Source organism: Burkholderia stagnalis, assembly GCF_039848545.1.
Lineage (GTDB): Bacteria > Pseudomonadota > Gammaproteobacteria > Burkholderiales > Burkholderiaceae > Burkholderia > Burkholderia stagnalis.
The window spans coordinates 1-113,117 of record NZ_CP156685.1 but is presented as its reverse complement, the minus strand read 5'-3'; the positions used below and the strand labels follow the sequence as shown (position 1 = coordinate 113,117).

107 protein-coding genes, 2 tRNA genes and 1 pseudogene (1 of these 110 running past the window's edge) are annotated in these 113,117 nt (G+C 66.9%); 70 read left to right on the top strand and 40 right to left on the bottom strand.

Translation table 11 applies throughout. The features are described from left to right. From ABFO07_RS00555 to tatC, 22 genes are all read left to right on the top strand, one after another. Positions 1–303: the 3' end of an MlaA family lipoprotein gene (locus tag ABFO07_RS00555; protein WP_059803053.1), read on the top strand. 621 nt of this gene lie to the left of the window's left edge; 303 of the gene's 924 nt are visible here — the last part of the coding sequence; the start codon falls outside the window, past its left edge; its stop codon occupies positions 301–303. Between the two features lie 112 nt (positions 304–415). Further along, a complete protein-coding gene (locus ABFO07_RS00550) occupies positions 416–1,045 on the top strand; it encodes an MlaC/ttg2D family ABC transporter substrate-binding protein (RefSeq protein WP_059558374.1) in 630 nt (209 codons plus the stop codon). Then, the gene (locus ABFO07_RS00545) at positions 1,042–1,311 is read left to right on the top strand and encodes an STAS domain-containing protein (RefSeq protein ID WP_059558376.1); all 270 of its coding nucleotides are present in this window, start codon (positions 1,042–1,044) and stop codon (positions 1,309–1,311) included. Before ABFO07_RS00550 ends, ABFO07_RS00545 begins: the two co-directional genes overlap by 4 nt. 195 nt (positions 1,312–1,506) lie before the next feature. Then, a complete protein-coding gene (locus ABFO07_RS00540; RefSeq protein WP_059960565.1) occupies positions 1,507–2,433 on the top strand; it encodes an ABC transporter ATP-binding protein in 927 nt (308 codons plus the stop codon). Next, the gene (locus tag ABFO07_RS00535; RefSeq protein ID WP_059907779.1) at positions 2,430–3,185 is read left to right on the top strand and encodes an ABC transporter permease; all 756 of its coding nucleotides are present in this window, start codon (positions 2,430–2,432) and stop codon (positions 3,183–3,185) included. The genes ABFO07_RS00540 and ABFO07_RS00535 overlap by 4 nt, the downstream gene beginning before the upstream one ends. 92 nt (positions 3,186–3,277) lie before the next feature. Further along, positions 3,278–3,517 carry a BolA family protein gene (locus tag ABFO07_RS00530; RefSeq protein ID WP_017333595.1) on the top strand — a complete coding sequence of 80 codons (240 nt, stop codon included), beginning with the start codon at positions 3,278–3,280 and terminating at the stop codon, positions 3,515–3,517. A gap of 13 nt (positions 3,518–3,530) precedes the next feature. Continuing rightward, a complete protein-coding gene (gene murA, locus ABFO07_RS00525; RefSeq protein WP_347468034.1) occupies positions 3,531–4,880 on the top strand; it encodes a UDP-N-acetylglucosamine 1-carboxyvinyltransferase in 1,350 nt (449 codons plus the stop codon). Further along, positions 4,877–5,530: an ATP phosphoribosyltransferase gene (gene hisG, locus ABFO07_RS00520; RefSeq protein WP_059558384.1), complete on the top strand. Its 654-nt coding sequence runs from the start codon at positions 4,877–4,879 to the stop codon at positions 5,528–5,530. The genes murA and hisG overlap by 4 nt, the downstream gene beginning before the upstream one ends. A gap of 24 nt (positions 5,531–5,554) precedes the next feature. Then, positions 5,555–6,889: a histidinol dehydrogenase gene (hisD, locus tag ABFO07_RS00515; protein WP_059558386.1), complete on the top strand. Its 1,335-nt coding sequence runs from the start codon at positions 5,555–5,557 to the stop codon at positions 6,887–6,889. Between the two features lie 94 nt (positions 6,890–6,983). Next, positions 6,984–8,063 (top strand): histidinol-phosphate transaminase, encoded by a 1,080-nt coding sequence (gene hisC / locus ABFO07_RS00510; RefSeq protein ID WP_059558453.1) that lies wholly within the window; start codon positions 6,984–6,986, stop codon positions 8,061–8,063. 59 nt (positions 8,064–8,122) lie between these two features. After that, on the top strand, positions 8,123–8,710 hold the full coding sequence (hisB, locus tag ABFO07_RS00505; RefSeq protein ID WP_017333600.1) for an imidazoleglycerol-phosphate dehydratase HisB: 588 nt from the start codon (positions 8,123–8,125) through the stop codon (positions 8,708–8,710). Positions 8,711–8,772: 62 nt separating this feature from the next. After that, positions 8,773–9,393, top strand: a complete 621-nt coding sequence (locus tag ABFO07_RS00500) for a YchE family NAAT transporter (RefSeq protein WP_059558388.1) — start codon at positions 8,773–8,775, stop codon at positions 9,391–9,393. Then, complete coding sequence (gene hisH, locus ABFO07_RS00495; RefSeq protein ID WP_059558391.1) at positions 9,390–10,031, top strand: imidazole glycerol phosphate synthase subunit HisH; 642 nt, start codon at positions 9,390–9,392, stop codon at positions 10,029–10,031. Before ABFO07_RS00500 ends, hisH begins: the two co-directional genes overlap by 4 nt. A gap of 163 nt (positions 10,032–10,194) precedes the next feature. Next, a complete protein-coding gene (gene hisA, locus ABFO07_RS00490) occupies positions 10,195–10,950 on the top strand; it encodes a 1-(5-phosphoribosyl)-5-[(5-phosphoribosylamino)methylideneamino]imidazole-4-carboxamide isomerase (protein WP_059558393.1) in 756 nt (251 codons plus the stop codon). Between the two features lie 71 nt (positions 10,951–11,021). After that, positions 11,022–11,795, top strand: coding sequence for an imidazole glycerol phosphate synthase subunit HisF (hisF, locus tag ABFO07_RS00485; protein ID WP_026045061.1), 774 nt, complete (start codon positions 11,022–11,024; stop codon positions 11,793–11,795). Beyond that, complete coding sequence (hisI, locus tag ABFO07_RS00480) at positions 11,795–12,211, top strand: phosphoribosyl-AMP cyclohydrolase (protein ID WP_347468030.1); 417 nt, start codon at positions 11,795–11,797, stop codon at positions 12,209–12,211. The genes hisF and hisI overlap by 1 nt, the downstream gene beginning before the upstream one ends. Continuing rightward, positions 12,208–12,573, top strand: a complete 366-nt coding sequence (locus ABFO07_RS00475; protein ID WP_017333606.1) for a phosphoribosyl-ATP diphosphatase — start codon at positions 12,208–12,210, stop codon at positions 12,571–12,573. Before hisI ends, ABFO07_RS00475 begins: the two co-directional genes overlap by 4 nt. A gap of 55 nt (positions 12,574–12,628) precedes the next feature. Beyond that, positions 12,629–13,021 (top strand): DUF4870 family protein, encoded by a 393-nt coding sequence (locus ABFO07_RS00470; RefSeq protein WP_017333607.1) that lies wholly within the window; start codon positions 12,629–12,631, stop codon positions 13,019–13,021. 31 nt (positions 13,022–13,052) lie between these two features. Next, positions 13,053–13,418, top strand: coding sequence for a histidine triad nucleotide-binding protein (locus ABFO07_RS00465; protein ID WP_017333608.1), 366 nt, complete (start codon positions 13,053–13,055; stop codon positions 13,416–13,418). 90 nt (positions 13,419–13,508) lie between these two features. Then, positions 13,509–13,742: a Sec-independent protein translocase subunit TatA gene (gene tatA / locus ABFO07_RS00460; protein ID WP_026045062.1), complete on the top strand. Its 234-nt coding sequence runs from the start codon at positions 13,509–13,511 to the stop codon at positions 13,740–13,742. Between the two features lie 26 nt (positions 13,743–13,768). After that, on the top strand, positions 13,769–14,296 hold the full coding sequence (gene tatB, locus ABFO07_RS00455) for a Sec-independent protein translocase protein TatB (protein ID WP_059558400.1): 528 nt from the start codon (positions 13,769–13,771) through the stop codon (positions 14,294–14,296). A gap of 41 nt (positions 14,297–14,337) precedes the next feature. Continuing rightward, positions 14,338–15,120, top strand: a complete 783-nt coding sequence (gene tatC, locus ABFO07_RS00450; protein ID WP_059558402.1) for a twin-arginine translocase subunit TatC — start codon at positions 14,338–14,340, stop codon at positions 15,118–15,120. Between the two features lie 131 nt (positions 15,121–15,251). Here the strand turns inward: tatC and ABFO07_RS00445 are convergent, their stop codons facing one another. After that, positions 15,252–16,457, bottom strand: a complete 1,206-nt coding sequence (locus ABFO07_RS00445; RefSeq protein WP_059558404.1) for a Do family serine endopeptidase — start codon at positions 16,455–16,457, stop codon at positions 15,252–15,254. A 21-nt stretch (positions 16,458–16,478) separates the two neighbouring features. Between ABFO07_RS00445 and ABFO07_RS00440 the strand changes: the two genes are divergently transcribed. The 7 genes from ABFO07_RS00440 (at position 16,479) to ABFO07_RS00410 (ending at position 21,620) form a co-directional block, all read left to right on the top strand. Further along, entirely contained in the window at positions 16,479–17,225 is a 747-nt protein-coding gene (locus ABFO07_RS00440; RefSeq protein ID WP_059558407.1) for a Nif3-like dinuclear metal center hexameric protein, read from the top strand. 217 nt (positions 17,226–17,442) lie between these two features. Beyond that, a complete protein-coding gene (petA, locus tag ABFO07_RS00435; RefSeq protein ID WP_059558410.1) occupies positions 17,443–18,063 on the top strand; it encodes a ubiquinol-cytochrome c reductase iron-sulfur subunit in 621 nt (206 codons plus the stop codon). After that, positions 18,064–19,455, top strand: coding sequence for a cytochrome b (locus ABFO07_RS00430; RefSeq protein ID WP_347468025.1), 1,392 nt, complete (start codon positions 18,064–18,066; stop codon positions 19,453–19,455). 21 nt (positions 19,456–19,476) lie between these two features. Beyond that, complete coding sequence (locus ABFO07_RS00425) at positions 19,477–20,235, top strand: cytochrome c1 (protein WP_059558414.1); 759 nt, start codon at positions 19,477–19,479, stop codon at positions 20,233–20,235. A 93-nt stretch (positions 20,236–20,328) separates the two neighbouring features. Further along, positions 20,329–20,940 (top strand): glutathione S-transferase N-terminal domain-containing protein, encoded by a 612-nt coding sequence (locus ABFO07_RS00420; RefSeq protein WP_006400565.1) that lies wholly within the window; start codon positions 20,329–20,331, stop codon positions 20,938–20,940. 60 nt (positions 20,941–21,000) lie between these two features. Next, the gene (locus ABFO07_RS00415) at positions 21,001–21,525 is read left to right on the top strand and encodes a ClpXP protease specificity-enhancing factor (protein ID WP_060149841.1); all 525 of its coding nucleotides are present in this window, start codon (positions 21,001–21,003) and stop codon (positions 21,523–21,525) included. Between the two features lie 19 nt (positions 21,526–21,544). Further along, positions 21,545–21,620: transfer RNA gene (locus ABFO07_RS00410), tRNA-Thr, on the top strand. Between the two features lie 46 nt (positions 21,621–21,666). Here ABFO07_RS00410 and ABFO07_RS00405 read toward each other — a convergent pair. Further along, positions 21,667–22,536, bottom strand: a complete 870-nt coding sequence (locus tag ABFO07_RS00405) for a sulfite exporter TauE/SafE family protein (RefSeq protein ID WP_269112982.1) — start codon at positions 22,534–22,536, stop codon at positions 21,667–21,669. A gap of 164 nt (positions 22,537–22,700) precedes the next feature. Further along, entirely contained in the window at positions 22,701–22,973 is a 273-nt protein-coding gene (locus ABFO07_RS00400; RefSeq protein WP_063896683.1) for a hypothetical protein, read from the bottom strand. A 447-nt stretch (positions 22,974–23,420) separates the two neighbouring features. Here ABFO07_RS00400 and ABFO07_RS00395 point away from each other — a divergent pair, with 447 nt between their 5' ends. Next, positions 23,421–23,681, top strand: coding sequence for a hypothetical protein (locus tag ABFO07_RS00395; protein ID WP_059558433.1), 261 nt, complete (start codon positions 23,421–23,423; stop codon positions 23,679–23,681). A gap of 318 nt (positions 23,682–23,999) precedes the next feature. Further along, positions 24,000–24,203 (top strand): hypothetical protein, encoded by a 204-nt coding sequence (locus tag ABFO07_RS00390; protein ID WP_059803036.1) that lies wholly within the window; start codon positions 24,000–24,002, stop codon positions 24,201–24,203. Positions 24,204–24,432: 229 nt separating this feature from the next. Here ABFO07_RS00390 and ABFO07_RS00385 read toward each other — a convergent pair whose 3' ends face one another. Then, positions 24,433–25,233, bottom strand: a complete 801-nt coding sequence (locus tag ABFO07_RS00385) for a transporter substrate-binding domain-containing protein (RefSeq protein ID WP_059803034.1) — start codon at positions 25,231–25,233, stop codon at positions 24,433–24,435. Between the two features lie 347 nt (positions 25,234–25,580). Between ABFO07_RS00385 and ABFO07_RS00380 the strand changes: the two genes are divergently transcribed. The 6 genes from ABFO07_RS00380 (at position 25,581) to ABFO07_RS00355 (ending at position 36,727) form a co-directional block, all read left to right on the top strand. Then, positions 25,581–28,754: a type VI secretion system Vgr family protein gene (locus ABFO07_RS00380; protein WP_347468022.1), complete on the top strand. Its 3,174-nt coding sequence runs from the start codon at positions 25,581–25,583 to the stop codon at positions 28,752–28,754. Positions 28,755–28,816: 62 nt separating this feature from the next. Continuing rightward, entirely contained in the window at positions 28,817–33,448 is a 4,632-nt protein-coding gene (locus tag ABFO07_RS00375) for an RHS repeat-associated core domain-containing protein (RefSeq protein ID WP_347468020.1), read from the top strand. Then, on the top strand, positions 33,445–33,765 hold the full coding sequence (locus ABFO07_RS00370; RefSeq protein ID WP_155628867.1) for a hypothetical protein: 321 nt from the start codon (positions 33,445–33,447) through the stop codon (positions 33,763–33,765). Before ABFO07_RS00375 ends, ABFO07_RS00370 begins: the two co-directional genes overlap by 4 nt. 117 nt (positions 33,766–33,882) lie before the next feature. Then, positions 33,883–34,224: a hypothetical protein gene (locus ABFO07_RS00365; protein WP_347468018.1), complete on the top strand. Its 342-nt coding sequence runs from the start codon at positions 33,883–33,885 to the stop codon at positions 34,222–34,224. 240 nt (positions 34,225–34,464) lie between these two features. Then, positions 34,465–36,294: a methyl-accepting chemotaxis protein gene (locus ABFO07_RS00360; protein ID WP_059996198.1), complete on the top strand. Its 1,830-nt coding sequence runs from the start codon at positions 34,465–34,467 to the stop codon at positions 36,292–36,294. Between the two features lie 109 nt (positions 36,295–36,403). Then, positions 36,404–36,727, top strand: a complete 324-nt coding sequence (locus tag ABFO07_RS00355; RefSeq protein ID WP_347468668.1) for a DUF7716 domain-containing protein — start codon at positions 36,404–36,406, stop codon at positions 36,725–36,727. 117 nt (positions 36,728–36,844) lie between these two features. Here the strand turns inward: ABFO07_RS00355 and ABFO07_RS00350 are convergent, their stop codons facing one another. The 3 genes from ABFO07_RS00350 to tssJ all read right to left on the bottom strand — a co-directional run bounded on the left by ABFO07_RS00350 (position 36,845) and on the right by tssJ (position 39,673). After that, complete coding sequence (locus tag ABFO07_RS00350; protein ID WP_017333642.1) at positions 36,845–37,627, bottom strand: DotU family type IV/VI secretion system protein; 783 nt, start codon at positions 37,625–37,627, stop codon at positions 36,845–36,847. Next, positions 37,624–38,970, bottom strand: a complete 1,347-nt coding sequence (gene tssK / locus ABFO07_RS00345; RefSeq protein WP_059566599.1) for a type VI secretion system baseplate subunit TssK — start codon at positions 38,968–38,970, stop codon at positions 37,624–37,626. The genes ABFO07_RS00350 and tssK overlap by 4 nt, the downstream gene beginning before the upstream one ends. Before the next feature lie 103 nt (positions 38,971–39,073). After that, positions 39,074–39,673, bottom strand: coding sequence for a type VI secretion system lipoprotein TssJ (gene tssJ, locus ABFO07_RS00340; protein WP_175038311.1), 600 nt, complete (start codon positions 39,671–39,673; stop codon positions 39,074–39,076). Positions 39,674–40,073: 400 nt separating this feature from the next. Here tssJ and ABFO07_RS00335 point away from each other — a divergent pair, with 400 nt between their 5' ends. The 9 genes from ABFO07_RS00335 (at position 40,074) to tssA (ending at position 50,780) form a co-directional block, all read left to right on the top strand. Next, complete coding sequence (locus ABFO07_RS00335; protein WP_059566601.1) at positions 40,074–40,718, top strand: tetratricopeptide repeat protein; 645 nt, start codon at positions 40,074–40,076, stop codon at positions 40,716–40,718. Positions 40,719–40,767: 49 nt separating this feature from the next. After that, positions 40,768–41,283: a type VI secretion system contractile sheath small subunit gene (tssB, locus tag ABFO07_RS00330; RefSeq protein WP_059566602.1), complete on the top strand. Its 516-nt coding sequence runs from the start codon at positions 40,768–40,770 to the stop codon at positions 41,281–41,283. Positions 41,284–41,298: 15 nt separating this feature from the next. Then, on the top strand, positions 41,299–42,789 hold the full coding sequence (gene tssC, locus ABFO07_RS00325) for a type VI secretion system contractile sheath large subunit (protein WP_059566603.1): 1,491 nt from the start codon (positions 41,299–41,301) through the stop codon (positions 42,787–42,789). Positions 42,790–42,860: 71 nt separating this feature from the next. Further along, a complete protein-coding gene (locus ABFO07_RS00320) occupies positions 42,861–43,364 on the top strand; it encodes an Hcp family type VI secretion system effector (RefSeq protein ID WP_026045069.1) in 504 nt (167 codons plus the stop codon). A gap of 64 nt (positions 43,365–43,428) precedes the next feature. Beyond that, positions 43,429–43,914, top strand: a complete 486-nt coding sequence (gene tssE, locus ABFO07_RS00315) for a type VI secretion system baseplate subunit TssE (RefSeq protein ID WP_059566604.1) — start codon at positions 43,429–43,431, stop codon at positions 43,912–43,914. 78 nt (positions 43,915–43,992) lie between these two features. Then, positions 43,993–45,828: a type VI secretion system baseplate subunit TssF gene (tssF, locus tag ABFO07_RS00310; RefSeq protein WP_059566605.1), complete on the top strand. Its 1,836-nt coding sequence runs from the start codon at positions 43,993–43,995 to the stop codon at positions 45,826–45,828. Then, complete coding sequence (tssG, locus tag ABFO07_RS00305; protein ID WP_059805641.1) at positions 45,792–46,892, top strand: type VI secretion system baseplate subunit TssG; 1,101 nt, start codon at positions 45,792–45,794, stop codon at positions 46,890–46,892. The genes tssF and tssG overlap by 37 nt, the downstream gene beginning before the upstream one ends. Before the next feature lie 44 nt (positions 46,893–46,936). Continuing rightward, positions 46,937–49,609 (top strand): type VI secretion system ATPase TssH, encoded by a 2,673-nt coding sequence (tssH, locus tag ABFO07_RS00300; protein ID WP_059922920.1) that lies wholly within the window; start codon positions 46,937–46,939, stop codon positions 49,607–49,609. A 43-nt stretch (positions 49,610–49,652) separates the two neighbouring features. Next, entirely contained in the window at positions 49,653–50,780 is a 1,128-nt protein-coding gene (gene tssA, locus ABFO07_RS00295) for a type VI secretion system protein TssA (protein ID WP_347468012.1), read from the top strand. A gap of 149 nt (positions 50,781–50,929) precedes the next feature. On the opposite strand, the gene ABFO07_RS00290 is transcribed toward tssA, so the two are convergent. From ABFO07_RS00290 to ABFO07_RS00270, 5 genes are all read right to left on the bottom strand, one after another. Further along, entirely contained in the window at positions 50,930–51,505 is a 576-nt protein-coding gene (locus ABFO07_RS00290) for a hypothetical protein (RefSeq protein WP_060016582.1), read from the bottom strand. A gap of 134 nt (positions 51,506–51,639) precedes the next feature. Further along, a complete protein-coding gene (locus ABFO07_RS00285; protein WP_059805653.1) occupies positions 51,640–52,578 on the bottom strand; it encodes an OmpA family protein in 939 nt (312 codons plus the stop codon). Positions 52,579–52,582: 4 nt separating this feature from the next. Continuing rightward, positions 52,583–53,572 carry a type VI secretion system-associated protein TagF gene (gene tagF, locus ABFO07_RS00280; RefSeq protein WP_059566610.1) on the bottom strand — a complete coding sequence of 330 codons (990 nt, stop codon included), beginning with the start codon at positions 53,570–53,572 and terminating at the stop codon, positions 52,583–52,585. After that, positions 53,569–57,492, bottom strand: coding sequence for a type VI secretion system membrane subunit TssM (tssM, locus tag ABFO07_RS00275; protein WP_059805658.1), 3,924 nt, complete (start codon positions 57,490–57,492; stop codon positions 53,569–53,571). The genes tagF and tssM overlap by 4 nt, the downstream gene beginning before the upstream one ends. Positions 57,493–57,793: 301 nt before the next feature. Further along, a complete protein-coding gene (locus tag ABFO07_RS00270) occupies positions 57,794–58,639 on the bottom strand; it encodes a M15 family metallopeptidase (RefSeq protein WP_059566612.1) in 846 nt (281 codons plus the stop codon). Positions 58,640–58,761: 122 nt separating this feature from the next. Between ABFO07_RS00270 and ABFO07_RS00265 the strand changes: the two genes are divergently transcribed. Together ABFO07_RS00265 and ABFO07_RS00260 are read left to right on the top strand one after the other, a co-directional pair. Continuing rightward, positions 58,762–59,790 (top strand): hypothetical protein, encoded by a 1,029-nt coding sequence (locus ABFO07_RS00265; RefSeq protein ID WP_060150175.1) that lies wholly within the window; start codon positions 58,762–58,764, stop codon positions 59,788–59,790. Positions 59,791–60,068: 278 nt separating this feature from the next. Then, on the top strand, positions 60,069–61,088 hold the full coding sequence (locus tag ABFO07_RS00260) for a transporter (RefSeq protein ID WP_059880836.1): 1,020 nt from the start codon (positions 60,069–60,071) through the stop codon (positions 61,086–61,088). Between the two features lie 111 nt (positions 61,089–61,199). Here ABFO07_RS00260 and ABFO07_RS00255 read toward each other — a convergent pair whose 3' ends face one another. Further along, entirely contained in the window at positions 61,200–63,359 is a 2,160-nt protein-coding gene (locus ABFO07_RS00255) for a M1 family metallopeptidase (protein ID WP_059566614.1), read from the bottom strand. A gap of 636 nt (positions 63,360–63,995) precedes the next feature. On the opposite strand from ABFO07_RS00255, the gene ABFO07_RS00250 reads away from it, so the two are divergent. The 4 genes from ABFO07_RS00250 (at position 63,996) to ABFO07_RS00235 (ending at position 67,186) form a co-directional block, all read left to right on the top strand. After that, positions 63,996–64,490 carry an LEA type 2 family protein gene (locus ABFO07_RS00250; RefSeq protein WP_059892068.1) on the top strand — a complete coding sequence of 165 codons (495 nt, stop codon included), beginning with the start codon at positions 63,996–63,998 and terminating at the stop codon, positions 64,488–64,490. A gap of 119 nt (positions 64,491–64,609) precedes the next feature. After that, positions 64,610–64,942 (top strand): YegP family protein, encoded by a 333-nt coding sequence (locus ABFO07_RS00245; RefSeq protein WP_059566616.1) that lies wholly within the window; start codon positions 64,610–64,612, stop codon positions 64,940–64,942. Positions 64,943–65,069: 127 nt separating this feature from the next. Next, positions 65,070–66,203, top strand: a complete 1,134-nt coding sequence (locus ABFO07_RS00240; RefSeq protein WP_059880805.1) for a methyltransferase — start codon at positions 65,070–65,072, stop codon at positions 66,201–66,203. 92 nt (positions 66,204–66,295) lie between these two features. Further along, the gene (locus tag ABFO07_RS00235; protein WP_059566618.1) at positions 66,296–67,186 is read left to right on the top strand and encodes a class I SAM-dependent methyltransferase; all 891 of its coding nucleotides are present in this window, start codon (positions 66,296–66,298) and stop codon (positions 67,184–67,186) included. A 19-nt stretch (positions 67,187–67,205) separates the two neighbouring features. Here the strand turns inward: ABFO07_RS00235 and ABFO07_RS00230 are convergent, their stop codons facing one another. Together ABFO07_RS00230 and ABFO07_RS00225 are read right to left on the bottom strand one after the other, a co-directional pair. After that, positions 67,206–67,778 carry a DUF1415 domain-containing protein gene (locus ABFO07_RS00230; RefSeq protein WP_059805670.1) on the bottom strand — a complete coding sequence of 191 codons (573 nt, stop codon included), beginning with the start codon at positions 67,776–67,778 and terminating at the stop codon, positions 67,206–67,208. 58 nt (positions 67,779–67,836) lie between these two features. Next, complete coding sequence (locus ABFO07_RS00225; RefSeq protein WP_059880802.1) at positions 67,837–68,457, bottom strand: TetR/AcrR family transcriptional regulator; 621 nt, start codon at positions 68,455–68,457, stop codon at positions 67,837–67,839. A gap of 270 nt (positions 68,458–68,727) precedes the next feature. Here ABFO07_RS00225 and ABFO07_RS00220 point away from each other — a divergent pair, with 270 nt between their 5' ends. The 3 genes from ABFO07_RS00220 (at position 68,728) to ABFO07_RS00210 (ending at position 72,211) form a co-directional block, all read left to right on the top strand. Next, positions 68,728–70,011 carry an MFS transporter gene (locus ABFO07_RS00220; RefSeq protein ID WP_059566621.1) on the top strand — a complete coding sequence of 428 codons (1,284 nt, stop codon included), beginning with the start codon at positions 68,728–68,730 and terminating at the stop codon, positions 70,009–70,011. 150 nt (positions 70,012–70,161) lie between these two features. Continuing rightward, positions 70,162–70,767 (top strand): nitroreductase family protein, encoded by a 606-nt coding sequence (locus tag ABFO07_RS00215; protein WP_059566622.1) that lies wholly within the window; start codon positions 70,162–70,164, stop codon positions 70,765–70,767. 193 nt (positions 70,768–70,960) lie between these two features. Then, positions 70,961–72,211 (top strand): Hsp70 family protein, encoded by a 1,251-nt coding sequence (locus ABFO07_RS00210; RefSeq protein ID WP_059566623.1) that lies wholly within the window; start codon positions 70,961–70,963, stop codon positions 72,209–72,211. Between the two features lie 75 nt (positions 72,212–72,286). Here ABFO07_RS00210 and ABFO07_RS00205 read toward each other — a convergent pair whose 3' ends face one another. After that, positions 72,287–72,490, bottom strand: a complete 204-nt coding sequence (locus ABFO07_RS00205) for a cold-shock protein (protein ID WP_006400508.1) — start codon at positions 72,488–72,490, stop codon at positions 72,287–72,289. A gap of 421 nt (positions 72,491–72,911) precedes the next feature. Between ABFO07_RS00205 and ABFO07_RS00200 the strand changes: the two genes are divergently transcribed. Continuing rightward, positions 72,912–74,510 carry an APC family permease gene (locus ABFO07_RS00200; RefSeq protein ID WP_059566624.1) on the top strand — a complete coding sequence of 533 codons (1,599 nt, stop codon included), beginning with the start codon at positions 72,912–72,914 and terminating at the stop codon, positions 74,508–74,510. Between the two features lie 96 nt (positions 74,511–74,606). Here the strand turns inward: ABFO07_RS00200 and ABFO07_RS00195 are convergent, their stop codons facing one another. The 7 genes from ABFO07_RS00195 to ABFO07_RS00165 form a co-directional block, all read right to left on the bottom strand. After that, a complete protein-coding gene (locus ABFO07_RS00195; RefSeq protein ID WP_059566625.1) occupies positions 74,607–75,398 on the bottom strand; it encodes a DODA-type extradiol aromatic ring-opening family dioxygenase in 792 nt (263 codons plus the stop codon). A 206-nt stretch (positions 75,399–75,604) separates the two neighbouring features. Next, positions 75,605–76,201, bottom strand: a complete 597-nt coding sequence (locus tag ABFO07_RS00190; protein WP_059805675.1) for a UbiX family flavin prenyltransferase — start codon at positions 76,199–76,201, stop codon at positions 75,605–75,607. Between the two features lie 13 nt (positions 76,202–76,214). Continuing rightward, a complete protein-coding gene (gene grxD / locus ABFO07_RS00185; RefSeq protein WP_011883132.1) occupies positions 76,215–76,526 on the bottom strand; it encodes a Grx4 family monothiol glutaredoxin in 312 nt (103 codons plus the stop codon). A 77-nt stretch (positions 76,527–76,603) separates the two neighbouring features. Then, a complete protein-coding gene (gene prmC, locus ABFO07_RS00180) occupies positions 76,604–77,446 on the bottom strand; it encodes a peptide chain release factor N(5)-glutamine methyltransferase (protein WP_059960413.1) in 843 nt (280 codons plus the stop codon). Positions 77,447–77,453: 7 nt separating this feature from the next. Then, the gene (gene prfA, locus ABFO07_RS00175; protein ID WP_059566628.1) at positions 77,454–78,536 is read right to left on the bottom strand and encodes a peptide chain release factor 1; all 1,083 of its coding nucleotides are present in this window, start codon (positions 78,534–78,536) and stop codon (positions 77,454–77,456) included. Positions 78,537–78,617: 81 nt separating this feature from the next. Beyond that, positions 78,618–79,916: a glutamyl-tRNA reductase gene (gene hemA, locus ABFO07_RS00170; RefSeq protein WP_059566629.1), complete on the bottom strand. Its 1,299-nt coding sequence runs from the start codon at positions 79,914–79,916 to the stop codon at positions 78,618–78,620. Between the two features lie 26 nt (positions 79,917–79,942). Continuing rightward, positions 79,943–80,704 carry a response regulator transcription factor gene (locus ABFO07_RS00165; RefSeq protein WP_059805680.1) on the bottom strand — a complete coding sequence of 254 codons (762 nt, stop codon included), beginning with the start codon at positions 80,702–80,704 and terminating at the stop codon, positions 79,943–79,945. A 183-nt stretch (positions 80,705–80,887) separates the two neighbouring features. Between ABFO07_RS00165 and ABFO07_RS00160 the strand changes: the two genes are divergently transcribed. The 4 genes from ABFO07_RS00160 to ABFO07_RS00145 are packed head-to-tail and all read left to right on the top strand — an operon-like array spanning position 80,888 to position 84,204. After that, positions 80,888–81,142: a hypothetical protein gene (locus ABFO07_RS00160; RefSeq protein ID WP_059566631.1), complete on the top strand. Its 255-nt coding sequence runs from the start codon at positions 80,888–80,890 to the stop codon at positions 81,140–81,142. A gap of 18 nt (positions 81,143–81,160) precedes the next feature. Continuing rightward, entirely contained in the window at positions 81,161–82,975 is a 1,815-nt protein-coding gene (locus tag ABFO07_RS00155; RefSeq protein ID WP_059996176.1) for an aminopeptidase P family protein, read from the top strand. Between the two features lie 57 nt (positions 82,976–83,032). Next, positions 83,033–83,584 (top strand): cysteine hydrolase family protein, encoded by a 552-nt coding sequence (locus tag ABFO07_RS00150; protein ID WP_059805683.1) that lies wholly within the window; start codon positions 83,033–83,035, stop codon positions 83,582–83,584. After that, positions 83,581–84,204: an HAD-IA family hydrolase gene (locus ABFO07_RS00145; protein ID WP_059566634.1), complete on the top strand. Its 624-nt coding sequence runs from the start codon at positions 83,581–83,583 to the stop codon at positions 84,202–84,204. Before ABFO07_RS00150 ends, ABFO07_RS00145 begins: the two co-directional genes overlap by 4 nt. Positions 84,205–84,304: 100 nt before the next feature. Here the strand turns inward: ABFO07_RS00145 and ettA are convergent, their stop codons facing one another. Both ettA and ABFO07_RS00135 read right to left on the bottom strand, forming a co-directional pair. After that, entirely contained in the window at positions 84,305–85,972 is a 1,668-nt protein-coding gene (ettA, locus tag ABFO07_RS00140; protein WP_059566635.1) for an energy-dependent translational throttle protein EttA, read from the bottom strand. Positions 85,973–86,149: 177 nt separating this feature from the next. Beyond that, positions 86,150–86,467 carry a DUF3761 domain-containing protein gene (locus ABFO07_RS00135; protein ID WP_375782256.1) on the bottom strand — a complete coding sequence of 106 codons (318 nt, stop codon included), beginning with the start codon at positions 86,465–86,467 and terminating at the stop codon, positions 86,150–86,152. A 469-nt stretch (positions 86,468–86,936) separates the two neighbouring features. On the opposite strand from ABFO07_RS00135, the gene ABFO07_RS00130 reads away from it, so the two are divergent. From ABFO07_RS00130 to gabP, 3 genes and pseudogenes are all read left to right on the top strand, one after another. After that, positions 86,937–88,223 (top strand): MFS transporter, encoded by a 1,287-nt coding sequence (locus ABFO07_RS00130; protein ID WP_347467997.1) that lies wholly within the window; start codon positions 86,937–86,939, stop codon positions 88,221–88,223. A 67-nt stretch (positions 88,224–88,290) separates the two neighbouring features. Next, a pseudogene (locus ABFO07_RS00125) lies at positions 88,291–88,634 on the top strand (MmcQ/YjbR family DNA-binding protein). 404 nt (positions 88,635–89,038) lie between these two features. Then, a complete protein-coding gene (gene gabP / locus ABFO07_RS00120; protein WP_059566638.1) occupies positions 89,039–90,430 on the top strand; it encodes a GABA permease in 1,392 nt (463 codons plus the stop codon). Positions 90,431–90,614: 184 nt separating this feature from the next. Here gabP and ABFO07_RS00115 read toward each other — a convergent pair. Further along, positions 90,615–90,691 (bottom strand) — tRNA-Met (locus ABFO07_RS00115). A 169-nt stretch (positions 90,692–90,860) separates the two neighbouring features. Continuing rightward, positions 90,861–91,955, bottom strand: coding sequence for a redox-regulated ATPase YchF (gene ychF / locus ABFO07_RS00110; protein WP_059566639.1), 1,095 nt, complete (start codon positions 91,953–91,955; stop codon positions 90,861–90,863). A 244-nt stretch (positions 91,956–92,199) separates the two neighbouring features. Between ychF and ABFO07_RS00105 the strand changes: the two genes are divergently transcribed. The 4 genes from ABFO07_RS00105 to ABFO07_RS00090 all read left to right on the top strand — a co-directional run bounded on the left by ABFO07_RS00105 (position 92,200) and on the right by ABFO07_RS00090 (position 96,866). Then, a complete protein-coding gene (locus tag ABFO07_RS00105; protein WP_059922933.1) occupies positions 92,200–93,378 on the top strand; it encodes a UbiH/UbiF family hydroxylase in 1,179 nt (392 codons plus the stop codon). 90 nt (positions 93,379–93,468) lie between these two features. Continuing rightward, positions 93,469–94,197 (top strand): DsbC family protein, encoded by a 729-nt coding sequence (locus tag ABFO07_RS00100; protein WP_059563182.1) that lies wholly within the window; start codon positions 93,469–93,471, stop codon positions 94,195–94,197. A 110-nt stretch (positions 94,198–94,307) separates the two neighbouring features. Beyond that, positions 94,308–96,110 carry a M61 family metallopeptidase gene (locus ABFO07_RS00095; protein ID WP_347467993.1) on the top strand — a complete coding sequence of 601 codons (1,803 nt, stop codon included), beginning with the start codon at positions 94,308–94,310 and terminating at the stop codon, positions 96,108–96,110. A gap of 159 nt (positions 96,111–96,269) precedes the next feature. Next, a complete protein-coding gene (locus ABFO07_RS00090) occupies positions 96,270–96,866 on the top strand; it encodes an FMN-dependent NADH-azoreductase (protein ID WP_059563199.1) in 597 nt (198 codons plus the stop codon). A 121-nt stretch (positions 96,867–96,987) separates the two neighbouring features. Here ABFO07_RS00090 and ABFO07_RS00085 read toward each other — a convergent pair whose 3' ends face one another. From ABFO07_RS00085 to rpe, 8 genes are all read right to left on the bottom strand, one after another. Then, entirely contained in the window at positions 96,988–97,890 is a 903-nt protein-coding gene (locus tag ABFO07_RS00085; protein ID WP_060016573.1) for a uracil-DNA glycosylase, read from the bottom strand. A gap of 7 nt (positions 97,891–97,897) precedes the next feature. Continuing rightward, positions 97,898–98,524, bottom strand: coding sequence for a CYTH domain-containing protein (locus ABFO07_RS00080; protein ID WP_059805708.1), 627 nt, complete (start codon positions 98,522–98,524; stop codon positions 97,898–97,900). After that, positions 98,524–99,309, bottom strand: coding sequence for an indole-3-glycerol phosphate synthase TrpC (trpC, locus tag ABFO07_RS00075; RefSeq protein WP_059563186.1), 786 nt, complete (start codon positions 99,307–99,309; stop codon positions 98,524–98,526). The genes ABFO07_RS00080 and trpC overlap by 1 nt, the downstream gene beginning before the upstream one ends. 37 nt (positions 99,310–99,346) lie before the next feature. Further along, positions 99,347–100,378: an anthranilate phosphoribosyltransferase gene (gene trpD / locus ABFO07_RS00070; protein ID WP_059563187.1), complete on the bottom strand. Its 1,032-nt coding sequence runs from the start codon at positions 100,376–100,378 to the stop codon at positions 99,347–99,349. Positions 100,379–100,391: 13 nt separating this feature from the next. Continuing rightward, positions 100,392–100,979, bottom strand: coding sequence for an aminodeoxychorismate/anthranilate synthase component II (locus ABFO07_RS00065; protein ID WP_059563188.1), 588 nt, complete (start codon positions 100,977–100,979; stop codon positions 100,392–100,394). A gap of 13 nt (positions 100,980–100,992) precedes the next feature. Beyond that, on the bottom strand, positions 100,993–102,486 hold the full coding sequence (gene trpE, locus ABFO07_RS00060; RefSeq protein WP_059563189.1) for an anthranilate synthase component I: 1,494 nt from the start codon (positions 102,484–102,486) through the stop codon (positions 100,993–100,995). Between the two features lie 361 nt (positions 102,487–102,847). Next, the gene (locus ABFO07_RS00055) at positions 102,848–103,588 is read right to left on the bottom strand and encodes a phosphoglycolate phosphatase (protein WP_059563190.1); all 741 of its coding nucleotides are present in this window, start codon (positions 103,586–103,588) and stop codon (positions 102,848–102,850) included. A gap of 2 nt (positions 103,589–103,590) precedes the next feature. Further along, positions 103,591–104,277, bottom strand: a complete 687-nt coding sequence (gene rpe, locus ABFO07_RS00050; RefSeq protein ID WP_059563191.1) for a ribulose-phosphate 3-epimerase — start codon at positions 104,275–104,277, stop codon at positions 103,591–103,593. A 173-nt stretch (positions 104,278–104,450) separates the two neighbouring features. On the opposite strand from rpe, the gene apaG reads away from it, so the two are divergent. Beyond that, positions 104,451–104,825, top strand: a complete 375-nt coding sequence (apaG, locus tag ABFO07_RS00040; RefSeq protein ID WP_059563192.1) for a Co2+/Mg2+ efflux protein ApaG — start codon at positions 104,451–104,453, stop codon at positions 104,823–104,825. 83 nt (positions 104,826–104,908) lie between these two features. Next, positions 104,909–106,141, top strand: a complete 1,233-nt coding sequence (gene mltA, locus ABFO07_RS00035; RefSeq protein WP_081059612.1) for a murein transglycosylase A — start codon at positions 104,909–104,911, stop codon at positions 106,139–106,141. A 106-nt stretch (positions 106,142–106,247) separates the two neighbouring features. Here mltA and paaK read toward each other — a convergent pair whose 3' ends face one another. The 5 genes from paaK to paaN all read right to left on the bottom strand — a co-directional run bounded on the left by paaK (position 106,248) and on the right by paaN (position 111,875). Next, a complete protein-coding gene (gene paaK / locus ABFO07_RS00030) occupies positions 106,248–107,546 on the bottom strand; it encodes a phenylacetate--CoA ligase PaaK (RefSeq protein WP_059563194.1) in 1,299 nt (432 codons plus the stop codon). Positions 107,547–107,584: 38 nt separating this feature from the next. Then, a complete protein-coding gene (gene paaI, locus ABFO07_RS00025) occupies positions 107,585–108,040 on the bottom strand; it encodes a hydroxyphenylacetyl-CoA thioesterase PaaI (protein WP_059922937.1) in 456 nt (151 codons plus the stop codon). 1 nt (position 108,041) lies between these two features. Further along, the gene (gene paaG, locus ABFO07_RS00020; RefSeq protein WP_060016580.1) at positions 108,042–108,833 is read right to left on the bottom strand and encodes a 2-(1,2-epoxy-1,2-dihydrophenyl)acetyl-CoA isomerase PaaG; all 792 of its coding nucleotides are present in this window, start codon (positions 108,831–108,833) and stop codon (positions 108,042–108,044) included. A 45-nt stretch (positions 108,834–108,878) separates the two neighbouring features. Then, a complete protein-coding gene (gene pcaF / locus ABFO07_RS00015) occupies positions 108,879–110,081 on the bottom strand; it encodes a 3-oxoadipyl-CoA thiolase (RefSeq protein ID WP_059922939.1) in 1,203 nt (400 codons plus the stop codon). A gap of 87 nt (positions 110,082–110,168) precedes the next feature. Beyond that, complete coding sequence (paaN, locus tag ABFO07_RS00010; RefSeq protein WP_059805724.1) at positions 110,169–111,875, bottom strand: phenylacetic acid degradation protein PaaN; 1,707 nt, start codon at positions 111,873–111,875, stop codon at positions 110,169–110,171. A 128-nt stretch (positions 111,876–112,003) separates the two neighbouring features. Between paaN and ABFO07_RS00005 the strand changes: the two genes are divergently transcribed. Then, positions 112,004–112,780, top strand: coding sequence for an enoyl-CoA hydratase (locus tag ABFO07_RS00005; RefSeq protein WP_059563200.1), 777 nt, complete (start codon positions 112,004–112,006; stop codon positions 112,778–112,780). Positions 112,781–113,117: the final 337 nt, after the last annotated feature.

Below are 113,117 nucleotides of genomic sequence, written 5' to 3'. Positions count from 1 at the left end.
GACAAGTACTCGTTCGTGCGCAATGCCTACCTGCAGCGGCGCCAGACGCTGATCAGCAATGCGCGCGGCGAAGCGGGCGGAGCGTCGGACGGCGATGCATTGCCGAAATACGACCTGCCGGATGACGGCGCGGCGGCGCCCGCTGCGTCCGCGCCGGCAGGTGCATCCGGTGCAGCCGCGCCGGCGCCGGGGTCGGAAGCGGCCGGTTCGCCGAATCCGGCCAGCGCAACGAACGTGCCGCCGATGCAGGTGACGCCGCCCGCGCCCGGCGGGCTGCGCATTCCGAGCATCCGGCTGCATTGAGCGGATTTACATTCGTTACAGCCGGAAACGATTCAGCCGGGAGGGGGCGCGAACTTGCGCGTAAGCTACCGGCTCCAACCTCCGCATCGACTCAATCATGCAGGTCAATATTATGAAGAAACTGTTCCTGATCCCCGTTTTCGCAGCGCTGTTCTCGTTCGGCGGCGCGGCCCACGCGGAAGTCGACCAGTCGAATCCGCAGGCACTGATCAAGAGCGCGACGCAGCAGGTGCTCGACGAAGTCAAGCAGCAGACGATCAAGCAGGGCGACACGAACCGCATCATCACGATCGTCAACAAGGACATCCTGCCGTACACGGATTTCCGCCGCACGACCCAGCTCGCGATGGGCCGCCACTGGCGCGCCGCCACGCCGGCGCAGCAGCAGCAGGTGCAGGAGCAGTTCAAGCTGCTGCTGATCCGCACGTACTCGGGCGCGCTCGCGCAGCTGAAGCCGGACCAGCAGATCCAGTACCCGCCGTTCCGCGCGAGCCCGGAAGACACCGACGTCGTGGTCAAGACGGTCGCGATGAACAACGGCCAGCCGGTGCAGATCGACTACCGCCTGTACAAGACGCAGCAGGGCTGGAAGGTGTATGACCTGAACGTGCTCGGCGCATGGCTGATCCAGACCTACCAGCAGCAGTTCAACGAGAAGATCCAGCAAAGCGGCGTGGACGGCCTGATCCAGTTCCTGTCGCAGCGCAACCAGGAGCTTGCCGCCGGCAAGCAGGCATCGTGAGCGGCTTCGCGGCCGGCTCGTCGCTGACCCACGCGAGCGCGAAGGCCGCGCTCGCGACGGGGCTCGCGCAGATCGGCGCGGGCGCCACCGCCGTCGATTGCGCGGGGCTCGCGCAGTTCGACTCGTCCGCGCTCGCCGTGCTGCTCGCATGGCAGCGCGCCGCGCAAGCGCGCGGCACCCCCCTCGCGATCCTCAATCTCCCTCCGAAGCTCGCCAGCCTCGCGCAGGCGTACGGCGTCGACGCGCTCATCAACGGGCGACATTGACGCTGTTCCACTGAAAGCCGGGCCCGGCAGGGCCCCGGCTGTCCGGATGGCCGGATGCCCCGCCTGGGGCCGTCCCCTCCTGCCGGTTTGCCCTATAATCAAGCGTTTTGCGGGGCTGCCGATCGTTGTCGGGCCCCCTTTTTCTTTCGCAGCACGTACAGAATAAGCGTCGCGGCCCTTGCGGCGCGCTCAGTCATGTCAGCCATAGAAATCCGTCACGTCAAGAAGCGCTACAAATCGCTTCAGGCGCTCAAGGGCGTCAGCCTGTCGGTCGAGGACGGCGAGTTTTTCGGTTTGCTCGGCCCGAACGGCGCAGGCAAGACCACGCTCATCAGCATCCTCGCCGGGCTTGCCCGCGCCGACGAAGGCAGCATCTCGGTGCGCGGCCATGACGTCGTCAAGGACTTCCGGGGCGCGCGCCGCGCGCTCGGCGTCGTCCCGCAGGAGCTCGTGTTCGATCCGTTCTTCAGCGTGCGCGAGACGCTGCGCATCCAGTCCGGCTACTTTGGGCTGCGCCGCAACGACGACTGGATCGACGAGGTGATGGCCAATCTCGACCTGACCGAGAAGGCCGACGCGAACATGCGCGCGCTGTCGGGCGGGATGAAGCGCCGCGTGCTGGTCGCGCAGGCGCTCGTGCACCGGCCGCCCGTGATCGTGCTCGACGAGCCGACCGCCGGCGTCGACGTCGAGCTGCGCCAGACGCTGTGGAAATTCATCTCGCGCCTGAACCGCGAAGGTCACACGATCGTGCTGACCACCCACTACCTCGAGGAAGCCGAGTCGCTGTGCGACCGCATCGCGATGCTGCGCCGCGGCGAAGTGGTCGCGCTCGACCGCACCGACGCGCTGCTGCAGCGCTTCGCGGGCCTGCAGCTCTACCTGCGGCTCGCGCAGGGCGCGCTGCCGCACGAGCTGCGCGCGCTCGAGAGCGACCCGGCGGCCCGTTCGCCGGGCGAGCACCTGCTGCGGCTCGCGAACTACGACGAGGTCGAGCGGATTCTCGCGCAGTGCCGCGCCGCGGGCTGCTCGTTCGACGAGATCGAGGTCCGCAAGGCCGACCTCGAGGATGTGTTCGTCCAGGTGATGAACGGAGCCGGGGTGCTCGAGGGGCTGGCATGAGCGGTTTTCAGACGCTGTTCTACAAGGAAATCCTGCGTTTCTGGAAGGTGTCGTTCCAGACGGTGCTCGCGCCCGTCGTCACGGCGCTGCTATACCTGACGATCTTCGGCCACGCGCTGACGGGCCGCGTCGAGGTGTATCCGGGCGTCGAGTACGTGAGCTTCCTGGTGCCGGGCCTCGTGATGATGAGCGTGCTGCAGAACGCGTTCGCGAACAGCTCGTCGTCGCTGATCCAGTCGAAGATCACCGGCAACCTCGTGTTCATGCTGCTGCCGCCGCTGTCGTACGCCGACATCTACGGCGCCTACGTGCTCGCGGCGGTGGTGCGCGGGCTCGCGGTGGGCACCGGCGTGTTCGTCGTGACGATCTGGTTCGTTCCGATGCATTTCGCCGCGCCGGCGTTCATCCTGCTGTTCGCGCTGTTCGGCTCGGCGATCCTCGGCACGCTCGGCCTGATCGCCGGGATCTGGGCCGAGAAGTTCGACCAGTTGGCCGCGTTCCAGAACTTCCTGATCATGCCGCTGACGTTCCTGTCCGGCGTGTTCTACTCGACGCATTCGCTGCCGCCCGTGTGGCGCGAAATCTCGCGTCTCAACCCGTTTTTCTACATGATCGACGGCTTTCGCTACGGGTTCTTCGGCGCGTCCGACATCAACCCGCTCGCGAGCCTCGCGATCGTCGCCGGTTTCTTCGTGCTGCTCGCGCTGTTGGCGATGCGGCTGCTCGCGACCGGCTACAAACTGCGTCATTGATATGAATCCCGCCCCGCTCGCGGCGCGCGCCGTCCCGCAAGGGCGGGCGGCGAAGCCGGGAGCGGCCCGGCGCGTACCGACAGGAGCATCACATGTTGCCGACTCCCGAGCAGGTCAAGCAATACATCGCGGGCGGGCTCGCCTGCACCCATCTGGAAGTCGAGGGCGACGGCCAGCACTTCTTCGCGACGATCGTGTCGTCCGCCTTCGAGGGCAAGCGGCCGATCCAGCGGCACCAGCTCGTCTATGCGGCGCTCGGCGATCGCATGAAGCAGGAAATCCACGCGCTCAGCATGAAGACGCTGACGCCCGCCGAATGGCAGAACGCATAACCGGAACCACTGAGTGCAAGTCACCGTCAACGAGCGCGACGCCGTCGAGAGCGTCGCCACGGCACACCCGGCCGGCAATCGGGATACGCAAGGGCATGGGATGGACAAGCTCGTGATCGAAGGTGGCCGACGGCTGTCGGGCGAGATCGTCGTGTCGGGCGCGAAGAACGCGGCGCTGCCGATTCTGTGCGCGGGCCTGCTCACGGCCGATCCGGTTCACCTCGAGAACGTGCCGAACCTGCAGGACGTGCGCACCACGCTGAAGGTGCTGAACCAGATGGGCGTGAAGAGCGCGGCCGACGGCAGCCACGTGCAGCTCGACGCGTCGCGCGTCGACAACCTCGTCGCGCCGTACGAGCTCGTGAAGACGATGCGCGCGTCGATCCTCGTGCTCGGGCCGCTGCTCGCGCGCTTCGGCGAGGCGAAGGTGTCGCTGCCGGGCGGCTGCGCGATCGGTGCGCGCCCGGTCGACCAGCACATCAAGGGCCTGCAGGCGATGGGCGCCGAGATCAGCATCGAGCACGGCTTCATCGAGGCGCGCGCGAAGCGGCTGAAGGGCGCGCGCATCGTCACCGACATGATCACGGTGACGGGCACCGAGAACCTGCTGATGGCGGCGACGCTCGCCGACGGCGAGACGGTGATCGAGAACGCCGCGCGCGAGCCGGAAGTGAGCGATCTCGCGCACCTGCTGGTGGCAATGGGCGCGAAGATCGACGGGATCGGCACCGACCGCCTCGTGATCCAGGGTGTCGAGCGGCTGCATGGCGCGCGTCATTCGGTGATTCCCGACCGCATCGAGGCCGGCACGTTCCTGTGCGCGGTCGCGGCGGCGGGCGGCGACGTGACGCTGACGGGCATGCGCCCGCACATCCTCGACGCGGTGATCGACAAGCTGCGCGAGGCCGGCGTGACGGTCGAGGAAGGCGACGCCTGGCTGCGCGTGAAGATGGACCGCCGGCCGTCCGCGGTGACGATCCGCACGTCCGAATACCCGGCGTTCCCGACCGACATGCAGGCGCAGTTCATGGCGCTGAACGCGGTCGCGGCGGGCACCGCGCAAGTCGTCGAGACGATCTTCGAGAACCGCTTCATGCACGTGCAGGAGCTGAACCGGCTCGGCGCGAACATCACCATCGACGGCAACACCGCGCTCGTGACGGGCGTCGACAAGCTGTCCGGCGCGAAGGTGATGGCGACCGACCTGCGCGCATCCGCGAGCCTCGTGATCGCCGGCCTGCGCGCCGACGGCGAGACGCTCGTCGACCGCATCTATCACCTGGACCGGGGTTACGACCGGATGGAAGCCAAACTGACCGCCGTCGGCGCGAACGTGCGCCGCCTCTCCGGGAGCCACGCATGAGCGCGCCGCTGACCCTTGCCCTGTCGAAGGGGCGGATTTTCGAGGAAACCCTGCCGCTGCTCGCCGCCGCCGGCGTGCAGGTGGCCGAGGATCCGGAAACGTCGCGCAAGCTGATCCTGCCGACGACGGACCCGAACCTGCGCGTGATCATCGTGCGCGCGAGCGACGTGCCGACCTATGTCGAATACGGCGCGGCCGATTTCGGCGTGGCCGGCAAGGACGTGCTGATCGAGCACGGCGGCTCGGGCCTGTACCAGCCGATCGACCTGAACATCGCGCGCTGCCGGCTGTCGGTCGCCGTGCCGGCCGGCTTCGACTACGCGAACGCGGTGCGCCAGGGCGCGCGGCTGCGCGTCGCGACGAAGTACGTCGAGGCGGCACGCGAACACTTCGCCGCGAAGGGCGTGCACGTCGACCTGATCAAGCTGTACGGCTCGATGGAGCTGGCGCCGCTCGTCGGCCTGGCCGACGCGATCGTCGACCTCGTCAGCTCGGGCGGCACGCTCCGGGCGAACAATCTGGTCGAGGTCGAGGAGATCATGCAGATCTCGTCGCGCCTCGTCGTGAACCAGGCTGCGCTGAAGCTCAAGCGCGCGGCGCTCAAGCCGATCCTCGACGCGTTCGAACGCGCGTCGCAGAATGGCGCGTGAGCGCATCACCGTAACGGGACTCCCATGGCCATCACCATCCGCAAACTCGATTCGACGAGCGAAGGCTTCCACGCCGCGCTGCGCGCCGTGCTCGCGTTCGAGGCGAGCGAAGACGACGCGATCGAGCGCTCGGTCGCCGAGATCCTCGCCGACGTGAAGACGCGCGGCGACGCCGCGGTGCTCGAGTACACGAACCGTTTCGACCGCCTGAGCGCCGACAGCGTCGCCGCGCTGGAGCTGCCGCAGGAAGCGCTGCAGGAAGCGCTCGACGGCCTCGAGCCGAAGGCGCGCGCGGCGCTGGAAGCGGCCGCGGCGCGTGTGCGCGCGTACCACGAGAAGCAGAAGATCGAGTGCGGCACCCATAGCTGGCAGTATACGGAGGCGGACGGCACGGTGCTCGGCCAGAAGGTCACGCCGCTCGACCGCGTCGGCCTGTACGTGCCGGGCGGCAAGGCCGCGTATCCGTCGTCGGTGCTGATGAACGCGATTCCGGCGCGCGTCGCGGGCGTCGGCGAGATCGTGATGGTCGTGCCGACCCCGGACGGCGTGAAGAACGACCTCGTGCTCGCCGCGGCGCTGCTCGGCGGCGTCGATCGCGTGTTCACGATCGGCGGCGCGCAGGCGGTGGCCGCGCTCGCGTACGGCACCGCGACCGTGCCGCCGGTCGACAAGATCTGCGGCCCGGGCAATGCGTATGTCGCGTCGGCGAAGCGCCGCGTGTTCGGCACGGTCGGCATCGACATGATCGCCGGCCCGTCGGAAATCCTGGTGCTGTGCGACGGCACGACCGATCCGAACTGGGTCGCGATGGACCTGTTCTCGCAGGCCGAGCACGACGAGCTCGCGCAGTCGATCCTGCTGTGCCCGGACGCGTCGTTCCTCGAGCGCGTCGAGAAGGCGATCGACGAGCTGCTGCCGACGATGCCGCGCGAGGCCGTGATCCGCGCGTCGCTCGAAGGCCGCGGCGCGCTGATCAAGGTGCGCGACATGGCCGAGGCGTGCCGGATCGCGAACGACATCGCGCCGGAGCACCTCGAGATCTCCGCGCTCGAGCCGCAGCAGTGGGGCCAGCAGATCCGCCATGCGGGCGCGATCTTCCTCGGCCGCTACACGAGCGAGAGCCTCGGCGACTACTGCGCGGGCCCGAACCACGTGCTGCCGACGTCGCGCACCGCGCGCTTCTCGTCGCCGCTCGGCGTGTACGACTTCATCAAGCGCTCGAGCCTGATCGAGGTCAGCGCCGAAGGCGCGCAGACGCTCGGCGAGATCGCGTCCGAGCTCGCGTACGGCGAAGGGCTGCAGGCGCACGCGAAGAGCGCCGAATACCGGATGAAGGGGACGAACGACCGCCAGAACTGAGCGTTCGGTTCGACGCGGGAGACGAAGGGCAGGGCGGCAGCCGCCGCCTTGCCGGCCAATTGACGCCGGCGCGACGCACGCCGGCTTGCACACCATGACGACGCCACAAGAGATCATTCGCCGCGACGTGCTCGCGATGACGAGCTACCCGGTGCCCGACGCGAGCGGGTTCGTGAAGCTCGACGCGATGGAGAACCCGTACCCGCTGCCCGAGCCGCTCGCGGCGGCCCTCGGCGAGCGGCTCGCGCAGGTCGCGCTGAACCGCTATCCGGCGCCGCGCCCCGCCGCGCTGCTCGACAAGCTGCGCCGCGCGATGGGCGTGCCGGCCGCGTGCGACGTGCTGCTCGGCAACGGCTCCGACGAGATCATCAGCATCATGTCGATCGCGTGCGCGAAGCCGGGCGCGAAGGTGCTCGCGCCGGTGCCGGGCTTCGTGATGTACGAGATGTCGGCGAAATTCGCGCAGCTCGAGTTCGTCGGCGTGCCGCTCGCGGCCGACCTGACGCTCGACGTCGACGCGATGCTCGCGGCGATCGCCGAGCATCGCCCGGCGATCGTCTACCTCGCATACCCGAACAACCCGACCGGCACGCTGTACGACGTCGCGGGCATCGAGCGGATCATCGCCGCCGCGCGGCACAGCCTGATCGTGATCGACGAGGCCTACCAGCCGTTCGCCGGGCACTCGTGGCTGCCGCGCGCCGCCGAGTTCGACAACGTCGTCGTGATGCGCACGGTGTCGAAGCTCGGCCTCGCGGGCATCCGCCTCGGCTACCTGGTCGGGCTGCCGGCGTGGCTCGCCGAGTTCGACAAGGTGCGCCCGCCGTACAACATCAACGTGCTGACCCAGGCGAGCGCCGATTTCCTGCTCGACCACCTCGACGTGCTCGATGCGCAGGCGGCCGAGCTGCGCGCCGAACGCGCGCGCCTCGCGCAGGCGGTGGCCGCGCTGCCGGGCGCGACGGTGTTCCCGAGCGCCGGCAATTTCCTGCTGGTGCGCGTGCCCGACGCGGCGGCCGTGTTCGACGCGCTGCTCACCGAGCGGGTGCTGGTCAAAAACGTGAGTAAAATGCACCCATTGCTGGCCGAATGCGTGCGGCTGACCGTCGGTTCTCCCGATGAAAACGTCCGCCTGCTGGCCGCATTGAAACTCGCGCTGCCCGGCAAGGCCTGAGGGCGCGGCGGCGCGAAACGATCAATCCCCATTTACATCGACTCAGTCAAGGAATTGCCATGCGTGTGGCGGAAGTCGTTCGCAATACCAGCGAAACGCAGATCCGTGTGAAGCTCAACCTCGACGGCACGGGCCAGCAGAAGCTGGCCACCGGCGTGCCGTTCCTCGACCACATGCTCGACCAGATCGCCCGACACGGCCTGTTCGATCTCGACGTCGAGGCGCACGGCGACACGCATATCGACGACCACCATACGGTCGAGGACGTCGGCATCACGCTCGGCCAGGCGGTCGCGAAGGCGATCGGCGACAAGAAGGGCATCCGCCGCTACGGCCATTCGTACGTGCCGCTCGACGAGGCGCTGTCGCGCGTCGTGATCGACTTCTCGGGCCGGCCGGGCCTCGAATTCCACGTGCCGTTCACGCGCGCGCGGATCGGCACGTTCGACGTCGACCTGTCGATCGAATTCTTCCGCGGCTTCGTGAACCACGCGGGCGTCACGCTGCACGTCGACAACCTGCGCGGGATCAACGCGCACCACCAGCTCGAGACGGTGTTCAAGGCCTTCGGCCGCGCGCTGCGGATGGCGGTGGAGCTCGACGAACGCGCGGCGGGGCAGATTCCGTCGACCAAGGGCAGCCTTTGACCTTCTGACCGGACGCACGCACAGGACAACCTCACGGCTTCGGCGCGTCGCGCCGGCTTGCGATGGATCTGCTCAAATCGTTCATTTCGCTGCTCGCGCTGATCAACCCGGTCGGCGCGGTGCCGTTCTTCCTGAGCCTGACGGCGCAGCAGACGGACGACGAGCGGCGCCGCACGATCCGGATCGCGTCGGTGTCGGTGTTCTGCGTGATCACGGTGACGACGCTGCTCGGGCAGCAGATCATCGACTTCTTCGGCATCTCGGTCGGCTCGCTGGAAGTGGGCGGCGGGATCATCATGCTGCTGATGGCGATCAGCATGCTGAACGCGCAGGCCGGCAACACGCGTTCGACGCCGGAGGAGCGCCATGAAGCCGAGCAGAAGGACAACATCGCGGTGGTGCCGCTCGCGATCCCGCTGCTGACGGGCCCCGGCTCGATCAGCACGGTGATCATCTATGCGGCGAATTCGCGTCACTGGTATGAGCGGGCCGGGCTCGTCGCGATCGGCGCGGCGCTCGCCTGCCTGTGTTTCGTCGCGATGCGGCTCGCCGAGCCGATCGCGAACTGGATCGGCCGCACCGGCATCAACATCGCCACGCGGCTGATGGGTCTGATGCTGTCGGCGCTGGCGGTGGAATTCATCGTCAACGGACTGAGGGCGCTTTTGCCTGCACTGAGATGAAAACTTCGATTGCGATTGTGGATTATGGGATGGGCAACCTGCGCTCGGTCGCGCAGGCGCTCAAGCAGGCCGAACCGGCCGCCGACGTGGCGATCGTCGACACGCCGGCCGCGATCCGCGCGGCCGACCGCGTCGTGCTGCCCGGCCAGGGCGCGATGCCGGACTGCATGCGCTGCCTCGGCGAGTCGGGCCTGCAGGAGGCGGTGCTCGAGGCGTCGCGCACGAAGCCGCTGCTCGGGGTGTGCGTCGGCGAGCAGATGCTGTTCGACTGGAGCGCCGAGGGCGACACGAAAGGCCTCGGCCTGCTGCCCGGCAAGGTCGTGCGCTTCGCGCTCGACGGCCAGCTGCAGGACGACGGCTCGCGCTTCAAGGTGCCGCAGATGGGCTGGAACCGCGTGCGCCAGTCGCAGCCGCACCCGTTGTGGGACGGCGTGCCGGACGATGCCTACTTCTACTTCGTGCACAGCTATTACGTGAGCCCGGCCAACCCGGCGCACACGGTCGGCGAAACGGTCTACGGTGCGCCGTTTACGTCCGCGGTCGCGCGGGACAATCTCTTCGCGACCCAATTTCACCCGGAGAAAAGTGCGGAAGTCGGGTTGCGTCTGTATCGCAACTTCGTACACTGGAAACCGTAAACGTGGTGCGCGAACCACAGTCGGCGGGCGCGAAACGCCCGCCGCACGGGGCTCGCGTGCCTAAGCGCCGAACGAGTTGTACTAAACTAGCGAGACGACGCGGCACCGGATGGGCTGGTGCGCGCCCGACTCTTTTCTTTCTCCCAGACGACAACCGATTGCTATGTTGCTGATTCCGGCCATCGATCTCAAAGACGGTCAGTGTGTGCGCCTCAAACAGGGCGATATGGACCAGGCCACGATTTTCTCCGAGGATCCCGCGGCGATGGCCCGCAAGTGGGTTGATCTCGGCGCCCGTCGGCTGCATCTGGTCGACCTGAACGGCGCGTTCGCCGGCAAGCCGAAGAACCTCGAGGCGATCGAGGCGATCCTCGACGAAGTCGGCGACGAGATCCCCGTGCAGCTCGGCGGCGGCATCCGCAGCCTCGAGACGATCGAGAAGTACCTCGACGCCGGCCTGTCGTACGTGATCATCGGCACGGCGGCCGTGAAGGACCCGGGCTTCCTGCAGGACGCGTGTACCGCGTTCGCGGGCAACATCATCGTCGGCCTCGACGCGAAGGACGGCAAGGTCGCGACCGACGGCTGGAGCAAGCTGACGGGCCACGAAGTGATCGACCTCGCGCAGAAGTTCGAGGACTACGGCGTCGAATCGATCGTCTATACCGACATCGGCCGCGACGGCATGCTGCAGGGGATCAACATCGAGGCGACCGTGAAGCTCGCGCAGGCGGTCGGCATTCCGGTGATCGCGAGCGGCGGCCTGTCGAACCTCGACGACATCGAGAAGCTCTGCGAAGTGGAAGGCGACGGCGTCGAAGGCGTGATCTGCGGCCGCGCGATCTACTCCGGCGACCTCGATTTCGCGGCCGCGCAGAAACGCGCGGACGAACTGAACGGCGAGCTCGACAACGCCTGACCCGGACGGCGTTCCTCGCCCTGGCCGCCCGCCAGCCGGGCGGCTTCAACCGCGGCACTTAGTGCAACATCATGGCTCTAGCTAAACGCATCATCCCCTGCCTGGACGTGACTGCCGGGCGCGTCGTCAAGGGCGTCAACTTCGTCGAACTGCGCGACGCCGGCGATCCGGTCGAGATTGCACGCCGCTACGACGAGCAGGGCGCCGACGAACTGACGTTCCTCGACATCACCGCGACGTCCGACCAGCGCGACCTGATCCTGCCGATCATCGAGGCGGTCGCGTCGCAGGTCTTCATCCCGCTGACGGTCGGCGGCGGCGTGCGCGCCGTCGAGGACGTGCGGCGCCTGCTGAATGCGGGCGCGGACAAGGTCAGCATGAACTCGTCCGCGGTTGCGAACCCGCAGCTCGTGCGCGACGCGGCCGACAAGTACGGCTCGCAGTGCATCGTGGTCGCGATCGACGCGAAGCGCGTGTCCGCCGACGGCGAAGCGCCGCGCTGGGAAGTGTTCACGCACGGCGGCCGCAAGGGCACCGGGCTCGACGCGATCGAATGGGCGCGCAGGATGGCCGAGCTCGGCGCGGGCGAGATCCTGCTGACGAGTATGGACCGCGACGGCACGAAATCGGGCTTCGACCTTGCGCTCACGCGCGGCGTGTCGGACGCGGTGCCGGTGCCGGTGATCGCGTCGGGCGGCGTCGGCTCGCTGCAGCACCTGGCCGACGGCATCAAGGAAGGGCGCGCCGACGCCGTGCTCGCGGCGAGCATCTTCCACTACGGCGAACATACGGTCGGCGAGGCGAAGCGCTTCATGGCCGGCCAGGGCATTCCGGTGAGGTTGTGATGGGTACCGACAGCGCAGCAATGCCGGCGTGGCTCGACAAGGTCCGCTGGGACGACAACGGCCTGGTGCCGGTGATCGCGCAGGAAGCGTCGACGAACGACGTGCTGATGTTCGCGTGGATGAACCGCGAGGCGCTGGCGAAGACGATCGAGACGCAGCGCGCGGTCTACTATTCGCGCTCGCGCAAGCGCCTGTGGTTCAAGGGCGAGGAGTCGGGCCATGTGCAGCACGTGCACGAGGTGCGCCTCGACTGCGACGAGGACGTCGTCCTGCTGAAGGTCGAGCAGGTGTCGGGCATCGCGTGCCACACCGGCCGGCATTCGTGCTTCTTCCAGAAATTCGAAGGCACCGCGGACAGCGGCGATTGGGTCGCGGTCGAGCCGGTGCTGAAAGATCCCGAACATATCTACAAATGACGCAAACGACCGAAGACACGCTGCTGCGCCTCGCCGCCGTGATCGACAGCCGCAAGGGCGGCGATCCGGATCAATCGTACGTATCGCGCCTGTTTCACAAGGGCGACGACGCGGTGCTGAAGAAGATCGGCGAGGAAGCGACCGAAGTCGTGCTCGCCGCGAAGGACGTGCGCCAGGGCGGCGCGCCGACCGCGCTGGTCGGCGAGGTGGCCGACCTGTGGTTCCATTGCCTCGTGATGCTGTCCCATTTCGACCTGAGCCCGGCCGACGTGATCGCCGAGCTCGAGCGCCGCGAAGGGCTGTCGGGCATCGAGGAAAAAGCGCTGCGCAAGCGCCGCGAGCGCGAAGAGAACGGCGGCTGATGCGAGCCATCGCACGGCGCCGCTGTAAGAATTGTCATCGAACGGGGGTAGCATCATGACCGATACGCCAGAGCAGTTGCCGACGCAGTCGTTCCAGAGTGCCGCGGACAGCGAGCGGCTGAGCGGGCTGCGCACGCTGACCCACGTGCTGTACGGCCTCTATGCGCTGCATTGGCTGACGGGCGGCATCACGGGCCTGATCGCGATCATCATCAACTACGTGAAGCGCGGCGACGTGGCCGGCACGCCGTACGCCGACCATTTCGAGTGGCAGATCCGCACGTTCTGGCGCGCGCTGATCGCATACGTGATCGGCTTCGCGCTCGCGTTCGTGTTCATCGGCTTCGTGGTGATGTTTGCGACGTGGGTCTGGACGCTGTACCGTATCATCAAGGGTTGGCTGTACCTGAACGACAACAAGGCGCTCGATCCGCAGGCGTGGTTCTGACCGCCGCCACGGCGAGCCCTCCAGGAGCAACATGAGTCACGATCCGAATTGCCTGTTCTGCAAGATCGCGGCAGGCGAGATCCCCAGCACGAAGGTGCATGAGGACGATGAATTCGTCGCGTTCCGCGACATCCGCCCGGCGGCCGAGACGCACGTGCTCGTGATTCCGCGCAAGCACCTGCCGACGCTGTCGGCGGCCGGCGCCGAAGACGCGCCGCTGCTCGGCCGGATGATGGTGCTCGTCGCGCGCCTGGCCGACGAGCTCGGCGTGGCGTATACGGGCGGCGAGACCGGTTTTCGCACGGTGATCAATACGGGCCCCGGCGGCGGACAGGAGGTGTACCACCTGCACGCGCATATTCTCGCGGGCCCGCGTCCCTGGCACCGGATGGGTTGACGGCGCGGGGCTGGCCCCGTATCGATAGTCGATGCCGGCATAGCGCCGGCGATTTGCGCCGCAAGCGGCGTGGTTGAGGAGAGTTTCATCATGGGTGGATTGAGCATTTGGCACTGGCTGATCGTGCTGCTGATCGTCGCGCTGGTTTTCGGTACGAAGAAGCTGCGCAACATCGGCAACGACCTGGGCAGCGCCGTGAAGGGTTTCAAGGACGGCATGAAGGACGGCGAAGCGCCGTCCGCCGACGCGCAGCAGCTGCCGCGCTCGGGCTCGGTCGACGTCAACGCGAAGGAAACGACGCGTTCCGATTCGAACAAGGCGTGACGCCGGCACGCTGACGGGCATTCTCCATGCTGGATCTCGGTCTGACGAAGATGGCGCTGATCGGCGTCGTCGCGCTCGTGGTGCTCGGCCCCGAGCGCCTGCCGCGTGTCGCACGCACGGCGGGCGCGCTGTTCGGTCGCGCGCAGCGCTACATCAACGACGTGAAGGCCGAGGTCTCGCGCGAGATCGAGCTCGACGCGCTGCGCACGATGAAAAGTGATTTCGAGACGGCTGCGCGCAACGTCGAAACCACGATTCACGACAACCTGCGCGAGCACGAGAGCGACCTGAACGCCGCGTGGAATTCGGCGGTCGGCGGCACGTCCGATACGGCCAGCGGCACGCCGGGCACCGACGATACGCCTGCCGCACCGTCGTGGCGCGGCGGCAGCGCCGCGTTCGCGCCGAAGCGCCGCAACTGGCGCGTCAAGCAGACGGCGGCGCCCGTCTGGTACAAGCGCGCCACCACGCGCCGCACGCATGTGCAATCCGGCGCCGCGCGCGTCGCGCGTCACCAGCCGGCGAGCCTGCGCCGGCCGGCGCGCTTCTTCTGAGCCGAGCGCATGCTCGCTCGTCAATCCAACCGAGGGCCGGTGTGAGCGACCCCCAGCACAAACCGGACGAAGGCCCGGAAGAAACCTTCATCTCCCATCTCGTCGAGCTTCGTGACCGCATCATCCGTGCGGGGCTGGCCGTGATCGTCGTGTTCCTCGGGCTCGTCTACTGGGCGCCGGACATCTTCCGGCTGCTCGCGCGCCCGCTGATGGAGAACCTGCCGAAGGGCGGCAAGATGATCGTCACCGACGTCACCGGCTCGTTCTTCGTGCCGATGAAGGTGACGATGCTCGTCGCGCTCGTGATCGCGCTGCCGATCGTGCTGTACCAGATCTGGGCGTTCGTCGCGCCGGGGCTGTACCAGCACGAGAAGCGGCTCGTGCTGCCGCTGGTCGGCAGCAGCTATTTCCTGTTCCTGTGCGGGATGGCGTTCGCGTACTTCTTCGTGTTTCCGACCATCTTCCGCGTGATGGCGCACTACAACGCACCGCTCGGCGCGGAGATGTCGACCGATATCGACAATTACCTGAGCTTCGTGCTCGGGATGTTCATCGCGTTCGGGGTGACCTTCGAAGTGCCGATCGTGGTCGTGCTGCTCGTCCGGATGGGCGTGCTGACCGTGCAGAAGCTCAAGGAGATCCGGCCGTACGTGATCGTCGGCGCGTTCGTCGTCGCGGCCGTGGTGACGCCGCCGGACGTGTTTTCGCAGCTGATGCTCGCGGTGCCGCTCGTCGTGCTGTACGAGGCCGGGATCATCGCGGCACGGTTCGTCGTGCCGAAGCAGCGGGCAGCGGAACCGGAGAACGGCGAGGCGACGAGCTGAAGGCGGCGACGTCCGCACCCGCACCCGCACCCGCACCCGCTCCAAAAGACGAAGGGCAGCCGACCGGCTGCCCTTTTTTGTTGCCCGCGGAGGAACGCTCCCCGCTGCCGGCGGCGAGGCCGCCGGCCGTGTCATTCCGAATCGCTGTCCTGCTCGTCGAGCGCCTGCTTCGGCGGCGGCGGGCGCTTGCCGATCGTGACGTTCACGTCGAACTCCTTGCCCTTGCGCACGACGTGCACCTTGGCGGTCGCGCCCGGCTTGATCTGCGCGACGACGTTGAGCAGCTTCGTGGTGTCGGTGATCTCGTCGCCGTTCACCGATACGAGGATGTCGCCGGGCCGGATGCCGGCCTTGTCGGCCGGGCCGCCCTGCAGCACGCCTGCGACGATCGCGCCCGATTTCTGTTGCAGCCCGAACGACTCGGCGATTTCCGGCGTGACGTCCTGCGGCTCGACGCCGATCCAGCCGCGCGTGACCGAGCCGGTGGTGATGATGCTCTCGAGCACCGTGCGCGCGGTCGACACGGGAATCGCGAAGCCGATGCCGAGCGAGCCGCCCGAGCGCGAGTAGATCGCCGTGTTGATGCCGAGCAGGTTGCCGTTCACGTCGACGAGCGCGCCGCCGGAGTTGCCGGGGTTGATCGGCGCGTCGGTCTGGATGAAGTTCTCGAACGTGTTGATGCCGAGGTGGTTGCGGCCGAGCGCGCTGATGATCCCCATCGTCACCGTCTGGCCGACGCCGAACGGGTTGCCGATCGCGAGCACGACGTCGCCGACGCGCGACTGGTCGGAGCGGCCGAGCGTGATGGTCGGCAGGTCGGTCATGTTGATCTTCAGCACCGCGAGATCCGTCTCCGGATCGCTGCCGATCACCTTCGCGGTGGCCGTGCGGCCGTCGGCGAGCGCGACCTCGATCTGGTCGGCGCCGTCCACGACGTGCTGGTTCGTTAGAATGTAACCTTCCGGGCTCACGATAACGCCCGAGCCGAGGTTGGCCGCCGGCTCGTCCTGCTGCTTGCGGGCGTTGCGGTCGCCGAAGAAATAGCGGAACAGCGGATCCTTCGCGCGCGGGTCGTGCGGCAGCGAGCCGTCCTTGCTGGAGAACACGTTGACGACGGCCGGCATCGCCTTTTGCGCGGCGTCGGCATACGAGGTGGTCGCAGGCGCGCCGCCGATGCCGGGTGCGACTTCGCGCAGCGCGACGATCGGCGTGGCGAGCTGCTTGCCGAGCTGTCCTTGCCGTTGCAGCCATTGCGGCTTGAGCGTCACGACGATGAACATCAGCGCGAGCAGCACCGTGACTGCCTGCGCGAAGAACAGCCAGAAGCGTCTAAGCATCTGAATGGACTAGAGGTTTATATGGATCGGATCGAACTTGAATTGTACTTGAACAATACCCTCGAAACCGCGCGCTTCAAGGACTATTGCCCGAACGGACTGCAAGTCGAAGGCCGTCGCAAGGTCGAGAAGATCGCGACCGGCGTGACTGCGTCGCTGGCCTTCCTCGAGGCGGCGCTCGAATGGGGGGCGGATGCCGTGCTCGTGCATCACGGCTACTTCTGGCGCAACGAGGCGCCGCAGATCACCGGCCGCAAGTACCAGCGCCTCAAGCTGCTGCTGGCGAACGACCTGAACCTGTTCGCGTTCCACCTGCCGCTCGATGCGCATCCCGAGTTCGGCAACAACGCGCAGCTCGGCGCGAAGCTCGGGCTGATCGGCGAGTCGCGCTTCGGCGACAACGAGCTCGGCTGGATGGCCACGCTGCCGATGCCGGTGACGCTCGAGCACTTCGTCGCCAAGGTCGAGCGCACGCTCGGCCGCACGCCGCTCGTGCTCGGCGATCCGGACCAGCAACTGCGCCGCATCGGCTGGTGCACGGGCGCCGCGCAGAGCTATTTCGACGCGGCGATCGACGCGGGCGTCGACGTGTTCCTGACCGGCGAGGTGTCGGAGCCGGTCACGCATGCGGCCGCGGAAAGCGGCGTCGCGTTCGTTGCGGCAGGGCACCATGCGACCGAACGCTACGGAATCCAGGCGCTTGGCGCGCATTTGTCCGAGCATTTCGACCTGGAACACCTGTTTATCGACATCCACAACCCGGTGTGAACGGCCGCTTTGCGGCGGTGCACGAAAATTCGCTATGAAGCGAATGCTTAACAATGTGCCGGGCCGTTCACTTTGATGGTGGGGGAAAACCCTTAACTATCAAACACTTCGAAGGGATTTTCTTCTCCGGGCCTTGTAAATGGCGACTCCATTCGAGCAAACTAGCGGCGGAATGGAAAGTCGTGACGGAAAATCCAACTCAGAAGTGGGGCGTGTGATGCGAGACAAGGAAGACAAACGCGTCGACAGCGGCCGCCGTACCTGGCTGATTGCGACATCCGTAGCAGGTGGCGTGGGAGGCGTTGCCACCGTCGTACCTTTCGCGGCGTCGCTGGCGCCGTCCGCGAAAGCCAAGGCGGCCGGCGCGCCGGTCGAGGTCGACATCGGCGCACTGAAGCCCGGCGAGATGATCACCGTGCCGTGGCGCGGCAAGCCCGTGTGGGTGCTGAACCGCACCGACGCGATGCTGGCCGACGTGGTCAAGGCCGACAAGGAAGTCGCCGATCCGACCAGCAAATCCCCGTATTCGATGCCGCTGCCCGCGTATTGCGCGAACGAATATCGCGCGCGGGCCGACCGCAAGAACATCCTCGTCGTGATGGCCGTGTGCACGCACCTCGGCTGCACGCCTTCCCAACGTTTCGTGCCAGGTCCGCAGCCGAACCTGCCGGATGACTGGCCGGGCGGCTTCCTGTGCCCGTGCCACGGTTCGACCTACGACCTCGCCGGTCGCGTGTTCAAGAACAAGCCGGCGCCGCAGAACCTCGACATCCCGCCCTACATGTTCACGTCGGCGACCACGCTCGTGATCGGCAGGGACGAGAAAGGAGAAGCGTAAATGGCGACGACGGAACACAACGAAGTCACGACCGAGTCGTCCGGCCTCGTCGGCTGGATCGACGCGCGCTTTCCGTGGACGGTCATGCTCAAGAAGCACGTGACCGAGTACTACGCACCGAAGAACTTCAACTTCTGGTACTTCTTCGGCTCGCTCGCGATGCTCGTGCTGGTCAACCAGATCGTCACCGGCATCTTCCTGACGATGAACTACAAGCCCGACGCGACGCTCGCGTTCGCGTCGGTCGAGTACATCATGCGCGAAGTGCCGTGGGGCTGGCTGATCCGCTACATGCACTCGACGGGCGCGTCGATGTTCTTCGTGGTCGTCTACCTGCACATGTTCCGCGGGCTGATGTACGGGTCGTACCGCAAGCCGCGCGAGCTCGTGTGGATCTTCGGCTGCGCGATCTTCCTGTGCCTGATGGCCGAGGCATTCTTCGGCTACCTGCTGCCGTGGGGCCAGATGTCGTTCTGGGGCGCGCAGGTGATCGTGAACCTGTTCTCGGCGATCCCGTTCATCGGCCCGGACCTGTCGCTGTGGATCCGCGGCGACTACGTCGTGTCCGACGTCACGCTGAACCGCTTCTTCGCGTTCCACGTGATCGCGATCCCGCTCGTGCTGATCGGCCTCGTGATCGCGCACCTCGTCGCGCTGCACGAAGTGGGGTCGAACAACCCGGACGGCATCGAGATCAAGAAAAAGAAGGACGAGAACGGCATCCCGCTCGACGGCATCCCGTTCCACCCGTACTACTCGGTGCACGACTTCCTCGGCGTGTGCGTGTTCCTGATGGTGTTCGCGCTGATCGTGTTCTTCTCGCCGGAAATGGGCGGCTACTTCCTCGAGGCGAACAACTTCGTCCCGGCGAACCCGCTGCAGACGCCGCCGGAAATCGCGCCGGTGTGGTACTTCACCGCGTTCTACGCGATGCTGCGCGCGACCACCGACCCGTTCAAGATCGTGCTGATGATCGTGATCGCGCTGCTCGGCGTGCTCGCGCTGGTGCGTGCGCGCGGCAAGTGGAAGGTCGGCCTGCCGGTGCTCTCGGTGGCGGTCGTCGTGTTCATGTACCTGACGGAATCGAAGTTCTGGGGTGTCGTCGTGATGGGCTCGGCGGTGGTGTCGCTGTTCTTCCTGCCGTGGCTCGACCGCAGCCCGGTGAAGTCGATCCGCTATCGCCCGCTGTTCCACAAGGTGTTCCTCGGGATCTTCGTCGCAGCGTTCCTGACCCTCGCGTTCCTCGGCACGCGGCCGCCATCGCCGGTCGGCACGGTGATCGCGCAGGTGTGCGCGCTGATCTATTTCGCGTTCTTCCTCGGCATGCCGTTCTGGACGCCGCTTGGCACGTTCAAGCAGCCGCCGGAGCGGGTGCGCTTCAAGCCCCATTAACGTGAGCGAGGAGAGAACGACATGAAGAAACTGCTTTCGACGCTTGCGCTGATCGGGGCGACCGCATGTGCGCTGTTCGCGGCGCCGGTATCCGCCTCGGAGGGTAATTTTCCGCTCGACCGGGCGCCCGATAACACGGAAAATCTCGTTTCGCTTCAGCATGGCGCGCAATTGTTTGTAAACTATTGCTTGAACTGCCACAGCGCGAACCTGATGCGCTACAACCGTCTGACGGATCTGGGGATTTCCCAGAAGGAGATCGAGAAGAATCTCCTGTTCACGACCGACAAGGTCGGCAACACGATGTCCGTCGCGATGCGGCCCGACGACGCGCAGAACTGGCTCGGCGCCCCGCCGCCCGATCTGTCCGTCGAGGCGCGCGCACGCAGCCGCGACTGGCTGTATACGTATCTGCGGAGCTTCTACCGCGACGATACGCGGCCGACCGGCTGGAACAACGCGGTGTTCGAGAACGTCGGCATGCCCCATGTGCTCTGGCAGTTGCAGGGGCAGCGCACCGCGAAATTCGAAGAAAAGACGGACGAGGAGACGGGCGAGAAGGTGCACGCGCTCGTCGGCTTCCAGCAGGTGAGCCCCGGGACGCTGTCGCCGGTGGATTATGATTCTGCCGTGGCCGACCTGGTGGCGTACATGACCTGGATGTCCGAGCCGGCCCAGCAGACCCGCAAACGCCTTGGCGTCTGGGTGCTGGTATTTCTCGGCGTCCTGACTTTCCTGGCCTGGCGGCTCAATGCCGCGTACTGGAAAGATATCAAGTAATCACGCCTGACCGGCGTGGGGCCGGCGCAAGGCGGAACCCGGAGGCGGGTTCTTCCGCGCGCTGGCCCTCGGCTTTTTTGAGGAAATGCAAATATGATGGTTCTGTATTCCGGCACAACCTGCCCGTTCTCCCAGCGTTGCCGGCTGGTGCTGTTCGAGAAGGGCATGGACTTCGAGATTCGCGACGTCGACCTGTTCAACAAGCCGGAAGACATTTCGGTGATGAACCCGTATGGCCAGGTGCCGATCCTCGTCGAGCGCGACTTGATCCTGTACGAATCGAACATCATCAACGAGTACATCGACGAGCGCTTCCCGCATCCGCAGCTGATGCCGGCCGACCCGGTGCAGCGCGCACGCGCGCGCCTGTTCCTGCTGAACTTCGAGAAGGAACTGTTCGTGCACGTGAGCACGCTCGAGAACGAGAAGGGCAAGGCGGCCGAGAAGAACCACGAGAAGGCACGCCTCGCGATCCGCGATCGCCTGACGCAGCTCGCGCCGATCTTCGTGAAGAACAAGTACATGCTCGGCGAGGAGTTCTCGATGCTCGACGTCGCGATCGCGCCGCTGCTGTGGCGCCTGGATCACTACGGCATCGAGCTGTCGAAGAACGCGGCGCCGCTGATGAAGTACGCGGAACGGATTTTCAGCCGCCCGGCGTATATTGAAGCACTGACGCCGTCCGAAAAGGTCATGCGTCGTTAATGGCATGACGGGGCGGGATGCGCGGAGGGCCGCGTGCCCCGCCCCGGTTCGAGGATTGTGATGCAAGAGATTTCAACGAAGCCGTATCTGCTGCGCGCGCTGTACGAATGGTGCACCGATAACGGCTACACGCCGCACATCGCGGTGAGGGTCGACAATTCGACGCGCGTGCCGCGTCAGTTCGTGCGCGAAGGCGAGATCGTGCTCAACATCAGCTTCGAGGCGACGAGCCAGCTGCAGATGGGCAACGAGTGGATCGAGTTCACCGCGCGGTTCTCCGGCAAGGCGCACAAGATCGAGATTCCGGTGGCCAACGTGCTCGCGATCTATGCGCGCGAGAACGGCCAGGGCATGGCGTTCCAGGTCGACGCGGTCGCGGAGGACGGGCAGGATTCCGGCGAGTTCGCGGATGACGTGCCGGCGGATGATGCGCGTGGCGACGAGCGCGGGGCGGCGGCTCCGGGGCTCGCGCCCGTGGCCGACAGCGGCGCGAACGAGGAACCGTCGGAAGGCGCGAACGAGCCGCCGACGTCCGACGGCGACGGATCGAAGGGCGGAAGACCTCGCCTCAAGATCGTGAAATGAGGTAGAATCTCGCGCTTACGCCGGCTTAGCTCATCTGGTAGAGCAGTTGATTTGTAATCATCAGGTGGCGGGTTCGAGTCCTGCAGCCGGCACCATATCCAGCAAGGGGTTACGCGATGTTTGCGTAGCCCCTTCGCGTTTTCATTCCCGCTTGTTCTCGGCGGAAGCGGCAATGCTTGCTTCCTGCGCGTGACGCCAGACTTTCCATGCGGAAACAACGAGAATCAGCGCCAAAAGCGGAAGCAACACCGCACTCGGCATCACTCCCAGTAGCCGCCCGCCGATGAAGGCTCCCACGATAGAGCCGAGTGCCATCGCAGTCACAAACGCACGTTGGTGTTTGAGGATTTTGAAGCTTTTATCCTGGCTGTAGCGCGTAAAGCCTACGAGCATGGTCGGCAGGCTGACGGCGAGCGACAGGCTGCCTGCGAGCTTGATGTCGGCGCCAAAGAGCAGGACGAGTGTGGGAATGAGCAATTCGCCGCCGGCGACACCCATCAACGACGCGACAACACCTATGACGAATCCGGCGACGACACCAGCGATTGCTTGAGCAACGCCAGTCAGTAACGGGTGGCCCATCCCGGCGCGGTTGTGGCCGAAGACAAGTCCTGCGGCAATGACGACGAGCAAGACGGCAATGACCTTGTAGAGCGTTTCGGAGCGAAGTCGCGTCGCCCAGCTCGCACCGATCCATGCACCGATCAAACTGCCCGCGAGCAGGTTCACGACGATCGCCCAGTGTTCGGCAACCAATGTCAGCGGTATCACTTTCGTGCGGAAGACGAGCGCCGCCGCAACGACGACCAGGCTCATGGCCTTGTTCAAGATCACCGCCTCCAGTGCGACGAAGCGAAACACGCCGATCAGCATCGGCAGCCTGAATTCCGCGCCGCCCAGCCCGATCAGCCCGCCCAATGCGCCAATGACGGCGCCGCCCCCAAATGCGGCCGATCCGCTTTGTCTCATGAACTTTCCTCTTCTCGTCGAATGCGAAGTCGCGCCGAATATGGGCGAAAGTGACGGGGCAGCGCACAGTAACGCCGCGGGGATGCCTCACCGGACAACGTTTTCAATTGTCTCCTCGATGTATGCCGGATAAGGCATGGCAAGGGGCTGAAAAGTACGGCTTCCGGACTTTGCTAAGCTCAAGAAATTGGCGGTGAATCAAACCGTCAGCATTCCGCTCCCCGTCCGGCCTTCACCCTCTGCATGTCTCCATAATCCGGCGTGATGGAAATCTTCCGCGTGTCGAAGTTGATGGAGAGATAGACATGCCCGCCGGGTTCGAATCCGAACAGCTGCATGTACTCGTCGATGACGGCCATCCACGGGATGCAGGGCCGGTCCGTCGTCATGGACGGGTCGGGAGAGTTTCGGAGCGGCAACCGAAGGGTGCTCTTCCGTTCTTGTCGCTTCGAACGTGCCTTATGATCGGCGTTAGCCATGATCAACTCCTTGGTTGAGCTGGTGGTGGTCAGCGGGCCGAACGTGTTGCAGCACGCGCGGCCCGCGCTTCGCTTACTGCATGTCTTTCCTTCCCTCTGCAATCCCGTTCCTGGCGATCGGCTCGCGGATATGTTCCGGCATCCGTTTCCGACACGAATGCTGACAATCCTTCTTGCACCAGAAAACTTCTCGCGTGCCAGCCAATATAGATCGCCTCGCATATTGAGATGACCAATTGGCCAAACGGCCTATCCCCTTGATGGCAGCGCGATGAGCAGGGGCCGTTTGCGTCGCAAGAGCGTATCCTGACGAGGTGTCGTGCAACGGCGGCGAGCCCTCGGCTCCGGCCGCCGCGTGAGCGCGGCCGGCCGATCACCTGCGTCGCCCGCAACCGTTCGGGCGTCGACCTCCGGCCCACCGCGCGCGTCTTTTATGGGGGCGTCATCATGCCAGTCACGCACCATTCCGAAAGCGCCCATGCAACGGCAAGCGAGATCCGCGCGATCGTCGGTCCGGTCGAGGACGAACTGATCGCACAGATCCTCGACGTCGGCCCGACCAGCTCCGAAGTGCTGGATGCGTACACGTGGTTGCGCGCCGACGACCGCCTCGAAGGCAGGCTGGAGCGCGAATTGCACGGCAAGGCCGCGCGCGTGTTCGAGATCCTCGAACAGGACGATGCCGACGGCGACGACCGAACACGCTGAGCGTCGACCCGCATCACGACTTGCGCCGCGCGAGGCGCGACGCGGGCGTTCGCGCGCCCCTTTTTTGATGTCATGTCGACGTCACGATCACCCAATATGGTTTGACGTTCTCGTCGCGGCGGCCGCTTCGCCGTGGCGCATCTTCTCGCCCTGCGGGATCGCGACGGTTCCGCTCACGCGCTGTCCGTGACGACGCGCCCGGCCGTACGGTTTCGATGCGAACCCATCCGCATCGGGGCGTGCGCCCGCGCAGTTTCATTCCAGAAAATGATCGAAGGCGGTTCGCATCGGACCGCCCGAGACAGGGAGACAAGGACCATGTTGAGTCCGCATGAATTCTCGATGCTGCTGCGCATTGCGCGCGCGCCGGACAGCGTCGATCTGTCGAACCCGGCCTACACCGTGCTCGTCGAAAAGCATCTCGTCGACGATACGCAGGCTCGTGCGAACCCGGTCGCCGCGCGGCCGGCGCTGACGTCGATCGGGCAGGCATTGCTCGCACGCTTCGGCGAAGCCGCGTAAGCGGCAAGGGCGTGGATCGGAAGGGCGGCGCGAGATCCGGCGAAGCGCACAGCAGCCGGCAATGCCGGACCGGTCATGATGCCGGCGCTTGTCGTGCCAGGCGCTCGATCGGGCAACCGAACGATTCGCGTTCCGAACGATGAAGCGGACATCGACCGAAAGGCCGATGTCCCGCAATGCGCGTCACCCGTCCACGCGAACGGCCCGACGCGCGAAACGATGTAATCGATTACTGCGCGAGCGGCACCGTCACGTCGCTGCCGAACCAGTGCATCGAGATCTTCTTCAGCGTGCCATCCTGCTTCAGCGACGTCAGCGCGTCGTTGATCGCCTTCTCGAACTTCGGATTGCCCTTGCGGAACGGGATCGCCATCTCCTGCTTGCCGCCGTTCAGCACTGCGCCCGCGCGCAGCGGCAGGTTCGACGTCTTGATCATGTACGGCAGCATCAGCCGATCGTCGAGCGTCGCTTCGATCCGGCCGGCCGCCAGGTCGCGCAGCTTCTCGGGCGCGCCCGGATACGTCTGCACCTCGATGCCCGGCACGGTTCGCGCCATCTGGTCGTAGTTGGTGCCGAGCGTCACGCCGAGCTTCTTGCCCTTGAAATCGTCGAGCGACTTGAAGTCGCGCTTGTCGTCCTTGCGCTGGATCAGCTGCGCGGCGGAATACGTGTACGGCTGGCTGAAGTCGAGCGCTTCCTTGCGCTGCGGCGTGATCGTGACCTGGTTGACGATCACGTCGAACTTGCCGGCCTGCAGGCCCGCGATGATGCCGCTCCACTCGGTCGGGATGAACTGCGTCTTCACGCCGAGCTTGCCCGCGACGGCATTCGCGATGTCGACGTCGAACCCTTCGAGCTGCCCCGACGTGCCGCGCGAGTTGAACGGCGGATACGTGCCCTCGAGGCCGACCCTGAGCACACCGGCCTTTTTCACCGAATCCAGCAGGTCCTCTGCGTGGGCGGCCACGGCGTTGAAGCCCAGGGCCGATGCGAGCAGCAGGCCCGAAAGCAGGAATCTCGACGGTTTCATCACATATCTCCAATAGGGTGTTTTAAGAACCCGGCAGCCGGAATGCGCGGCAAATAGACACTACTCGCAACCCGGCGCGACCGATAGCCGAATTGGCCCTGATTGCAATCGCCGCGCTGGCGCCGACGGGCATGCTGCGCCGCAGCGGCGGCCATCGCCGGCCGGGCTTTGCCGGACGGCCGATCGACCGATTTACTGCCCTCCGGGCTCGCGATCGTGATTCAAACCGGTTCCTTTAAATCAGGTCATTTGTCTGATTACAGTCTCAATTTGTCGGTAAAATCGCGCGAGCGTCAAATTGACGATGCGCCATCCGAGGGTGCTTTAAAAGAAAAAAGGCTGATGCGATGAACATGCAGAACGTGATTGCCGCGCTGCGAGGCGGCTTGCTTCAGCAGGACCGCCTGCTGAAGCTCGACACGCCGCTGGGCGCCGACACGCTGACGGTGCAGCGCGCCGTCGGCCGCGCGCGGATCGGGCGGTCCTACGAATTCACGCTGGACGTGCTGGCGGCGGACGGCGATCTGGAACTGAAGAAGCTGATCGCGCAGCCGGTGACGTTGTGGATCCAGCAGGCCGATCGCAGCTACCGGCCGCGGCACGGTTACGTGCATACCGCGCGGCGGCTGGGCGCCGACGGCGGGCTCACGACCTACCAGCTCGCGTTCGCCGATTTCACCCATTTCCTGAAATTCCGCCGCGATCAGCGGATCTGGAACGACACGACCGTCGACCAGATCATCACCGACGTGCTGAACCGCCATCCGCAGGCGCAGGGCCACTTCCGCTTCGCGCTGTCGCAGCCGCTGCCGAGCCGCTCGTACACGCGGCAGCACGACACCGACTGGCATTTCGTGCACCGCCTGATGGAGGACGAGGGCCTCTACTGCGGATGGCAGCAGGCCGACGACGGCAAGTCGCATACGCTCGTGATCACCGACAACCTGCAGGCGTTCGCGCCGTTGTCGCCGGAGACGGTGCGCTTCTATCGCGCGGGCACCGCGAGCGAGGCGGATGCGTTCACGCAATGGACGGGCACCCGCACGCTGCAGAGCGTCACGCGCACGACGCGTACGTTCGACTACAAGAACCCGTCTGCGCCGTCGAACCCGAAGGGCACGACGCTGCCGACGATGGGCACGCAGGGTGAGCTGCCCGACCAGCTCGAGGTCTACGAGTACACCGGCGCGTACACCTATCTCGACCAGTCGCGCGGCGACCATCTGACGAAGGTGCGGATGGAGGAATGGGAGTCGCAGGCGAAGCGCTTCCACGCCGCGGGCGGCGTGCGCGGTATCGACGCGGGGCGGCGCTTCACGCTGTCGGACCATCCCGAGCACGATCGCGACCCGGCCGACCAGCGCGAGTTCGCGACGATCGAAGTGGCATGGTGGATCGAGAACAACCTGCCGGTGTCGAGCGACGGCGTGGCCTTCCCGCACAGCCTGCGCGATGCGCTCGCGCAGGCGCAGGCCGGCCATGCGGCCGATCCGGCGTTTCGCGTGCCGCATGGGGACGGTTCGGTGGGCTTCTATCTCGTCGAGGTCGAGGCGCAGCGCGCGAGCGTGCCGTATCGCAGCCCGTTCGAACATCGCAAGCCGGAGATGCATCTCGAGACGGCGATCGTCGTCGGGCCGCAGGGCGAGGAGGTCTACACCGACGAGCTGAACCGCATCCGCGTGCAGTTCGTCTGGGATCGTGTGAACCCGGGCGACGAGAACGCGTCGTGCTGGGTGCGCGTCGTGCAGTCGGATTCCGGCGGCGGCTACGGCGGCGTGCACATGCCGCGCATCGGCGAGGAAGTGCTGATCGACTACGTCGGCGGCGATTGCGACCGGCCGCTGGCCGTCGGCCGCGTGTACAACGGCGCGACCAAGCCGCAATGGCATAGCGACGGGATTCTGTCCGGCTACCGCTCGAAGGAATATTCGGGCGGCGGCTACAACCAGCTCGTGATGGACGATGCGACCGGCCAGAACCGCGTGCAGCTGATGAGCAGCAGCGCGAACAGCCTGCTGCATCTCGGCTACCTGATCGACCAGAACGGCAATTCGCGCGGGTCGTATCTCGGCAGCGGGTTCGACCTGCGCTCGGATGCATACGGTGCGGTGCGCGCGAGCCAGGGCCTGTACGTGACCACGCACCCGAAGGCGCCGAACAGCCAGCCGCTCGACGTGAAGGAAACGCAGCAGCAGCTCGTGAATGCCGAGAGCCTCGTCGAGTCGCTGTCGGGCGTGAGCGAACAGCACCAGGCGGAAAGCCTGAAGGACGCGCACGACACGATGCGCGCGTTCACCGATGCGACGCAGGACAGCGCATCAGGCAGCGCATCGGGCGGCCGCACGGCGGGCGGCGGCACGGGCAGCGCGAACGCGTTCAAGGAACCGGTGATGCTGTTCGGCAGCCCGTCCGGGATCGGGATGTCGACGCAGCAGTCGGTGCACGTGGTCGCGAACGATCATGTGAACGTTGCGAGCGGGCAGAGCGTGCATGTTGCGGCCGGCAAGTCGCTGCTGGCGAGCATCGGGCAGAAGCTGAGCCTGTTCGTGCAGAACGCGGGGATCAAGCTGTTCGCGGGCAAGGGCAAGGTCGAGATCCAGGCGCAGTCGGACAACGTCGAGGTGACCGCGCAGAAGACGGTCAAGGTGCTGTCGGCGACGGATCGGATCGAGATCGCGGCCGATCAGGGGATCCTGCTGACGAGCGGCGGCGGTTATATCCGCATCGCCGGCGGCAACATCGAGATCCACGCGCCGGGCGCCATCGACGTGAAGGGCGCGTCGCATACGTTCAGCGGGCCGGCGAGCAAGGGGTATCCGCTGCCGAGCCCGAGGCCGGATCAGCCGGGGCAGCTGGAGCTGCTGCACCAGTACGTGAACGGCGAGGCGGTGAAGGGCGGGCTGTTCACGGTGAGGGACGTGAACGGCGGCGTGCTGAAGAAGGGCGCGCTCGACGACAGCGGCCGCACGATCGTAAGCGGCTTGCCGCCGGGGGCGGTGCGCGTGGAGTTCGGCCAGGACCCGCGCGAATCGGATCAGCCGGCGAACTACTTCAAGGAGGCGAAGTGGCCGGCCGAGGCTGTCGCGCCGTCGCCCGACGCCGCGCAGGCTGCGGCGACGGGGCAGCTCGCCAGCCAGCTGCAGGGGATGGCGCCTGCCGCGGCAACCGCGGCCATGGGGCTCGTGAGCGGTGGCGGTGCAGGCGCTGCGTTGGGCGGGCTCGCGAGTGCTGCGCTGCCGGCCGCGGCGACAGCGCTGGGCGGGGCGGGCCTCGCGTCCGCGGTGCAGACGGCCTCGAGCCTGAGCGGCGCCGCGAAGCAGGTGGCCGGGATGGTGCAGGCGGCGCGTCAGGGCGGGCTCGCGGCGCTGGCCGCGCCGGCGGCGAATGCCGCGACGGGGGCGTTGAAGGGGGCGTTGCCTGACGTTGCCGGGATTGCCGGCAAGGGTGGCACGTCGGTGGCGTCCGCAGCGGGCGGCATGAAGCTGCCGACGAGCGGGTTCGGCGGACCGCTGAAATCCTGAGAGGGCGGCGCAGCAGCCGTCGAGAACAACGAATACAACGAATCGCGATTCGATAGAAGAACATGGCTCAACAACTCCCACCGGGCGCCGAGAAGGAACAGGCCGTTACCTGGCTCAGCGATATCTCGCCGAAGGACGTCGCGCAGGGCGGCAATCGCTTCGACGCGTGGCTGCGCAAGATCAGCGGCAATCACATCACGTTCGAGGACGTGAAGACCGTTGCCGGCGCGGTGCCGATCGTCGGCAACATCATGGCGGCGATCGACGCGCTCGGCGACATCGCCGAGATCATCCAGAAGCGCGGCGGCCAGGTGCTCGACTACATGAGCCTCGCGATCAACCTGATCGGCATCATTCCGCTGCCGCCGACGCTCGCGCCGTTCCGGATGTCGGCGCGCCCGCTGCTCGCGCTCGTGCGCAACCAGTTGCTGATCACGCGCAGCAATCTCGGCGCGGCGATCATTTCGGTGCTCGTCACGCATATCAATGCGACCTGTGCGACCGAGATCGAGGATTTCCTGAACAAGCTGAAGGCCGGGCTCGTCGAGCTGCTCAACGGGTGCGCGTCGAAGGCGGAAGAGCTGATGGTCGCGCTCGCGACGGGCATGGACAAGGCGCTGCACGGCCAGCTCTTCGACAACAGCGGCAACCTGAAGCGCGCGGAACAGCTCGCGAAGAAGATGGGCGACAAGCGCCCGTGGTACAGCACCAGCCGGGTGGGCGACGGGATCGCGTTCGCGTGGGAGGGGTACAAGGCGCTCGGCAAGACCGTCGGGAACAAGGTGACCGGCGCCGCCGCGAAGCTCGCGCCGGATGTGTGGCTCGAGCCGTTTCGCGGCACGGTGGCGTTTCTGAGGACGGAAGCGCCGAAGGTCGCGAAGTCGATTCGTTCGCTGGCAGGTAGCGAGGAAGGCAAGATGATGTGGCTCGTGATGCAGCTGATCGAGGCTGTGGGGCGGGCCAGGGCGCGGGGGAAGCTGCGTGAGCAGAATGCGGCGGTCAAGCAGGGGGGAACGGGCAAGGCGCAGAAGACGCGCGGGCAGGAAGGGCTGGATACGACCAACGGGCAGGCACCGGTGGAGGGGGCGGGTGCAAGCGACGTCAAGGGTTGCCCGATCGGACGTTCGATCGGATCTATCGATTTCGCGTTCGGTGACGAGCGATTCTCTCATATCGACTTTGAGCTTCCAGGAGCGTTGCCGCTAGTTTGGGAGCGGACGTATCGGTCGAGATTGTCCTCCTACGACAATGGGGAACTTGGCGCACGATGGATTACGCCTTACACGACCCGGATCGACGTCAAGAATGGCCAATGGATGTATCACGACACCGAAGGGCGCAGCGTCGAATATCGCGCGCTTGTGGCTGGAGATGTGCACGATGATCTGTCAGAGAATCGGACATTGTCGCGTCTTGACGATACATGGGTGACGGTTGCCTATGGTCACGCCGTACTGCGCGTGTATGAGCGTCACGGTGATGCGTTCCGCCTCGCGATGCAGAAGGACCGCGCCGGCAACACGATTACGCTCGACTACGATGCGCTTGATCGCCTTGCACGAGTGATCGATGCGAGCGGTAACGTGCTCGCCTTCGAACATGACAAGCGCGGCCGGATTGTGCAGATCGAACAGGTACTCGAAGGCGGCGAGCGTCGCACGCTCGCGCGCTACGAATACGATGCCGACGGCGATCTCGTGCGTGCGGTGGACCGTTATGGCAACGCGCGGACCTATCAATACTATCGGCACCTTGTCACACGCTATACGGACCGTACCGGCCGTGGGATGACGCTCGAATGGGAAGGCGCAAACGCTGACGACAACGCGAACGCGAAGTGCGTACGTGAATACGCGGATGATGGCAGCCTCGACATCCGCCTTGCATGGAATCCGAACATCCGCCTGACCTACGTGACTGATGCACTTGGGCAGATGACGCGGTACTACTACAACATTCACGGCTACATGTACCGGATTGTTTATCCGGACGGTAACGAGGAATGGTTCCGGCGCGACGAGCATCACAACCTCGTGCTGCACATTCTGCCGAACGGCAACGTCGAGCGGATGAGCTACGACGCGCGCGGCAACCTCACGCGCCACGAGCGGCCGGATGGCGGTATCGTCGAGATTGCCTACGACGACAAGGACCAGATGGTCCGGATGATCGACCCGAATGGCCATGTGTGGCAGCGCAAGTACGACGATGCGGGCAACCTCGTCGAGGCGCTCGACCCGCTCGAACATGCGACGAAGTACAACTACAACGATAAAGGGCTGCCGACGCAGATCACCGATGCGAAGGGTGGCTCGAAGGCTATCGAATACAACGATGCCGGGCAACTGGCGAGCTATACGGATTGCTCCGGCAAGAAGGTTGCGTGGCAATACGACGACATCGGTCGAGTGATCGAGGCGAAGGATGCTGCGGGCGGGGTAATCGCTTATCGCTACGGCGCGAACGGACAACTCGCCGAAGTTCGTTCCCCGGCAGGCGTTGAACATGTGAATTACGATGCCGAAGGCCGGTTGCTGCGGCATACCGACCAGCTCGACAGGTCGACGCGATACAGCTATGACGCAGTCGGCCGGATCGCGAGCCGCGCGGATGCGCTTGGTCAAACGCTTGCATATCGTTATGACCGCCTCGGCCGGTTGACCGCGTTGACGGATGCCAATTTCGCGACGTATCAGTTTCACTACGATCCGGCGGGGCGGTTGATCGAGGAAGTCGGTTTCGACGGGAAGTCAACACGCTACGAGTACGACTCGGAAAGCGGCAGCCTTCTCGCAGTGAACGAAGCAGGCAGCGTGACGTCGACGGAGGTCGACGCGAGAGGCCGCTTGATGAAGCGTGCGGCAGGGGAGAGCGAAGAGCGTTTCGCGTACGATCCAAGCGGTCGGTTGATCGAGGCCGCGAACCGGTATAGCCGTGTTCAATTTTTCTTCGATCCGGTCGGCAATCTCGTGCGCGAACATCATGCCTATAGTGTATTCGGCGAGTCGCGCAGTTACGTTTGGCATCACGAATACGATGAACTTGGCAATCGGCGGCGGACAGTCCGGCCAGACGGTCATGCGATCGACTGGCTGATGTACGGTTCCGGTCACGTGCACGGGATGCTGCTTGATGGCGAAGAGCGTGTTCAGATCGAACGCGACGACCTGCATCGGGAGACGGCGCGGATACTGTCGAGCAAGGTCGGTCAACGCACGATGTATGACCCGGCCGGCCGTGTGTTGCAGCAGACCGTTCAGCGGACGACGTCGCCGGCGCCATTGGCGGAGCGGCGGTATCGCTACGATGCGGTCGGGCAACTGACGCGTATCGAGGATAGCCGTCAGGGCGGAACCGACTATCGATATGATCCGATCGGGCGGCTGATCGAGGCGATTAGTCCGGTTGCGAAGGAGCGATTTGCATTCGATCCGGCGAGCAACATCATCGATCCGGTGCAGCAGCAAGCCGCGCCGGCGTCGCGCCCCAGCCCGGTGAGACCGGAGAACACGCTGCCGGTGGAGGTGCCGAAGGTACTTGGCAACCTGCTGAAGGCGTACACGGGGATGCATTTCGAGTATGACGCACGCGGGAATCTGATCCGCAAGCGTTCGCCGGCCGGTGAGCAGGAATACGAGTGGGACGAGTTCAATCGTCTGCTGGGCGCGCGCGTGGCGGAGACGTCGCGACAGAGTCAGGCGCGCTATTTCTATGATGCGTTCGGCCGTCGGATCGCGAAGGAGGTGAACGGCGAGCGGACGGTGTTCGGTTGGGATGGCAATACGCTCGCTTATGAGAGCGATGGCGAGCGCGGCACTCACTATATCTACGAACCGGGGACGTTCGTACCGCTCGCGCAATATGTGACGGAGCCGGTGGAGGGAATCGCGACACCAGTGTGGAAGAGCACCGACCGGTATGTGCCGGAGGGCGATCCGCTGCAAAAGGTGCCGGAGCGTCGGGCGGTCGCGAAGCTGTTCCATTACCACTGCGACCGGATCGGCACGCCGCAGTTGTTGACGGATGACGATGGTGACATCGTATGGGAGGCGTCGTACAAGGCGTGGGGCGAAGCGCGGGACGTGATCTCGCGGGTGTCGAAGGCGGCGGGGATCGTGCCGAGGAATCCATTGAGGTTCCAGGGGCAGCAGGTTGATGAGGAGACAGGGCTGCATTACAACCGGCATCGGTACTATGATCCGCGAACGGGCCGCTTTGTCAGCAGTGATCCGATTGGATTGGATGGTGGTGTCAATGCCCATCAATACGCGCCGAATCCGGTAGGGTGGATCGATCCGTTGGGATTGGTTCGATTTGGTGGTGGGAAAAATGTTGGGGCGCAATCGGGTCGAATTCAATCGGCTGCTAGTAAGTGTCCGTGTGAAACTGATCAGGGTGGTAGGGTGTATCACCGCAAGCCTATCGATCCGACGGAAATCGATAAAGTGCTGAGCTCTCAACAGGTGCGTGGACGGGTAACGAGGAATTACATGGCGGGGCTTGATCCAAAAGTTAAAGCGTACGAGGGCCCGCTTCCAGAGGGGGTTGCAGGGTATGAGTTCACGACAGATGTTCCGCCGGATGCTGGCCATGTGCCAGGACAGCCCACATGGTCTGGAGATCGGCCAGGCGTAATTAGAGTTGATGATGAATGGGCGGCTATTGAATGCAAAATTAGAAAGGTGAAAAGATGACGAGCAGTGATTGCGTTTGGCCTAGCGGTAATGACAAGCCGGTTTGTTTGATAAAGTTCGGGCATCGTGAATTTCATGAAAAGACAGGAGTGAATTTTGAGAACGGGGTCGATGATCTGGATGAGTATTTTGGTGGGTTTTTGATCGACTCTGATCTGGGTCCAATAAAGCTTTTGGAGTATATCAATGCTCCGATTCGCGGGATTTCTATTTATGTCGATTCTCTCCTGAAGACATCGGATGCAATGAAGGTGATTAGAAAGAAGTTCAATCTTGCAGACGAAGATGTGTTGTGGGTTAGGGAGATCGAAGATTGACGGAGATGCCTGATCGACACGCCGCAGTAGGTGAGCGATGACGTTGCCGACTTGCCTGGTGGAACTACAGGCTTGGCGGTCGCGATCCGGCATTGAGAGCGAACCATGTCTTGATCTATGACGATTCACTATCCGTCTCTCGAAGCGGCTTGCCGGGATCGTCCGGTCCGGATCGCGGACTGGGGCTACTTCAAATGCCGGGATACGGACTTGGCCGCATCGGGCGTCAAATTCTTCGACGACGTCGAGGACCCGGGGCATTGCAGACGCGCGGCATTCGCGGGGAGCAGCGGCAGTCTCGTCGTGCTGACCGTTTACGGTGATTCGAAAGGCAATGACGTCGTGTTCGCGTGCGATGCAAAAGTTGCTGGGAAAAGCGACTTGCTGAACGTGCTGCCGGAACAATTCCACCGATGGGGCGATGTGTTCGAGGTCGTGTATTTCGGGCAACCGGTCTGAGTGACCAGCCGCAGTGGGCAGCTAGATGAGCAGGGACGCCAACCGGCAACTGCATTTGAGGCTGCCGGTCGGCGCACGGCTCGCACTCGATCGAGATTACCCGGCAGCCCACCACCCCCCCACCCCCGGTCTGACCAGTCAGGCCTTCAGATCCCCCCCCACCTGTCGTTAAACAAGACGTTGCCCGCCGTTTCGGCGACCCATTCCATATCAAGCGGCAAAGGGGAGATCGACGTCATCATGCTGTCATCGATTCGCACACGGATACTCGCGACTTGCGTCGCCATCGTGGTCACGGCGCTGGCCGCCACGGGCGGCCTGGTCTATTTCGTCGTGAAGCATCACAACGACGAGGCCATCGACCAGAACCACGAGTCGATCCTCACCGGGCACGCGCTCGCGATCGACGAGTGGGTCGCGAGCCGCAGCAGGGAAACCCAGGCGCTGGCGGACACGATCGCGATCGGCGAAGGCGATCCGCTGCCGGCGCTGAAGCTGCTCGGCAAGTCGGGCGGCTTCGAGGTGCTGACGCTCGGCCTGCCGGACAAGACGGCCTTCTCGAACGTCCCGCTCAAGCCCGGCTACGACCCGACCGCGCGCCCGTGGTACCAGCAGGCGGTCGGCGCCGGCCATCTGGTCGCGACGGCGCTCTACCTCGACGCGTCGACCGGCAAGCCTGCCTTCGCGTTCGCGGTGCCCATCGTGCGCGACGGCGCCGTCAAGGGCGTCATGGCCGCCAGCCTGTTCATGCAGAGCGTGAGCGCCATCGTGACCGCCGTGCACCCGACGCCGTCGAGCTTCGCGTTTCTGGTGGACAAGAGCGGCCGCGTGATCGCCGCGCCGAAAACCGATCTGATCATGAAGCCGGCGACCGACCTGTCGCCGGCGCTGGATGCCGGGCACCTCGAAGCGCTGAAGGCGGCGTCCGAGCCCGTGGCCGTGGATATCGACGGCGCGACCAAGCTGCTGCGCGCCCGGCCGATCGCCGGCACCGACTGGTCCCTCGTGCTGGCGCTCGACAAAACGGACGTGACGACCGGCATGCGTGCCGTGGCGACCACGACGCTCGCCGCGATCCTGATCGTCGCCGTCATCGCGGCGGCGCTCGTCGGCGCGCTGACGAACGCGGCCTTCAGGCGCATCCTGCTGGTGCGCGACGCGCTCACCGACGTCGCCAGCGGCAGCGGCGACCTGACGAAACGCCTGCCCGCCGGCGGCGAAGACGAAGCCGCGCAGATCGCGCATGCGTTCAACCTGTTCGCCGAGAAAATCAGCACGATCCTGCTGGAGATCCGCGCGTTCAGCGAATCGGTCAACGTGGCGAGCGCCGAGATCGCGCAAGGCAACCAGGATCTCTCGAGCCGCACCGAGCATGCCGCGTCGAGCCTTCAGGAGACGGCCGCCGCCCTCGAGGAAATCGCCGGCACGGCCCGCAACTCGGCCGATGCGGTGACCCAGGTGAGCCGGCTGGCGGAATCGGCATCGGATGTCGCGATGCGCGGCGGCGCGGTCGTCGGCGAGGTCGTGTCGACGATGCACGACATCACGCAAGCGTCGACGGAGATCGCCAACATCATCGGCGTGATCGACGGCATCGCGTTCCAGACCAACATCCTCGCACTCAATGCAGCGGTCGAAGCCGCGCGCGCGAACGAGCACGGCCGCGGCTTCGCCGTCGTGGCGGGCGAGGTGCGCGCGCTCGCGCAGCGCAGTGCGCAAGCGGCCAAGGAGATCAAGCAACTGATCCACTCGTCGGTCGAGAAGATCGAGGGCGGCTCCGGCCTCGTGCAGACGGCCGGCGCGACGATGGACGAAATCGTCGAGAGCGTGCGCAGCATCACGAGCGTGATCGCCGAAATCACGGTCGCGGCGACGGAGCAGAGCACGGGGCTCGCGCAGGTGAATCAGGCCGTGTCGCAGCTCGATAACGCGACGCAGCAGAACGCGGCGCTCGTCGAGCAGTCGGCCGCCGCCGCGACGCTCTTGCGCGAGCAGGCCGGCAAGCTCGCGGAGACGGTCGGCGAGTTCAAGCTGGCGGAGGGGCGCAGGCCGACGCTGCAGGCCGGGTGACGGTGCTCGACGCGGTCGCTCGCCGCATGCCGTGATTCGTTGGCATAATCACGGCCCGCCGCGACGCTCCGCGGCCCGATCGATCCCTTGAATGATGGCTGCGACAACGATGCTGACCTCGGCTTCACCGGCGACTGACGTCTCGCTGAAACGTATTCTGGAACAGCCCGGCGATTTCTCCGGCTGGCTTTACCTGCCCCCGACGCCGTGGACGCTGGATACCGTGGGCGCGTTCGCGCCCGACACGACGGACCCGCACGAGGACACGGTGCCCGACATCGCGAAGCAGCCGGGCTGGCGCATCACGCTCGGTAGCGCGACGATCGAGGACATCGTGATCAACGCGCACGAGCAGGTCGACGACCCGAGTCTCTCGCAACTGCTCGACGCATTCGCGTACTACGTGGAGAACGACGCGTTCATCCTCCTGTGACATCGCGGGCCTGATGACGGCGCCGCGTAGCCGGGTTCGCAGCGCGAGCGAAACCCAACAAAAAAGGACCGCAAAAAGCGGTCCTTTTTTACTCCAGCGCAACCTCGCGCATCACCCTCAAGGCAACGAAATCGTCAAATTCGCCGATTCCGGCCCGACCTTGATGACCTGCGAATACGGCGCGAGCGCCTGCAGCGTCTTGTCCTTCAGGTAGGTGTTGAGCCCCAGATACCCGAGCAGCGCGACCAGCCCGAACACCGCGCCGATCGCCCAGACCGGCACCTCGCGCTTGAGCCGATGCGCAATCTGGTCCGGCAGCGGCCAGTTCGGCGCGAACGGCGCGCGCTTGCCCTTCATGTGCGCGATCTCGTCGCCGATGCGCGCCGTCAGGTAAGCCAGCTTCTCCGGCCCCTCGAGCAGATACTTGCCCTGGAACCCGAGCAGCAGGCACATATGAAACACCTCGAGCGACTGCAGCCGCGCCGCGCCCTGCGCGCGGCACTCCTCGAGATACTGGAAGAACTTCTCGCCCGCGAGCTGCTCGCCGAACAGCACGAGCTGCAGCGGCCGGCGCTCCCAGTCCGGGCGAATCTTGTACTGCGACGACAGCACCATCTCGTCGACCGCCGCGCAGAACGCGAACTTCGCGCCGTACACGTCCTCGGCCGCGATGTTCAGCTTCTTCGCGCCGCGTTCGAAGTCGGCGAGGAATTCCTGGATGCGCGTGCTGAACTCGCTCGCGCTGTCCGGCTCGCGGCCGTTCCTGAGCAGGAACAGCGCGAAGAAACCGTCGTACAGCAGGTCGAGCAGCGAGCGCGCTTGAAACGCGGCATCCGTCGACGCCGGGGAATGCACGGGGGGCGGCGCGTTGTCGCCGAACAGGGAAGGCGCGTAGCTCATGACGTCACCGCGATCAGTTCGAATTTCAGGTCATTGATGCCAGTCGGCGCGTAGATCATCGCGGACTGGGCCTGCAGCATGCGCTCGTACAGCGCGCCGCGCGAATCGAGCGCGAAGTAGCACGCGCCCGGCCGAACGGGAATCGCGGGCGGCACCTGCGGCGTGTACGACAGCCGCACGCCGGGCATGGCCGACAGCACGAGCTTGTCGACGTCGTCGGGCGCGCCGACCTTGAAGCGGGCCGGCACGGCATCGACGAGCTCGACGCTCGGCATGTCGGCGGACACCGCGAGGTAGAACGCGGTCTTCTCGTCGATCTTGCCGGAATCGAGCCGGCCGAGATGGAACGACGGACGCACCTCGTCGAGCGTGATCGCGAAGTAGCGCGTCGAGATCACGGTGTCGAGCAGTTCGCGCAGGATCAGGTCGAGACGCGCGAAGCCGGGGCCCGGATCGTCATGGCGGTACGCGGGCAGGTCGGCAAGCGTGTAGCCCTTCGAGAACGTCATCAGCTGGCCGGCGAGGCGCAGCAGTTCCTGGAACAGCCGCTCCGGATGCAGCGCCGGATGCTGGTGCAGGTGCGCGAGCGTCGCGAACGCGGCATTCGCGGTGTGCAGCAGCCAGAACGACGCGATGTCGCCCGAGCGGAACTCGATGATGTTCTTCGACGGCTCGCGGTGAAAGCCGTACAGCGCGTTCACCTTCGCCTGCAGCGCGTCGACCAGCTGGCGCAGCCGCTGGTGCAGGATCGGCGACGCCTCGATCGCGAGGCACGGCGGCACGAAGCTGTCGTCGATCTCGAAGCCGGACGTCGCGGTGCGGCGCACGCGCACGAGCGGCACCGACAGCAGCTGGTCGCGCGGTTCGCTGTGCGCGATCAGCTTGACCTGCGTCTTCAGGAACGTGACGTCGGCCTCGGCCGCGTCGGTGAAGTTGTCGGCGACGCTCGTCTGCTCGCTCACGAAGCGCGTGATGAAGCCGGCCGACGGATCGTCGCTGTAGTTCGCGCCGTTCTCGCGCAGCGGATGCAGCGCGAGATAGAACACGAATTCGTTGATGCCCTCGGGCAGCGTGTCGAGCGCGACGGGCGGCGGCAGGTCGTCGGCCTGCGGCGCGGCGTACAGCGCGCCGTCCGGGAACACGAGCGCCAGCTCGGCGAGACGCAGCACGTTGCTGCCGAGCGCATCGCGGTCGAAGCGCGCCGAGCGCACGCCCCAGTTGTACGGCTGGATCGCCTGGATGGATTCGAACAGGCGCGCCTCATGGTACGCATCCTGTCTCTGGAAGTGTTGAGGCCGAAGGAACAGCCCCTCTCCCCATAGCACCTTTGCCGAATAACTCATGTCAAACCCGGTTAATGTCGTGATGCGAAGTAATCGAATGGGTCGTGCCCGAATTAAATCGCCAATTTGTTAACTCTTGTTAATTGACATTCATGCGTCATCCTTAACCGCAGCGGACAGACGAAAGCAGATTGAGCGGCTGCGACGGCGCGCCCTGTTGCGGTGCGATGACGCTCCCGTCGGTGACGGTCATCGCGCAATTATGCAGGCCGATGATTATGCCGGATTTCTCCGACTTCGCCGGATCGAATGTCAGTTTCCAGCGCTGCAGCGCGGGGTCGCGGAATAGCGCGACGATGCCGAATGCCTGCGCTTCGCGTGACACTTTCTCGGTCGCCGTATAGCGCTGGCCGGGAATCAGCGTGATCTCGCGCACGTTCAGCAGGTCGGCGCCCAATGCGGCCTTTTCCTTGTTCGGATCGGTAAAGCTGTCGAATGGCGCCTGCTGGAACGACGTCGGGTCCTTCAGCGCATAGAGGCGCACGACGAGCGCCAGCGGCCGGTTGTCGTTCGCGGCGTTCAGGTTCGGCGCGGCGGCGAGCGTGATGCCGAGGTTGCGCGGCGGCTTCTGCGAATCGGGCAGTTCGGGCTTGCCGACACCGGCGGCCTGCATCACGGCGCTGGCGGCGGAGCCGATCAGCGGGGCGGCCACGCATCCGGCCAGCAGCGCGCAGGCGACCAGCGGCAGCGCATAGCGAATCATGAGCGATTTCATCGTGTTTCCGGCTTGCCGCCTTTTACTCCCTGTCAAAACTACCGGCCTTTATTTCCCGATCGGCCGGGAATGACCGGTTTTCCACTGTTTGGTCATTAATCACGCATCGCGCCCGCATCTGCCGTGACCGTCGTCCGGCAAATTTTTCCGCGCCCCCGGGGCATGCATCGCGGATCGGGTAAAACTTGCGCATCCGGCCCGAATGCGAATCCAATGCGGAACTGACGCGCGGCGTCATTCTCGGGGTAGCGCACGGATTTAAAAGGAATTACCTTGCACGTGGCGATTGAATTATGAAAAATTGATCGGTACTATACCCGCGCGCTTCTCGCAAAGCAAAAGAACCAGATTCTCAACGATTTAAATCTCACGCGCCGGTGATATAACGATGAAAGACCGTCTCTTCGCAAAACTTTCCGGGGTGGTGGTGGCCTGCGGCGTGATCGCCGGTTGCACGACCACGCCCACGCCGCCGACCGCCGAAGTGTTCAACAAGTCGCTGTCCGACGCCGACGCCGTCGCGAAGGCGGGCGACCAGGACCGCGCGCTGAGCCTCTACCAGGCGCTTGCGAAGGCAGACCCGACGCGCGAGGAACCGTGGTCGCGCATCGCGCAGATCCAGTTTGCGCAGAATCACTACGGCCAGGCGATCGTCGCCGCGCAGGAAGCGCTGCAGCGCGACAACACCGACCGCCAGGCCAAGAGCGTGCTGGCCGTCGCCGGCCTGCGGATCGCGACGCAGTCGCTCGGCGAGCTGCGCCAGGACGCGTCGCTCGCGGGCGACGCGAAATCGGACGCGCAGACGCTCGCGAAGCAGCTGCGCGACACGCTCGGCGAATCCGCGCTGTTCCCGCCGGAGCAGCGCGCCGCGAAGCCGCGGCCGCCGCGCCGCATCGTGCATCGCGGCAAGGGCCCGGCCGCGCCGGCCGCCGCCGAAGCGGCTGCGGCCGCACCTGCCGCGAACACCGCGGCGCCCGCCGCCGCCGCCGCGCCGCAGAAGGGCGGGGCAGACCCGTTCAGCGCGCTGCGCTGAGCCGGACGCGACGATAACAACACCATCAATCTGAACCTGGGAGCCGTCGATGGCCAAGAACGAGAGCATTCAGAAGCGCCTGCAGAAAATACGGCCGCCGCGCGTCCAGCTGACCTATGAGGTCGAGAAGGGCGACGCGATCGAGGTGAAGGAACTGCCGTTCGTCGTCGGGGTCGTCGGCGATCTGGCGGGCCAGTCGGAAATCGAGCAGCCGAAGCTGCGCGACCGCAAGTTCGTCAACATCGATCGCGACAACTTCGACGACGTGATGAAGGCGATCGAGCCGCGCGCGGCGTTCCAGGTGGAAAACCGCCTGAGCCCGGAAGGCGGCAAGTTCGCGGTGGACCTGAAGTTCCGCTCGCTGTCGGATTTCAGTCCGGACGAGGTGGTGGAGCAGGTCGAGCCGCTGCGCCGCCTGCTCGAGGCGCGCTCGAAGCTTGCCGACCTGCGCAACAAGCTGGCCGGCAACGACAAGCTCGAGGATCTCCTGTCGGACGTGCTGAAGAACACGCAGCAGCTGCAGGAGCTGGCCAAGGGCACGGGCGGCGACAAAGACGGCGAATGACGACGGGGTGTTGAGATGAACCAGCAAACGGCTGCGGCCCAGACGAGCGGCGCGGAATACGCCGCCGGGACTTCGCTGCTCGACGATATCGTCGAGAAGAGCAAGGTCGCGAAATCCGATTCCGAACATGCACGCGCGAAGGACCTGATCGGCGAGCTCGTGCACCAGGTGCTCGACGGCACGGTGATCGTGTCGGACAACCTGTCGGCGACGATCGACGCGCGCGTCGCGGAGCTCGACCGGCTGATCTCCACGCAGCTTTCCGCGGTGATGCATGCGCCGGAATTCCAGCGCCTCGAAAGCACGTGGCGCGGGATGGACTACCTGGTCAAGGAAAGCAACACGGGCCAGACGATCAAGATCAAGGCGCTGCACGCGCCGAAGCGCGACCTCGTGCGCGATTTCAAGGGCGCGAGCGAGTTCGACCAGAGCGCGCTGTTCAAGAAGGTCTACGAAGAGGAATTCGGCACGTTCGGCGGCTCGCCGTTCGGCGCGCTGATCGGCGATTACGAGATCTCCCGCCAGCCGGAAGACCTGTACTTCATCGAGCAGATGTCGCACGTCGCGGCAGCGGCGCACGCGCCGTTCATCGCGTCGGCGTCGCCGGAGCTGATGGGCCTCGAATCGTTCGCCGACCTCGGCAAGCCGCGCGACCTCGGCAAGGTGTTCGACACGGTCGAGTACACGAAGTGGAAGTCGTTCCGCGATTCCGAGGATTCGCGCTACGTCGGCCTCACGCTGCCGCGCTTCCTCGGCCGCCTGCCGTTCAATCCGAAGGACGGCCAGACGGCGGAGAACTTCAACTTCGTCGAGGACGTCGACGGCACCGATCACGACAAGTACCTGTGGTGCAACGCATCGTGGGCGTTCGCCGCGCGCCTCACGGCGGCGTTCGACGATTTCGGCTGGTGCGCGGCGATCCGCGGCGTCGAAGGCGGCGGCCTGGTCGAGGATCTGCCGACCCACACGTTCAAGACCGACGACGGCGAGATCGCGCTGAAGTGCCCGACCGAGATCGCGATCACCGACCGCCGCGAGAAGGAGCTGAGCGACCTCGGCTTCATCCCGCTCGTCCATTGCAAGAATTCAGATTACGCCGCGTTCTTCGCCGCGCAATCGGTGCAGAAGCCCAAAAAATACAGCACCGACAGCGCCAATGCGAACGCCGTCCTGTCCGCCCAGCTGCAGTACATCTTCTCGGTATCGCGCGTCGCGCACTACCTGAAGTCGATGATGCGGGACAAGATCGGCAGCTTCGCGTCGGCGCAGAACGTCGAGACGTTCCTCAACCGGTGGATTTCGCAATATGTCCTGCTCGACGACAACGCGACGCAGGAACAGAAGGCGCAATTCCCGCTGCGCGAGGCATCCGTACAAGTGTCGGAGATTCCGGGCAAGCCGGGCTCGTATCGTTCGGTCGCGTTCCTGCGCCCGCACTTTCAGCTCGACGAGCTCTCGATTTCTCTGCGACTTGTCGCTGATCTGCCCAAACCGGCAAATTCATAAGCGAAGCCAATCGCCCGGGCGGGCCGCCTGGGTAGGACGTTAAAACCACCTCTTTGGGGAGTCGAAGGGCCATGTTAGACATGTATCTGAAGTTCGGTAATCCGGCCATCAAGGGCGAGTCCGCGGACAAGGACCACGCCAGCTGGATTGAACTGAAATCCTGGGACCATTCCATCATCCAGCCGCGCTCGGCCACTGCGTCGACGGCCGGCGGCCATACGTCGGAGCGTTGCGAGCACGGCGACATGGTGTTCACGAAGGAAATCGATTCGTCGAGCCCGCTGCTGTACCAGCACGCGTCGGGCGGCACGACGTTCGATGAAGTCACGATCGACTTCATGCGTTCGGACGGCGAAGGCCAGCGCGTCAAGTACCTCGAGGTCAAGCTGAAGTACGTGATCATCTCGAGCGTGACGCCGAGCGTTCAGAAGGAAGGCCTGCCGCACGAGACCTTCTCGCTGAAGTACGCGGCGGTGCAGTGGAAGCAGACGCAGCAGAAGATCGGCGGCAACCAGGGCGGCAACACGCAGGGCGCCTGGAGCCTGACGAAGAACGACAAGACCTACGCGGTCTAAGGTCGGTTGCGGCAACGGGGCGCGCGTCGTCCCGTTGCCGTTTTCGCTGCATGGCACCGGCCCGATGAAACGATTCGAACCAAGCTTTCTCGACAAGCTGTTCGACGACGAACCGCACCTGCCGGCGTCCGCCGCGATGCGGCAATTGTCGCTGGACGAGCTGAAGAACACGGTCGCCCGCGACGTCGAGGCGATCCTCAATACCCGTATCGCGCACACCGATCACGATCTGGCGACGCTGCCGGAATGCCAGAAATCGGTGCTGACCTACGGGCTGAACGATTTCGCGGGCCTGAGCCTCGCGAGCCATTACGACCGCACCTACATCTGCAAGTCGATCCAGCAGGCGATCGCGCGCCATGAGCCGCGCCTGCAACAGGTGCAGGTGACGTTCGAACTCAACGAGCAGTCGACCAACGCGCTCTATTTCGCGATCCAGGCGCTGCTCGTCGTGCACCCGGCCGAGGAGCCGGTCAATTTCGATGCGATGCTGCAGCCGTCGACGCTGCAGTATTCGGTCACGCGCGCGCGCGCCGCGAAATCGCTGTAATTCACGCTGCCGCGCGGGCCGGACCGCCCGGCGGCAGATCAGTTTCCGGCAAGGAAAGAAAGAGCTTCGGGGTCGTCGATGGAAGAACTGCTGCCGTATTACGAACGCGAATTATCGTTTCTGCGGCGCTATTCGCGGGATTTCGCCGAACGTTACCCGAAGATCGCGGCGCGGCTCGCGCTGTCGGGCGAGCATTGCGAGGATCCGCACGTCGAGCGGATGATCGAGTCGTTCGCGCTGCTCGGCGCGCGCATCAACAAGAAGCTCGACGACGACTACCCTGAATTCACCGAAGCGCTGCTGGAAGTGCTGTATCCGCACTACCTGCGGCCGTTCCCGTCGTGCTCGATCGCGCAGTTCTCGCTCGGCGCGCCGGGGCAGCAGACCGAGCCGGTGGTCGTCGAGCGCGGCACCGAGCTGAAGAGCCGCCCGATCCGCGGCGTGCAGTGCCGGTTCCGCACCGCGTACGACGTGACGCTCGCGCCGATCCGCATCGCCGAGGCGCGCTATACGCCGGTCGCGCTCGCGCCGAGCGCGACGGTGCTGCCGGCCAACGCGACCGGCGTGATCTCGATCACGTTCGAATCGCTCGCGCCGCAGCTCGATCTCGGCGCGCTGAAGCTGCCGACGCTGCGTGCGCACCTGCACGGCGAGCAGTCGTTCGTCGCCGCGCTGACCGACTGCCTGTTCGTCAACGTGCTCGGCGCGTACGTCGAGCCGGAGCGCAACGGCCGCTGGACCGGGTTGCGCAAGCTGCCGATCGCGCAGGCCGGCTTCGACGAGGCCGACGCGCTGATCGACTACCCCGCGAAATCGCATCCGGCGTACCGGCTGCTCACCGAATATTTCGCATTCCCCGACAAGTTCGACTTCATCGACTTCGACATCGCCGCGATCGCGCGCGCCTCGGGCCGCTGCCAGCGCACGACGCTGCACCTCGTGCTGCAGGACGTGCGCGGCGATTCGCACGTCGCGCGCCTGCTCGAACTGCTGACGGCGAGCCATTTCCGGCTGTTCTGCACGCCGATCGTCAACCTGTTCCGCCAGCACGGCGAGCCGATCCGCATCACGCACCGCGCGGTGTCGTACCCGGTGATCGCCGAGGCGCGGCGCGCGTTCGCGTACGAGGTGTACTCGATCGACTCGGTGAAGCTCGTGCGGCAGCAGGCGCACGAGGAATCGGTGATCGAGTTCCGGCCGTTCTATTCGCTGCACCACGGCGAATCCGCGCGGGTCGGCCACTACTGGTTCGCGCGCCGCAACGACTGGGTCGCGCAGAAAAGCCCCGGCTACGAGACCGAGATCTCGATCGTCGACATCGATTTCGAGCCGACGTCGCCGCAGACGGACACGCTGAGCCTCGACCTGACCTGCACGAACCGCGACTTGCCGGCGATGCTCGCGTTCGGGCTCGAAGGCGGCGACCTGTTCCAGGAAGGCGGCGCGCAGACCAGCGGCATCTCGCTGCTGCGCCGCCCGACGCCGAGCGTGCGCTTCGAGCGCGGCCGCTCCGCGCACTGGCGGCTCGTGTCGCACCTCGCGCTCAATCACGTATCGCTGGTCGATCACGGGCTCGCGCCGCTGAAGGAAATGCTGACGCTGTACGACCTGCGGCGCACCGCGGTGTCGATGCGGCAGATCGACGGGCTCGCGGGCGTCGAGCAGCGCGGCGCCGTGCAGTGGCTGCCCGGCAAGCCGTTCGCGACCTTCGTGCGCGGCATCGAGATCCGCGTGACGATCGACGAGGAGCACTTCGTCGGCTCGAGCCTCGCGTCGTTCGTGCGCGTGCTCGACAGCTTCTTCGGGCTGTACGTGCACCTCAACAGTTTCGTTCAACTAGTCGTCGTGTCGAAGCGCACCGGCGAGGAGATCATCCGATGCAAGCCCCGGACCGGCGAATCGATCCTGGCGTAGTCGGCGCGCTGCTCGACGAGCCGCACCGCTTCGAGTTCTTCCAGGCGGTGCGCGTGCTCGAAGGGCTGTTCGTGCGGCAGGCGACCGACGCGCCCGGCGCGTGGCGGCAGGGCGACGTGCTCGCGCAGCGCGTCGCGTTCCGCAACACGCTGTCGCTCGGCTTCCCGGCGAGCGAGATCGAGCGCGCGCGCTCGTACGACGCCGACGGCGCACCGCTCGACAGCGACGACGCGCGCGGCGCGGCGCTGTCGGCCGGCGAGCTCGGCCGCGTCGAGCTGACGCCCGCGTTCTTCGGGCTGCTCGGCACGCAGGGCGCGCTGCCGCTGCACTACACCGAGCAGATCGTCGCGCGCGAGTACCTGAAGCGCGACCACGCGGCGCGCGCGTTCTTCGACGTGTTCTCGAACCGCGCGACCGCGCTGTTCTACGCCGCGTGGAAGAAATACCGGCTGCCGTTCCATTACGAGCTCGACCGCGACGAGCGCTATCTGCCGCTCTTGCTCGCGATCGCGGGCGTGACGAGCGACGACGTGCGCGACAGCCTGCAGGCGGGCGCGGGCGGCGTGCTCGACGAGGCGGTGGCCGGCTACGCGCTGGCCGCGCGGCACCGGCCGATGTCGGCCGCCTACCTGCAGCGCACGCTGTCCGACTACTTCCGCGTGCCGGTGAAGATCGACCAGTTCGTCGGCAAGTGGTACGACGTGCCGGCCGACCAGCTGAGCGTGCTCGGCGAAGTCAACGCGGTGCTCGGCGCGACCGCGCTCGTCGGCGAGCGCGTGTGGCAGCGCGACATGCGCGCGCGGATCGTGATCGGGCCGCTGTCGAAGCGCGACTACGAGGCGTTCCTGCCCGGCGGCGCGCAGGCGGTCGCGCTCGAGCGGATGTTGACGCTGCTCGCCGGCCTCACGCTCGAATACGAGGTCAAGCTCGTGCTGAAGCGCACCGAAGTCGGCGCGAGCGTGCTCGGCGCGGGTTCGCGGCTCGGCTGGGACGCGTTCCTCTGCACGCGCGACGCGACCGAGGATCGCTCGGACGCGCGCTACGAGCTGCACGTGATTCACTGATTCCGAACAACGACAAGCACGCAATCGAACCTGAGACCGACTCCATGAGCACGCCCCTGAAGACCCTGATCCTGAAACTGAATCCGCTGTGCCGGCAGGCGGCCGAGCGCGCGGCGAGCGCGTGCCTGGCCCGCGGCCACTATGAGGTCGACCTGGAGCACCTGTTCCTCGCGCTGCTCGAGCAGCCGGCCGGCGATCTGCCGCTTGCGCTGCGCGCGAGCCGCGTCGATCCGCATGCGCTGCGCGCGGACCTCGAACGCGAGCTGACGCGCCTGAAGACCGGCAACACGCGCACGCCGGTGTTCTCGGTGCACCTGATCGCGCTGTTCGAGCAGGCCTGGCTGATCGCGTCGCTCGATTCGCAGCTCGGCCGGATCCGCTCCGGGCATCTGCTGCTCGCGCTGCTCACCGCGCCGGACCTCGCGCAGTTCGCGCAGCGGATGTCGCCGCAGTTCGCCGAAATCCGCGTGACGGACCTGAAGCACAAGTTCGACGAGATTACCGCCGGCTCGAGCGAGGCCGAGCCGCGCCAGGGCGATGAGGAAGACGACGGCGACCTGCCGTCCGCCGCGGCGGACGGGGCGCCCGTGGCCGGGCCGTCGAAGACGCCCGCGCTCGACACGTACACGACCAACCTCACGCAGCGCGCGCGCGACGGCAAGATCGACCCGGTGATCGGCCGCGAGGCGGAGATCCGCCAGGCGATCGACATCCTGATGCGGCGCCGCCAGAACAACCCGATCATGACGGGCGAGGCGGGCGTCGGCAAAACGGCCGTCGTCGAAGGGCTCGCGCTGCGCATCGCGGCCGACGACGTGCCGCCGCCGTTGCGCGGCGTCGCGCTGCACGTGCTCGACATGGGGCTGCTGCAGGCCGGCGCGAGCGTGAAGGGCGAGTTCGAGAACCGGCTGAAGAGCGTGATCGACGAGGTGAAGAAGAGCGCGCACCCGATCATCCTGTTCATCGACGAGGCGCACACGATCATCGGCGCGGGCGGGCAGGCGGGCCAGAACGACGCGGCCAACCTGCTGAAGCCGGCGCTCGCGCGCGGCGAGCTGCGCACCATCGCGGCGACCACGTGGAGCGAGTACAAGAAGTATTTCGAAAAGGATGCGGCGCTCGCGCGGCGCTTCCAGGTCGTGAAGGTCGAGGAGCCGAGCGAGCCGCTCGCGGCGGCGATGCTGCGCGGGATGGCCGGGCTGATGGAGCAGCACTTCAACGTGCGGATCCTCGACGACGCGATCACCGAGGCCGTGCGCCTGTCGCACCGCTACATCAGCGGCCGCCAGCTGCCGGACAAGGCGATCAGCGTGCTCGACACCGCGTGCGCGAAGGTCGCGCTCGCGCAGAGCGCGACGCCCGCCGCGATCGACGACACGAAGAAGCGCATCGAGCGGATCGACGCGGAAATCGCGTCGCTCGAACGCGAGGCGGCGAGCGGCGCCGCGCATGACGAGCGGCTCGGCGAGCTGCGCGGCGCGCGCGACGCGGCGCTCGCGCAACTCGCGGCCGACGACGCGCGCTACGAATCGGAGCGCGTGATCGTCGCGGAAATCACCGGGCTGCGCACCGCGCTCGACAGCGCGCGCGGCCCGTCCGAGGACGGCCAGCCGGTCGACGTGCAGGCCACCCGCGAGAAGCTCGCGGAACGCGTCGCGGCGCTGCATGCGCTGCAAGGCGGCGAGCCGATGGTGCCGCTGCAGGTCGACGGCCACGTGGTGGCCGAGATCGTCGCGTCGTGGACGGGCATTCCGCTCGGCCGGATGGTGAAGGACGAGATCGGCACGGTGCTGAACCTGCAGCCGCTGCTCGCCGCGCGCGTGATCGGCCAGGATCATGCGCTGGACGCGATCGCGCAGCGCGTGCGCACCGCATCGGCGAGCCTCGAGGATCCGAACAAGCCGCGCGGCGTGTTCATGTTCGTCGGGCCGTCGGGCGTCGGCAAGACCGAGACCGCGCTCGCGCTGGCCGACATCCTGTACGGCGGCGAACGCAAGATGGTCACGATCAACATGAGCGAGTACCAGGAGGCGCACAGCGTGTCGGGCCTGAAGGGCTCGCCGCCGGGCTACGTCGGCTACGGCGAGGGCGGCGTGCTGACCGAGGCGGTGCGCCGCAACCCGTATTCGGTCGTGCTGCTCGACGAGGTCGAGAAGGCGCACCCGGACGTGCTCGAGATGTTCTTCCAGGTGTTCGACAAGGGCATGATGGACGACGCCGAAGGGCGCGAGATCGACTTCCGCAACACGCTGATCATCCTGACGTCGAACGTCGGCTCGTCGGCGGTGATGCAGGCGTGCCTGAACAAGCCGGCGGAGGAACTGCCCGATCCGGACGCGCTCGCCGAAGCGCTGCGCCCGCAGCTGTACAAGACGTTCAAGCCCGCGTTCCTCGGCCGCATGAAGGTCGTGCCGTACTACCCGATTTCCGACGACGTGCTCGCCGAGATCATCGAGCTGAAGCTGGACCGCATCCGCCGCCGGATCGATGCGAACCACAAGGCCGTGTTCGAATGGGACGAGTCGCTCGTCGACGCGGTGCTCGCGCGCTGCACCGAGGTCGACTCGGGCGCCCGCAACGTCGACCACATCCTGAACGGCACGCTGCTGCCGGAGATCGCGGGCCACGTGCTGGGCCGGATCGCCGACGGCGCGGCCATCGCGCGCATCGCGGTGCGCGCGGACGACGCGGGCGAGTTCGTCTACACGGTCGAATGAGCCCTGCGCGAGCCCTTACATGCATCAACGGATTCACTGAACCATGCCGATCAATCACACCGAGCTGCTGACGCCGATCAGCGATGCGTCGCCGTGCGGCGACGACCTGCTGTTCTCGAACGACTTCGACGCGATCCAGGAAGCGCGGCGCTACGACGATCCGTCGCTCGACCAGGGCGAATGGGTGACCGAGATCAAGGAAGCCGACTGGGGCTTCGTCGTCGAGCGCGCGACCGCGCTCTTGAGCATGCAGACGAAGGACCTGCGGCTCGCCGTGTGGCTGACCGAGGCGCTCGCGCTCGAGGAAGGCATCGCCGGTCTCACCGAGGGCTACGCGCTGCTCGAAGGGCTGTGCCGCCAGTACTGGGACACCGTGCATCCGCTGCCGGAAGGCGACGATACCGAATACCGGCTCGGCAACGTCGCGTGGCTCGCCGGGCGCACGGCCGAGCTGCTGCGCGCGGTGCCGCTGACCGACGGCGCGTCGGGCGCGTTCAGCACGCTCGACTGGGAGGTCGCGCAGCACGTCGCGCAGGCCGTGAAGCGCGACCCCGAGCATGCGGACGACATCGCGCGCGGCAAGCCGTCGGTCGAGCAGATCGACGCGTCGCGGCGCATGACGCCGCTCGCGTTCTACTCGGCGCTGCTCGGCAACCTGAAGGCGTTCGAGTTCGCGATCGACGCGCTCGAGGAAACGCTCGACGCGCGCGCCGGCGATGCGGCGCCGAGCTTCCGGCAGGCGCGCGATGCGTTCGAGACCGTGTACCGCCTCGCCGAGCGCTTCGCGCGCGAGCAGGGCTATACGGGCACGGCGCCGCAGGCGGACGCGCAGGCGCAGCCGCAGCAAGCGGTGCCGCAGCAGCAGCCGGAGCGCATCGAGCCGAGCTTCGGCGCCCCGCATTACTTGGAGGAGACCCACGTGCAGCAGCCCGTTCCGCGTCCGGTGCCGCAGATGGTCGCCGGCATCCAGAATCGCGCGCAGGCAGTCGACCAGTTGCGCTCGGTCGCCCGCTATTTCCGGCAGACCGAGCCGCACAGCCCGGTCGCGTATCTCGCGGACAAGGCCGCCGAATGGGCCGACATGCCGCTGCACAAGTGGCTCGAGAGCGTCGTGAAGGATGACGGGTCGCTCGCGCATCTGCGGGAGCTGCTGGGTGTGAAGCCGGAGTGAGGGCGGACGATGCTCCCGCTATCTTGCTGATCAGCACCAGGCCGGATATCGATGATGTGAGCGCGGGCGACAAGTGGAACACCTTCGCCGACAGGTGGCACGACACGCGCTGAAGATGTCGACGATCCGGTTCGGCATCTTCACGCGCATCACGACCGCCTTGCGCGATCCCGTGAAGGCCGGGCCTTCCGCGTTGGCTTTCGCCTTTTCCGATCCTCGATCCACGGCAGGAGCGCGATGCCCACCGAGCTCGACATCAACCCCATGAGCAGAAAGAGCACGCCAAATCCAAGCTCGGAGCGCCACGTCCCTGTCACGACGGCTTCATTGCGGCGGGCAATGCCCGGAAACGCGGGCGAAACCCGCAGCCCGTCGTTTGCCGCCGCCGCGCAATACGTCGCCGTCATCGCGGCGATCTGCTCGACGCTGACTTCCGGATCCGGGTGGCGCTCATAAACCGGTGACCCGACCGGCTGCCACGTCGTATCGTATTGCCCCGACTGCCCTGCGCCGTAGCGGAATACCGCATGTGCTTCCCACGTCGAACGGCTCTTTCCGTAGCGTCTGGTCAGCTCGCATTGCTCGACGGACGAAGGGACATGCGGCCACGCCTGCGCGCGCAGGAGAATGACGGCATTGACGATGCCGCCCGCGCCGCTCAACAGCGCGAGCGCACCGAAGAACAGGATGACCGCCGCCCGCAAGCACCGCAAAGCGAATTTCATGCGCGTGCCCACAGTCCTTTCAGCGCCTCAGTGGCGGGGTGCCAACGAAGCCGTGACCGGGGCCGGCAAACAACGCCGGGATCATGGCCGTCGACAAGCGTCGAAGACGATCCCGCACACCCCCGACGCCCCGCTCACTGCCCCACCCGGAACTCGATCCGTCGATTCCTCGCCCTGCCTTCGGCCGTATCATTCGGCGCGATCGGCTGATCCGGTCCCACGCCGGTCGTCGTCATCTGCTGCGACGCGATCCCCTTCGTGATCAGATAGCCTTTCACCGCATCCGCACGCGCCTGGCTCAACGCGATGTTCGACGTGCGATTCCCCGAATTGTCCGTATGCCCGATGAGATCGACCGTCCGGTTCGTCATCTTCGTGAGCGCCGCGGCCATCTGGTCGAGCACCACCTTGCCCTGCGGCGTGAGCGTCGCGCTGCCGGTCTCGAACTCGATCGTGCGGTTCGCGAGCGTCTGGTCGAGCAGCCCCTGCTCGGACGCCGACACGCGCAGCCCGTTCTTGATCGTATAAGTCGGGTTCAGCGTGTTCGCCATGTCGCTCGCGAGCTGCTGGCGCTGCGCTTCGTTGCGCACCTCGCCCTTCATCTCGATCTGCGTGCCGTTGATCTTCAGCTGCCCCTTGCTGATCTGCTTCAGCGGCGCGCCGATCAGCTTCTGCACGTTCGCGCTCCAGTTCGGCGGCGTCGCGACGTCGCCGACCTCGATCTGGTCGACGACGCTGTTCGCGCCATACGTGTCGCGCAGTTTCTGCAGCACGGCGGCCTTGGTCGCTTCGTCGGGCACCTTGCCGCCGACGACGACCTGGCCGGGCGTCGCGTTCGCGGGCGGCGGCGTGGTGACGGCGGCCGGGTGGGCGGCCGCGCCGGACGCCGGCGCGGCGGGCGGGGCATTGCCGGACAGCGTCGTCGCGGGCACGTTGCCGGTGCCGACCGGCGTGACGGTCGCGCCGCTGTTCTGCGCGAAGCTGCTGGCGCCGCCGGCCAGCAGGCCGGCGGCGAGGAGGGCGGCGAGGACGGGCGAGAAGCGCGCGCGTCCGGTGTGAATCGTGTTGCGCATGCCGTCAGCCTCCGATGAACGCTTCGCGGAACGCGTCGATGGCGACGCGCAGCGACAGTTGCGGTTGGTCGAGGTAGCTGACGAGCTTGCTGATCCCATGATCGTTTTGCGCATGTGCGTCGATCCACTCCGGATCGTCGATGTCGATGTTGTGGGCGGCATAGGTCTGCGGGTCGACGACGCTCAGCAGCGTCTTCGCGGATGCGCCGTTGAAGCCGATGATGAGCCGCTCGCGCTCGGCGATCGTGCCGAGGAAGATCGCGAGCTCGAAGTCGGCCTGCGCGACGAACGGCGCGATCAGTTCGAGCCAGAACGCGGCGACGAGGCTGCGATAGAACGGATCGCCCGGCAGCGGCAGCGTGAGGCCGCGCTCGAGATGCGACGAGCCGCTCTGCATCACCGGGCGCAGCAGCGAGCCGAGCGCGAGCATCGCGCCGCGCAGCCGCACCGGGTGGCCGCTCGCGAGCAGCATCTGCTCGAGCCCGAACAGCGACTGGTGCTCGATGAAATCGTTGAAGGTGCCGTCGTGCGAGTTCGGCGAGCCGCCGATGTCGATCGGCACCTGCGTGTCGCCGAGCGCCTGCAGCGCGCCGGGCGGCTCCTCCTTGCCGAGCAGCGGCGGGATCTGCGCGGCGACGCGCGACCACAGGCGCGCGAACGCGAGCGGGCTGCGCGCGAGGAACGACAGCGGCCGCTCGACCTCGAGCGCGGTCGCGCCGAGGAACGGGAAGCGGCGCATCGACACGTCGTGGCTCGCGACCATGTGGCCGGCGATCGCGAGCTTGCTGCGCGAGCCGAGGAACGCGAAGTGCATCGGCTGCGCGTCTTCATAGACGATCTTCCAGCGCGGGTCCTCGGCGAGCAGTTCGAGCGCCTGCGCGATCCAGCGGTCCAGCGTCTGCAGCAGCTGCGGGTTGTGCGGGCTCTTCACGAAGTCGCCGCGCGACGGAATCTTGCCGAAGTAGGCGATCTGCGCCTGAACGGTTTGCGTCATTGCGCCCCCTGTGCGTTCGATGCGGCGGCGGCCGCGACGGCCGCCGCGGCCGGCGCCGCGCCCGATGCGCCGGCGCCCGGCTGGGCGGTGGCGTTGACGGCCGAGCCCGCGCCGACGTCGGCGACCGACGACGGCAGGCGCAGCCCGCGCAGGCTCTGCTGCTGCGGCTGGTCGCCGCCGCCGCCCGTCGGCTGCGACGTGCTGATGATGCGCATCGTCACCGACACGTTCACGCTGCCTTGCGTCCACGTGAGGTCGAAGGTGCCGTCCGGGCGGCGCTTGCGCTGCGCCGAGTTGATCAGCTTCTCGAGGCCGTAGCGGCCCGGCTCGTTGACGAGCTGGATCGTGCGGCCGTCGAAGGTGGTTGCCGACAGCGTCGCGCCCGGCGAGCCCTGCGGGTTCGGCCACACGAAGTTGGTCCACTGCGGCGGCGTGTTGCGGTAGCGCAGCTGCTGGCCGTCGATCGCGACGGTGTACTCGGTCGTGCCGGTGCTCGGCTGCGGCAGGATCTGGAACACGGTCTGCGGTTCCGACGAGGCCGCCGCGCCGCCGCCCGCCGCGCCGCCCGCGAGCGGTGCGACCCAGCGCGCGAAGCCGCTCGTGAAGTCCGGCGCGAGCGCGAGGCCCATGTCGCCCCAGGTGCGGGCCGCGAGCGTGTCGCCGCGGCGCACCGCGAGCGGCCCGAGCGTCGTGCCGACGAACTTCGCGATCGAGCCGTCCGGACCGAACACCTGCGCGATCTCGCCGGCGCCGGCCTCGACCTTCGCGTTCGCCGCGAACGGGTACTTCGTCGCGAGCGAGCCCTGGAACGGCTGGTAGACCTGCGCGTTCCACACCTTGTTGACCTCGGCGCTGGCCGGCTGGATCACCACCGCGAACGCCTGCATCAGCGGGCGCACCAGCAGCGGCCGCAGCGACTTGCGTTGCCCGTCGGTGAGGCCCGTCAGCATCTGCTCGTCGACGAACTTCAGCGAATCGGCGAGCTCCGAGCCGTTGCCGTCGAGCGTCTGCTGCATCAGCTGGCGCGCGCCGGGGCCCGGGTCGCCCTGGTTCTTGATCACGTTGAAGCGGGTGCGGACCTTCGACAGCGTGTCCATGTAGCCCTTCAGCATCGACGTGCCGTCATGCGACGCGACGATCCGCGCGAGGCCGACGAACTCCTGGCCGACCGGGCCCATCGGCACGTCCGCCGGATTGCCGTTGATGTCGATGTTGGCGGCCGCGACCTGGCCCGCCTGCGAGCGCGAGAACAGCTGCTTGACCCAGTTCACGACGCCCGTCTGCGCCTTCCTGATCGTCGCGTTCGCGACCGACGGGTTGTCCCACGAGGTCTGGTCGTACGCGGTCTCGAGGATCTTGCGGATCGGCGAATCCTGCGGATCGCCGAGACGGTTCATCCCGTCGACCGCCTGGCCGAAGCTGCTGAAGCCCTGCACCGCGATGCCCTGCATGAACTTCTGCCAGTGCTGCGCGTAGTCGGTCTTGTACATGCCGACGAGGGTCTTCTGGATCTGCTCGGGGCTGCCCTCGAGCGTCAGGTCGTCCTGCGTCGCCGTGTTCAGCACCCAGTCCTTCGCCTGCAGTTCCTTGGTGGCCGCGTCGCGGATCGCCGGCTGCACGTACTGGAACCACGCGTCGCGCGTGAACGTGCCCGGAATCGCGTAGCTGCCGGCCACCAGGCCCTGGCTGCCGTCGCCGACGATGCGCGCGACGGTCATCGGCGCGAAGCGGGTCGCCGCGCGCGCCTTGATTTCCTCATAGACGCGCTGGCGGGCCGGCATCCCGCGCACGACGCGGCGCAGGCTGTCGCGGGTCTGGTCGACGAGCGCGAGGTTCGCCTCGATCATCGGCCAGTCGTTGTCGTTCACGCGTGCGAGGTAGAACGAGATCATGCGTTCGGCGCTGCGGATCATCTCGTCGCGCGGCATGTTGCCCCGGTTCGTCTCGAGCCAGCCGCGCCAGAAGCGCGCGACCTGGTCGGTCAGGTGCGCCTGCTCGACGTGGCGCTTGTCGGACAGCATCAGGTAGGTCTTCAGCGCGTTGTACGCGTCCTGCACGTTGGTCGGCGACGCGTCGCTGTACAGGCCGCCCTGCTGTTGCTGCTGCTGGGCCGGTGCGCCGGCCTGCGGTGCGGCGCCGGCCGGGCTGGTCGACACCGGCAGCGGGCCCGCCTGCGCGGCGCCGGATTCCGGCGGGCGCGTCATCGGCACGAGCTGGTCGGGGTGCGCGTTCACGTCCTTCAGGAACGACGCGAGGTTCTGCGACACCGGGCTCAGCAGGATCTGGCGCACGCCGTTGTAGTACTCGGTCAGCAGGTGCTGCTCGAGGCGGTCGCCCTGGTAGAGGCCGAGCGACACCGACAGCGGCTTGTCGCGGCGGAACTGCTCGAGCTGTTCGATCCGGTCCTCGAGAATGTCCATCGCCTGCAGGCGCGACTGCAGGTCGTTGCGGCCCTGCTGCAGGCGCGTGACGTTGTCGAGGTCGGCCTGCACGTTCGCGACGAGCTGCTGGTTGCCGATCGTCGACCAGGTCCAGCCGCCGAGCGCGAGCGCGAGCGCCGCGACGAAGCCGAAGAAGGTGGCGTAGCGCAGCCGTGTCTTGGTCGGGCTCGCGAACTGCCGCACCGTCTGGCGATCGGCGAAGATCACCTTCGAGAACAGGTCGCGCAGGAAGAAGCCGTTCTTCGAGAACGCGCTGTGCGGCTTGGGCAGCGCGCTGCCGTCGAGGCCGAAGCGGTGCGCGATGCGCTGCGCGGCGGCGCTGTTGGTCTCGCCTTCCTGCAAGGCGCTGGTGAAGTAGAAGCCGCGGAAGATCGGCTTGTACTGGAACGGGTTGTTCTCGAACAGCGTCGCGAGGAACGCGCGCAGCGACGGCTTGATGGTCGAGAATTCGAGCGGGAAGCTGAGCTGGCCCGGCGACAGCTGGTTGCCGCGCGACAGCGACAGCTGCGCGACGCTGATTTCCTTCAGGCCTTCGTACAGCTCCTCGAAGCGCTCGTCGAACAGCGCGACCACGTCGCGCTTCTCGTCCGGCTCGTAGGGCAGCGTCGCGCCCCATACGCGGTCGTACTCGTGCTTGTCGCTGCTGCTGAAGAATTCGGTGAAGCCGGTGATCAGGTCCGCCTTCGTGAACATCACGTAGACGGGCGCGAACACTTCGAGCTTCTCGGTCAGTTCCTGCACGCGCTGGCGGAGGTTTTTGGCGAGATTGATCGCGAATTCGGGGCGGTTGCCGGTGAGTTCGGCGATGCTCGCGGTGACGATGATCCCGTTGATCGGCGCCTTCGGGCGGTAGCGCTTGAGCAGGCCGAGGAAGCCGAGCCATTCGCTGCGGTCCTCCTCGTGCACCGAGTAGCGGCCCGCCGTGTCGAGCAGGATGCCTTCGGTCGTGAAGAACCAGTCGCAGTTGCGGGTGCCGCCGATGCCGTGGATCACGGCGCTGTTCTTGTCCGCGAACGGGAACTGCAGGCCGGAATTGATCACCGCGCTGCTCTTGCCGGCGGCCGGGTTGCCGATCACGATGTACCACGGCAGTTCGTACAGCGCGGAGCCGCCCGAGACCTGCCCGATCTTCGACGTCTTGATCGTCTTCACCGCGTCGGACAGGCGCGTGCGCAGCACGTCGAGGTCGGCGGACTTCGTGTCCTGTGCGGCGGCAGCAGCGGCCGGCGCGGTGATCTTGCCGGTTTCCGCCTGTTCCTCGAGCATCTCGCCGAGCTGGCGGTTCGCGCGCTTCACGCGCCAGCGCCGCCACAGCGCGACGGCGAGCCACAGCGCGAGAATCGCCGCGAAGGCGAGCGCCGCCCACAGGAGCGGCAGCTGCAGCGTATCGGCGACGATGAAGAGGATCGCCGCGAGCGCGACGATCCCGACGATCGAGAGCGTACGCGGATGGGTCAGCACGTTGAGGATGCGTTGCATAGGACGTTCAGGTTCCGGTGCGATTCGATGAGGCGACGCAGGCGCGCCGAGCGGCAAGGGTGGCGCCGCGATGTGTCGCCATGCTGTCAAACGGGGTGAAAGGGGCCGGCATCAATGCGTCCGCGGCATCGGAGAGGGCGCGCGCATTAACGAAAGGACACTGTGAGATTTAAAACGGAACCGGCGGCCCCGGATAATCGCGCACCGGAATGCACGACCGCTTGTACCGCCCATATCGTTTCCTGCCGGGATATTAAAAAGCCCCATGCCGCCCTCATTATTTCCTGTCCGGCCGCGTTGGCTAGCGGCCGCGTCCCAGCTTAAAACCGGGTTTATGGTATTCAACGTGCCCGAGATCCATCATTTTCCATCGGCCGCCCCAGGTCAGGCCGACCTGCTCGGCGACCTGTCCGTATAACTGGTAGCCGCGCATCGCCCACGGATCTTTTTCGGAAATCACCAGCTTGCCGTCGCGCAGGAACGCATTGTCCGACGCCAGCCCGTATTGGTGATAACTCTGGAACGCCGCCGCATTGGTCACGTTGCTGCCCATTTGCGCCAGCCGGTTTTGCCGTTCCGGGCTCCGGTAACCTTCCAGTAACGCCATTTCATAACCGTGTTGCTCGTGCATGATCTTGTAGACCAGCAGCAGGCGCGTGCGGAAATCCGGATCCAGCAGGTTCCAGTCGCGGCTGGCGTCCTTCAGTGCCGGCCGCACCAGCTCGACTTCCTTGGTGGCAAAGACTTCCGGCGGCAACGGCGGCGGCGGCACGAGCTGCTCGCCCTGCAGCAGGGCGGCGATCTTCTCGTCGGGCGCGCGCGCCGTGTCGTCGTATTGAAATAATTGCCGGCCGCGCAACGCAATGGCGACCAATGGCGGCGTCGCAAGAATACCTGTCGACACCATAATCAGCAAGCGTCGTCGGACAAGTAAATTTTGCACGCCATTTAAAGCATCCCGGGTAACGGTTGCCGATTTAACAATCTGACCGCGGGTGCGCATCGCGCGATCGTTCGCGCGGCGCGTGAGACGGCCGTGAAACTGGGCGACCGATTCGAAAACGGTCGCGCGGACGCCAGGTAAAAGCAGCAGCGCCGCGAGGGCGACCGCGGCGGCGAAATAGGCGATGAGTGCGACGGCAATCAACGATATCCCCGGAAATTGGAATTGATTGTGTTTTGCAATGCTTGCTCTTAGAATCAGGCCTGCTCTGAGAGGCCGGGCTATATTATCGCGGCGAATTAAACCAGGATTCAATGAGACGCTGAATGAGTGCGCCGGAAAATTCAAATCCAAAAACTCCGCCCAGCCTGCTGTCCGATACGAAACAGGCAGACGGGCCTCAGCATTCGCGCATTCTCGCGAATCTGGAAGGCCGCGTCACCCAGCAGGCTGAACCGCCGCGCCGTTCGCTGAAGGCGCCGATCGCAGCGGTCGTTGCGCTCGTGGTCGCGGTGGGCGGCTGGGGTGCATGGCGCATGCAGCAGGCGAGCGATACCCCCGTGGCCGTCGCGGCCGCGCCCGCCGTGCAGGCGCCAGCGCCCGCGAAGGCCGTGCCCGCCAGCGCGGCCGCGCCGCAGCTCGCGCAGAACGCCGCGAGTGCGCCGCAGCCGGCCACGATCGTCAACGACGACACGGCATCCAGATCCGCTGCATCCGCGGCGTCCGCTCCGGCGGCCGACAACGGCCGCCTGTCGCGCGCGCTCGCGAACGGCGCCGACGATGCGTCGGGCGCCGCGCCGGCAGCGGCGGCGGCCGCGAAGCCCGATACGGCGAAAGCTGATGCCGCGAAAGTCGACACCGCGAAAGCCGATACCGCGAAAGCCGATACCGCGAAAGCCGATACCGCGAAGAGCGCGAAGGCCGCCACGGGTGCCGCACGCGGCAAGACCGACGCGAAGGCCGACGCCGCGCAGGCGAAGGCCGACGCGAAGAAGCATCGCAAGGAGCAGCAGCAGGCCGAGCTCGCGCAGGCGAAGAAGCGCCGGGACGCGCAGGCGCGCACCGCAACGGCGAAGGCGTCCGCGAAGGACGATCCGGACGCCGACCTGCTCGCGGCGCTCGTCGCGCGCACGAAGCCGGCCGACAAGAAGAGCAGTGCGACCTCTGCCCAGGCGGCGCCGACCAAGACCGCCGCATCCGCCGCGACATCCGGCGGCGGCACGGCGCTCGCCGCGCGCGTGAAGGAGTGTTCGGAACGCGGCTTCTTCGAGGATCAGCTGTGCCGGTGGCGCGTGTGCGACGGCCACTGGGGCAAGGATCCCGCGTGCCCGGCCGCGGCGCAGAACCGCCAGTAAGCCGCCGTTGCGCCCTGATGCATGCGCCGCCCCTCCGGGCGGCGTTAATGGAGATGGTCAGCCCGATCCCTACTCAGCGGACTACGCTGAGTAGGGATTGTTCTTTTTGGGGACCATCATGCTTTGTGCGCCGCGCGCCCGCTTTGTGACGGTGTCACGAAGATGGCACACTGGTCGGGCATATAACCCCCTTACCCTTGTTGCGCGGCGCCCGCGCGCGGGCGGCGATCGCGCCGGCCGCACGGCGCGACGCGGCCGCGCGCCGCACGACCTTCGACATGATCGTACAGACTTACGGCGCCGATACGTCCGGCATGGTGTGCGGGTTCCGCTTCCTGCCCGGCGAGCCGGGCGCGACGCTCGACGCTGATTCGGCCGCCGCGTGGCTGCACCAGCAGCGGACGGCCGAGCCGGACGACGCATTCGTCTGGCTGCACTTCAACCTCGCGCACGGCGCCAGCGAGCGCTGGATGCGCACGCATCTCGGGCTGCCCGACAGCTTCTTCGAATTCCTGCACGACGGGTCGCGCTCGACGCGCATCGAGCAGGAGGACGGCGCGCTGCGCGCGATCGTCAACGACGTGATGTTCAACCTCGAGCTGACGCCGTCGGAGATCGCGACGCTGTTCGTCCACGTCGAGCGGCGCGTGATGGTCACCGCGCGGCTCAAGCCGCTGCGTTCGGTCGACACGCTGCGCGCGAGCGTGCGGGACGGCGAGCGCTTCCGCTCGCCCGCGGAACTGCTCGTGCATCTGCTGCGCGACCAGGCCGACCTGCTGATCCACATCGTGCGGCGCACCAGCATCGACGTCGACCGGATCGAGGATCGCTTCCTGTCGCAGCGCCTGACCGCGAGCCGTGTCGAGCTCGGCGTGATGCGCCGCACGCTGACGCGCCTGCAGCGCATGCTCGCGCCGGAGCCCGGCTCGATCTTCCGGCTGCTCGCGAAGCCGCCGGCCTGGCTGCATGCGGAGGACAGGCAGGCGCTGCGCGAGTCGACCGAGGAATTTTCGCTGGTGCTCGCCGATCTCGCGGGGCTGGTCGAGCGGATCAAGCTGCTGCAGGAAGAGATCGGCTCGCGCCTCGACGAGCAGAACAACCGCACGCTGTTCACGCTGACGCTGGTGACCGTGATCGCGCTGCCGATCAACATCGTCGCGGGCTTCTTCGGGATGAACGTCGGCGGGATTCCGTTCTCGGAGAACAAGCACGGCTTCTGGCTGATGGTGCTGTTCGTCGCCGGCTTCACGGCGCTTGCCGCGTGGTGGGCATTCCGCCGGCGCGGCGGCGATCGCTAGCGGCGCACCCCGCCGTGCATGAAAAACGGGCCTCCACCGGAGGCCCGTCGTTCGTTCGGACACCGCCGCGCGCGCGATGCGGGGCGCGCGGCAGGCCGAGGCTCAGGCGTATTACTGCGTGAGCGTCTTGCGCGGCACGAACTTGCCCTGATAACGCAGCGCCGGATGTTCCTGCGGCGTCGTGATGCCGTCGAACGTCGGCGTCTGGCGCAGCTTCATCGCCGCCGGCGATGCGACCGAGCCGATCGACGTCGAGCGCGATGCCGGCGCGAGATTGTTCGCGACGAGCAGCGCGGCTTCGCTCTTCAGGTTCGCGAGCAGCACCGGATCGGTCGAGCGGTTGACCTGCGTGAGCAGCCCGCTCCATGCCGCATCGCTGTAGTTCACCACGTAGTAGTCGAGGCCGCTCGGATCCGCGACCACGCCCGTGCAGCCGTCCACGCGGATTTGCGCCTGCGTGTCCTTCAGCGCGTACGTCGTGCGGTTCGCGAGGCCCTGGCCATACGCGAGCGTGATCGGCACCGTCCACTGCGTGCCCGGATACGGGTTCTTGTTCGGGAACGGCTGCTGCTTCAGCGTGACGACGGTCTGGTTCTTCGTCAGGTCGCACTGCGTGTCGAGCGTGACCAGCGGCACGCCGGTCTGGCGCGTGTAGCTGTCGCCGATCGGGCCGACGGCCTGGCCGGTCGACTTCGACACCGCGTCCCACAGGCGCTTCGGCGTGCCGTTGCCGAACGAGTAGTCGGTCAGGTATTGCTGCAGGCCCGAACGCAGCGGCTGTTCGCCGACGAAGTTCTCGATCGTCTTCAGCACGTGCGCACCCTTGTTGTAGACGAACGCGCTCGCGCTCACCACGAAGTCGTTCGACGCCCACCCGTTGAAGTTCGGGGCGACCGGGAACGCGTTCGGGCCGATGTCGCGGTTGATCACGCGGTACTTGTTCGTCACCTGGTCGAGCCAGCTGAACTCGTCCGGGAAGAACTGGATCGTCGTCTTCACCTCGAAGAAGCGCGCGAACGATTCGTTCAGCCAGACGTTGTCCCACCAGTCGGTGGTGACGAGATCGCCGAACCACTGGTGCGCGACTTCATGCGTCAGCACCTGGTTGCCGTAGCGCGACATCGGCTTGCCCGGTTCGGGCAGGATGTCGTCCGCGAACTCGAGGATCGACCCCCAGTTCTCCATCCCGCCGAAGTTCAGGTTCTTCTCCGCCTTGAACGCATCGTTCGCGGCAACCGTGTCGAACTTCGTCAGCGGCAGCGGAATGCCCGTGTAGCGGTAGTAGAAGTCGAGCGCCTGCTTGGTGCGCTGCATCGCCGGCTGCGCCCAGTCGCGCATGCCCGGCGGCGTGAACACGCGCAGGTGCAGGCCCTTGCCGTCCGGCAGCGGGCTCGAGAAGTCGTCCTCGTAGGTGTCGAACAGGCCGCCGCCGAAGAACACCAGGTACTGCGGCATCGGCGGGGTCTTCTCGAACGACACGAGCTTGTAGCCGCCGCCGACGTTCGTCGACGGCTTCTCGGCGCCATTCGACACGACGCGCCAGTTCTGCGGCACTTCGGCGGTGATTTCATAGGTCGGGCGGAACGCCGGCTCGTCCCAGCCGGGGAACCACTGGCGTGCGAGGTTGGTTTCGCCCTGCGTGAGGATCGCGCCGCTCGTCGTGCCGTCGGTGGCCTTCAGGTCGACGCGGAACACGCCTTCGGCCGCCGAGCAGCCCGGATACGGATCGTCGCCGCAGCTGCCGCCGGTGTGGTTGACCGGATCGTCGTAGGTCTTGAAGTTGATGATGCCGGACCACTCCATGTGCAGCGAATAGGTGCCGGGCGAGATCGTGCCGCTGGCCGGGCGCAGCTGGTAGAAGTCGCCCTTGTCCTGCGGCGTCGCGATCAGCTGCACGTTGCCGGGCTGCAGCGTGACGCGGCCGTTGGTGAACTTGATCCGGTGGCCGGCGACCACGATCGACGACACCGGCTTGAGCACCTTGATCTCGACGTCGGCGCGGCCGTCGAACGCGTTCAGCGCGTCGTTCGGGCGGAACCACAGCCGGTAGTTGACCGGCACCACGGTGTCGGGCATCTCGACGGGGCGCACGCTCTTGTCCACGTTGGACGCGGCCGGCTGAGGCGCGGCCGGCGTCGACGCGGCATTCGGGTTGCCGGCCGCGCTGAGCGCGGAAGCCGAGCCGGCGCCGCCGTCATCGCCGCCGCATCCGGCGAGCGCGAGCGCCGCGACGATCGGCAGATAACGCATCTTGCGATTGTTCATCCACATACTGAAACCTCGATTATTGAAAGGAGTCGTTCAGTGCTGCGAAAACACCCGGCAAAAAGCATCCCCTCGCCGTTAATCAACAGCGACGTGAAATGCCAATGACGGATTATTCGAAAAGACGGCTGGCTGACTACGTGAAGGTAATCATGGTTTGCTGCCCCCTCTGGATTTTCAATTGTCGGTTAACTTGTCGGTTCAAATATGCCGGGCGCGTGTTGTACTGAATGGAATTCGCGCGCACGGCAAGCGGCGGCGCGCCCGGGCGGGCGCGCAACCCCATCGAATCGACGGCCAACGGGGCAGGCCGGGCCTTGCGCCGCGCGACCGGAACGCGTCGTCGGCGCTCCGTAAAATCGTCGTCATGCGGCATCGAGGTTTGTCAGCCTGCTCGAAGGATGGGTCAATATACTTGATGGTTTTGAGTAAAGGAAACGAAAAATTTAGAGAATGCTTCGCTTGAAATTTTCGCGATTCCTTGAATGATCGCGGTCGTTAATTCGCTTGTCTGTTTAGTCCGCGAATCCGTAGTTTTAATGTATTAAAGATCGGCGGAGGCGCGGGAAACTACGAAGTCCGGGGTGCCGGCGCGCGCCCGGTACAATGCCGCAACGCCCGTTCGCCGCGAGGAGGCCGCCGATGTCGCCTGTCCCGTTCCGTGCCGCGCCGTTGCGCGCCATCCTGTTGCTCGTTGTCGCCGTGCTCGTGCTCGGCGGGTGCGCGGGCCTGATGCCCGACCGTGTGCATGTGACGGTCGCCGGGCTCGAGCCGCTCGTCGGCCAGGGGCTCGAGATGCGCTTCAACCTGAAGCTGCGCGTGCAGAACCCGACCGACGCGCCGATCGACTACGACGGCATCGCGGTGACGCTGGAGCTGAACGGCCAGCCGTTCGCGAGCGGCGTCAGCGATCGCGTCGGCGTCGTGCCGCGCTTCGGCGAGGCGGTGCTCGACGTGCCGGTGTCGGTGTCCGCGTTCGCCGCCGCGCGGCAGGCGTGGAACCTGGCCGGCGCCGCGTCGGCGGGCGAGCTGCCGTATGCGCTGCGCGGCCGGCTCGCGGGCAGCGCGTTCGGCGCGGTGCGCTTCACCGACGCGGGCACGCTGCGCCTGCCGGCGATGCCGGGCTGGGGCGGGTGACACGCGCGGCGGCGCCTGACGATCCTTGATGTTCTCTTCACACGATTTCTCGATGTTGCGCCGCGATCGCGCCTAAACTGGCCGGGTCCGACTGGCGGACTTTTCGATGAGGAGTGCACATGGCAGCGAAATTCGTCATCAAGCAGGCGACCAACGGCCAGTTCCTGTTCCACCTGAAGGCCGGCAACGGCGAGATCATCCTGCGCAGCGAGCTGTACAAGACGAAGGCGTCGGCGGAGAACGGCGTCGCGTCGGTGCGCAAGAATGCGCCGGACGACGGTCGCTACGAGCGCAAGACCGCGCACAACGGCGAGTACATGTTCAACCTGAAGGCCGGAAACCACGAGATCATCGGCACGAGCGAGACGTATGCGACCGAGGCGGGCCGCGACAACGGCATCGCATCGGTGAAGCAGAACGCCCCCGACGCGCCGCTCGAGGATCTGACCTGACACGCCGCCCGCACGGACGCCGCCGGCCCCGCCGCCCGTCCTTTGCCGCGTCGAGCAAAGCAGGGTAAGGTGTGGTCCGCGCGGCGGATTCCCGCTGCCTGTCGAAGTCAACCGTTGCCGAGTTCGCGTGACCGAATTTCCCGTTTTCCACTGGACCGACGCCGCCGGCGTCGATCATGCCGTGCGCTGGCGTTCCGAAGCCGGCGTGGCGCCGCCCAAGCGTGCGGTGCCGGCCGACGACCGTATCAATGCCGACGCCGCCTATCGTCTCGCGTGCGAGGGCACCGCGCTCGTCTGGCAGGGCGATTTCCAGAACGCGCGCCAGCTCGTGCAGGCGATGGCGCGCCGCGTCGACCGCAAGCCGAAGAAGGCGAAGGCCGCGGCCGGCGCCGACGCGTTCAACCTGCATCGCCTCGCACAGTCGCAGCGCGCCCGCACGCTCGGGATGGTGCTGATTCCGCTCGACGCCGACTACACGATTGCCCTGCGCCGCGCCCCCGATGTGCGCGCCGCGTGCGAGGAAGCGTACGGCCCCGGCGGCGCGCCGTCGGTCGTGTCGCTGCGCGAGCTGCTCGGCCTCGTCGGCGCGCACGAGTGGCGCAAGAAGGGCGTGCCGATTCCGGCGCTCGGCGGCGCGCCGATTCATCCGTACTATGGCGTGTTCTCGCCGGTGCGCGGCGAATACGTCGAGCTCGTCGCGCGCGCGCCGCTGCCGGCCGACACGCTCGCGTTCGACGTCGGCACCGGCACCGGCGTGCTGGCCGCGGTGCTCGCGGCGCGCGGCGTCAAGCGGGTGGTTGCAACCGACCAGGATGCGCGGGCGCTCGCCTGCGCGCGCGAGAACGTCGAGCGGCTCGGTTATGCGGCGCAGGTCGACGTCGTCGAGGCCGACCTGTTCCCGGCCGGCCGTGCGCCGCTCGTGGTCTGCAATCCGCCGTGGGTGCCGGCCCGGCCGAGCGCGCCGATCGAATACGCGGTCTACGATCCGGACAGCCGCATGCTGCGCGGCTTCCTCGCCGGGCTCGCCGCGCACCTCGAGCCGGGCGGCGAGGGCTGGCTGATCCTGTCCGATTTCGCCGAGCATCTGGGCCTGCGGCCGCGCGACACGCTGCTGCAGTGGATCGACGAAGCGGGCCTCGTCGTGCTCGGCCGCGACGACATCCGCCCCGCGCACCCGAAGGCGGCCGACGCCGACGATCCGCTGCACGCCGCGCGCCGCGCGGAGGTGACGTCGCTCTGGCGGCTCGGTGCGCGGAGCTGAGCGCGCGTTTTCGGTAAACTGTCGCCATTCCTCACGATTTCCCGCCAGCGGGCCGCGCGCTTTCCACGCGCGCGGCCCGGTGCCGCTTCACCATGTCGAACAAGACCCACGATATCCGCCCCGAGCAGTCCGTCGAGCTGCTGAAGGAACTGCACATCCTGACCCGCGACGGCAAGCTGAACCAGGACAGCCGCCGCAAGCTGAAGCAGGTCTATCACCTGTTCCAGTTCATCGAGCCGCTGCTCGCCAGCGTGCAGGCCGAGCGCGGCGGCGTGACGCTCGCCGATCACGGCGCGGGCAAGTCGTATCTCGGCTTCATCCTGTACGACCTGTTCTTCAAGCAGCAGCCGGGGCACGGCACGCCCGCGTTCGCGTCGCACATCTATGGGATCGAGACGCGCGAGGAGCTGGTCGCGCGCTCGGCCGAACTCGCCGCGCGGCTGGGTTTCGGCGGGATGTCGTTCCTTAACCTGTCCGTGGCCGAGTCGATCACGTCGCCGCTGCTGCCCGCGACGGTCGACGTCGTTACCGCGCTGCACGCGTGCGACACCGCGACCGACGACGCGATCCGCTTTGCGCTCGCGAAGCAGGCGCGGCACATCGTGCTGGTGCCGTGCTGCCAGGCGGAGATCGCCGGCGTGCTGCGCAGGAACAAGGGCAAGTCGCTCGCGAACGCGCTGACCGAGGTGTGGCGGCATCCGCTGCACACGCGCGAATTCGGCAGCCAGATCACCAACGTGCTGCGCTGCCTGCAGCTCGAGGCGCACGGCTACCAGGTCAGCGTGACCGAGCTGGTCGGCTGGGAGCACTCGATGAAGAACGAGCTGATCATCGCGCAGTACAAGAACCTGCCGCGCCGTCGCCCGGGCGAGCGGCTCACCGAAATTCTCGACATGTTCGGCCTCGCGGAGCTGCGCGAGCGCTTCTTCGTGCCGCAGGGCGCGCAGCCGGCCGGCGAGGAAGCGGCGCCCGTCGCCGACTGATCCGGCCGCCGCCCGCCGCTCAGACGTCGTCGCCGGCGCGGCTCATCCAGTCGCGCCAGCCGTCGTGGCCGAGGCGGCGCAGCGTGTCCTGGTTTTTCTCGTAGATCGCGGATGCATCCGGAAACGCGTCGACCGCGCGCGCGATGCTGTCCTCGCGCAGCAGGTGCAGGATCGGATACGGCGCGCGGTTCGTGTAGTTCTCGATGTCGTCGGGTTCGCTGCCTTCGAACCGGTAGTCCGGATGGAAGCTCGCGATCTGCAGCACGCCGTCGAGCTTCAGCTGCCGCACGAGCCGGTCGGCGAAGAACAGCGCATCGTTGTAGTCGACGAAATCCGCGAACGCGCGCGGGTAGATCACGAGCGTCGTGTCGACCTGCTTCGGATCGGCGGCTTCGAGCAGCCGCAGCTCGGTTTCGAGATCGGCGAGCGCATCCTCGAGCGTCGCCGCTTCGCTGATCGCGTAGCGCACCTGCTCCTTCACGTACACGCTTTTCGCGAACGGGCACAGATTGAGCCCGATCACCGCGCGCGCGAGCCAGTGCCGGGTGGCGGCGAGGATGTCGTCGTGCGAAGGGGCGCGGGTGTCGGTCATGGCAGGGCGGAAAGATCGGAGACGGCCGCATTGTAGCGGGCGCGGCGCAGGCCGCCCGTCACGCGCATGCAGCCTCGATCAGCTGCGTGGCCAGCGCCGGCGCCGCGCCGATCGGCGTCTCGCCGTACCGGTACGTCTGGCTCGCCGCGTAGATCCCCTCGATCACGAGCGCGAGCGAATCGGCCAGGAAGGCCGGCTGCCGCGCGCCGGCGCTCGCGCACAGCTCGACGAGCCGCGCCATCAGCCGTTCCTTGTTCTGCGCGACGCGTTCGCGCGCCGGGTGCGACGCGTCCGGGAATTCCGCGGCGACGTTGACGAACGGGCAGCCGCGGTAATCCTTCTGCGTCGCGCGCTCGGCGAGATCGGTGAAGTACTGGATCAGCTGCGCCTTCGGCTGGCCGGGATGCTTCGCGACGCTCGTGTCGAAGCGCTCGAAGAAGCACGCATCCATCCGCTCCAGATACGCGAGGATCAGCTCGTCCTTCGACGAGAACTGGCGATACAGGCTCATCTTGTTGACGCCGGCCAGCTCCACCACGGCCTCGACGCCCACCGCGCGCACCCCTTCCCTGTAGAACAGCTCTTCGGCCGCGCGCAGCAGGTGCTCCTGCGCGGCAGCGCCCGAGATCGGCTGCCGCGTGCGGCGCGATGCGGGCTTGGCGGTCTCGATGTCGGACATGTTGGCCTCGAAGTCGAAATTGAATGCTTGACATGTTACCGACTGGTCACTACGATCGCAACACACTTGTGACTGATCGGTAACAATGCGATCGGATCGATGACAACTGCCAGGCGTCGGCCAGGGGCCGGCCGACGCGGGGTGCGGCGGAGGTGGCCCGTTTTGCGTGGGGCCGGGCGAGGCGCAGAGGCGCCCATTCCGGTCGACAGCGCTGCATGGGATTGGACTAAGCGCGCAAGCGCCGAGTCCGGTCGACAGGAGAATACGGACATGAACTGGGCGGCAAGACGAATCGGCGGGCGCTTCCACTACGGATGGCTCGCGGCGGCGGTGGTATTCCTGATCCTGCTGGCGGCGGCCGGCACCCGAGCGACGCCGAGCGTGCTGATGGTGCCGCTCGAGCGGGAGCTCGGCTGGAGCCGCGCGGCGATCTCGCTGGCGATTTCGGTGAACATCGCGCTATACGGGCTGACCGGGCCGTTCGCGGCCGCGGCGATGCAGCGCTTCGGGCTGCGGCCGACCATCCTGACCGCGCTCGTGACGATGGGCGCGGGCGTTGCGCTGTCGTCGATGATGACGCAGAGCTGGCAGATGGTGCTGATCTGGGGCCTGATGGTCGGCAGCTCGACGGGCGTCGTCGCGCTGACGCTGTCGGCGACCTTCGTCACGCGCTGGTTCCACGCGCGGCGCGGGCTCGTGATGGGGGTGCTGACGGCGAGCACGGCCACCGGCCAGCTCGTGTTCCTGCCGATGCTCGCGGCGATCGCGCAGCGGCACGGCTGGCGGCCGGTCGTGCTGGTCGTCGCGCTGGCGGCGGCGATCGTGATTCCGCTCGTCGCGCTGCTGCTGCCGGAGCGGCCGTCCGACGTCGCGCTGCGTCCGTACGGTGAGCCGGCCGATGCGCCGCCCGCCGCCGACGCGTCGAAGGAGAACCCGCTCAAGGTCGCATTCGGCACGCTGCTTACCGCCAGCCGCTCGCGCGATTTCTGGCTGCTGTTCTTCAGCTTCTTCATCTGCGGCGCGAGCACCAACGGCTACGTCGGCACGCACCTGATCGCGATGTGCAGCGACTACGGGATGACGGAAGTGCAGGGCGCGTCGCTGCTCGCCGCGATGGGCGTGTTCGACCTGTTCGGCACCACGCTGTCGGGCTGGCTGTCCGACCGCTACGACAACCGCGTGCTGCTGTTCTGGTACTACGGGCTGCGCGGGCTGTCGCTGATCTACCTGCCGCACGCGTTCGGCATCGATTTCTTCGGGCTGCCGCTGTTCGCGATGTTCTACGGGCTCGACTGGATCGCCACCGTGCCGCCGACGGTGCGGCTCGCGACCGACGTGTTCGGCAAGACGGCCGCGCCCGTCGTGTTCGGCTGGATCGTCGCCGGCCACCAGCTCGGCGCGGCGTTCGCGGCGCTCGGCGCGGGGATGCTGCGTGCGAGCCTCGGCACCTACACGATCGCGTCGATGATCTCGGGCGGGCTGTGCATCCTCGGCGCGCTGGTCGTGCTGCGCATCAACCGCGGCACGTCGCGCGCGGCGGCGCAGCCGGTCTGAGCATCGGGCAGGCGGGCCGCGCGCGGCCCGGCCATAGCAGGATCGGCGATTTGCATTGATCGCCCCGGCCGGGCGCGGCGGCGCGCAACCGGTTATGCTTGCGGTTCTCCGGGCGTTCGCGCCCCTTCATCGATACCAACGAGGATCCGCATGTCCGTCAAACCTGCACCCACCTCTGTTTCGATTCATGAACTGATCGCGGGCCGCTGGAGCCCGCGCGCCTATTCGAACGCGCCGGTCGCCGCCGACCAGCTGCACGCCGTGCTCGAGGCCGCGCGCTGGGCGCCGTCGGCCTACAACGCGCAGCCGTGGCGTTTCATCGTGTTCGATCGCGCGCGCGACGAAGCGGCGTTCAAGCGCGCGTTCGCGACGCTGGTGCCGTTCAACCAGGGCTGGAACGCGCCCGCACCGGTGCTGATCGCGGTGACCGCGCATACGCTCACGCCGAAGGGCGAGCCGGCGCCGACCGCGCTGTACGACGCCGGCGCGGCCGCGATGTCGCTGGTGCTGCAGGCGCACGCGCTCGGGCTCGCGGCTCACCAGATGAGCGGGTTCGACGCGAATGCGTTCCGCACCGCGTTCGCGATCCCGGCGGACGTCGCGATTCCCGCGCTGATCTCGATCGGCCACTATGGCGATGCCGACAAGCTCGATCCGGTGCTGCGCGATCGCGAGAAGGCGCCGCGCACGCGCCATCCGATCGGCGAAGTGGTGTACGCGGGCGCGTGGAAGAAGGGGTTCGACGCGGCGGCGTGAGCCCGCCGCATGCGCCTCGCGCGTTGCGGTTTCTTCAGATGTTTATTCAGGCATCGGCAGGCGCGGCCATCCCTCGGCCGCCGGCCGCGTTTCTCCGTCACCGGAGGCCGGCACCCGATTGTGATCACGCGGGCTTCGTGATAAAAAGCCCGTCCTTTCCGTTTTCGCGCCGGCCATGCGGCGGCACCTTCCCATGACTTACTGCGCGATCGACTTCGGTACGTCCAATTCCGCCGTGGCGCTGCCCGACGGCGCGGGCATGCGGCTCGCTCCCGTCGAGGGCGCCCACCTGACGCTGCCGACCGCCATTTTCTTCAACAACGACGAGGAGACGGTCGAATACGGCCGCGCGGCGCTCGCGTCGTATATCGACGGCTTCGACGGCCGGCTGATGCGCTCGATGAAGAGCATCCTCGGTTCGCCGCTCGCGGAGACGACCACCGATCTCGGCGACGGCACCGCGATGGCGTACACCGACATCATCGCGCGCTTCCTCACGCACCTGAAACGCAATGCGGAGGCCTGCGCCGGCGCGCCGATCGGCCGCGCGGTGCTCGGCCGGCCGGTGTTCTTCGTCGACGACGATCCGCGCGCCGACCAGCTCGCGCAGGACCAGCTCGAAGCGGCCGCGCGCGCGGTCGGCTTCAACGACGTGCATTTCCAGTACGAGCCGATCGCCGCCGCGTTCGACTACGAGTCGCGCCAGCGCGACGAGCGGCTCGTGCTGGTCGCCGACATCGGCGGCGGCACGTCCGACTTCTCGCTGGTGCGGGTCGGCCCCGAGCGGATGGCGCGCCTCGAGCGCAAGGACGACGTGCTCGCGCACCACGGCGTGCACGTGGCCGGCACGGACTACGACCGGCGCGTCGAGCTGTCGGCGATCCTGCCTGCATTCGGCTACCGCGCGCTCGATCCTGAAGGGCGCGAACTGCCGAACCGGATCTACTTCGACCTCGCGACCTGGCACCTGATCAACACGGTCTACACGCCGAAGCGGCTCGGCGAGCTGAAGCTGATGAAGCACCTGTACGTCGACGCGCGGCATTTCGAGCGGCTCGCGCGGGTGGTCGAGCTGCGCTTCGGCCATGCGCTGATGGCGCGCGCGGAAGAGGCGAAGATCGGCGTCGCGGCGGGCGGGGAGACGATGATCGACCTGAACGACGTGGAGGAAGACCTGCAGATCGCGTTCGACGCGGGCCGGCTGATCGATGCGAGCGGCGACGACACCGCGCGCATCGTCGAGGCCGCGCGCGAGACGGTGCGGCTCGCGGGCATCGCGCCGCGCGACGTCGGCGCGCTGTACTTCACGGGCGGCTCGACCGGGCTGGCGTTCCTGTCGGGCGCGCTCGCGGGCGCGTTCCCGGATGCGCAGCCGGTGTTCGGCGACCGGCTCGCGAGCGTGGCGACGGGGCTCGGCATTCACGCGCAGCGGCTGTTCGGCTGAACGCCGCCGGCGACGAGACAAAAAAAGCCCCGCCGAAGCGGGGCTTTTTCTTTCAGACGAATTCTCGCGCTGAACTTACAGCGGGCGAATGTTCGCAGCTTGCAGACCCTTCGGGCCCGTCTTCACTTCGAATTCGACCTTCTGGTTTTCTTGCAGCGTCTTGAAGCCTTCGACGCGGATTTCCGAGAAGTGCGCGAACAGATCGTCGCCGCCGCCTTCCGGGGTGATGAAGCCGAAGCCCTTAGCGTCATTGAACCACTTGACGGTACCGGTTGCCATGTTACTTGTTCCTAAAAAGATAAAACGGGGCCGAAGCCCATGGGGCGCAAAAAATCAAGGAAGGGGTAATGGGACCAACCGGAGTACCGTTGATGGGCGAACTACGAAAGAACCAATTCACTCGCCGCTTGAAATCCTGCGTGGATCTTTATACGGCTAATTCATCGTCCGGTCAACCGTATTTCCACTGTCTCAGGGTTAATACGAATTTAGAGCTTACAAACATTGCGGATGTCACGGATTTTTTGTAGGGATTGATCGATTTCAGCGCAAATGTCGAGGTGCAACCGTTACACTACGCGCCGCATGGACCGGGTTGCTCCGATCGAGTGATCCGTCCCCCCAAGAATGCGTGCGCGGTGCAGTTCGAGCCGATCCCGGGCTGAGAGCCGACCACGCTTTTTGAGACACAGGAGAGGATGTGAAGAGTTCTATACAACGGAACATCGGCCCGTTTGCACTGATGCTGACGGGGCTGGGTTCGATTATCGGCTCGGGCTGGCTGTTCGGCGCCTGGAAAGCCGCGAAGATCGCCGGTCCGGCGGCGATCTGCGCGTGGATCATCGGCGCGGTGGTGATTCTCGCGATTGCACTGACCTACGCCGAGCTCGGCGCGATGTTCCCCGAATCGGGCGGCATGGTGCGCTATGCACGCTATTCGCATGGTTCGCTGGTGGGCTTCATCAGCGCGTGGGCGAACTGGATCGCGATCGTCTCGGTGATCCCGATCGAGGCCGAGGCATCGATCCAGTACATGAGCACCTGGCCGTATGAATGGGCGCACAGCCTGTTCGTGAACGGCGAGCTGACCACGCCGGGCCTGCTGCTGTCGGCCGTCCTCGTCGTCATCTACTTCCTGCTGAACTACTGGGGCGTGAAGGCGTTCGCGCGCGCGAACACCGCGATCACGATCTTCAAGTTCCTGATCCCCGGCCTGACGATCGCCGGCCTGATGCTGTCGAGCTTCCATGCCGACAACCTCGGCATGGCGACCAACGAGAGCTTCGCGCCGTACGGCTGGTCGGCGGTGCTGACCGCGGTCGCGACGAGCGGCATCGTGTTCGCATTCAACGGCTTCCAGAGCCCGGTGAACCTCGCGGGCGAAGCGCGCAACCCGTCGCGCAGCGTGCCGTTCGCGGTGATCACGTCGATCCTGATCGCGCTCGTGATCTACGTGCTGCTGCAGGTCGCGTACATCGGCTCGGTGAATCCGGCCGACGTCGCGAAGGGCTGGGCGCACTTCAACTTCTCGTCGCCGTTCGCCGAGCTGGCGATCGCGCTGAACCTGAACTGGCTCGCGATCCTGCTGTACGTCGACGCGTTCGTCAGCCCGAGCGGCACCGGCACGACCTACATGGCGACGACCACCCGCATGATCTATGCGATGGAGCGCAACAACACGATGCCGAAGATGTTCGGCAACGTGCACCCGCTGTACGGCGTGCCGCGCCAGGCGATGTGGTTCAACCTGCTGGTCTCGTTCATCTTCCTGTTCTTCTTCCGCGGCTGGAGCTCGCTCGCGGCGGTGATCTCGGTCGCGACGGTGATCTCGTACCTGACCGGCCCGATCAGCCTGATGGCGCTGCGCCGCGCGGCGACCGACATCGAACGTCCGCTGTCGATCCCGCTGATGAAGCTGATCGCGCCGTTCGCGTTCGTCTGCGCGTCGCTGATCCTGTACTGGGCGACGTGGCCGCTGACCGGCGAAATCATCCTGCTGATGATCGTCGCGCTGCCGGTGTACTTCTACTTCCAGGCCAAGGCGGGCTGGAGCGGCTGGAGCCGCGACCTGAAGGCCGCGTGGTGGCTCGTCGCGTACCTGCCGACGATGGCCGTGCTGTCGCTGATCGGCAGCAAGGAGTTCGGCGGCCACGGCGTGCTGCCGTACGGCTGGGACATGCTCGTCGTCGCGGCGATCTCGCTGGTGTTCTACTTCTGGGGCGTGAACACCGGCTACCGCACCGAGTATCTCGACGAGCGCGAATCGCGCGACGAGATCCTCGAGGGCGTCGGCGCCTGACGGATCCTGACCCGCCGCCGGATTCGGCGGCGGCGGGAGGCGAGAAAAAACCCGTTCGAGCCTGGCTCGAACGGGTTTTTCGTTTGGCGCGGCCGCTCAGGCGGCGGCGCCGCCGAACACGTAGTTCGTCATCGCGAGCACCCGCTGGTAGGTGCCGAGCGACTGGATGCCGAGCTGGTAATCGTCGTCCGCGGCACCGAGCGCGGCGAACACCGGCAGCAGGTGCTCGTCGGTCGGGTGCATCAGCACCGCATGCGGCGCCTGGCGGCGATAGTCGAGCAGCGCGTCGATGTCGCGGGCCGCGAGCTTCGCCTCGAACCAGTCGGTGAATTCCGTGACGCGCGGGTCGGCATCCTCGGGCGTGGCGCCGAAATCCGCGGCGCGCAGGTTGTGCGTGATCTGGCCGGAGCCGATCACCATCACGCCTTCGTCGCGCAGCGGCCGCAGCGCGCGGCCGAGCGCGAAGTGATGCGCGGCGTCGGCGCGCGGCTGGATCGACAACTGCGCGACCGGCACGTCGGCGTCCGGGAACATCAGCAGCATCGGCACCCAGGCGCCGTGGTCGAGGCCGTGCTCGACCGTCTGGGCCGCGATGCCGGCGGCATTCAGCAGCCCGGCCGCGCGCTCGGCGACGTCCGGCGCGCCCGGCGCCGGATAGCGGATCTCGTACAGCGCGCGCGGGAAGCCGTAGAAGTCATGGATCGTTTCCGGATGCTGCGCGATGCTCGCGGCCGGCTGCTGCGTGCCCCAGTGCGCGGACAGCATCAGCACCGCGCGCGGGCGCGGCAGCTCGGCGCCGAGGTGCGTGAATGCGCGCGACGGCAGTGTCGGATCGATCGGCAGCGTCGGGGCGCCGTGGGACAGGTAGAGCGAAGGCAAGCGGTTCATGGCGGTGGCCTGCAAGTGATGTTGCCTGTGACTATAGGCTCGCACTGACCGTTGATAAATTCGGCGCGGCGAATTTGATTCGGTCGTACATGTTGATAATTGGTCGGCGTAGCGTGCACGGATAGGCGATTCGATGCGAATCGACGAAATTCACCGACGATGCCGCAAGAAGCGGTGCGAATGGGGCTGCGGGGCGGCGCGCGCCGTTACTGCGCGTGCCGGATGCCTTCCCAGGGCGCAGTCAGCGGGGCGCTGAGCGCGAACAGGTCGAGCACGCGCGCGACCGTCTGGTCGACGAGTTCCTCGATCGTCTTCGGCATTGCGTAGAAGGCCGGCAGCGGCGGGAACACGATGCCGCCCATCTCGGTGACGGCCGTCATGTTGCGCAGATGCGCGAGATTGAACGGCGTTTCGCGCACCATCAGCACGAGCCGGCGGCGCTCCTTCAGCGTGACGTCGGCGGCGCGCGTGATCAGGTTGTCGGACAGGCCGTGCGCGACGCTCGCGAGCGTCTTCATCGAGCACGGCGCGATCACCATCCCGTCGGTCGCGAACGAGCCCGACGCGATCGTCGCGCCGACGTCGCGCACCGAATGCACGACGTCCGCGCGGCGTTCGACGTCGGCCTTCGACAGCTTCAGTTCGTGCTGGATGTTCAGCCAGCCGGCGCTCGAAATCAGCAGGTGCGTTTCGACGCCGCCGGCGGCGCGCAGCATGTCGAGCAGCCGCACGCCGTAGATCGCGCCGGTGGCGCCGGTGATCGCGACGATCAGGCGGCGCGGCGGCGCGCTGCGGGGTTCCATCGGGGGAGGGGTGTTACGCGGCGGCGAACAGTTGCTGCAGCTCGCCCGACTGGTACATCTCCATCATGATGTCCGAGCCGCCGATGAACTCGCCCTTCACGTACAGCTGCGGGATCGTCGGCCAGTTCGAGAATTCCTTGATGCCCTGGCGGATCTCGTCATCCTCGAGCACGTTGACCGTCTTGAACTGGTCGACGCCGCAGGCCTTCAGCACCTGCACGGCGCGGCCCGAGAAGCCGCACATCGGGAATTGCGCGTTGCCCTTCATGAAGAGCACGACCTGGTTTTCGTCGACGATTTGCTTGATACGTTGTTGGGTGTCCATGACTGACCTTGCGGTTGCGGGGCGTTAGAACGAAATGATAGCGGATTTCAATCCGGCGGGCCGGGCCTCGGCGCGGATCAGCCGGGCAGGCGGCCGCCGGTGGTGCGCTCGATCGCGGCGAGATCGGCGAGCGATTCGATTGCGACGTAGCCGCGCGCGGCAAGCAGCGCGCGTACGGCTTCGGCCTGGTCGTAGCCGTGCTCGATCCACAGCGAGCCATGCGGTTTCAGGAACGCGCCGGCGCCCGCGACGATCGTGCGGATCGCGCTCAGGCCGTCGGCATCGTCGGTGAGCGCGCCGCGCGGCTCGAAGCGCAGGTCGCCCTGCGCCAGGTGCGGGTCGTGCTGCGCGATGTACGGCGGGTTGCTGACGATGGCATTGAACGCGAGCGTCGGATCGAGCGCCGCGTACCAGTCGCTGAGCAGCCAGTGCAAAGGCCCGCCGGGGCGATGCGGGTCGAGCAGCTTGGCGCCGTTGCGCGCGGCGACGGCGAGCGCGGCCGGCGAGCGGTCGAGCGCCCACACGCGCGCGTCGGGTCGCTCGGCCGCGATCGACACCGCGATCGCACCGCTGCCGGTGCCGAGATCGAGCACCGCCGGATGCGGGATGCCGTCGATCGCGTCGAGCGCCGCCTCGACCAGCAATTCGGTTTCCGGGCGCGGGATCAGCACGTCGGGCGTCACGTCGAACGGCCGTCCGAAGAATTCGCGCAGCCCGACCAGCTGCGCGACCGGCTCGCCGGCCACGCGGCGCGCCTCGAGCTGGCGATAGCGTTCGACCGCGGCCGCGTCGAGCGGCTCGTCGCCGCGCGTGATCAACTGCGTGCGCGTCCAGCCGAGCGCGTGCGCGAGCAGCACGCGTGCGTCGACCGGGTCGAGCGGCGACGCGCGCAGCAATTCGTCGGCGGATGTGTCGGGCATGTCGACCTCAGTCGGCGTCGCCGAGCGACGCGAGCAGTTCGGCCTGATGCTCGCTGACGAGCGCGCCGATCAGTTCGTCGAGATCGCCGTCCATGATCGCCTCGAGCCGGTACAGCGTCAGGTTGATGCGGTGATCGGTCATCCGGCCCTGCGGGAAGTTGTACGTGCGGATCCGCTCGGAGCGGTCACCGGAGCCGATCAGGCTCTTGCGCGTCGCGGCTTCCTTCGCGTGCTGCTCGTGATACTGCTTGTCCTTGATCCGCGCGGCGAGCACCTTCAGCGCGCGGTCCTTGTTCTTGTGCTGCGAACGATCGTCCTGGCACTCGACGACGATGCCGGTCGGGATGTGCGTGACGCGTACCGCCGAATCGGTCTTGTTGATGTGCTGGCCGCCCGCGCCGGACGCGCGGAACGTGTCGATCCGCAGGTCGGCCGGATTGATCTCGACCTCGCCGATCTCGTCGGCTTCCGGCATCACCGCGACCGTGCACGCGGACGTGTGGATGCGCCCCTGCGTCTCGGTCGCCGGCACGCGCTGCACGCGATGGCCGCCCGATTCGAACTTCAGCCGCGAGTACGCGCCCTGGCCCGCGATCCGCACGATCACTTCCTTGTAGCCGCCGAGATCCGACGCGCTTTCCGACATCATCTCGACCTGCCAGCGCTGGCGTTCCGCGAAGCGCAGGTACATGCGCAGCAGGTCGCCCGCGAACAGCGCCGATTCGTCGCCGCCGGTGCCTGCGCGGATTTCGAGGAAGATGTTGCGGTCGTCGTTCGGGTCCTTCGGCAGCAGCATCTTCTGCAGCTCGACCTCGAGACGGGCCATCCCCTCGCGCGCGCTGCGGATCTCGTCCTCCGCAAAGTCGCGCATCGACGCATCGGCGAGCAGCTCCTGTGCCGCGGCCTCGTCGTTGCGCGACTGGCGCCACAGCGCGTACTGCTCGACCACCGGGTCGAGTTCCGCGTGTTCGCGGGTCAGCTTGCGGTACTGGTCGAGGTCGGCCGTGACGTTCTCGCGGCTCAGCAGGTCGTTCAGTTCGGCCAGCCGGATGGACAGCTGGTCGAGCTTGCGTTGCATGCTCGTCTTCATGGTGTGGAGCGGCGCTCCCGGGCAGGAATGTCGGAAAGGAAAGGCCGGCTCGCGAGCCGGCGTGGGCGGGCGCGGTCGGCGCTAGTGGCCCGACTGGTCGTTCGAGCGCGGCGCGTGCTGGTAGAAGCCGCGCATCAGGTCGATCAGCGAATCGCGGTCGGCGCCGTTCGCACGGTTGAGCGCGCTCGTCGGGCCGTGGATCAGCTTGTTGGTCAGCGCCTGCGACAGCGCCTCGAGCACTGCGGCCGGATCGTCGCCGCGGGAGAGCATCTTCTGCGCCTTGTCGAGTTCGGCGCGGCGCAGCGCATCGGCCTGCGTATGCATGTGACGGATCACCGGCACGACGCTGCGCGTGTCGAGCCACTGCATGAAATTCTGCACGCGCGTCTCGATGATCGTTTCGGCCTGCGCGACCGCGGCCTGGCGCGACGCGTTGCCTTCGCGCACGATCGCGCCGAGATCGTCGACGGTGTAGAGAAACACGTCCTTCAGCTTGCCGACTTCGGGCTCGATGTCGCGCGGCACCGCGAGGTCGACCATGAAGATCGGCCGGTGGCGGCGCGCCTTCACCGCGCGCTCGACCGCGCCGAGGCCGATGATCGGCAGCGTCGACGCCGTGCACGACACGATGATGTCGAATTCCTGCATGCGGGTCGGCAGGTCGGACAGCGGCATCGCGCGGCCGTTGAAGCGTTCGGCGAGCTTCTGGCCGCGCTCGGCCGTGCGGTTCGCGACGACCAGCTCGCGCGGGCCTTGCGCGGCGAAGTGCGTCGCGCACAGCTCGATCATTTCGCCGGCGCCGATGAACAGCACGCGCTGATCCGACACTTTTTCGAAGATGCGCTGCGCGAGGCGTACCGCGGCCGCGGCCATCGACACCGACTGCGTGCCGATTTCGGTCGTGCCGCGCACTTCCTTCGCCACCGCGAAGGTGCGCTGGAACAGCTGGTTCAGGTAGGTGCCGAGCGCGCCGGCTTCCGTCGCGGTGCGCACCGCATCCTTCATCTGGCCGAGGATCTGCGTTTCGCCGAGCACCATCGAGTCGAGGCCCGACGCGACGCGGAACGCATGCCGGACGGCTTCCGACTGCGGCAGCGCGTAGACATGCGGCGCGAGCTCGTCGACGGGGATCCGGTGATACTCCGACAGCCAGTGCACCGCTGCCTCGCGCGCCGCACGGTCGTCGGTCGCGCAATAGAGCTCGGTGCGGTTGCAGGTGGACAGGATCGCCGCTTCGGGCGCGTTGGGCGCCTGGCGCCCGAGGAACACGCTCTTGAACGTGGCGAGAGCCGGCTTGATCTGTTCGAGCGGAAACGCCACGCGTTCGCGCAGGGCGACAGGCGCAGTGTGGTGGTTGATTCCGATCGTGAGGAGTTGCATATCAAGGGCTATCGTTTAGCCCCATATTATAGCGTTTCGGCGATTTCCTCACGCGACGCGTATCGGGCGTCGGCCAGAGCCGGGCGGTGATTCGGGGGTTCGATCGGCACCTGGTCGAGCTGGTATCCATAGCCGTAGAGCGGCAGCAGGCGGTATCCGTGCTCCGGGAGCAGCCGCAGCTTGCTGCGCAGCCGGGAGGCGTGGGTGTCGAGCGTGCGCGACTTCATGTCGCGCCGGCGGGCCCAGACCGTCTCGAGGATATGGGCGCGCGATACGGGGCGCGACAGGTTCGCGAACAGCAGCAGCGCGAAGCGGAATTCCTTCGGGGTGAGCGCCACGACCTCGTCGCCGAAGCGCACGAGGCCGTGCGTGGCGTCGAACGCGTATTCCCCATACATATCGCGCGAGCGGTTGGGCGGGCGGCGGACGCCCGCGCGCCGCATCAGCGCGTTGACGCGCGCGAGCAGCTCGGGGCCGCTCACCGGCTTGACGAGACAGTCGTCGGCGCCCGCATGCAGGCACGACACGATCTCGCTTTCGCGCGGCATGCGCATGACCGCGATCGCGGGCAGGCCCGGCAGGATCGTCCGCACACGCGGGATGACTTCCTCGGCGGGCAGGTCGCCGGCCCAGTCGCCGGTGATCAGCAGGTCGCAGGTGTCGGTGGCGAGCCACTCGAAGAACCGCGCGCTGGAAGAGAACGGGTGGCAAAGGTGCCCACCCGCGAACAGGAGGCGATTCATGAGCGCGGCGTGACGCGCATCCGGATCGATCAGAGCGATTCGCATGGGAATTTCTTCTTTACGGCAGCCGGTGCGCGCTTGCCATAACGTCGGGTCGGCCCCTACACTCAAACGTTACGCGGCAAGTACCCTGCTGATGTCAGGTCTCAGGTTCGATGGATGGATCGATGCTAGCGGCAGGAGTCGTTCACGCCTATGGGACGAATCTGAAATTAATAGAAGGCGCGAATGAACTGGTTTGGAATCGTCGTTCTGGGAACGGCCGTCGGGCTGCTCGGCCGGGGCTTGCACCCGCTGCGGCGCGCCGGCCGGCCGGCGTGGTGGGTCGCGGTGCTGGTCGGCATCGCCGGCGCCGCCGCGGCGAAGATGGCCGGCAATCTCTCAGGACTCTTTTACGATGGCGAGACGCTCGAATGGCCGGTCTGCACCGGCGTCGCGTTCCTCGCCGTGGCGGTGACGGTCGCGCTGGCGGCGCGTCGCTGATTGCTCTCAGGTGAAATCATGAATGCCCGTCTCCCCGAAGCCTCGCCGGTGCCGGCCCGAATCGCGCTGCTGCGCGGCGCGATGGCCCGCGAGGACCTGGCCGCGTATCTCGTGCCGTCCGCCGATCCCCACCTGTCCGAATACCTGCCCGAGCGCTGGCAGGCCCGCCGCTGGCTGTCCGGGTTCACGGGCTCGGTCGGCACGCTCGTCGTGACCGCGGATTTCGCGGGGCTGTGGGTCGACAGCCGTTACTGGGTGCAGGCCGAGGCCGAATTGGCCGGCACGGGCGTGCAGCTGATGAAGATGACGGGCGGGCAGCAGAGCGCGCCGCATGTCGACTGGCTCGCGCAGAACGTGCCGGCCGGGGCGACGGTCGGCGTCGACGGCGCGGTGCTCGGCGTCGCGGCCGCACGCGGGCTGACGGCCGCGCTGAGCGCGCGCGGCGTCGCGCTGCGTACCGATCTCGACCTGCTCGACGCGATCTGGCCCGAGCGGCCGGGGCTGCCCGGCGACGCCGTGTTCGAGCATGTCGCGCCGCAGGCCGACACGACCCGCGCGAGCAAGCTCGCTGACGTGCGCCGCGCGATGCACGCGCAGGGCGCGCAGTGGCACTTCGTGTCGACGCTCGACGATCTCGCATGGCTGTTCAACCTGCGCGGCGCCGACGTCAACTTCAACCCCGTATTCGTCGCGCACGCAATGATCGGCGCCGACCGCGCGACGCTGTTCGTCGCCGACGGCAAGGTGTCGCCGGCGCTGGCCGCGTCGCTCGCGCAGGACGGCGTCGACGTGCGCGCGTACGACGCCGCGCGCGCGGCGCTCGCGGCGCTGCCCGACGGCGCGACGCTGCTGATCGACCCGCGCCGCGTGACCTACGGCACGCTCGAGGCGGTGCCGCCGGGCGTGAAGCTGATCGAGGCCGTCAATCCGTCGACGTTCGAGAAATCGCGCAAGACGTCCACCGAGATCGAGCATGTGCGCGTGACGATGGAGCACGACGGCGCGGCGCTCGCCGAGTTCTTCGCGTGGTTCGAGCAGGCGGTGAACCGCGAGACGATCACCGAGCTGACGATCGCGGAGCGGCTCCAGGCCGCGCGCACGCGGCGCCCGGGCTACGTGTCGCCGAGCTTCGCGACGATCGCCGGCTTCAATGCGAACGGCGCGATGCCGCATTACCACGCGACGCCCGAATCGCACGCGACGATCGCCGGCGACGGCCTGCTGCTGATCGATTCCGGCGGCCAGTACGTGAGCGGGACGACCGACATCACGCGCGTCGTGCCGGTGGGCACGGTCAGCGACCTGCAGCGGCGCGATTTCACGATCGTGCTGAAGTCGATGATGGCGCTGTCGCGCGCACGCTTCCCGCGCGGCATCCGCTCGCCGATGCTCGACGCGATCGCGCGCGCGCCGATGTGGGCGGCCGGGCTCGACTACGGGCACGGCACCGGCCACGGCGTCGGCTACTTCCTGAACGTGCACGAAGGCCCGCAGGTGATCTCCCATTACGCGCCGGCCGAGCCGCACACGGCAATGGAGGAGGGGATGATCACGTCGATCGAGCCGGGCGTGTACCGGCCCGGCAAATGGGGCATCCGGATCGAGAACCTGGTCGTGAACCGCGCCGCGGGGCAGACCGAGTTCGGCGATTTCCTCGCGTTCGAGACGCTCACGCTGTGCCCGATCGACACGCGCTGCGTGCTGATCGAGATGCTGCACGAAGAAGAGCGCGCGTGGCTCAACGCGTATCACGCGACCGTGCGCGAACGTGTCGGCCGGCACGTGAGCGGCGACGCGAAGGCATGGCTGGAGGCGCGCACGCAGCCGATCTGACGCGTGCGCGGTTTCCGTTCGAACGACAACCAACGACAACAATACCGAGGGCAACGGATGGCGAAGACAGCGGTGATCGTGATCGACATGCAGCGCGGGCTGGTGCAGCGAACGCGGCCGGCCTACCGGCTCGACGACGTGGTGGCCGGCATCAACCGGCTGACCGCGGCGGCGCGCGCGGCAGGCGTGCCGGTCTGCTTCGTGCAGCACGACGGCGATGCTGACGACGACATCGTGCCCGGCACGGCGGGCTGGGAGCTGCACGCGAGCCTCGCTGTCGAGCCCGGCGACTGGCGTATCCGCAAGCAGGTGGGCGACGCGTTCCAGGACACGCCGCTCGGGCAGCGGCTGGATGACGAAGGCATCCGCTCGGTGCTGATCTGCGGCTATGCGACCGAGTTCTGCGTCGACGCCACCGCGCGCCGCGCGGCGCTGCTCGGCTATCGCACGACGGTCGTGTCCGACCTGCATACGACGAACGAGCGCCCGCATCTCGCGGCCGCGCAGATCGTCGCGCATCATCATTTCATCTGGGAAAACGGCACGCTGTCGGGCAACGCGGTGACGTCGCGTCCGCTCGCGGACGTGCTCGCCACGGAGCTGGCATGACGATCAAGGCCGTCGTATTCGATTTCGGCGGGGTGCTGATCGACTGGAGCCCCGAGTACCTGTACAGGCAGCTGATTCCGGACGAGGCCGAGCGCCGCTGGTTCCTCACGCACGTGTGCGGGATGGACTGGGTGATCCGGCAGGACGGCGGGCAGACGATCGCCGAAGGCACCGACGAGCGCGTCGCGCAGTTTCCGGAGCACGAGGCGCTGATCCGCGCGTTCTACGCGCGCTGGCACGACATGATCGGCGGCGTACTCGCCGACGGCGAGGCGCTCGTCGACCGGCTCGACGCTGCCGGGATGCCACTGTTCGGGCTGACGAACTGGTCGGCGCAGACGTTTCCGTATGCGTGGGACAGGTTCGCGGTGCTGCGGCGCTTTCGCGACATCGTCGTGTCGGGCCGCGTGAAGCTCGTGAAGCCCGATCCGGCGATCTACCACGAGATGCACGCGCGCATCGAGCCGCATCTGCCGGGCATCGCGCCGCACGAGCTCGTGTTCATCGACGACAACGCGAAGAATGCCGCCGCCGCGACGGCGCTCGGCTGGCACGGCATCCATCACGTGAGCGCGGCGGCCACCGAGGCGCGGCTGCGCGAGCTGGGCGCGTTCGCCTGAGCGGCCGGCGGGCGCCGCCGGACGAAAAAAAGCGGGCCAGTGATGAACTGAGCCCGCTTTTTTCATGCCCGCGACGGCTCGGCCGCCGCGGCCGCGCCGGTCAGCGGCTGATCGGCTTGTAGCGCAGGCGGTGCGGCTTCGCGGCTTCCTCGCCGAGGCGCGCGCGCTTGTCGGCTTCGTACTCCTGGTAGTTGCCGTCGAAGAACGTGACCTGCGAATCGCCTTCGAACGACAGGATGTGCGTCGCGATCCGGTCGAGGAACCAGCGGTCGTGCGAGATCACCATCACCGAGCCCGCGAATTCGAGCAGCGCGTCTTCCAGCGCACGCAGCGTTTCGACGTCGAGGTCGTTCGACGGTTCGTCGAGCAGCAGCACGTTGCCGCCCGCGATCAGCGTCTTCGCGAGGTGCAGGCGGCCGCGTTCGCCGCCGGACAGGTTGCCGACGATCTTCTGCTGGTCGCCGCCCTTGAAGTTGAAGCGGCCGATGTACGCGCGCGACGGCGTTTCGTACTTGCCGACCGTCAGCACGTCGGCGCCGCCGGAGATTTCCTCGAACACAGTCTTCGAGCCGTCGAGCGCGTCGCGGCTCTGGTCGACGTACGCGAGCTTCACCGTCGGGCCGCGCACGATCTCGCCCGAATCCGGCTGCTCCTTGCCCGTCAGCATGCGGAACAGCGTCGACTTGCCGGCGCCGTTCGGGCCGATGATGCCGACGATCGCGCCGGCCGGGATCTTGAAGTTCAGGTTGTCGATCAGCAGGCGATCGCCGTACGCCTTGCTGACGTTCTTGAACTCGATCACTTCATTGCCGAGGCGGTCGCCGACCGGAATGAAGATTTCCTGCGTCTCGTTGCGCTTCTGGTATTCCTGGCTGCTCAGCTCCTCGAAGCGCGCGATACGCGCCTTCGACTTCGCCTGGCGGCCCTTCGGGTTCTGGCGCACCCACTCCAGTTCCTTCTTGATCGCCTTTTGGCGCGCCGATTCGGACGCTTCTTCCTGCTTCAGGCGCTCTTCCTTCTGGTCGAGCCAGCTGCTGTAGTTGCCCTTCCACGGGATGCCGTGGCCGCGGTCGAGCTCGAGAATCCACTCGGCGGCGTTGTCGAGGAAGTAGCGATCGTGCGTGACGGCGACGACGGTGCCCGGGAAGCGCACCAGGAACTGCTCGAGCCAGTCGACCGATTCGGCGTCGAGGTGGTTGGTCGGTTCGTCGAGCAGCAGCATGTCGGGTTTTTCGAGCAGCAGCTTGCACAGCGCGACACGGCGCTTCTCGCCGCCCGACAGGTGTTCGATCTTCGCGTCCCAGGCCGGCAGGCGCAGCGCGTCGGCGGCCACTTCGAGCTGCTGCTCGGGGCTGCCGCCGTCGCTCGACGCGAGGATCGCCTCGTACTTCGCCTGCTCGGCGGCGAGCGCGTCGAAGTCGGCGTCCGGCTCGGCATACGCCGCGTAGATCTCTTCGAGCTTCTTGTTGGCCTGGAACAGGTCGCCGAGGCCTTCCTCGACCGCCTCGCGCACGGTCTTGCTCGGGTCGAGCTGCGGTTCCTGCGGCAGGTAGCCGATGTTCAGGTTCGGCATCGGCGTCGCTTCGCCTTCGATGTCCTTGTCGACGCCCGCCATGATGCGGATCAGCGTCGACTTGCCCGAGCCGTTCAGGCCGAGCACGCCGATCTTCGCGCCGGGGAAGAACGACAGGGAGATGTCCTTCAGGATCTGGCGCTTGGGCGGCACGATCTTGCCGACCCGGTTCATCGTGAAAACGTATTGGGCCATGTGCGTGTGAAAGTCAGAAGTTGAGGCGCCGCGCAGCGGGTTCGCGGCGCGGCGTCGGGTGATTCGGTCCGGAGGATGCCGCGAGTCGCGCGGCGGGATCGCCGCGTGTGGGCGGCGAGAGCGGCTATTGTACTGCGCCGCCGGACGGCGCTGGCGCGGCGCGGCCGTTGCGCAAGGTCAGAGCCACGCGGCGACGCCGCCGTGCCCCGAGCACGTGCCGCGCCGATGGCGGCTGAAACTGTACGTGCCGTCGCGGCAGCGCGCGCTCGCGCCCTCGGGGACGCGGCCCGATTTCGAGCGGGCCGGCGCATGCACGGTTTCGCCGTCGCGGTTCCGGTAGGTGTCGTGGCGGTCGAGGTCGGCTTCGTTGCCGTAGGTCTGCGGCGCGCGATAGGCGAACGCGGGGGGCGGGGCGGCGGCGCACGCGATCAGCAGCGCGATCGACAGTCGCGCGACGCGCATCGCGGCCGTGGTGCGCAAGGCGGGCAAGGGCATGGTCTCTCTCGGTGCTTGGTATCGGGCGCGCGACGGCGGCGGGCCGCGCGCGCCAGCATGGTAGCCGATGCGGCGCGAACATCGGCGCGACGTCGCTCGCGGCGGGCCGAAAGCCTCGATCCGCCGCGCATCGAACCCGATGTGCCGGCCCTTGCGTTCGGCGTCGGGTGTCAGCCCATGGAGCAAGCGTAAGTCCCACGTCTCTTTGAGGCGACGTGAGGTTGCATGCGGTGAGGTGGAAATCGTCTTCCTTTAGGGAGGAGAACAGTTAGTGAGTTTCTCCAAGGCGAAAGGCCGACGAAAAATCGTTTGAGACGGCGTGCTTGCGCGAGTAACGTTCTTCCGTCGGGTTGCATCGCGATAGCCGCGCAGCGGCGGCGGATGCGATCAACATCGTTCAACCATATCCATGGGGCAATCCGGCAGGCGCTCGACGCCGCGCCGGAACGGACCTGAGAGGAGCATCGTCATGAATCGCCCGGGCGCGCCGCGTCTCTTCTACGGCTGGTACGTGGTGGCCGCCGCGTTTGCCGTGACGTTCGTCGGCTTCGGCAGCGCGTACACGTTCAGCGCGTTCGTCGAATCGCTGCAGCGGGACTTCGCCGCGTCTCGCGGGCAGATCTCGCTCGTGTTCTCGCTGGCCGGGTGCCTGTATTTCGGCTTCGGCGTGGTCAGCGGGCCGCTCGCCGATCGGCTGGGCTCGCGGCGGCTCGCCGTCGCCGGCATGCTGCTGACCGCGGCCGGGCTCGCGGCCGCCGGCGCCGCGCGCACGCTGATGCAGGTGTACGTCGCGTATGGGCTCGGCGTCGGTCTCGGCGTCGGCTGCGCATACGTGCCCGCGGTCGGCGCGGTGCAGCGCTGGTTCGTGCGGCGGCGTGGCTTCGCGTCGGGGCTCGCGGTCGCGGGCATCGGGGTCGGCACGCTCGTGATGCCGCCGCTCGCGTCCGCGCTGATCGCGCACGTCGGCTGGCGCGGCGCGTATTTCACGCTGGCCGTGCTGGCGGTGCTGGTGGGTGCGGGGATGTCGCTGCTGATCGAGAACGATCCGCGCGGCCGCGGGCTGCTGCCGGATGGGGGCCGGGCCGCCGACTCGCCGGCGGCGGGCGCGTCGCACGACGGCCGTTCGGCGCACGCCGTTCACGCAGTGCATGTACCGGCCGGCGCGACCGTCCGCGAGGCCGTGACGTCGCGGCCGTTCGCGAGCCTCTACGCGGCTTGTCTCGTGTGTTCGTTCGGCGTGTTCGTGCCGTTCGTGCACCTCGTGCCGTATGCGGTCGATCACGGCGTGAAGCCGGCGGCGGCCGTGCTGCTGCTGGGCGCGATCGGCGTCGGCAGCACGGCCGGCCGGTTCTTTCTCGGCGGCCTGGCCGACCGCTTCGGCCGCCGCGCGTCGCTGCTCGCGATGTTCGCCGGGATGGCCGTGGCGCTCGTCGCATGGGCCGCCGCCGGCGATTTCGCCGCGCTTGCCGCGTTCGCACTCGTGTTCGGCGTGTTCTACGGCGGCTGGGTGGCCGTGCTGCCGGCCGTCGCGATGGACTACTTCGGCGGCCGCAACGTGAGCGGGATCATCGGCGTGCTCTACACGAGCGTCGCGTTCGGCACGCTGATCGGGCCGGCCGCCGCGGGCTTCATCTACGACGCCGGCGGCGGTTATCTCGTGCCGATCCTCGCCAGCGCCGCCGCGAATGCGATCGCGTTCGCGATCGTCGCGACCACCGGACGCGCGCCGGCGGCTGCGCGCGCGGCGGGCGGATAGGCGTTCGCCGCGGGTTCCGGCAGGGCGGCCGAATCGTGGCGACGTGGCGCACGTTCGAGGAGGAAGCGTGACATTCGACGAAGTTGGGCAGATCGCGCTGGCATGGCGGGGCGTCGAGGACGGCACGTCGTACGGCACGCCCGCACTCAAGGTGAAGGGCAAGCTGCTGGCCCGGCTGCGCGAGGACGGCGACACCCTCGTCGTGAAGGGCGTCGGCCCGGACGAGCGCGCGTGGCTGATCGAATCCGCGCCCGACGTGTATTACGTGACCGATCACTATCTCGGCTGGCCGATCGTGCTGGTGCGCCTGTCGGCCGCGCCTCCCGACGCCGTGAAAAACCGCTTCTGCGAGAATGGCTGGCGATCGTGCCGGCCAAATGGCGCGACGAGATGGCCCGCGGCGCGACCTGAACCGGGCTGCGCGCCTCGCGCGCTGTGCGGCTCGGCAGGTTCAACGACCACTGCCGGATGGCGCGTGTGTTGCATCGATTCGCATCGATGCAACAAGTGGTTCCATCGAAATTCATCAATTGGTTCTTAGTCGCGAACCGTTTGGTGCTTACACTCCATCGCTTCGAAGGCGGTTGACTTACCGGCCGACGGAACAGGGCGCCGCGATGCGCCGGCACATGTACGCCGCATCGCACCGCAGCTTCGCAGACCTGCGTGGCGCACGGTTCCGATCGGCCGCGACCCCGGCGCGAGCCGGCGTGCGCTGCACGCCGCGCCCCGTCACCGGATCGACAACGACAATCCCCAGCACCGCCTTCACGCGACACCGGGTCATACCGGAACCGTTTTTTGGAGAGAGACACATGAATGGTAGTAAGACAGGCCTCGGCACCGGCCTCAAGCAGCGCCACGTGACGATGCTGTCGATCGCCGGGGTGATCGGCGCGGGGTTGTTCGTCGGCTCCGGCCACGCGATCGCGGAAGCCGGCCCGGCATCGATCCTCGCGTATGCGATCGCGGGCGTGCTGGTCGTGCTGGTGATGCGCATGCTTGGCGAGATGGCCGTCGCGCATCCGGACAGCGGCTCGTTCTCGACCTATGCCGATCGCGCGATCGGCCACTGGGCGGGCTTCTCGATCGGCTGGCTGTACTGGTGGTTCTGGGTGCTCGTGATCCCGATCGAGGCGACGGCTGCCGCGACCATCCTCAACGCGTGGTTCCCCGGCGTGGCGACCTGGATCTTCGCGCTCGGCATCACGCTGCTGCTGACGATGACCAACCTCTTTTCCGTCAAGAACTACGGCGAATTCGAATTCTGGTTCGCGCTGATCAAGGTGGTCGCGATCGTCGTGTTCCTGTGCATCGGCGGCGCGGCGATCGTCGGCATCGTGCCGGCGCCGGCCGTATCGGGCGTGTCGAACCTGTTCGCGCACGACGGCTTCATGCCGAACGGCGCCGGCGCGGTGCTCGCGGCGATGCTGACGACGATGTTCTCGTTCCTCGGCACCGAGATCGTGACGATCGCGGCCGCCGAATCGGAAAACCCGCAACGCCAGATCGTGCGCGCGACCAATTCGGTGATCTGGCGCATCACGCTGTTCTACCTCGGCTCGATTCTCGTCGTCGCGGCGATCGTGCCGTGGAACGATCCGCTGCTGCCGAAGCACGGCTCGTATCAGCGCGCGATGGAGCTGATCGGCGTCCCGCATGCGAAGGCGATCATCGACGTGATCGTGCTGGTGTCGGTGGCGAGCTGCCTGAACTCGGCGCTGTACACCGCATCGCGGATGCTGTTCTCGCTGTCGAAGCGCAAGGATGCGCCCGCGTTCCTGCATCGCACCGATGCGAGCGGCACGCCGCGCGCGGCGGTGCTCGCGTCGACCGCGTTCGGTTTCCTGACCGTGATCGCGAACTACCTGATGCCGGAGCAGGTGTTCGGCTTCCTGCTCGCGACGTCGGGTGCGATCGCGCTGCTCGTGTACCTCGTGATCGCGATCTCGCAGCTGCGGATGCGCAAGACGCTCGAGGTGAGCGGCGCGGACCTCACGCTGCGGATGTGGCTGTTCCCGTGGCTCACGTGGGCCGTGATCCTGTTCATCTGCGGCACGCTGACCGTGATGCTGGTGAGCGAGGAGCACCGGATGGAAGTGGGGGCGACGGCGGTGCTGGCGCTGATCGTGCTGGTGGCGTCGTGGCTGAACAAGCGCGGCCGCGATGCGCGGGCGAGCGCGGGGCGGCGCGTGTCGGCGATGTGACGAAGCGATGGCGCGGCGGCGGGCGTGAATGCTCGCCGTCGGCATGGCGGGGTGTTCCGCCGAAACATGCATGGCCCGCTCGGCGCTTGCCGATCGGGCCATTTGTTTTGCCGGCAGCGAATGCAGCGACGCGGCCGATACAAAGCAAAAGGCCCGCTTGGTGTCGCCAAGCGGGCCTCGGTGTTGGTTGCGGGGGTAGGATTTGAACCTACGACCTTCGGGTTATGAGCCCGACGAGCTGCCAGACTGCTCCACCCCGCGGCGCGAATTGTAATCGCAATGCGGCGCTGCGTCAAAGCGTATCTGCTCTCGTTACGCATCTGCGTGGGTCAGACGCGGCGTCGCACACGAACCTGTAAAGCAAAAGCCCCTTGCGGCGCGTGGCTCGCAAGGGGCTTTTCGTATATTGCCGGACGTCTGCGCGATTCGCTCAGACGTTGAACAGGAAGTTCATCACGTCGCCATCATGCACGACATATTCCTTCCCTTCGGCACGCATCTTCCCGGCTTCCTTCGCGCCTTGCTCGCCCTTGTACGCGATGAAGTCGTCGAACGCGATCGTCTGCGCGCGGATGAAGCCGCGCTCGAAGTCGGTGTGGATCACGCCGGCCGCCTGCGGCGCCGTGTCGCCGATGTGGATCGTCCACGCGCGCACTTCCTTCACGCCCGCGGTGAAGTAGGTCTGCAGGCCGAGCAGCTTGAAGCCCGCGCGGATCACGCGGTCGAGGCCCGGCTCGTCCATGCCCATGTCGGCGAGGAAGGCTTCCTTGTCCTCGTCGTCGAGATCGGCGATCTCCGCCTCGATCGCCGCGCAGACGGCGACCACCGGCGAATTCTCGCTTTCCGCGTACTTGCGCACCGCGTCGAGGTGCGGGTTGTTCTCGAAGCCGTCGTCCTTCACGTTCGCGACGTACATCGCCGGCTTCGCGGTGATCAGGCAGAACGGCTTGAGCAGCGCCGCTTCGTCGTCCGACAGCGCCAGGCCGCGCACGGCCTTGCCCTGGTCGAGCTGCGCGCGCACCTTGTCGAGCACCGCGACGAGCTTCGCCGCTTCCTTGTCGTTGCCCGACTTCGCGGCCTTCGAGTAACGCGTGAGCGCCTTCTCGACCGTGCCGAGGTCGGCGAGCGCGAGTTCGGTGTTGATCACCTCGATGTCGTCGATCGGGCTCACCTTGCCGGCGACGTGGATGACGTTCTCGTCCTCGAAGCAGCGCACGACGTGCGTGATCGCGTCGGTTTCGCGGATGTTCGCGAGGAACTGGTTGCCGAGGCCTTCGCCCTTGCTCGCGCCCGCGACGAGGCCCGCGATGTCGACGAACTCGACGACGGCCGGCACGACGCGCTCGGGGCTGATGATCTCGGCGAGCGCCTTCAGGCGCGCGTCAGGCACTTCGACCACGCCGACGTTCGGCTCGATCGTGCAGAACGGGTAGTTCTCGGCGGCGATGCCGGCCTTGGTCAGCGCATTGAACAGGGTGGACTTGCCGACGTTGGGCAAGCCGACGATGCCGCATTTGAGGCTCATGGAATCCTTCGAACGGGTGAAGCGGCGCGGCCGGGCGGGGCGCGGCGGCGCGGGACAAGGGGGACGGCCGTCACGTGCGCGACCGGCCGGCGTTCAAAGGCGCTATTGTACCGTGCCGCCGCGCCGGTTTCCGCCCGTCGGCCGAACGGCCGATGCCACGGGGCCGGCCGCGGCCAGGCCATTGCGCGGTTCCCCTGATTTCCCGCAAAGTCCGGCCGCATAAGGGTTTGGCCCCGCGGCTATAATGCCCGCCATGACTGCCCACCACACCTTCGACGTCGCCGTGGTCGGCGGCGGGCTCGTCGGCAAGACGGCCGCGCTCGCGCTGACCCAGTCCGGCTACAAGACCGCCTTGCTCGCCCAGCCGGCGACGCCGCGCCCCGCCGATCTCGCGTTCGACACGCGCGTCTATGCGCTGTCGTCCAGCTCGCAGGCGCTGCTCGAACGGCTGCGCGTCTGGCAGGCGCTCGACCACAGCCGGCTCGCGCCGGTCTACGACATGCGCGTCTACGGCGACGCGCACGCCGAGCTCCATTTCTCCGCGTACCAGGCATCGGTGCCGCAGCTCGCATGGATCGTCGAATCGTCGCTGGTCGAGGCCTCGCTCGACGCGGCGCTGCGGTTCCAGCCGAACCTGACGTGGTTCGACGCGCGCGCGCAGGGCTTCGACGTGCGCGACGACGCGGCCGTGCTCACGCTGTCGTCGGGGCAGGTGCTCGAAGCCGACCTGATCGTCGGCGCGGACGGCGCGCACTCGTGGGTGCGCTCGCAAATGGGGGCCAAGGTCGAACGGCGCGATTATCGGCAGACCGGTGTCGTCGCGAACTTCAAGGCGTCGCTGCCGCACCGCGAAACCGCTTATCAGTGGTTCCACGAGGGCGAGATCGTCGCGCTGCTGCCGCTGCCGGACGGCCACGTGTCGCTCGTCTGGTCGGCGCACACCGCGCATGCGGACGAACTGCTGGCGCTCGATCCCGCGCAGCTTGCGGCCGAGGTCGAGCGTGTGTCGCACGGGAAGGTCGGCACGCTCGACTGCGTGACGCCGGCGGCCGGTTTCCCGCTCGCGCTGCAGACCGTGGACAAGCTGATCGCGCCGCGCGTCGCGCTGGTCGGCGACGCCGCGCACCTGATCCACCCGCTCGCGGGCCAGGGGATGAACCTCGGGCTGCGCGATGTCGCCGCGCTCGCCGACGCGATCGCGAACAAGGAAAGCTTCCGCAACCTCGGCGATACGGTGCTGCTGCGCCGCTACGAGCGCTCGCGCCGCGAGGACATCCGCGCGCTGATGATCGCGACCGACGGCCTGCAGCGGCTGTTCGCGGCGCCGGGCTCGCTCGCGAAGGCGGTGCGCAACGCGGGCATGGCGTTCGTCGGCGCGCAGCCGCTCGTCAAGCGCTGGCTCGTGTCGTCCGCGCTCGGCTGAGCGAACCTTCGGGCTCATCCCCGGTCGGAGACGGTTCCGTTACGGCGTACACTGTGCCGTGCACTCCGATTGAGCTGAAGGAAGATTTCCATGAAAAAAACGATCCGTATCGCGTCGCTGGTGCTGGCCGTCGCCGCGACGACGCTCGGCTGCACCGCGCAGGCCGATCAGACCACCGACAAGCTGAAAGCCACGCTGCAATCCCGCCTCGGCAGCGACGCACCGATCAAGAGCGTGTCGAAATCGCCGGTCGCGGGCCTGTACGAAGTGAATCTCGGCACGCAGATCATCTATAGCGACGCGAGCGGCGACTATGTGCTGCTCGGCGATCTCGTCGACACGAAAACGCGCAAGAACCTGACCGAGGCGCGCGTGGCGGAAACCAACAAGATCGATTTCGCCAGCCTGCCGCTCGCCAACGCGATCAAGGTCGTCAAGGGCAACGGCGCGCGCAAGATCGCCGTGTTCTCCGACCCGAACTGCCCGTACTGCAAGAAGCTCGAGACGACGCTCCAGTCGATCGACAACGTGACGGTCTACACGTTCCTGTACCCGGTGCTATCGCCGGATTCGACCGTGAAGTCGAAGGCGATCTGGTGCGCGGGCGACCGCGTGAAGTCGTGGGAGGGCTGGATGCTCGACCATCGCGCGCCGACCAACGCCGCAAACTGCGACACGAGCGCGCTCGACAAGAATCTCGCGCTCGGCCGCGGGATGAACGTCACCGGCACGCCGACGATCTTCCTGCCCGACGGCCGCCGCCTGCCGGGCGCCGTGTCCGCCGAGCAGCTGAATCAGGCGCTCGCTTCGAACAAGTAAAAGACGCATGATGCGCCGGGCCGCGAGGCCCGGCCGGCGAGGGGCGCCCAGGGTTCCGGCCCGGCGCCTCTCGTCGTTTCTGCCGCCGCTATCCCCGACCGATTCCCACGATGAAAACGCCGATCCGCTATTCGATTGCTCCGAAAGATCCTGCCGCGCACCTGTTCGAGGTGTCCGTGACGGTTGCCGAACCTGACCCCGAAGGCCAGCGGTTCGCGCTGCCGGTGTGGATTCCGGGCAGCTATCTCGTGCGCGAGTTCGCGCGCAACATCGTGACGCTGCAGGCGTTCAACGAGGCCGGCCGCAAGGTGCGGATCGCGAAGACCGACAAGAGCACGTGGCAGGCCGCGCCGGTGAAGGGCGCGCTGACTTTGCGCTACGACGTCTATGCATGGGACTTGTCGGTGCGCTCCGCGTACCTGGACGACCAGGGCGGCTTCTTCAACGGCACCGCGGTGTTCCTGAGCGTGGCCGGCCAGGAGGATGCGCCGTGCGACGTGGAGATCGCGAAGCCGGCCGGCGCGGCCTTCCGCGCGTGGCGCGTGGCCACCGCGCTGCCCGAGGCGCGCGGCACGAAACGCTATGCGTTCGGCGCGTATCGCGCGTCGAACTATGACGAACTCGTCGATCACCCGGTGACGATCGGCGAATTCGCGCTCGCGACGTTCGACGCGCACGGCGTGCCGCACGACATCGTGATCGCCGGCCGCGTGACCCAGCTCGACATGGAACGGCTCCGCACCGACCTGAAACGCGTGTGCGAAGCGCAGATCGCGCTGTTCGAGCCGAAGTCGAAGCAGGCGCCGATGGACCGCTACGTGTTCATGACGCTCGCGGTCAGCGACGGCTACGGCGGCCTCGAGCATCGCGCGTCGACCGCGCTGATCTGCAACCGCAGCGACCTGCCGGTGAAAGGGCGCCCGGAAACGACGGAAGGCTATCGCACCTATCTCGGCCTCTGCAGCCACGAGTATTTCCACACGTGGAACGTGAAGCGCATCAAGCCGGCAGCGTTCGTGCCGTACGACCTCGCGCGCGAAAACTACACGTCGCTGCTGTGGCTGTTCGAGGGCTTCACGTCGTATTACGACGACCTGATGCTGGTGCGCAGCGGGTTGATGTCGCAGGACGAATATTTCGCGGCGCTCGGCCGCACGATCGGCGGCGTGCAGCGCGGCACCGGCCGGCTCAAGCAGAGCGTCGCGGAAAGCTCGTTCGACGCGTGGACCAAGTACTACCGGCAGGACGAGAACGCGGCCAACGCGATCGTCAGCTACTACACGAAGGGCTCGCTCGTCGCGCTTGCGTTCGACCTCGCAATCCGCGCGCAGACCCGCCACCGCAAGTCGCTCGACGACGTGATGCGGCTGCTCTGGGCGCGCTACGGCCGCGCGTTCTATCACGGCCAGCAGGCCGGTGTCGGCGAGGACGAAGTCGAGGCGCTGATCGAGGAAGCGACGGGCGTCGCGCTCGGCCGCCTGTTCGCCGATGCGGTGCGCGGCACGCGTGACCTGCCGCTCGCGGAATTGCTCGCGCCGTTCGGCGTGACGCTTGCGCCGGATGTCGGCCCGAACGGCGCGCAGGGCAAGCCGACGATCGGCGCGCGCCTGCGCGGCGGCGCGGATTGCACGCTGGCGACCGTCTACGAGGGCGGCGCCGCGCATCGCGCGGGGCTGTCGGCCGGCGACACGCTGATTGCGGTCGACGGGCTGCGCGTGACCGGCACGAACCTCGACGCGCTGCTCGCCCGCTACCGGGCGGGCGACAAGGTCGAGATCCACGCGTTCCGCCGCGACGAGCTGCGCACCGCGAAACTGAAGCTCGACGGCCCCGAGGTCGCACGCTACAAGCTGGCCGCCGCGCCGAAGCCGGCGGCGCAGCACGCGGCGCGCGAAGCCTGGCTGAAGGGTTGAACGGGCGGGCTCCGGCCATTGGCGCGAGCAGGGCGTAACCGCGGATTGTTCTGCTGCTGCAACAATCCGTCGCCCTGAGCCCGCTTTTTCGGGATGAGGGGTGCACGCACAATGGCGTCACTCGCGCTGCTGAAAGCGCAAACCCACTCGGAGCCTGACATGACGACCATTCTGCAAATCAATTCCGCGGCGCGTTCGCAAGGCGCGCAGTCCACGCTGCTGGCCAACGAACTGACGGCAAAGCTGCAACAATCGAACCCCGGCGCGAAGGTCGTGGTTCGCAACCTGCTGTCGGATGCGCTGCCGCATCTCGACGAATCGGTGCTCGGCGCGTTCTTCACGCCGGCCGACCAGCGCACCGCGGAACAGAATGCGATCGTCGCGAAGAGCGACGCGCTGATCGCCGAACTGCAAGCCGCCGACATCATCGTGATCGGCGCGCCGATGTACAACTTCGGCATCTCGTCGCAACTGAAGACGTACTTCGACTGGATCGCCCGCGCCGGCGTCACGTTCCGCTACACGGAAAACGGCCCGGAAGGCCTGATCAAGGGCAAGAAGGTCCACGTCGTGACGGCGCGCGGCGGCAAGTATGCCGGCACGCCGAACGACAGCCAGACGCCGTTCCTGCGCACGTTCCTCGGCTTCGTCGGCATGACCGACGTGAACTTCATCTTCGCGGAAGGCCTGAACATGGGGCCGGATGCGCAGAGTGCAGGCCTGGCCGGCGCACGCGAGGCGATCGCCGCCGCGTAAGGCCGGTTCCGGCGGGCGCGATGCGTCCGCCCGTGCAGCCCGATAAAAAAACGCCGCGTACCGGAAGGTACGCGGCGTTTTTTGCGTGTGGGCCGATGCGGAGCGAATCGGCGCGGACGGCTTACGCGAATGTTTCGGCTTCGTCCGGCAGGCGCCAGTCGATCGGCTCGCGCCCCTGTTCGACGAGGTAATCGTTCGCGAGCGCGAAATGGCGGCAGCCGAGGAAGCCGCGGTGCGCGGACAGCGGCGACGGATGCGGCGCCTCGAGCACGCAGTGCGCGTTCGCGTCGAACAGCGCGCGCTTGGCCTGCGCGTGCGCCCCCCACAACATGAACACGAGCCCGCGGTGGCGGCTTGCCAGTTCGCGGATCAGCGTGTCCGTGCATTGCTCCCAGCCGCGTTTCGCGTGGCTGGCGGCCGCGCCGCGCTCGACCGTCAGCACGGTGTTGAGCAGCAGCACGCCCTGGCGCGCCCATGTGTCGAGACAGCCGTGGCGCGGCGTGTCGTGGCCGAAGTTCGCGGCGATTTCCTTGAAGATGTTGCGCAGCGACGGCGGCGGCCTCACCGCCGGCGGCACCGAGAACGCGAGGCCGTGCGCCTGCGGCGTGCCGCGGTCGTCGCCGTGGTACGGGTCCTGGCCGAGAATCACGACCTTCACGTCGTCCGGGCTCGTCAGCCGCAGCGCGCGGAACACGTCGGCCGGGTAGACGGTCTTGCCGGCCGCGCGTTCGCTGTCGACGAAGCTGCACAGCGGGGCATACGCGTCGCCGGCGACGAACGGGGCGAGGACGGCGCGCCATGCAGCCGGCAGCGCGTCGAACTGGGCGGCGAGATGCAGCACGTCGTCAGAGGCGGCCGGCGACGGGGCGGCGGTCGAGGCTGGCGTGACTGGCGTGGCGGCCGCGACCGGCGCGGCGGGTGCTGCCGGCGCGTCGGCCGGAGCGGAACCGGTCGGGGTGTCGAGTACGGGATCGTCAAACAGCGACGCCTGTTGCGGCGCGCGGGGAGTCTTGCGGGTTGCCATGCGTGATTTATTGCGCGCGCAGCCGGTAGCCGCGCTGCGCCTTGCTGATGTTGTCGGGGCTGAGGCCGGGCAGCGCCTGCTGCAGTTCCGCGGCGAGCATCGCGAGCGCGGTCTCCGGGCCATCGATCAGTTCGAGTTCGATTTCGCTGATCGGTTCGCGGCGCGTCTCGTTTTGCGCGTGGGCGACGATCTCGCCGGCATCCACCGCCGCCTCGACGGTCGCGCCGCCGATCGCGATGCGCCACAGCGTGCGCGAAAAATCGGTGCGGAACAGCGCATGCAGTGCGGGGGCGGCATCGCGCAGCGCGGCGGCCGCTTCCGGCACGTCGCAGGCGGCGACGAGCGCATCGATCTCGAGCGCGTCGCCGGCGATTGCGAGTTCCCATTCGTGACGCCGATGCAGCCCGCCTTCCGCGGTGCCGACCGTCTTGAACGTCTGCAGCCAGCCTTGCGGCGCATGGCGCACCCGTACGGCGCTCTTCGAGCGGGCGAGCGCCAGATCGGGCGTGTCGTAGTAGACGTTCGCGAGCGCGATCTCGCGGCCGGGCTCGCCGGTCAGCGTCGCGAAGAACTGCCGCGCCGCGTCGGCCTGCCCGGCCGGCAGCGCGAGCTTGATTTCCTTCTCGATCGCCATCAGAAGAACATCCGCGCGAGTTCTTCGCCGGGTTGCTCGGCGCGCATGAACGCTTCGCCGACCAGGAACGTGTTCACGTTCGCCGCGCGCATCGTGTCGACGTCGATGCGCGACAGGATGCCCGATTCGGTCACGACGATGCGGTCGGCCGGAATCATGTCGAGCATGTCGAGCGTCGTACGGATCGACGTCTCGAACGTGCGCAGGTTGCGGTTGTTGATGCCGAGGAGCGGGGTCTTCAGCGTCAGCGCCTGTTCCATTTCGTCGCGGTCGTGCACCTCGACCAGCACCGCGAGCCCGAGCGAGTGCGCATACGCCTCGAGATCCTGCATCAGCGGCGTGTCGAGCGCGGCGGCAATCAGCAGGATCGCGTCCGCGCCCATCGCGCGCGCTTCGAGGATCTGATAAGCGTCGACGATGAAGTCCTTGCGCAGCACCGGCAGCGTGCAGGCCGCGCGCGCTTCCTCGAGATAGCGGACACCGCCCTGGAAGAACTGCTCGTCGGTCAGCACCGACAGGCACGCGGCGCCGTGCGCGGCGTACGAGCGGGCGATGTCGGCCGGCACGAAGTGCTCGCGCAGCACGCCCTTCGACGGGCTGGCCTTCTTGATTTCGGCGATCACGGCGGCCTGGCCGGCTGCGTGCTTGGCGCGCAGCGCGCCGGCGAAGTCGCGCAGGTCGCGGGCGGACGCGTCCAGCTTCAACGCCTCGAGCGGCGTGCTGCGCATGGCCGCCGCGACTTCTTCGCGCTTGACGGCAATGATTCGTTCGAGAATGTCGCTCATGGGAGTCTCGTGCTTGATTCGGGTTCGAAAGGGCGGATCAGCGCTTGAACTGCTGCGTGAAGCGCACCAGCTCGTCGACTTTCGCGCGCGCCTTGCCGCTCGCGATCGCTTCGCGGGCGAGCTGGATGCCGTCGGCGATCGACGCGGCGACGTTCGCTGAATACAGCGCGGTGCCCGCGTTCAGCGTGACGATCTCGCGCGCGACGCCCGGCTGGTTGTCGAGTGCGCCGAGCAGCATCACGCGCGACTCGTCGGCATTTTCCACCTTCAGCGAGCGGTTCGACACCATCTGCAGGCCGAAGTCCTCCGGATGGATCTCGTATTCGTGCACCTGGCCGTCGCGCAACTCGCCGACGAGCGTCGCGGCGCCGAGCGACACCTCGTCCATCCCGTCCTTGCCGTACACGACCAGCACGTGCTGCGCGCCGAGGCGCTGCATCACGCGCACCTGGATGCCGACGAGGTCCGGGTGGAACACGCCCATCAGCTGGTTCGGCGCGCCGGCCGGGTTGGTCAGCGGGCCGAGGATGTTGAAGATCGTCCGCACGCCGAGCTCGCGGCGCACCGCCGCGATGTTCTTCATCGCCGGGTGATGGTTCGGCGCGAACATGAAGCCCATGCCGGTCTCGGCGATCGACGCGGCCACCTCGTCGGGCTGCAGGTCGATGTTGACGCCGAGCGCCTCGAGCACGTCGGCGCTGCCGGACTTGCTCGACACGCCGCGGTTGCCGTGCTTCGCGACCTTCGCGCCGGCCGCCGCGGTGACGAACATCGACGCGGTCGAGATGTTGAACGTGTGCGAGCCGTCGCCGCCGGTGCCGACGATGTCGACGAAGTTCGAGTTGTCCTGCACCTGCACGTGGTTCGCGAATTCGCGCATCACGGTTGCGGCGGCGGCGATCTCGCCGATCGTCTCCTTCTTCACGCGCAGGCCGGTGATGATCGCGGCGGCCATCACCGGCGACATGTCGCCGCGCATGATGAGCCGCATCAGGTGCAGCATCTCGTCGTGGAAGATCTCGCGGTGCTCGATCGTGCGCTGCAGCGCTTCCTGGGGAGTGATCGTCATCGTGCGGCTCCGGTCAGGCGGCGTGCGCGGCCGCGCGGGCCTGCTTGAGGAAGTTCTCGAGCAGCGCATGGCCGTGCTCGGACAGGATCGATTCCGGGTGGAACTGCACGCCTTCGATCGGCAGCGTCTTGTGGCGCACGCCCATGATCTCGCCGTCGTCGGTCCATGCGGAGATCTCGAGGCAGTCCGGCAGCGATTCGCGCTCGATCGCGAGCGAGTGGTAGCGCGTGACGTCGAAATGCTTCGGCAGGTCGGCGAACACGCCGCGGCAGTCGGTTTCGATCCGGCTCACCTTGCCGTGCATGATGGTTTTCGCGCGCACGACGCGGCCGCCGAATGCCTCGCCGATCGCCTGGTGGCCGAGGCACACGCCGAGGATCGGTTTCTTGCCCGCGAATTCGCGCAGCACGTCGAGCGTGATGCCCGCGTGCTGCGGGTTGCTCGGGCCCGGCGACAGGCAGATCGCGGCGGGATCGAGGCGCGCGATCTCGTCGAGCGTGATTTCGTCGTTGCGATAGGTGCGCACGTCCTCGCCCAGCTCGCCGAAGTACTGGACCAGGTTGTAGGTGAACGAGTCGTAGTTGTCGATCATGAGCAGCATGGTCAGTCTCCGGTCAGAAGTCGCTGTCGAGGCCGTCTTGGACCTGTTCGGCCGCACGCAGCACCGCGCGCGCCTTGTTCTCGGTCTCTTGCCATTCGGATTCGGGCACCGAATCCGCGACGACGCCGGCCGCCGCTTGCACGTACAGGTTGCCGTTGTGGATCAGGCCCGTGCGGATCGCGATCGCGAGATCCATCTCGCCGGAGAAAGACAGGTAGCCGACCGCGCCGCCGTACAGCCCGCGCTTGGTCGGCTCGAGCTCGTCGATCAGCTCCATCGCGCGCACCTTCGGCGCGCCCGACAGCGTGCCGGCCGGGAACGTCGCGCGCAGCACGTCGTAGTTCGTCATGCCGGGCTTCAGCTTGCCTTCGACCGAGCTGACGATGTGCTGCACGTGCGAGTACTTCTCGATCACCAACCGGTCGGTCACCTGCACCGAGCCGATTTCCGCGATGCGGCCCACGTCGTTGCGCGCGAGATCGATCAGCATCACGTGCTCGGCGACTTCCTTCGGGTCGTTGAGCAGCTCGGTCGCGAGTTCCGCGTCGCGTTCCGGCGTGTTGCCGCGCGGGCGGGTGCCGGCGAGCGGGCGGATCGTGACGACCTGGTCGTCGCCGCGCTTCTCCTGGCGCACGAGGATTTCCGGCGACGCGCCCACCACGTGGAAATCGCCGAAGTTGTAGTAATACATGTACGGCGACGGGTTCAGCGAGCGCAGCGCGCGGTACAGCGACAGCGGGTTGTCGCGATACGGCTTCGTCAGGCGCTGACCGACCTGGATCTGCATCAGCTCGCCGGCCGCGATGTATTCCTTGGCCTGGCGCACGGCGGCCAGATAGTCTTCCTTCTTGAACTCGCGGAACGTCTCGGTGCGCACGCTCGGCGACGTGACGGGCGGCTGCACGGTCGCGCGCAGGCGCTGCTTCAGTTCGCGCAGCCGCTGCTTCGCCTTCGCGTATGCCTCGGGCTGGCCCGGATCGGCATAGATGATCAGGTAGAGCTTGCCGGCGAGGTTGTCGATCACCGCGACTTCCTCGGTCAGCAGCAGCTGGATGTCGGGCAGGCCGAGATCGTCGCGCGGGGCCGTGTGCGCGAGCTTCTTCTCGATGTAGCGCACCGCGTCGTAGCCGAAATAGCCGGCGAGGCCGCCGCAAAAGCGCGGCAGGCCGGGGCGCTGCGCGACCTTGAAGCGTGCCTGGAACGCGGCGATGAACTCGAACGGATCGCCGTCGTGCGTCTCGACGACCTGGCCGTCGCGCACGACTTCGGAGACACCGGCGCGCGTGCGCACGAGCGTGCGCGCCGGCAGGCCGATGAACGAATAGCGGCCGAAGCGTTCGCCGCCGACCACCGATTCGAGCAGGAACGAGTTGGCGCCGCCGCGTTCCGGCTGCGCCAGTTTCAGGTAGAGGGACAGCGGCGTTTCGAGGTCGGCCAGGGCTTCCGCGATCAGCGGGATGCGGTTGTAGCCTTCGTTCGCGAGCGATTGGAATTCGAGTTCAGTCATGTTCCGGTCCTGTTCGGGACAACGGCGGAGTGCGCCGGGGATCACGGGGAGCTGCGCGGGCTGCCGTCGGCGGAATGGCGGTCGATCGTGATGTGCCTGGTGCCGGCGGGCGCATCCCGGAGCGCGAACGTCGCCAGCCTGCGGCCGGCCCTGAACGGAATCGTTCGGGCGCGGTACGGTGGTAGGTGAAGCGACGATCGGTGCGCGGGTGCGCAGCGAGATAAAAAACGGCGCTGAAGACGAACTTCAGCGTACCTCATCGACGAGGTTAGCGCGACCAGCGACGCCAGGGCCAGGCTCCCCGGTCGATGCTGCTCAGACTCCGTTTTTTATTCAGAAACATGCGGATGGAAGAAATAATTCAGAGGATTGGCCGGCCTGCATTGTGCGCGGAGATCGCGCGTGCCGCGGCCAGCAGCGAACCGACTATACCATCCGAATTTATCGTTTGTATAGCTTTGCCGTGGTTGTAGCCGTACGGCACCGTCAGCGTCGCCATGCCGGCTGCGCGGCCCGCCAGCGCATCGTTTTCCGAGTCGCCGATCGCGACCGTCGCCGCGGGTGCGACGCCGAGCGCGTCGCACGCGGTCAGCATCGGCAGCGGGTCCGGTTTCTTGCGCGGCACGCTGTCGCCGCCGAGCACGATGCCGAAACGGTCGATCAGCCCGTATTGCTCGAGCAGCTCGAGCGCGAAGCGATGCGGCTTGTTGGTCACGCACGCAAGCTTGATGCCGTCGGCACGCAGCGCGTCGAGGCCGGCCGCGACGTCCGGGTAGAGGCGCGCGTGGCGGCCGTTGATCTTCGCGTACTCGGCCTGGTAGATCGCGAGCGCGTCGTCGAAGCGCGCATGTGCGTCGTCCGCACTGAAGCGCGGCTTCAGCACGCTCTGGATCAGGTGCTCGGAGCCCTTGCCCACATAGCCGATCACCTCGTCGCGCGACGTCGCCGGCGCGTCCAGCTGCGCGAGCATGCCGTTCAGGCCGGCGGTGAAATCGTCTGCGGTATCGACCATCGTGCCGTCGAGGTCGATCAGCGCCGCGTCGATGCGCGGCGCCGCGAAGCGGATCGGTGCCGCGCCGGCGGCGAGATTCGGCTCGGCCACGGTCAGCTCCGCTCGACGGTCGCGAGCTGGGCGCGCATCTCGTCGATCACCTTGCGATAGTCGGGCTTGCCGAAGATCGCCGAGCCCGCGACGAAGGTGTCCGCGCCGGCCGCCGCGATTTCGGCGATGTTGTCGGCCTTCACGCCGCCGTCCACCTCGAGCAGGATCTCGCGGCCGGTGCGCTCGGTGTAAGCGTCGAGGCGCGCGCGCGTCTCGCGCAGCTTGTTCAGCGTTTCCGGAATGAACGACTGGCCGCCGAAGCCCGGGTTGACCGACATCAGCAGCACGAAGTCGAGGCGATCCATCACGTAATCGAGATAGTTCAGCGGCGTCGCCGGGTTGAACACGAGGCCGGCCTTGCAGCCGTGGTCGCGGATCAGCGACAGCGTGCGGTCGATGTGGTCGGATCCTTCCGGATGGAAGCTGATCAGGTTCGCGCCGGCTTTCGCGAAGTCGGGCACGATGCGGTCGACCGGGCGTACCATCAGGTGCACGTCGATCGGCACCTGCACGTGCGGGCGGATCGCTTCGCAGACCAGCGGCCCGATCGTCAGGTTCGGGACATAATGGTTGTCCATCACGTCGAAGTGGATCCAGTCGGCGCCGGCGGCGACCACGTTGCGGACTTCTTCGCCGAGCCGTGCGAAGTCGGCCGACAGGATGCTGGGGGCGATGCGGAATTGAGTCATGGCAGGGGGAGCGGGGACGCTGCGGCGCAAAACCGCCATTCTACCGCCGGGCGGCCCCGCGCGCGGTTGCGGGCCGGTGCCGCATGAAGCAGAATGCCGAACCAAAGCGGCGCATCTGCGGCCCGGCGTCGCACGACGCCAGCACGGGCCAGTCACTATCCAGCGGAATCACCATGAGTCAGTATCAGTTCACCGTGACGGTGAAAACCAGCTACTTGCCGGAACAATCCGACCCCGAACGCCGTCAATATGCATTCGCGTACACGCTGACGATCCGCAATAGCGGACAGGTCGCGGCACAGCTGATCGCGCGCCACTGGATCATCACCGACAGCGAGAGTCAGGTGCAGGAGGTGAAGGGGCTGGGGGTCGTCGGCCACCAGCCGCTGCTGCAGCCTGGCGAACAGTTCGAATACACGAGCTGGGCCGTGATCGCGACGCCGGTCGGCACGATGCGCGGGTCGTACTTCTGCGTGGCGGAGGACGGCGAGCGCTTCGACGCGCCGATCGACGAGTTCGCGCTGCACATGCCGCGCACGCTTCATTGAGCGTGCGGACGCGGTGGAATCAGCGCGGCTGACGGTCGTTGTCGCGGGCGTGCTTCTTCCTGCCCGAGGCTGTCCACGCGACGATGAAGATCAGCAGGGCGAGCGCAAGGAAAGCTTCCAGCGCGAAGATGAGCATCGGATATTGGTCGAGAAAATCTGACATGGCGGTTTCCATCAAGAACGGACATTGTATGTGGTTTGGGCCCCGGGCGGCCGGGTGGGCGGCGGCGGTCGCGACGGCGGCGCTGCTTGCCGCGTGTGGCGGCACGCCGACGCGGACATCTTCCATGAAGCCGCCGAGCGGCGCCGCGATCGTGCCGGGGCAGGTCGCCCCCGCGCGGCTGACGCCGGTCGCGTGGCAACAGGTGCCGGGCTGGCAGGACGATTCGCTGATCGGCGCGACGGCCGCGCTGCGGCAGAACTGCGCGCGCCTCGCGCGCCAGCCGTCGTGGCAGCGTGCGTGCGCGGCCGCCGAGCGCCTCGACGAGCTCGACATCGGCAGCGCGCGCGCATTCTTCGAAACGTATTTCACGCCGTTCCAGTTCGCCAACAGCGACGGCACGCTCGACGGGCTCGTCACCGGCTATTACGAGCCGCTGCTGCACGGCTCTCGCGTGCGGCGCGGGCCTTATCAGACCGCGCTCTACCGCTGGCCGTCCGGCTATCGCGCGGGCGCCGCGCTGCCGGCGCGCGCGCAGCTCGAGCGTGCGGGCATCCTGAACGGCAACGAGCTCGTGTGGGTCGACGATCCGATCGAGGCGTTCTTCCTGCAGGTGCAGGGTTCGGGGCGGGTCCTGCTCGACGACGGCTCGGTGATGCGCGTCGGCTATGGCGGCACCAACAACCAGCCGTATCGTTCGATCGGCAAGTGGCTGCTCGACCGCGGCGAGCTGACGCCCGCGCAGGCGACGATGCAGGGCATCAAGGCGTGGGCGAAGGCGAATCCGGCGCGCGTCGACGCGCTGCTCGACACGAATCCGCGCTTCGTGTTCTTCCGCGAAATGCCGTCGAAGGAAGACGTGCCGCGCGGCGGCTCGGATGGCCCGGTCGGCGCGCTCGGCGTGCCGCTGACGCCCGAGCGCTCGATCGCGGTCGATCCGTCGTCGATCCCGCTCGGCACGCCGGTCTTCCTGCAGACGACGCGTCCGCTGACCAATACGCCGATGAACCGCCTCGTGTTCGCGCAGGACACGGGCACGGCGATCAAGGGCGGCGTGCGCGCCGATTACTTCTGGGGGCTCGGCGACGACGCGGGCGACCAGGCCGGGCGGATGAAGCAGATTGGCCGGATGTGGCTGCTGTTCCCGAATTCGTGATTTGACGCACGCGGCAAATGAAAAGCCCGATCGGTGTGAGCCGGTCGGGCTTTTTCGTGGCGGCGCGCATGACGTGCGCCGCAGGCGCGCCGGTGGGACCAGCCTGTCAGCCCTTGCGCTTGTCGATGACCCGACGCGCCTTGCCGACCGAGCGCTCGATGCCGTTTACCGGCAGCACGTTGACGATTGCCGTCACGCCGATCAGCGACTTGATGTCGTGCGTGAGTGCGCGCCTCGCCGCGTCGATCGCCGCCGTGTCCGGCGCGGTCTCGGGGCAAGGCTCGACGTTCAGCGTCAGCACGTCGAGCGGCCCCTCCTTCGTTAGCACGATCTGGTAGTGCGGCGCGAGCGCACGTTGCTTGAGCAGCTGTTCCTCGATCTGCGTCGGAAATACGTTCACGCCGCGCACGATCATCATGTCGTCCGAGCGGCCGGTGATCTTTTCCATCCGGCGCATCGTGCGTGCGGTGCCCGGCAGGAGGCGCGTCAGGTCACGCGTCCGATAGCGGATGATCGGCAGCGCCTCCTTGGTCAGCGACGTGAACACGAGCTCGCCCAGCTCGCCGTCGGGCAGCACCTCGCCGGTATCCGGGTCGATGATTTCCGGGTAGAAGTGGTCTTCCCAGATCGTCGGGCCATCCTTGGTCTCCACGCATTCGGACGCGACACCCGGGCCCATCACCTCGGACAAGCCATAGATGTCGACCGCATCGATGCCCATGCGGCGCTCGATTGCCGCGCGCATGTCGTTGGTCCACGGCTCGGCGCCGAAGATGCCGATGCGCAGCGAACTCTGCGCGGGATCGAGGCCCTGCCGCTCGAATTCGTCGGCGATCGACAGCATGTAGCTCGGCGTCACCATGATGATGTCCGGGCGGAAATCCTGGATCAGCTGAACCTGCTTCTCGGTCTGGCCGCCGCCGAACGGGATCACGGTCAGCCCGGCGCGCTCCGCGCCGTAATGCGCGCCGAGCCCGCCCGTGAACAGCCCGTAGCCATAGCTCACGTGAACCTTGTCGCCCTGGCGCGCGCCGGCGGCGCGGATCGACCGCGCGACCAGGTTGGCCCACGTATCGATGTCGCGCGCGGTGTAGCCGACGACGGTCGGTTTGCCGGTCGTCCCCGACGACGCGTGGATGCGCGAGATCTGCTCCTGCGGCACCGCGAACATGCCGAACGGATAGCTGTCGCGCAGGTCGCTCTTGGTGGTGAACGGGAAGCGGGACAGGTCGGCCAGCGTTTTCAGGTCGTCCGGATGCACGCCCGCGTCGTCGAATTTGCGTCGATAGACGGGGGAGTGCAGGTAGGCATGCCGGAGCGACCATTGGAGGCGCTCGAGCTGCAGCGCGGTCAGCTCGTCGCGCGTCGCGGTCTCGATCGGCTCGAGCGGTAGCGGGGTAGTCATGCGTGTCTCCAGTGCTTGTTATGTGCGCGGCTGTTGCGTCAGCGGTCTTCCGGAATGACCGTGCCCTTGATCTGGGCGGACTTGCCGCGGAACAGCGCGACGGTTTCGCCGGCCCGGTTCGTGACGCGGATGTCGTAGATGCCATACCGGCCGTTGCGCGTCTGCTCCACTGCTTCGGCGGTCAGCACGTCGCCGCCCTGCACCGGGCGCAGGTATTCGATCGAGCAGCCGGCCGCGACGGTGCTGAGGTTGTACGAATTGCACGCGAATGCGAACGTCGAATCGGCGAGCGTGAAGATGAGCCCGCCGTGACAGATCCGGTGGCCGTTCAGGAAGTCGTCGCGTACCGGCATGCGCATGCGCGCATAGCCGGGCCGGACTTCCGCGAGCTCCATGCCCAGCGCGCGGCTGCATGCGTCGGCGTCGTACATGGCCTCGGCGGTGGCTCGCGCGAGCGCGTCGGCGCCGGGTGTGTCGGTGGAGGCGGCCGTCATGTCAGCGCCCCTCGAAGCGCGGCGCGCGCTTCTCGATGAACGCCTGCACGCCTTCCGCGTAATCGTGCGACTGACCGAGCCTGCGCTGCAGGTCGCGCTCCAGGTCGAGTTGCTGATCGAGCGTGTGCGTGATGCTTTCGCGCATCGCCTGCTTGATCGATGCGATCGCGAGCGTCGGCTGCTGCGCGAATTGGACGGCGAGCTGGCGGGCTGTCGCGGCGAGCGTATCGTCGTCGACCGCACGCCAGATGAGTCCCCATTGCTCGGCCTGCTCGGCGCTCAGCTTGTCGCCGGTCAGCGCGAGCCCGAGCGCGCGCGCCATGCCGACGCGCTGCGGCAGGAACCAGGTGCCGCCGGAGTCCGGCACGAGCCCGATCTTCACGAATGCCTGGATGAAGCTGCTCGAGCGTGCGGCCAGCACGAGGTCGCACGCGAGCGCCAGGTTGGCGCCCGCGCCGGCGGCCGTGCCGTTCACCGCGGCGATCACTGGCAACGGCAGGCGCTGCAGTCGCCGGATCAGCGGATTGAAATGCTCGTCGATCAGCGTGCCGAGATCGGTTGTCGCGCCGGGGGTGAAGTCGAGGTCGGCGAGATCCTGGCCGGCGCAGAAGCCACGGCCCGCGCCCGTCAGGATCAGTGCGCGTGCGTCGCTGGCCGAGACTTCATCGAGTGCCGACTGCAGTTCGCGATGCATCGCCCGCGTGAAGCTGTTGAGCTTGTCCGGACGGTTGAGCGTGATCGTGGCCACATGGGCCGCCTGATCGATATCCAGCTGAATCGCCTGATATGACATGCAGTGTCTCCTGGATGACTCCGTTATGAATGCGTCGCGCGCCGGCTACACCCGCTCGATCGCGATCGCGATGCCCTGGCCGACGCCGATGCACATCGTGCAGAGCGCGAAGCGGCCGCCAATGCGCTCGAGTTGATGGAGGGCGGTGGTCACGAGCCGTGCGCCGGACGCGCCGAGCGGGTGGCCGAGCGCAATCGCGCCGCCGTTCGGGTTTACGCGCGGATCGTCGTCCGCGACGCCCAGCATCCGCAGCACCGCGAGCCCCTGCGATGCGAATGCCTCGTTCAGCTCGATCACGTCGAACTGGTCGATCGTCATGCCGAGCTGCCCGAGCAGCTTCCGCGCGGCCGGCGCCGGGCCGATGCCCATCACGCGCGGCTCGACGCCCGCCGTCGCCATGCCGACGACTCGCGCGCGGCGGCGCAGGCCGTACTGGTCGGCTGCATCCGCATTGGCGAGCAGCAGCGCGCATGCGCCGTCGTTGACGCCCGACGCGTTGCCGGCCGTGACCGTGCCGTCCGGACGTACGACGCCCTTGAGCTTCGCGAGCGCCTCGAGCGACGTCTCGCGCGGATGCTCGTCGCGCGACACGACGAGCGGGTCGCCTTTTTTCTGCGGAATCGTGACGGGCACGATTTCCTGCGCCAACGTGCCGTCTTGCTGCGCACGCGCGGCCTTCTGCTGGCTGCGCAGCGCGAACAGGTCCTGGTCAGCGCGGCTGATCGCGTAATCGGTCGCGACGTTCTCGCCCGTCTCCGGCATCGAGTCGACGCCGTATTGCTGCTTCATCAGCGGGTTGATGAAGCGCCAGCCGATCGTCGTATCGAAGATGTCGGCCTGGCGCGCGAACGCTGTGGCCGACTTGCCCATCACGAACGGCGCGCGGGTCATGCTCTCGACGCCGCCCGCGATCATCAGACGCGCTTCCCCGGACTTGATCGCACGTGCGGCGGTACCGACGGCATCCATGCCGGAGCCGCACAGTCGGTTGAGCGTCGTGCCCGGCACGGCGGTCGGCAGGCCGGCCAGCAGCGCGGACATGCGCGCGACATTGCGGTTGTCCTCGCCGGCCTGGTTCGCGCAGCCGTAGATCACGTCGTCGATCGCGGCCCAGTCGACGTCGCGGTTGCGCTCGATCAACGCCCGGATCGGCACCGCGCCGAGGTCGTCGGCGCGGACATCTTTCAAGGCGCCGCCGTAGCGGCCAATGGGGGTGCGAATCGCGTCGCAGATATAGGCGTCAGTCATGGGCGTATCGGTGAAAGGCGAACCCGCCGGGCAGCGGATTCGTTCATGGTAGAGGACCGAGCGGCGTTTGCACGTCCGCCGTTCGGGTTATGCCGTTTGGCCAGCTTCCGCGGGCGCCGCCTTCGGGGCAACATGCACTCGGCTTTGCACGACGCGGAACCGGTTGGCGACGAACGCCGAGTCGGCCAGCGACGCATTCGCAGCCGGGTTCGCGCCGGTGCCATGGAAGTCCGAGAACGCGGCGGACTGATTGACGAACACGCCCCCCGTCAGGTTGATCGACAGCGCGACGCCGCCCCGCACCGCGGCATCGTGCGCCGCGTCGATCACGGCATCGTCGGTGCTGTAGACGGAGAGCGTCAGCGCGCCGTGCTCGGCGGCGATCGCGCCGGCGAGATCGAGCGACTGGGCCGTCGAGTCGGTCGCGATCACGAACGAGATCGGGCCGAACCACTCCTGCGTGAATTTCTCGCGGTCAGCGGCGTCGAGCTGGAGCACGAGCGGCGTGCGCACGCGTGCGTCGGGGAACGCGGGGTGCTGCAGCGTCAGGCTGTCCGCGAGCACGGGGCCGAGTTTGCGGGCGTCGTCGATCCGCGCGGTCACGCCGTCGTTTTGGATCGCGCCGATCAGTTCGACCGAGCGCGCCGGGTCACCGGTCAGCTTCTGTACCGCGCCGGCGATCGACTGGGCGACCTCGTCGAAGCTCACGTGTCCGTCGGCGGTCCGGATGCCGCTGCGCGGCACGTAGATGTTCTGCGGTGCCGTGCACATCTGCCCGGAGTAGAGCGACAGCGAGAAGGCGATGTTCTTTGCCGCGGCCTTCAGGTCGTCCACGGAGTCGATCACGATCTGGTTGACGCCGGCCTTTTCGGTATAGACCTGGGCCTGGTGCGCGTTCCGTTCGAGCCAGGTGCCGTTTTGCGTGCTGCCGGTGAAGTCGATCAGCTTGATTTCCGGGCGCAGCGCAAGGTTCTGCACGAGGGCGCCGTCGTTGGGCTCGGTCGCGAGGAGCGTGATGACATTCGGATCGAAGCCGGCTTCGCGCAGCACGTCGCGTGCGATCCGGACGGTGATCGCGAGGGGCAGGATCGCACCCGGATGCGGTTTGACGATCACGGTATTGCCGGTCGCCAGATCGGCGAAGAGGCCCGGGTAGCCGTTCCAGGTCGGGAACGTGCAGCAGCCGAGCACGAGCCCGGTGCCGCGCGGGACGATCGTATAGCGCTTGTGCATCGCGAGCGGCGGGTTCTTGCCTTGCGGTTTTTCCCAGTGAGCGTCGGCCGGGATGTGTCGCAGTTCGTCCCACGCATACGCAACGGCCTCGAGCGCGCGGTCCTGCGCGTGCGGGCCGCCGGCCTGGAACGCCATCATGAATGCCTGGCCGGTGGTGTGCATGACGCTGTAGGCAATCTCGAAGCTGGCGCGATTCAGGCGCGCGAGGATTTCCATGCTGACGCCGATCCATGCAGTCGGACCGGCCTCGCGCCATGTGCGCTGGGCTGCTGCGGCCGCGGCGATCAGTGCATCGGGCGTCGATTTCGGGTACCTCACACCCAGCCCGATGCCGAACGGCGACTGCTCCGCGCCGACCGTCTCGCCGGAAGCGGGCTGGTCGAGTGCAAAGGTCTTGTCGAGGTGCGATTTGAACGCCGCTTCGCCGTCGGCGTTGGCACTTTCCCCGTACACTTTGGGGCTCGGCATTTCGACGAACGCGCTCCAGTAACCGCGGCTCTCGAGGGCGGCGAGTGCGTGCTTCAGCGTGGCTTCGTGCTTCGTGAACAGTGGGTGGGTCATGGCGGCAGCCTGATGGACGTTGAAGGGATGGATTCGATTAATTAACCGACCGGTTGGTCGGAGAATGGTAGCATCAAACTATTCGCGTGTGCGCGGCGTTTCACATTTCATTGATCGAGGAGAAATCGATGGCTTACGAGAACATCGTGGTGGAGACCCGGGGCCGTGTTGGCCTCATTACGCTGAACCGGCCGAAGGCGCTGAATGCGCTGAACGATGCGTTGATGGATGAATTGGGCGTGGCGCTCAAGGCGTTCGATGCCGACGAAGGCATCGGCGCGATTGTCGTGACGGGCAGCGAGAAGGCGTTCGCCGCGGGGGCCGACATCGGCATGATGGCGACCTATTCCTATATGGATGTCTACAAGGGCGACTACATCACGCGAAACTGGGAGGTCATCCGCCAGATTCGCAAGCCGATCATTGCTGCTGTAGCTGGGTTCGCGCTGGGGGGCGGCTGCGAACTGGCGATGATGTGCGACATCATCTTCGCGGCGGATACGGCGAAGTTCGGTCAGCCCGAGATCAAGCTCGGCGTCATGCCGGGGGCGGGCGGCACGCAGCGCCTGCCGCGCGCGGTGTCGAAGGCGAAGGCGATGGACATGTGCCTGACCGCGCGTTTCATGGATGCGGCGGAGGCAGAGCGGGCGGGCTTGGTGTCGCGCGTGTTGCCGGCGGACAAACTGCTGGATGAGGCTATCGAAGCTGCGACGACGATTGCCGAGTATTCGTTGCCGGCCGTCATGATGGTCAAGGAGTCGGTCAATCGTGCGTACGAGACCACGCTGGCCGAGGGCGTGCAATTCGAGCGCCGGCTGTTCCATTCGATGTTTGCAACGGAAGATCAGAAGGAAGGGATGGCTGCGTTCGTCGAGAAGCGGAAACCGGTGTTCAAGCATCGCTGACGGGCGGCAATGTCGAATGTGGCGCGACCGCCTTGTCCGAGCCCATTCACAATCAAAAGCCCCGTGCGCGGCAGCGCACGGGTTTTTTTGAATTTATTTCGCGCACCCCCTTGCGCTTGGGGCGCGGGATGCCTAGAATCACGCCTCTTTCGCGCTAACGGCAACGCGGCGCGGAAGGGGGAAGCGGAGTTGGTCGGATGTCCTGTTGGGCGGCCGGCCGGCGCAGGAAGATGAACCCCGCAGTCGCAACGAAGTAGTTAAAAAAGTTGTTGACGAACTGCGAAACAGTGTTCATAATCTCGTTTCTCTGCTGCTGACAACGCAGCGCTGCTGAGAA

Coding starts and splice junctions, on each gene's coding strand:
- ABFO07_RS00550 (WP_059558374.1), top strand. CDS start 416: ATGAAGAAACTGTTCCTGATCCCCGTTTTCGCAGCGCTGTTCTCGTTC.
- ABFO07_RS00540 (WP_059960565.1), top strand. CDS start 1,507: ATGTCAGCCATAGAAATCCGTCACGTCAAGAAGCGCTACAAATCGCTT.
- ABFO07_RS00535 (WP_059907779.1), top strand. CDS start 2,430: ATGAGCGGTTTTCAGACGCTGTTCTACAAGGAAATCCTGCGTTTCTGG.
- ABFO07_RS00530 (WP_017333595.1), top strand. CDS start 3,278: ATGTTGCCGACTCCCGAGCAGGTCAAGCAATACATCGCGGGCGGGCTC.
- hisG (WP_059558384.1), top strand. CDS start 4,877: ATGAGCGCGCCGCTGACCCTTGCCCTGTCGAAGGGGCGGATTTTCGAG.
- hisD (WP_059558386.1), top strand. CDS start 5,555: ATGGCCATCACCATCCGCAAACTCGATTCGACGAGCGAAGGCTTCCAC.
- hisC (WP_059558453.1), top strand. CDS start 6,984: ATGACGACGCCACAAGAGATCATTCGCCGCGACGTGCTCGCGATGACG.
- hisB (WP_017333600.1), top strand. CDS start 8,123: ATGCGTGTGGCGGAAGTCGTTCGCAATACCAGCGAAACGCAGATCCGT.
- ABFO07_RS00500 (WP_059558388.1), top strand. CDS start 8,773: ATGGATCTGCTCAAATCGTTCATTTCGCTGCTCGCGCTGATCAACCCG.
- hisH (WP_059558391.1), top strand. CDS start 9,390: ATGAAAACTTCGATTGCGATTGTGGATTATGGGATGGGCAACCTGCGC.
- hisA (WP_059558393.1), top strand. CDS start 10,195: ATGTTGCTGATTCCGGCCATCGATCTCAAAGACGGTCAGTGTGTGCGC.
- hisF (WP_026045061.1), top strand. CDS start 11,022: ATGGCTCTAGCTAAACGCATCATCCCCTGCCTGGACGTGACTGCCGGG.
- hisI (WP_347468030.1), top strand. CDS start 11,795: ATGGGTACCGACAGCGCAGCAATGCCGGCGTGGCTCGACAAGGTCCGC.
- ABFO07_RS00475 (WP_017333606.1), top strand. CDS start 12,208: ATGACGCAAACGACCGAAGACACGCTGCTGCGCCTCGCCGCCGTGATC.
- ABFO07_RS00470 (WP_017333607.1), top strand. CDS start 12,629: ATGACCGATACGCCAGAGCAGTTGCCGACGCAGTCGTTCCAGAGTGCC.
- ABFO07_RS00465 (WP_017333608.1), top strand. CDS start 13,053: ATGAGTCACGATCCGAATTGCCTGTTCTGCAAGATCGCGGCAGGCGAG.
- tatA (WP_026045062.1), top strand. CDS start 13,509: ATGGGTGGATTGAGCATTTGGCACTGGCTGATCGTGCTGCTGATCGTC.
- tatB (WP_059558400.1), top strand. CDS start 13,769: ATGCTGGATCTCGGTCTGACGAAGATGGCGCTGATCGGCGTCGTCGCG.
- ABFO07_RS00445 (WP_059558404.1), bottom strand. CDS start 16,457: ATGCTTAGACGCTTCTGGCTGTTCTTCGCGCAGGCAGTCACGGTGCTG.
- ABFO07_RS00440 (WP_059558407.1), top strand. CDS start 16,479: ATGGATCGGATCGAACTTGAATTGTACTTGAACAATACCCTCGAAACC.
- petA (WP_059558410.1), top strand. CDS start 17,443: ATGCGAGACAAGGAAGACAAACGCGTCGACAGCGGCCGCCGTACCTGG.
- ABFO07_RS00430 (WP_347468025.1), top strand. CDS start 18,064: ATGGCGACGACGGAACACAACGAAGTCACGACCGAGTCGTCCGGCCTC.
- ABFO07_RS00425 (WP_059558414.1), top strand. CDS start 19,477: ATGAAGAAACTGCTTTCGACGCTTGCGCTGATCGGGGCGACCGCATGT.
- ABFO07_RS00420 (WP_006400565.1), top strand. CDS start 20,329: ATGATGGTTCTGTATTCCGGCACAACCTGCCCGTTCTCCCAGCGTTGC.
- ABFO07_RS00415 (WP_060149841.1), top strand. CDS start 21,001: ATGCAAGAGATTTCAACGAAGCCGTATCTGCTGCGCGCGCTGTACGAA.
- ABFO07_RS00400 (WP_063896683.1), bottom strand. CDS start 22,973: ATGGCTAACGCCGATCATAAGGCACGTTCGAAGCGACAAGAACGGAAG.
- ABFO07_RS00395 (WP_059558433.1), top strand. CDS start 23,421: ATGCCAGTCACGCACCATTCCGAAAGCGCCCATGCAACGGCAAGCGAG.
- ABFO07_RS00390 (WP_059803036.1), top strand. CDS start 24,000: ATGTTGAGTCCGCATGAATTCTCGATGCTGCTGCGCATTGCGCGCGCG.
- ABFO07_RS00385 (WP_059803034.1), bottom strand. CDS start 25,233: ATGAAACCGTCGAGATTCCTGCTTTCGGGCCTGCTGCTCGCATCGGCC.
- ABFO07_RS00380 (WP_347468022.1), top strand. CDS start 25,581: ATGAACATGCAGAACGTGATTGCCGCGCTGCGAGGCGGCTTGCTTCAG.
- ABFO07_RS00375 (WP_347468020.1), top strand. CDS start 28,817: ATGGCTCAACAACTCCCACCGGGCGCCGAGAAGGAACAGGCCGTTACC.
- ABFO07_RS00370 (WP_155628867.1), top strand. CDS start 33,445: ATGACGAGCAGTGATTGCGTTTGGCCTAGCGGTAATGACAAGCCGGTT.
- ABFO07_RS00365 (WP_347468018.1), top strand. CDS start 33,883: ATGACGATTCACTATCCGTCTCTCGAAGCGGCTTGCCGGGATCGTCCG.
- ABFO07_RS00360 (WP_059996198.1), top strand. CDS start 34,465: ATGCTGTCATCGATTCGCACACGGATACTCGCGACTTGCGTCGCCATC.
- ABFO07_RS00355 (WP_347468668.1), top strand. CDS start 36,404: ATGCTGACCTCGGCTTCACCGGCGACTGACGTCTCGCTGAAACGTATT.
- ABFO07_RS00350 (WP_017333642.1), bottom strand. CDS start 37,627: ATGAGCTACGCGCCTTCCCTGTTCGGCGACAACGCGCCGCCCCCCGTG.
- tssK (WP_059566599.1), bottom strand. CDS start 38,970: ATGAGTTATTCGGCAAAGGTGCTATGGGGAGAGGGGCTGTTCCTTCGG.
- tssJ (WP_175038311.1), bottom strand. CDS start 39,673: ATGATTCGCTATGCGCTGCCGCTGGTCGCCTGCGCGCTGCTGGCCGGA.
- ABFO07_RS00335 (WP_059566601.1), top strand. CDS start 40,074: ATGAAAGACCGTCTCTTCGCAAAACTTTCCGGGGTGGTGGTGGCCTGC.
- tssB (WP_059566602.1), top strand. CDS start 40,768: ATGGCCAAGAACGAGAGCATTCAGAAGCGCCTGCAGAAAATACGGCCG.
- tssC (WP_059566603.1), top strand. CDS start 41,299: ATGAACCAGCAAACGGCTGCGGCCCAGACGAGCGGCGCGGAATACGCC.
- ABFO07_RS00320 (WP_026045069.1), top strand. CDS start 42,861: ATGTTAGACATGTATCTGAAGTTCGGTAATCCGGCCATCAAGGGCGAG.
- tssE (WP_059566604.1), top strand. CDS start 43,429: ATGAAACGATTCGAACCAAGCTTTCTCGACAAGCTGTTCGACGACGAA.
- tssF (WP_059566605.1), top strand. CDS start 43,993: ATGGAAGAACTGCTGCCGTATTACGAACGCGAATTATCGTTTCTGCGG.
- tssG (WP_059805641.1), top strand. CDS start 45,792: ATGCAAGCCCCGGACCGGCGAATCGATCCTGGCGTAGTCGGCGCGCTG.
- tssH (WP_059922920.1), top strand. CDS start 46,937: ATGAGCACGCCCCTGAAGACCCTGATCCTGAAACTGAATCCGCTGTGC.
- tssA (WP_347468012.1), top strand. CDS start 49,653: ATGCCGATCAATCACACCGAGCTGCTGACGCCGATCAGCGATGCGTCG.
- ABFO07_RS00290 (WP_060016582.1), bottom strand. CDS start 51,505: ATGAAATTCGCTTTGCGGTGCTTGCGGGCGGCGGTCATCCTGTTCTTC.
- ABFO07_RS00285 (WP_059805653.1), bottom strand. CDS start 52,578: ATGCGCAACACGATTCACACCGGACGCGCGCGCTTCTCGCCCGTCCTC.
- tagF (WP_059566610.1), bottom strand. CDS start 53,572: ATGACGCAAACCGTTCAGGCGCAGATCGCCTACTTCGGCAAGATTCCG.
- tssM (WP_059805658.1), bottom strand. CDS start 57,492: ATGCAACGCATCCTCAACGTGCTGACCCATCCGCGTACGCTCTCGATC.
- ABFO07_RS00265 (WP_060150175.1), top strand. CDS start 58,762: ATGAGTGCGCCGGAAAATTCAAATCCAAAAACTCCGCCCAGCCTGCTG.
- ABFO07_RS00260 (WP_059880836.1), top strand. CDS start 60,069: ATGATCGTACAGACTTACGGCGCCGATACGTCCGGCATGGTGTGCGGG.
- ABFO07_RS00255 (WP_059566614.1), bottom strand. CDS start 63,359: ATGTGGATGAACAATCGCAAGATGCGTTATCTGCCGATCGTCGCGGCG.
- ABFO07_RS00250 (WP_059892068.1), top strand. CDS start 63,996: ATGTCGCCTGTCCCGTTCCGTGCCGCGCCGTTGCGCGCCATCCTGTTG.
- ABFO07_RS00245 (WP_059566616.1), top strand. CDS start 64,610: ATGGCAGCGAAATTCGTCATCAAGCAGGCGACCAACGGCCAGTTCCTG.
- ABFO07_RS00235 (WP_059566618.1), top strand. CDS start 66,296: ATGTCGAACAAGACCCACGATATCCGCCCCGAGCAGTCCGTCGAGCTG.
- ABFO07_RS00230 (WP_059805670.1), bottom strand. CDS start 67,778: ATGACCGACACCCGCGCCCCTTCGCACGACGACATCCTCGCCGCCACC.
- ABFO07_RS00225 (WP_059880802.1), bottom strand. CDS start 68,457: ATGTCCGACATCGAGACCGCCAAGCCCGCATCGCGCCGCACGCGGCAG.
- ABFO07_RS00220 (WP_059566621.1), top strand. CDS start 68,728: ATGAACTGGGCGGCAAGACGAATCGGCGGGCGCTTCCACTACGGATGG.
- ABFO07_RS00215 (WP_059566622.1), top strand. CDS start 70,162: ATGTCCGTCAAACCTGCACCCACCTCTGTTTCGATTCATGAACTGATC.
- ABFO07_RS00210 (WP_059566623.1), top strand. CDS start 70,961: ATGACTTACTGCGCGATCGACTTCGGTACGTCCAATTCCGCCGTGGCG.
- ABFO07_RS00205 (WP_006400508.1), bottom strand. CDS start 72,490: ATGGCAACCGGTACCGTCAAGTGGTTCAATGACGCTAAGGGCTTCGGC.
- ABFO07_RS00195 (WP_059566625.1), bottom strand. CDS start 75,398: ATGAACCGCTTGCCTTCGCTCTACCTGTCCCACGGCGCCCCGACGCTG.
- ABFO07_RS00190 (WP_059805675.1), bottom strand. CDS start 76,201: ATGGAACCCCGCAGCGCGCCGCCGCGCCGCCTGATCGTCGCGATCACC.
- grxD (WP_011883132.1), bottom strand. CDS start 76,526: ATGGACACCCAACAACGTATCAAGCAAATCGTCGACGAAAACCAGGTC.
- prmC (WP_059960413.1), bottom strand. CDS start 77,446: ATGCCCGACACATCCGCCGACGAATTGCTGCGCGCGTCGCCGCTCGAC.
- prfA (WP_059566628.1), bottom strand. CDS start 78,536: ATGAAGACGAGCATGCAACGCAAGCTCGACCAGCTGTCCATCCGGCTG.
- hemA (WP_059566629.1), bottom strand. CDS start 79,916: ATGCAACTCCTCACGATCGGAATCAACCACCACACTGCGCCTGTCGCC.
- ABFO07_RS00165 (WP_059805680.1), bottom strand. CDS start 80,704: ATGCGAATCGCTCTGATCGATCCGGATGCGCGTCACGCCGCGCTCATG.
- ABFO07_RS00160 (WP_059566631.1), top strand. CDS start 80,888: ATGAACTGGTTTGGAATCGTCGTTCTGGGAACGGCCGTCGGGCTGCTC.
- ABFO07_RS00155 (WP_059996176.1), top strand. CDS start 81,161: ATGAATGCCCGTCTCCCCGAAGCCTCGCCGGTGCCGGCCCGAATCGCG.
- ABFO07_RS00150 (WP_059805683.1), top strand. CDS start 83,033: ATGGCGAAGACAGCGGTGATCGTGATCGACATGCAGCGCGGGCTGGTG.
- ABFO07_RS00145 (WP_059566634.1), top strand. CDS start 83,581: ATGACGATCAAGGCCGTCGTATTCGATTTCGGCGGGGTGCTGATCGAC.
- ettA (WP_059566635.1), bottom strand. CDS start 85,972: ATGGCCCAATACGTTTTCACGATGAACCGGGTCGGCAAGATCGTGCCG.
- ABFO07_RS00135 (WP_375782256.1), bottom strand. CDS start 86,467: ATGCCCTTGCCCGCCTTGCGCACCACGGCCGCGATGCGCGTCGCGCGA.
- ABFO07_RS00130 (WP_347467997.1), top strand. CDS start 86,937: ATGAATCGCCCGGGCGCGCCGCGTCTCTTCTACGGCTGGTACGTGGTG.
- gabP (WP_059566638.1), top strand. CDS start 89,039: ATGAATGGTAGTAAGACAGGCCTCGGCACCGGCCTCAAGCAGCGCCAC.
- ychF (WP_059566639.1), bottom strand. CDS start 91,955: ATGAGCCTCAAATGCGGCATCGTCGGCTTGCCCAACGTCGGCAAGTCC.
- ABFO07_RS00105 (WP_059922933.1), top strand. CDS start 92,200: ATGCCCGCCATGACTGCCCACCACACCTTCGACGTCGCCGTGGTCGGC.
- ABFO07_RS00100 (WP_059563182.1), top strand. CDS start 93,469: ATGAAAAAAACGATCCGTATCGCGTCGCTGGTGCTGGCCGTCGCCGCG.
- ABFO07_RS00095 (WP_347467993.1), top strand. CDS start 94,308: ATGAAAACGCCGATCCGCTATTCGATTGCTCCGAAAGATCCTGCCGCG.
- ABFO07_RS00090 (WP_059563199.1), top strand. CDS start 96,270: ATGACGACCATTCTGCAAATCAATTCCGCGGCGCGTTCGCAAGGCGCG.
- ABFO07_RS00085 (WP_060016573.1), bottom strand. CDS start 97,890: ATGGCAACCCGCAAGACTCCCCGCGCGCCGCAACAGGCGTCGCTGTTT.
- ABFO07_RS00080 (WP_059805708.1), bottom strand. CDS start 98,524: ATGGCGATCGAGAAGGAAATCAAGCTCGCGCTGCCGGCCGGGCAGGCC.
- trpC (WP_059563186.1), bottom strand. CDS start 99,309: ATGAGCGACATTCTCGAACGAATCATTGCCGTCAAGCGCGAAGAAGTC.
- trpD (WP_059563187.1), bottom strand. CDS start 100,378: ATGACGATCACTCCCCAGGAAGCGCTGCAGCGCACGATCGAGCACCGC.
- ABFO07_RS00065 (WP_059563188.1), bottom strand. CDS start 100,979: ATGCTGCTCATGATCGACAACTACGACTCGTTCACCTACAACCTGGTC.
- trpE (WP_059563189.1), bottom strand. CDS start 102,486: ATGACTGAACTCGAATTCCAATCGCTCGCGAACGAAGGCTACAACCGC.
- rpe (WP_059563191.1), bottom strand. CDS start 104,277: ATGACTCAATTCCGCATCGCCCCCAGCATCCTGTCGGCCGACTTCGCA.
- apaG (WP_059563192.1), top strand. CDS start 104,451: ATGAGTCAGTATCAGTTCACCGTGACGGTGAAAACCAGCTACTTGCCG.
- mltA (WP_081059612.1), top strand. CDS start 104,909: ATGAAGATCAGCAGGGCGAGCGCAAGGAAAGCTTCCAGCGCGAAGATG.
- paaK (WP_059563194.1), bottom strand. CDS start 107,546: ATGACTACCCCGCTACCGCTCGAGCCGATCGAGACCGCGACGCGCGAC.
- paaI (WP_059922937.1), bottom strand. CDS start 108,040: ATGACGGCCGCCTCCACCGACACACCCGGCGCCGACGCGCTCGCGCGA.
- paaG (WP_060016580.1), bottom strand. CDS start 108,833: ATGTCATATCAGGCGATTCAGCTGGATATCGATCAGGCGGCCCATGTG.
- pcaF (WP_059922939.1), bottom strand. CDS start 110,081: ATGACTGACGCCTATATCTGCGACGCGATTCGCACCCCCATTGGCCGC.
- paaN (WP_059805724.1), bottom strand. CDS start 111,875: ATGACCCACCCACTGTTCACGAAGCACGAAGCCACGCTGAAGCACGCA.
- ABFO07_RS00005 (WP_059563200.1), top strand. CDS start 112,004: ATGGCTTACGAGAACATCGTGGTGGAGACCCGGGGCCGTGTTGGCCTC.